Origin of the sequence: Microcoleus sp. FACHB-1515 (genome assembly GCF_014696105.1) — a bacterium.
In the GTDB taxonomy this organism is placed as follows: domain Bacteria; phylum Cyanobacteriota; class Cyanobacteriia; order Elainellales; family Elainellaceae; genus JAAUTJ01.
This window is the reverse complement of the sequence record NZ_JACJPO010000036.1, coordinates 1-114495: the sequence shown is the minus strand read 5'-3', so window position 1 is coordinate 114495 and position 114495 is coordinate 1. Positions and strand designations below refer to the sequence as shown.

Below are 114495 nucleotides of genomic sequence, written 5' to 3'. Positions count from 1 at the left end.
CAACAACAATGAAACGATTCTCAAAATCGATTTGGCGTTAAGTGAACCGCTGAAGTTTGTCAATCACGAGCATCGCGACGAGTATTTAATTGGGTCAGTTTTAATTGCCGATTCAGTGCATCAGGTCGAACAGGCGCATCACAAACCTGCGATCGGGGAAATTCCTGATGATGACCCGTCGATGTATCTGGTTGTGCCGACGATGCGCGATCCCTCAATGGCTCCCCCCGGCTGCCACACCGCTTGGATCGAGTTTTTTGCGCCGTACAACATTCGCGGACGGGAAGGAACCGGACTGAACGGAACTGGATGGACGGACGAACTGAAAAATCAAGTGGCCGATCGCGTCATCGACAAAATTGCCGAATATGCGCCGAATGTGAAATCTGCAACGATCGCTCGCGGCGTCGAAAGTCCGGCAGAACTGGGTGAACGGCTGGGAGCCTACAACGGCAATTACTATCACATCGATATGACGCTCGATCAGATGGTGTTTTTCCGGCCTCTGCCAGAACTGGCGAACTACAAAACGCCGATCGAAAATCTTTACCTGACCGGAGCCGGAACGCATCCGGGCGGCTCAATTTCCGGAATGCCGGGACGCAACTGCGCTCGTGTCTTCCTCAGTGCCCATCAACCCCTTAACCGCACGATCGCCAAAGCGGGTCAATCCGTCAAAGATTTGGCAAGATCGGTATTTGGGGCTTCATCAAAGGATCGATCGCACTCATGACCAATCGTGTTTTGATCTTAGGCGGACGCGGACGCATCGGCAGCAGCGTGATGCGCGACTTGCTGGCTCACACGCAGGCACAAATCACGATTACGGGAAAAAGCGAGGCGGCAAAAGCAGGTTTGCCTGAAACCGTTCAGTATCAGCAGCTTGACCTGTCCGATCGAGAAGCAGTGCGATCGACCATCCGCGCCTACGCTGCCGACTCCACCACTGTCAGCCCCAACTTGGTGATTCACTGCGCTGGCCCCTTTCACCATCGCGATACCAGCGTCCTCGATCTATGCATCGAGCAGGGCATCAACTATCTGGATGTCAGCGACAGCGTAGCCTTCACGTGCCGAATGCTCGATCGATCCGAGGCGGCAAAAGCAGCGGGGATCACGGCGATCGTCAACTCCGGCATCTTCCCCGGCATCTCAAACAGCATGGTGCGTCGCGATGTGGAACTGCTGGACAGCGTGGACGAAATTCACCTCAGCTATGTCGTCAGCGGGTCGGGCGGAGCCGGATTAACCGTGATGCGAACCACGTTCCTCGGCCTGATTGCGCCGTTCAAAGCGTGGCTCAACGGTCAGTGGCAAGCCGTCAAGCCGTACAGCGATCGCGAATCGATCGAACTGCCCGCCCCCTACGGTCAGGTTCACGTCTACTGGTTCGAGATGCCCGAAACGCTCACCTTGGCCGACACCTATCAAACACAATCCGTTGTCACCAAGTTCGGCTCTGTCCCGGATTTTTACAACCATCTCACCTGGATCGCTGCCCACATCTTTCCGAAATCCTGGATCAAAAGTCCGATCGGCACGGAATTTCTGGCGAACGTCAGCTTTCGGATGACCGGAGTGACCGATCGCTTCAGCGGCATCGGCGTCGGCATTCGATCGCAGGTCACAGGCCAAAAAGACAACCAGTCCCGTAAAATCGTTTCCACCCTGGTTCACAACAACACAGCGGTTTCAGCCGGAGCGGGAACCGGAAGCATCGCGGAGCTATTGCTGGCTGGAGAACTGCAAAAACCCGGAGTTTACCCGGTTGAGCAGGCGCTTTCGACCGAGCAGTTTTTGCAAACGTTGGACAGTCGCGGAATTGCGATCGATCAGCAAATTTTCGATCGATGAGTGAACCCCAATATCCGATCGATCTGCCCACCGACGATCAGGTGCGAACCTACCTGCTGGAAAATGCGGAAGCGGCTCGAACTTTGGGAATCGAGTCGGATTTTGAAGTGCGATTTCTGGCAAGAGGCGCGGTGAATGCGGCGTATCAATTGAGCGTACCGGGACAGGTCGATCGCGTCCTCCGCATCGCTTTGTGCGCTGCAAATCGATCGAGTGTGAAGCCGCAGGTGGAGTGTGAAGCCGCTGTTCTGCAATTCTTGAGCGGGCAAAACGTCACGGCAGATTTAGCCTGGATCGATTTGCACAGCGGCATGGGCTATCCTTTGCTGGCGATCGGCTATCTGGATGGCGACCCACTGGACTATCGCTCCGCCCATCTCAAAGCCGCTGCCCGCCTGTATGCCCGCCTTCACAATCAGACCGAAGAACCACCCGCGATCGTGCCTCGCGTCCCCGACCCAATGACGCAATATCTCAAGGAAGCGCAGGTTTGGGTGGATCGCTATCGCCACTGGTCAGACGCCAACTCGGTGACGATCGCCGCTTTTGATGCCGCACTCGATCGCATTCGCGCCAGATCGATCGAGTTTGACCAGATGCGCTTGATTCACGGTGACGGCACTTGGAGCAACTGGCGCATTCAGGCAGAAGAAGCGCGAATCATGGATTGGGATTGGTGTCGCGTCACCACGCCTGCCGCCGATCTCGCGCATTTTCTTTCACCAATTACAACGGGACGATTGCGCGGCAGGCTGCTGAGTCGCGAGGAAGAAAATGGCGTGTTGGTAGAATATTGCGCGGAGCGGCGAATTGGGCTGATTGAGTTTGAAAGGTTGTTTCGGGGGATGCGATCGATCGTCGTTTTCCACTCGATTACCTGGACAGCCGCCTATCTTGTTCAGCTTGCTCAAGCTCAGCCAGTCACAGCGGATGACCAGGAACCCGAATTCCTCAAAGTGCTAAAAACCAGCGGATTGGCGCAACAACTCGATCCAGAATTTCTAGACTGGATGAAACACGAAAACATCTGGTGAGGAAAATTCTTGTGCGAACTGATGTAGCCCCGGTGCGGAACGACGCAACCTATCCATTTTTGCCGCCCCGCTTTTCTCAAGGCAAGTGGCACGGCTTCGCACCCGACGGACTGCTGCCGCAGGTGCATCTTTATGACGGCTCGATGTGCAACCGCGCCTGCGCCTTTTGCTGCGTGTCCGGCAGTCCGCAAGGCTGGCATCGCCCATATTGTAAAGAAATGCTGGATTTGGCGCTGTCGATCGTTTCTCCGACTGGAAAGATTAAATTTTATGGCGGCGAACCGACCCTGCATCCCGAAAATGTCCTGAATGCGGTGCAGTATTTGCGATCGCAAGGTTTCCCCGGCACCTTCCGCATCTACTCCAACGGCATTCGCGCCACCGAACTCACGCAGATTCTTACTGCCGTTCCCGAAATGGATGCGGTCTTGAACTACTCAATTTTGCACGGACGCGGAGCGACGCCGATCCCGAAGCGATCGCTGGAAATCCTCCTCGCCTTTGAACCGGGACGAATCTTTTCCGGCCATACCGAAATTGTCGATGTCGGTGCGCCGGAAGCGACCGATCCCAGCTTGACGGCAGAAAGTTTCGATCGCCACTGTCCCCACTGTCATCCGGTCGTTCGCAGCGATGGCTGGGTGCATGGCTGTCCGTTTGCTGTTGAGATCGCCGCACCGCACTTTGAACTCGGCAAGCTGGGCAGCGATCCACAAACAATTCTGCAAAAATACGATGCGCTGGTTCGCTGGCAAATTGAAGTGGTGGAAGCCGAAGCCGATCGACGTGGCATTTTGCCCTGTCAGGTCTGCAACCAGCATCTTGCCGAACTGCCGCTTCCCTAGTACGTGCCCAAATATTCAAACGCTGCACTTTCATCGCTCTGCCAAGCGGGAGGAGAAATCTCGGATTTCTTTACGCCAATGTCTGCTTCATCTTCTTCATCCATTGAATCAAACCGCATATATTCATCTTCACTTAAGAAGTAGCCAGCATATTCTTCGCGATCGAATCCATAAACTTGCGATTCAGCCCAAGCTGCATCAGCACTGCCGTCCGAGAACACGCGCAGTCTTGCCCAATAAAGGTCAGGATAAGGTGAACAGTTGGAAAGCCACCATTCAACTTTCACTACCGTTTTGCCTGCATAAAATGAACGCTTATCCATCTAATTTCGCCTCATACTGATTTGAGAAGTTGACTTTATGAAGCCGCAAAATATCTAGAATGAAGCACTCGATCGCCTTCCAAAACGACACTTGGAAAGCCTACTTACTGCTGTTTCCGACCATCGCAATCGTCGTCGGCTTGTTTGGCGGCGGCTTAATTTTGGCACTGCTGCAAAGTTTAGGGCTGTTTTCCCTGGTGGGATCGCCCTCGCTCAGCTTTGCGGCCTATCAAAATATCTTCAGCGATCGCGCCTTCTACACTTCACTTGGCCTCAGCCTCTACATCGCTCTAACTTCGACGACGATCGCCACAGTTTGCAGTATCGGGCTGGCGTTGCTGCTGCGATCGACCGGACGCTGGCTGAGTTTCGCCTGTCAGATTACCTTGCCGATTCCGCATCTGGTGGGCGTCGCGGGAATTCTGCTGTTGCTGTCGCCTTCGGGCTTGCTGTCGCGGATTTTGTTTGCGATCGGCCTCATCCGCTCTGACCAAGACTTTCCTTTATTGGTAAACGATTCGGCTCAATTCGGCGTCATTCTGCATTTTCTGTGGAAAGAAATTCCGTTTATCACTTTAATTTTGCTGGCAGTTTTGCGCGGCATCGGCAGCGATTACGATGTTCAGGCGCGAGTTTTGGGCGCAAATCGCTGGCAAACCTTTTGGCAGGTCATCCTGCCTTTGATGAAACCGGGAATCGTTTCGGCCAGCTTGATCGTATTTGGCTTCATTTTCGGCTCGTTTGAAGTGCCGTTTCTGCTCGGTTCACCCAATCCGCGATCGCTGCCCATCCTCGTTTACCGTGCCTTTACCGACATCGATCTCAATCAGCGCACCGAAGCGATCGCCCTCGGTCTCGTCTTATCTTTGCTGTCGATGGCGATCGCTGCCTGCTACCTCTGGTTTAACCGCCAATCTGCCCGCACCTAATTTCCGCAAATGCTGCGTCAAACTCTCCTCGCCCTCCTCGTCGTTGTCCTCTTTCTCCCCTTTTTGCCGCTGCTGATCTGGTCGTTCGCGCAGGGCTGGTATTTTCCGCAACTGCTGCCGCAGTGGACGCTGCAAAACTGGGCAGAACTGTTTGCAGCAACGTCAAGAGTCGGTCAAGGGTTTGTGCAGAGCTTCGCGATCGCCACCGTCACCACCGTTCTCTCCCTGCTGATCGGACTGCCTGCCGGACGTGCGATCGGGCTGATGCAGTTTCCAGGCAAAGAAGTTTTGAAGCTGCTGATCTTGATGCCGATCATCGTTTCACCGCTGGCAACCTTGATAGGAATTCAGTGCAATTCTGAAATCTCTGCCTTAGATCGCTCAAGATAAAACATCTCGCAACGCTGAAAGCCGCTCCTGCACAATTCGATAGTAGATCCAGGTTCCACGTCGCTCTTTTTGCAATAAGCCCGCTTCGTACATCACTTTGAGGTGGTGGCTCACAGTGGGCTGCGACAGTCCCAATGGTGCAACTAGCTCACAGGCACACACTTCTTGATTCGGTTGGGCTGCAATTAAGCTCAGCAGTTGCAGTCGTGCAGGCTCACCCAATACCCGAAAAATTGCTGCGAGTTGGGTAGCTTCACTCGGTGTGAGTTTGCCTTCGAGCAAAGGAGGGCAACAGGGGATCACAAACTTAGAAGTCTTCATGCCTTCAATATTGACACATATCGATATAGCCTGCAAAATATTGATGTAGGTAAATATTGATTGAAATGAATGCTTTAGGAGTTAAATAATGACTCGCATCCAGATTGCTTTGAACGTCAGTGGTATCGATGTGGCAGTGGATTTCTACAGCAAACTATTTGATGCTCAGCCCGCAAAACGTCGTCCGGGTTACGCCAACTTTGCGATCGCCCACCCCCCCTTAAAACTGGTACTCATCGAAAATCCTGCGGCGGCAGGTCAGCTTAATCACCTAGGTATTGAGGTGGAGTCGTCCGAGCAAGTTTCAGCCGCGAACGAGCGCATTCAGCAGACAGGGCTGTCTGTTGATCCCGAACATTCTGTGGCTTGCTGCTACGCCGTGCAGGACAAAATTTGGCTTAAAGATCCCGATGGTGCAGATTGGGAAATTTACACGGTTCTGCAAGACTCTGACACTTTTGGCAAGAGTCGAAACAACGCTCAAGCCTGCTGCTCTTAGCTTGAGGCATTCATGATGAAGTGGCAAAAGCGCCAACCAATCACAGGTTATTCGCGAGAACTTGTTGCAGAATTCATCGGTACTTTTGCGCTTGTTTTTGCAGGCACAGGAGCCATCATCGTCAACCATCTTAGCCAGGGTACAATCACTCATTTAGGTATTAGTTTTGTATTTGGTGCGATCGTCACTGCACTGATTTACAGCTTTGGTCATATCAGCGGCGCACATTTTAACCCGGCTGTAACGCTGGCATTTTGGAGTAGTGGATTTTTCCGATCGCATCAAGTATTGCCTTACATTTTGGCTCAAGTCATCGGTGCGGTTGTAGGTTCGTTGCTATTAGTTTCAGTGTTTGGCAATGTCGCAGATTTAGGGGCAACGCTGCCTTTGAATGGCAATTGGCAGCAGTCTTTCATTCTAGAAACTGTTCTCACTTTTATCTTGATGCTCGTAATTTTAGGCTCTGGACTCGATCGCCGTGCCCCAATCGGATTTGCTGGAATTGCGATTGGATTAACGGTCGGCCTGGAAGCTGCCTGCATGGGATCGATTACGGGAGCAAGTATGAATCCGGCAAGGTCTTTTGCTCCGGCTTTAGTGAGTTGGACGTGGCAGAGTCACTGGCTCTACTGGGGTGCACCGATTGTAGGAGCGCAGTTAGCTGTTTGGGTTTATCGATTTCTCTCGAACGAATTTTCGGACTTAAAAGACTGAACCAATTTAGAGCAAAAATGATGAAGCGAGTCATGTTTGTCTGCAAGAAAAACTCCCGCCGTTCTCAAATGGCAGAAGGATTTGCGAACGTTTTGGGCAAAGACAAAATCCTAGTGAGCAGTTCAGGATTAGAAGCGAGTCAGATTGATCCGCTGGTTGTTGAAGTGATGTCAGAAGTTGGAATTGATGTTAGAAATCAAGCCTCAAAATCATTGAAGAATTTTGAGCCTGAAGATTACGATATCGTCATTTCTCTTTGCGGTTGCGGCGTGAATCTTCCACAAAATTGGGTACTGAGAGAAATTTTTCAAGATTGGCAACTCGATGATCCCGAAGGACAACCGATCGATACATTTCGACGAGTGCGAGATGAAGTGAAAGATCGCGTCACGAAGCTGCTGAAATCTTTAGAGTAGAAGGCAGGCAATTGAGCCACCTTCGCAACGATCGAGAAAGCTACTGCCTTTAAGCGAATTTGCCGATCGCACCGTGCCGATCGTGAATGCCAAATACACCACTCAGCTTGAACAGATCTGGCAAGCGCAAATTGCAGGTGGATAGTTGATCTTCAGTCCAAGCTTTTGTAAAAGCCTTGTGAAGGAAATGACGAAGCGTGACGTGAGGCGATCGCTTGAGCTAAAAAGAGGATGTTTCGTCTACCTTAGCTCCCTTCATTCATGCACGAATTGCTCAACCAAACGCTTCGAGCTTTTTCCACAGCCTACAGCGGTTGGATTGCTTGGAACTTGTTTCTTGCCTTCATTCCACTCGCGTTGAGCTATTGGCTGTTTCGCCGCCCCTCAACCGTGCGCGATCTGCTGTGGTGGACGGGCTTTGTCGTCTTTATTGCCTTTTTGCCCAACGCCCCCTACTTGCTCACTGACATTATTCACCTGATTCGCGGAACTCGTGCTGGCTACTCTCCCTGGGTGATTGCGCTGGTCTTCATGCCGCTGCATCTTTCGGCGATCGTGCTGGGCTTTGAAGCTTACGTCGTTTCACTGATCAACCAAAGCTCCTACCTCAAGCGAGTTGGCGCGAAGACGTGGATCTTATGGTCAGAACTGGGAACGCACGCGATTTGCGCGATCGGCGTATTTATCGGACGCTTTCGCCGCTTTAACAGTTGGGATCTCGTCACCGCTCCGGGCAATGTGATAGCAACCACGATCGACGACCTCACCGATCGACAACCCGCCTTTGTTATGTTTGTGACATTCGTGATTTTGACAGTACTTTACTGGATCTTTAAGCAGATCACGCTCGGCCTCAAGCTGCGCGTTCAATATGCCCGTCAAGGGCTAGACGTGCTGGAATAGCTCGCGCTCTTTTCATCCGCACGGCATGATTTACAAGCAAGCTTGTTTACAAATTCGCTTCGGCTTTGCGACGCGCATAGGCACTGTTGCGACGATATTGCGCGGCACGGTCTTGGGCAGCTTTGTGGCGGTTGTCTGAATCGGGCACAACTGCCATTAAATCGGCGGCCTGCTGCCACAAATTGGCAATCTCAAACCAATCGGTTGACGATCGCGCCCGTTTCCCTGCAAAATTTGCTTCCGCCGCCAGTTCCATCGCCTTAACGTAAGGGTCGCCCTGAAACGACACCGCCAGCACTTGACTCGAAGGCGTATCAGAAATGTAGCGATCGTACATCGTCCAGCTTAACCACAGCAGCGAAGCCGTTAAGCCGATGCCACTTAGCAGCAGTAGAGAAAAGCGCATCCAAAGTGTCGGGAACGAAGAGAATGACGGACACCCCATTATTTTACGTCCATCTAGGGAAAAAGAATTGAGTGTTGGGAATTGGCAAGGGAATGAATGGGAACTGGATTTCTCTGAGAATGGCTGTACTTGCAGAACTCAAATTTGGAAATCGATACCGTTCCGGGAGCGCTTCGCGATCGCGCTGTCGCTCAAACACGAGTTTGCAGCCGACAGCCGACACCCAATCCCCAGAACGATTTCACAAACTTCATCTTTGTTTAGGATGAAGAAAGAGTTGCAGCACAATTGGGCATGAGCAGTTTGAATCTTTTGCATCCGCAGCGGTCTTACAAAATTGCGGTTCTTGGCGATATTCACGACGCTTGGGATGAAGAGGATCACGTTGCCCTCAAGCAGCTTGGCATAGATCTCGCTTTGTTTGTCGGGGATTTTGGCAACGAATCGGTGGAAGTGGTGCGATCGATCGCCAGCCTCTCGATTCCGAAAGCCGCGATTTTTGGTAATCACGATGCTTGGTACACTGCAACGGATTGGGGACGCAGCAAATGTCCTTACGATCGCAGCAAAGAAGACTGGGTGCAGCAGCAAATTGATTTGCTTGGCCTCGCGCATGTCGGTTATGGAAAGCTGGATTTGCCGCAGTTTAAGCTCAGCGTGGTCGGGGCGAGGCCGTTTAGCTGGGGTGGTTCCACCTGGAAAAATGAGCGCTTTTATCAAGAGCGATTTGGCGTTCACAGCTTTGAGGAATCGATCGATCGGATCATGAACGCCGTGCGAAAAACCGCTCACGACACCTTGATTTTCATTGGGCACTGTGGCCCGACCGGACTGGGCGATCGTCCCGAAGATCCGTGCGGACGCGACTGGAAACCGATCGGCGGCGATTATGGCGATCCGGATTTTGCGGCTGCGATCGAACAGTCGCGCAGCTTGGGCAAAACGATTCCGCTGGTCACGTTCGGCCACATGCATCACAGCCTGCGCCACACCAAAACGGAACTCCGCAAAATGCTTGATGTGCAGCAGGAAACCGTCTACCTGAATGCCGCCAGCGTACCGCGCATCCAAACCACGCCCGCAGGCGATCGCATCCGCAATTTCTCGATCGTGACGCTCACGGATGGCGTGGTGACAGAGGCAGCATTGGTCTGGGTCGATCAAACGTTTACCGTGCGATCGCAGCAGGTGCTTTATCAGCAGTCCACTCCGGTCGCATCGATCGGGTCGTAATCTATTCGCAACTGTCGCGATTGATTCGACCATCCGGCATTTTTGTATCGCACCAAATCACATTGACGAGGCGAGCATCGTCTAGACTGGCGCGGCGGAGGTTCGCCTGTGTTAAGTTCGCCCCTTGCAATCGGGCATCGTCCAGTTCAGCCGCTTGCAAATTGGCTCGCGTCAAGTTCGATCGCTGCAAATTGCTTCGGCGTAAATCGGCTTCTTTTAAGATTGTGGCGCGTAGGTCGGCTGCTTGAAAATTCGCTTCTTCCATTGATGCGCCTTCGAGAAAAGCACCCCGCAAAAATGCCCCTCTCAAAACTGCTTGATCGAGGGTCGATCGCGTCATTCGCGCTTGCTCCAGTTCCGCCTTTTCTAATTTTGCCTGCGTTAGATTTGCGCCTTCCAGCGATGCACCTTCCAGATCTGCACCATTCAAAATTGCACGGCTGAGATTTGCCCCGCGCAGATTTGCTCCGCGCAAACTCGCCCCGGTCAAATCAGCCCCTTCTAGATTGGCAGCCTGCAAATTCGATCGCATCAAATTCGCTTCTTGTAGCTTCGCATTTTGCAAATTGGCTTCTCTGAATGTGGCCGTTTGCAGCAGGGCAGACTGTAAATTTGCGGCCTGTAAATCGGCCTGCACCAGTTGCGCCGTTTGCAGATTCACGCCTGCAAGCTGCAAGTTGGCAAGCTTGGCGCGATCGAGTTTTGCCCCGCTGAAATCTGCATTTTCCATTGACGTTGCGGCAGTTGAATTCAGCAATTTTGCATCTGCTAAAAACTTCAACACCAGCCCACGTCGATCGCCATTCAACTGAGGTAAAGCAGTGAGCGTCAGCGATCGAGCGACGGTATTGGCAGCAGGCGAATTCGACTGCAATACCAGCGATGAAACCTGATTGAAATAGTCAGATAAAACCTGCTGCTGCACCGGATGATTTGCAGCGGCAGGCCAGCGCGTCGCGATCGCAAATGCGGCAACTACAGCCACAACGGGAATCAACAGCCAAGCTAATAAACGCTTCATGTCACAAAGCCGCAAAAGTAGTGTGAATGCGATCGCTCAAAATCGGGTAAAGCTCAAACAAAATAATTCCTAAAATTAAAAAGTTAAAGCCGTAGAACCAGTTAACTTTGAACTTTTGAATCGCGATCGTTGGGCGGTGTTTTGACATCTGCTGCTGAGCGATCGCGAGCGTTATTATCAGCGGCAAAAATTGCGCCAGAACAAATCGATTGCCGCTAGCAATCGGCGCATACCAAGCATACAGCAGCAAATAGCCCAAAAAGTAAGCCCCAACAAACAAAGCCAGCCACCAGGATTGTTTGATCGATCGGGCAACAGTGCGAAAGTTTGTGCCCATTAAAATCAGGGTTGCTGCCATATAAATCACCACATATTTCCAATAGCCATATCCGCTGCTGACAACTGCATACTGTTCCTTGATCCCGCTTCCGAGGCGATCGAGCATTTGCAGCGGAGTTCGTTCCCGCAAATACTTTTCCAGGCTGGGAATTTGGTCAGCGGGCATCTGCGGCCAGCCTTCATGGTCATCATGAATTCGCGTTCCTTGTTCGGCCTGTTCCCAGGTGTCATACCAGATATAAAACGTCGAATTTACGTTGTAGAAATGCTTGCCAAAAAATCGATAGCTGGTTGTAATGTAAGGCGAAACGGTGAAGAGGAAAAATGCAGTTGAGAGCGCAATACATAGAAAATGATGCGCGATCGATCGCTTCCGGGTTTGACTGGGCGATCGATCTCCGAAAATTCCTCTGAGTGCCAAACAACCGAAGAAAATTAGCATTCCTGGCAGAATTGAAGCTTTGGTAAGATGAGTAACTCCAAACACAATTCCTGTGAAGCTGCTGAGCCACCAAGTCGGGCGTTTGAGTAGCTGCCACATCAGCAGAAAGCAGCAAAAATTTAGGACGTAAAATAACAGTTCCACCTGCACATATCCGGCTCGAAACATGAAAACGGTGAAGGTTGTAATCAGCCAGATTACGATCGCAGGCAGCAGCATTAGTCTCTGTCGCAACAGCAGAAAAATTCCGGGCAGCAGCGCAGCCGAAAGCGCAATGTTGAAATATTTGGCACGAGTAAAAAACTCAGTTTCGCTCCAGCGAAAATCATAAATCCAAGACAGCAAAAACGGATAGATCGGCATTCGATTTCGTCCGCCGACAAAGTGATAGTTCGTTGAAAAAAGATTGCGAGCGTAAGCTAAATAAGCCTGCTGATCGACTCGGTTCACATCCAAATTTACCTGCGTTGCATTGGCGATCGCACCATAACAAAACAGGCCAATACACATCAGCCCGATCGCTATAATTGCGCCATTCCGTAAACTCAAATTCAAAATGCGATCGGTTTTTGAGTTCATATGAGTTGAATGGCGATCGATTCACCAAAAAATTACAGCTATCAGCCTTTCATCTTACCTTGCGCTCATTCTCACTGGAATTGAGCAGTCGAATTGACCAGGTGAAAACGCTCATCACTTCGCCCGGATGCCGCCCCGGTAAAAGTTTGCTCCAGTCGCCCACAGCGGCAAATCCGCGCTTGTGCAGCGTGTGAATCAAAGCGGTGACAACTTCCGGCGCACCGATCGCCAAGAGTCGGACGCGATCGAAATCGCCGCCAGATTTATCTGGAGTATCCAGGACGATTTCGATCGCGTTTTGTTCGGGGTTTAGTTGTTCGGGATTGAAATTTTCGCTCATGACAATTTTGCACTGTTGACTGCTAAATCAACATTAGCTCAAAAGTTGACTGCTGAATCAACATTTACGAATTGTTAGTCCTCTGACACGATGAACGATGTCAGTACGCTCTGTAGAAGGCGCATGGGACGGGCAGGCGAAGCTTTGAAGCGTACTCTGGAAGCTCATCGAATTAGTCAAAATCGGTTGGCAGTTGAATTGCAGGTCGATCGTGCGGTGGTCAATCGCTGGTTTCATGCCCAAGTCGATCCGAGTGGCGAGACGATCGCGGGCATTGTGCAAGCGCTCGATCGCCTGAATCCTGCTGCTGCCGAGCAGTTTATACAGCTTTATTTGGGCGATTTGGTCAGCAAAGATCTTCCCTCTGACGAACCATGACGCAGTTTCAGCGCTTGGCGATCGCTCCCTCGCAAATTCAAGCCGATCGCATTACCCTCACAGCCGAGCAGCAGCACTACCTTCAGCGCGTGCTGCGCCTGCGGACGGGCGATCGCTTCATTGCCATCGACGGACGCGGACACTGGTGGCTGAGCGCGATCGAACCGGAGCAGACTGCGCGAATCCTCGAAGCGATCGCCGTTCACACCGAACTGCCCATTAGTTTGACGCTGCTGATCGCGATGCCCAAAAACGGCATGGACGACATTGTGCGACAGGCGACCGAACTAGGCGTGACAACGATCGTGCCGATGACCAGCGATCGCACTCTGCTTCAGCCGAGCGTACAAAAGCTCGATCGCTGGCGACGCATCGCCCAAGAAGCCGCAGAACAATCAGAGCGCCAGATGATTCCAACGATCCTTGAACCGATCGCCTTTCGCAACGCCATTCAACAGTTTGACTCCGGCCAGCGGTTGATTGGCGTAACGCGATTCGATGCGCCTGCCCTCCGCCACCGCCTGCCGCCCAGCCAATCGGTGACGATCGCGATCGGTTCAGAAGGCGGCTGGAGTGAAGCTGAAGTCGAATTGGCGATCGCAGCGGGATTTTTGCCTGTGTCACTGGGCAAGCGGATTTTGCGAGCGGTGACGGCGGCGATCGTGGCGATCGGGCTGATTGCCGCTGCGTATGAAGACAACGCTGCGTCAAAAGAGCGATAGGTGACGCTGGACTTGAACTCATGCCCCTTCTCAAGAAAACTTTGCTGTCGCCAATTTCACCGCAATGGAGCATCATCGGCTACAATCAGAGGTGGCGTGCGCGAATGATGACAAAATCGATCGTGACCGCACCGGGATGTAGCGCAGCTTGGTAGCGCGCCTGCTTTGGGAGCAGGATGTCGCAGGTTCAAATCCTGTCATCCCGATTTTCAGATGTAACTTCGGTTTAACTCTTTGTGCCCGCGATTTCCTGTGCCCGTGATTTCGATCGACACGCGATCAAGGTTGCTGCTAGAAACTGCAAGCAGCCCTAAAGGGACAATGCGATCGTCCCTCGTTTCAAAAATGCCCCTGCAAGTGGAGAGTTTGCAGGGGCAATTGAAGAGAAAACCAGTGCAGTAGTTCGGCGTTGAACAGAATCAAGCTAGAAATTTCGCATCATTTTTCTGCTGATTTTTAGACCTAACATCCGCCATACTTTAGTTCCGCTTAGTAGGGCTGGAAACTGCCGCGCATTTCACCCGCCCGATTTCGCTGAGTGTGAATATCAACATACAAATTGCCGTTAGAAAGTGCCTGCAACTGTTCACTGGTGAGCGTGAATTCTCCCCGAAAGCGACCACTGGTTTGATTGACATTTGGACTGACTTCTAGCGCGTACTGAAATGGGCCGTTTATGGTCGGATCGCCTTGGTGAATATGAATGCCAGAGGTGATGTTTGGATTCGGTGGATCAACCGGATCGGTGGCAAAGTCGCGCAGCGCACTTGTCAAATTGCTAAAATCTCCCCGCACAATCAAGCGATCGCCCACCAACACGGCTCCGGCTGCACTAAAAGCACCCGTCGATGGCGTTGCAGGCACAACAACATTATCTTTTGTCAAAACCGCCACATAGCGTCGGATTGAACTAGCAGGAACACCTTGAGCAATCACCGTTTCAGCTTCGCGCAATTCGGCCATTAACTGCTGATCGATCGATTGAGAATGCAGGAACGGTTGCGCCATTTGGGACGGCTTGGCAGCGGACACAGATTTACTTTGAGGCACGAGTTTCGCCGGAGTGCTCCATGAAGGCGTTGAGAGCAATCCAATCAGCAAGCAAGTAACCGCACTCAGAAGCAGGTTAGAAATCCGTTTCAGGGTCATGACTACATCTCGCAAAACGTATCAAAATGACGGTACGAGCCTCAAGTTGAATTGGATGCATCTCGATCGACAGCAGATTTCGTGTTGCGATCGAATTGCAGGCAAAAATTTCAGCTTGAGCGGCGTTGTCTTTAGGTGGTGTGCCGACAATGCCAACCCTATTTACGTTGAGAAATCACAGAATCCGGCGATCTGGCAGTATTTTTCCAGTCATGCTGGCCTGGACGCAGACGCGAAGTCGTCAACCTCTGATCAAGCCATGAGCATCCTCACCAAATATTGCCGCATCTAAGCCGATAAATTGATTCGCGATCCTTCTGAGGTTTTGCTAATTTCAATTCGCGTCTGAAAGGCTTCTTTGAAGTGGGGCATATGCGTGACAGTGAGAATGCAGGCGAAGTCAGGAGCGATCGCTTGAATTGCCCCGATGAGTCGATCGCATCCTGCTTCATCTTGAGTCCCGAAGCCTTCATCAATAATTAGCAGTTGTAAGGCTGTGCCCGATCGCTGTGCCAACAGTCTTGCTAACGCTAACCGAATCGCAAAATTCACCCGAAACGCTTCGCCACCAGAATAGGTTTCATACGGGCGAGTTCCGTGCAAATCCGCGATTAAAATATCAAGTGTATCGATCAGTTTAGCAGTAGGAGCAGATTTACCTTTGCGCGATTTCTGCGTCACAAACTGAATGTGAAGCTGATGAGCACTTAACCGTCCTAAAATTTGATTCGCCTCGATTTCAAGCTGCGGTAGCAAATTTTCAATCATCAATGCTTGAATACCGTTTTTGCCAAATGCCTGCGCTAATTCTTGATAAATGCGCTGCTGGCGTTTGCTCGTTTGAAGCTGCTGGCTCAACTCGGAATGCTGAATTTTGAAATCCGCGATCTGCTGCAACTGCTGCTCCAATCGACCTTGCTGCGCGAGTTGGCGATCGAGCCGTGCCCGCCGTTCCTGCATCGCTTTTTCGATGTCTTGAATTTCTCCAGCGCGATCGGGTGTCTGGGTCAATTGCTGATCGAGGGCGGTAATTTGAGCGTGAACCGATTTGTAAGAATTCGATCGCGTTTCCAGCAAATGATGCAGTTCTTGAACCTGCTGCTGCACCTGCGGATATTGCTGCTGCGCTTGCCCTAATTCCTGATAGCGAAGCTGCCAATTTTGCGCCTGCTTGAGAACTTGTCTCAGTGCAGTGTGGCGATCGAAATCATAATCAATTCGCGCAATTTCAGCGTCTAGCTGATTAATTTGCTGCTGAAGAAGCGATCGCGCCAAATCTCGAATTTGCCGCTCAATTTCTGCAATTTGCGCTTCAATCTGCGGCTGTTGCTGCTGCAATTGTGCCTGTCTTTTTTGCGCCTGCCTCAGCTCTGCCTGCTTGATTTCTGCCCAACGCCAGCGATCGACTTCTCCTCGCGCCAAAGCGTGATCTTTATCATCGTAGCCCAACTGCGTCAGGCTGCGATCGAGCAGTGCCAACTCTTCATGCAAGCTGCTGGCGAATGTTTTTGATTGGATCGATCGCTGAATTTCCGCCTGCTCCAACTGAATTTGCGTCAGCCGTTCTTGAACCGTTGCTGTTCCTTGAAGCTGCTCTTGAAGCTGGCCTTTTCGTTCTAGTGCGATGCTGTAGCTGCCTAATTCTTGCTCTAGCGCAGCATACTCTTTTCTTAATAGTTCAATCTCGCGATCGCTCAAGGACAACTGTTCGCGAATCACCCAAATTTGCCGCTGAATTTCTTGCTGTTCAGCGCGATGGCGATCGAGAACAACTTGCCAGTGATGTTCATCCAAAGGGCGATCGCACAGCGGACAAGGCGGATACTCCGTCTTAGAATTCATCTCAGAAGTTTTGTATCGGCCATTAGTTGCTTCCTTGACGGCCAAACCTTTGCTCGTGATTTCCTCGCCAATTGCTGTTTCTGAAGTGTCGATCGCCGCCTGATTGCTATTATCTTCCTCGCGCTGAAGCATCCGAATTTTATGATCCAACTCGGCCAACTGCCGCTCATATTCGCGCTGCTGATCCTGGAGACGATCGAGAAAATTTCGTCGCTCCACGCCTTTTTCGCGGACGCGCTGCTGATAGTTTTTGCGCTGTTCCAAATATTCCACCTGTCCCGCTACTTCGCGGACGGCCTGCTGAATTTGCGGCTGGCGGGATTGCTGCTGCTGAAGCTGATTGGCGATCGATTGCAGTTCCTCAATTCGCGTACTGAGCCGAGTTTGAGCGCGATCGAGTTCCGTATGAATCTGCTGGCGACGCTGCATCAAAGGCGAGGCTTGAAGCTGAAGCTGATCGAAGCGCACCAGTTGCGATCGCGCCTGTTTGAGATGTTCGATCGCATTGGCAATATCGTTGGATTTGCTGAGAATATGTTGAATTTCGGCGTTCTGCTCTGCCAAATTTTCAAGCTGAATTTGTGCCTGCTGCTTTTGGGCTTGCAGGTCGCGGAGTCGATCGGATTGCTGCTGCTGCAATTGCTGACGTTGCGCTTGTGCCGTTTGATGAAGGCGCGATCGCGCGGTTTGCGTTTCTTCTTGTGCTTGCAAATGTTGAAAGTAGGCGTAGCCTTGCGCGATCGATCGCTCCTCGGCCAAAATTGCCATCAAGGTTTGCTGCTGATGCTGCGCGGCAGCAAGTTCCTGCTGCAAGCGTTGGGCATCCTGCATCAAGTGCTGTTGCTGCTGCTGAAGCATCGTTCGCTGCTGCTGCCAGGTTTGCCGCTGCTGCTGAACGGCCCAAAGCTCCTGTAAAGCATGGCTGTCAGCTTGGTGCTGCTGCTGCATTTGAGCGATCGCCTGCTCAATCTGCGCTTGTTCGGCCACGAGAATCGCTTCTTGGGCGAGGGCTTCGCCCAGCCGGATGAGGCTGCGATCGATCGTACTCAGTTCCGCTTTCAGTTCTCGGACTTGCTCTTTCGCTTGTTCGGCCAGCAGTTCATACTGATCGAGCTTCAGTAGATCTGCGAGAATTTGCTTGCGTTCGCTCGGTCGCTTCAACATGAATTCGTCGGCTCGCCCCTGCCGTAAATACGCAGAGTTTACAAAGGTTTCATAGTCGAGGCGTAAGTGCTGCAAGATGCGGTGCTGGGTAGCGCGGACGCTGCGTTCCGTCAGGCTGCGGAATCCATCTGCCACCTGCATTTGAAATTCGAGAACGCTGGGTTGCGATCGATAGCGGCTGCGAATAATGCGATAGGTTTGCTGCTGAGCGCGAAACACAAAAATAACGCGGGCTTCTTCTTCGCCTTGATGAATTACATCATCTTCGGTTGCTCGACTTTGACCCCAAACTGACCAGGCGATCGCTTCGAGCAAAGAAGATTTTCCGGCTCCGTTCGCGCCACAAATGCAGGCAATATGCAGCCCGCGAAAATCCAGGCTGGCTTCTCGATAGCTCAGAAAATTCTTCAGCGTCAAATGCAGCGGAATCATGCAGGCGCGATCGAACCACTTCTTTTAACTTAGCAGTACAATCGCTCTTTAATACAGATGAACGAATGATTTTGTTTTGTAGAAGAAGCGCTTTCGCTAATAATTTCGCCAGTGAAGAATGATTTTGATCGAAATAGCCTGGTTCGATCGATCGCTGATCCCCTAATGTGAAGCGCTCGCGCTTGACGACTCATTAATTTTCTTAACCTGCTAGATGTAGAGGTCGATCGCCAATTCTCCTGAATTATCCACAACCTTTAGCGGATGCCGAGTCAAGTTTTCCACAGCCAAAAGCAGTTTTCCACAGCTTTTAAGGGGTTTTCCACAAAAAGCGATGAAGAACTGCAAACCTAAACCTAGAAGATTTTTTAGGTCTAGGAAGAGATTGGCGCTAGATTTGGGGTTTATTCCCACTCGATCGTTCCGGGCGGCTTCGAGGTAATGTCATACACGACGCGATTGACGCCGCGCACTTCATTCACGATGCGGTTGGAAATAGTTTCCAGCAAATCGTAGGGAACTCGCGACCAGTCTGCCGTCATGCCGTCTTCGCTCGACACAAAACGCAGCACGATCGGATAGGCATACGTGCGCTGATCGCCCATCACGCCCACGCTGCGAATTGGCAGCAGCACGGCGAACGCCTGCCAGTAGTCGTGATACACACCTTGACGGTTGACTTCTTGCCGCACGATTAAGTCGGCATCGCGCAGAATTTCCAATCGTTCTTCAGTGACTTCACCCAGAATGCGAATGGCCAGTCCGGGACCAGGGAACGGATGACGGTTGACGATTTCTTCGGGCAGCCCGATCGATCGCCCCACCTTTCGCACTTCGTCCTTAAACAATTTCCGCAACGGCTCGATCAGCTTGAAGCGCAGATCTTTCGGCAGTCCACCGACATTGTGATGGCTCTTAATTTTGACGGCAACTCGTTCGCCCGTCGCCGGATCGACATTCGTATCCGCCGATTCGATCACGTCCGGGTAAAGCGTTCCCTGTGCGAGGTAGTCAAAGGGGCCTAGCCGCTTCGATTCTTCTTCAAAGACGCGGATAAATTCGTGGCCGATCCGCTTGCGTTTTTCTTCGGGATCGGTGATTCCGGCAATTTGGGCAAGAAAGCGATCGCGAGCCTTCACATGCACAACCGGAATGTGAAACTGCTCATGAAACAATTTCACCAGTCGCTCTGGCTCCAGCTTCCGCATAAAGCCTTGATCGATGAAGACGCAAGTAAGCTGATCGCCGATCGCCTTGTGCAGCAAAAACGCCAACGTCGAGGAGTCTACACCGCCTGAGAGCGCTAGCAGCACGCGCTTATCGCCCACTCGTGCCCGAATTTCGCGAATTGATTCTTCGACAAACGCGGCTGTTGTCCAGGTCGGTTCGCAGTCGCAAACGTGGTAGACGAAATTGCGAATCAAGGCCAATCCGCCGATCGAATGTACAACTTCCGGGTGGAACTGCACGCCGTAGAGTTTTTTGTCGTGATGGGCGATCGCCGCGCAGGGCGTGTTGTCTGTGTGGGCGAGCAGTTCAAAGCCTTCAGGCAAACTTGTCACCGAGTCGCCGTGACTCATCCACATGGTTGTGCCGTCTTCAACGTTCGTCAGCAAATCGGTGGGATCGTCGATGTGCAGCGCGGCTTTGCCATACTCGCCGCGATCGGCTCGCTCCACGCCGCCGCCTAACTGCTGAACCATGAGCTGCATTCCGTAGCACACGCCCAAAACGGGAATGCCAAGATTCCAAATTTGGGGATCGCAGTGGGGCGCACCTGCGTCATACACGGAACTGGGGCCACCCGAAAGAATAATGCCTTTGGGGTTGAGGTCGCGTAGCTGGTCGGGCGTGGTGCGATACGACAGCACTTCGGAATAAACTTGCGTTTCGCGAATGCGGCGAGCGATCAGTTCAGAGTATTGCGAGCCAAAGTCGAGAATCACGATCATTTGGCGATTGATTTGCTCCGTCACGGAATCGGGGGCGTGTTCTGTCTGGATCACCGCTGAAAACCTGATGCGAGTAGATGACGAAAGTGACTTTGGAGAAGCGAAAAACTGATTTTAAAGTTCTTTTGAATATTCCGATTAGCTTAGCGTAGATTTTGAGTCGATCGCCCAGCGAAAATCGATCGATTCTGTCGATGGCAGACCGGACGCGATCGAGCGGCTGTGATAAGATAGTTGACTGCACTAACTTCAATTTATCGACTTCATCATGGCACTGCTGCAAGAGCGCAAGCAAGAAATCATCAACGACTTTCAAAAGCACGGAACCGACACGGGGTCGGCAGATGTGCAGGTCGCAATTCTGACTGAGCGGATCAATAAGCTTTCAACCCACCTGCGCGAAAATAAGAAAGACCACGCTTCACGACGCGGCCTGCTCAAGATGATCGGCCAGCGCAAGCGCCTCCTTGCCTACATCCTCAAGCAAGACCAAGCCCGCTATCGCGCTTTGATTACTCGCTTGGGAATTCGCGGCTAAACTTCATATGGCTGAATCTCCAGAAGAAAAATCAGAACGATTGCCGTTCGAGCCAACTGGCAGTCGCAAGAAGCAGCCGAAGCGTCCCCCTGCGCCCCTTCAGTCTGCGCCAGATCGATCGATAAAGGCTGAAGCAAGTGCGGATGCGAAGCCGGAATCGATGCAGATTCCCCAAGTGGTGAGTCAGCGGATGGCGCGGCGAATGGCGTTTTTCTGCGGCATTCCCTCAGCGCTCGGCATGGCAACGTTCTTCGTCAGCTATTTTCTGGTCACCAAAAACATCTTTCCGCTGCCCACTTCTGCTGTTGTGCTGGTGAGCATGGGCTTTTTTGGGCTGGGCGTGTTGGGCTTGAGCTATGGCGTGATCTCGGCTTCTTGGGACGAAGAAGTGGCAGGAAGCTTGTGGGGCTGGTCAGAATTCACGCTCAACTGGAGTCATCTAACCGCAGCATGGCGCTCGAACAAAAAATCTTCGTAGACCAGAAGACGGACGTAGAATGATTGGGGCTGTTTCCATACGACAGCAGCCGAAATTTAACAACAGGAACCCTTGACATGATCGTGGTAATGAAAATCGGCTCGCCTGAAGCCGAAGTTTCGCGATTGAGCGCAGAATTTGAAGAGTGGGGACTCAGCCCCGAAAAGATCGTCGGCAAAACCAAAACCGTGATCGGCTTGGTGGGCGATACGGTTGATCTCGATGCCCTCCAGCTTCAAGAAATGAGTCCTTGGATCGAGCAAGTGCTACGGGTTGAAAAGCCCTACAAGCGCGTCAGCCGCGAATATCGACATGGGGAAGCCAGCGAAATTGCTGTCTCCACACCTGCTGGAACCGTTTTGTTTGGCGAAGGCTGCCCGATCGTCACGGTCGCTGGCCCCTGCTCGGTCGAAAATGAAGCGATGATCATTGAAACCGCCAAGCGCGTCAAAGCCGCAGGCGCAAAGTTCTTGCGGGGCGGTGCGTTCAAGCCTCGCACCTCGCCTTATGCCTTTCAAGGTCACGGCGAGAGCGCCCTCGGACTGCTGGATGCTGCCCGCCGAGCGACCGGACTGGGGATCATCACTGAAGTGATGGACACTGCTGATCTCGAAATCGTGGCGGAAGCGGCGGATGTAGTGCAGGTTGGCGCTCGCAACATGCAGAACTTCTCGCTGCTTAAGAAAGTGGGAGCGCAAGATAAACCCGTGCTGCTCAAGCGCGGCATGTCAGCGACGATCGAAGAGTGGCTGATGGCAGCGGAATACATCCTCGCTGCTGGAAACCCCAACGTCATCCTTTGTGAGCGTGGCATCCGCACGTTCGATCGCCAATACGCCCGCAACACCCTTGATCTTTCGGTGATCCCCGTGTTGCGATCGCTCACCCACCTGCCGATCATGATCGATCCCAGTCACGGCACGGGTAAAGCTGAGTATGTGCCTTCGATGGCAATGGCGGCGATCGCAGCGGGAACCGACTCGCTGATGATCGAAGTTCACCCGAATCCAGCCAAAGCGCTTTCGGATGGCCCGCAGTCCCTCACGCCCGATCGCTTCGATCGCCTGATGCAGGAATTGTCGGTGATCGGCAAAGCGGTCGATCGGTGGGAAGCTGTTCCCGCCCTTACCTAATAGCCACGAGTCAGTCCCTCTTCTGAGTAGAAGAGGGACTTAAGGTGAAGGCGACTCGGACTGCAAGTGCTCGATCTGCTCCTCCATGTGGCGCAGCATTTGGTTCAGAGCAGGAAGCGAGTCAAACTTGCTGCGAGCAGTTCCTGGCTCTAGCCGAGCGCGATCGCGAATTTCGTTCACTTTAAGCTGAAGCTGTTTGGCGATCGTGAGGGCATCACGCTCCAAGCTCGATAGCTGCTGCTGCTGATAGAACCGCAAGGCTGCGCCGCGCAAGACTTGCAGCGTGGCTTCTTCTTCACCATTGACCGAGGGCATGAATCGAAACCGCAGGAGCAAGCGCGTATTTTGATGCATCCGCTCGATCTCAACCTGCTTCGGATGCTTGACGGCAATCAGCGACAGGTGACACATCTGCTTAAGTTCGCTGATGATGCCTTGAAACTGGTCGGCATCCAAGCGATCGAGGACGGATTGCAGCACGCCGTTTTGACTCCACAAGACCCGCCCGTACTGCGGCTGGCGCTCAAAATACAATCGGCCAATGCCGCCTAGCAGCACTCGCGCCATCAGTTCCCTGAGCAGCGTGGCAGGCGGCAGCATCGCAAGCTGTTCGATCGGACTAGAGAGATAGTTTGCTTCGACTTCGAGCAGCGGCAACGGTGAGATTACCGAGGGTGGAATCGTTGGTGGGGCTGTTGGCTCGTCGGGTTCGATCGATGGGAAGGAGGACTGCTCGCTATCGAAGGCCTGTGGTATCGATTCTTCGCGGCGCACTGGTGCAGGCTGAAACGGAATTTCCGGCGGTGGCGTGGCGATGCCCTGCGGCGTCATGCTGTGCAGCGTCAGCTCTTCCGGACTGTCTACAACTAAGGTTTGCTGCAATTGGCGATCGATCGATGGACTGTGACGCTTGCGAGCCGCTCCGCGTGTCGGTTTTGGGGTTTTGAATTTTGGCAGTGACTGGCGGCTGCCACCCTGCTGCAAATAAGCCGACAAAACGGCTTGCAGCGCTTCAGACGATAAAGGCCGCGAAACCAACGAGTAGTTCATGTAAGAAACGATACGCCGCGCATAGTCAAGCGCAGCGGTATCATCCGGGCTGACCATGCCCAAGTTGAGGCGGCTGCCTTCCAAAAACAGCGGCAAAATTTGATGATATAAACAGGCTTCAAAGGGCAAGACGCCATCAATTAAGATGAACATCTGCTCAGCGTTCAGCCGATCTGCCCAATCAGCAGGAAAGTAGGACAACAAGTGACGATGGCCGGAGGAACTTGATTCGGCGCGATCGCTGAATGGGGACACCATAGCAGGCGAGAAGGGAATGTTGTTGCTATTTTAGCCGCCTCAATTGGCAATACCGCATAATGATTTTGCAAAACTTCAGTAAAGACTAAGCAGCATTACGGAATTCTTGCACGGCGAGATAAAGCTTGATGAATTTGCTGGTGAGGCTGTTGGTTTTGAGATTGAGTTCTTTGGCGATCGCCTCCATGCTTTTTCCCGCTTTTCGGCCTTCAATGAGGTGGTCAAACAGCGTGCGATCGTCGGGCGTCAGCGTGTGGCGAAAGCGATCGGCTTCGGTCGGCGTCAAGCCTAAATTTTGCTCAAGCGATGTGCCCAGCCAAGACATCACCATGTCCGGCTGATGCTTCAGCCCAAACACGCGCATGGCGTGATAGCTAATTTTTTCGCGCAGCCGATAGACTTCTCCGATCGGGCGGTCGAGCAGCTTGGCGATCGCTTCTTGCGACTGACCCTGCAAATGCAACTCCAGCCAGCGAGCCGCATCCGGTTCGACTTCTGATTCGAGATAGGCGGAAAATTCGTTCTTGACCGTTGTTCGCAGCGTTTGCTGTTCTTGCAGCGCTTGTTCTTCTTGATACTGGGCGATCGCCTGGGGATCAAGCAGGCTAAAGGCATTGTCGGCATCGTCGGGCGCAATTTCTTCCGACACTAAGCGCACCGATTCGCCACCGGGAACCTGCGTCATGCCGCCGCGCTGCGATCGCTTCAAATAGTTCACGAATCGATACACCAAAAGCGGCTGATTGCGAATCGGACGCAGGCAGTATTCTTCGATGCTGGCGAGCATCAAAGCATTACGGAGACGCGGATTCGGGCTGCACTGGGCGATCCACTGCATCTGCTGACGAATGTAGTTGTCGCTTTGAATCAGTTCTTGAATCACTTCTTGCAGCACTTCTTTCACCGATCGATGCCGATCGCGAGAGAGCGCCACGCCTGTGCGAATTTTGTTGCGAATCAGGAATAAGCTGCCCAAGCGCTGAAGCAGCTTTTGATAGGCTTGTTCGGGCGCAGCACGCAAATAGCGCTCCTGCAAAATTCGATAGCGATAGTCCATTGCCTGTTGCGCGATCGCCAGTCCGGTCGCATCGAGATCCGAGAAGCGATCGGGATCTTCACCAATGAGCCAGCGAAGAATGCCCGTTTGGGTAGCAGATTGGCCTGGACAATCGGCGGCAAGTCGTGCCTGCCAGTCTTGCGTAATGTCCTGCATCAGCGGCATGGGATAGTATCCTTGGTTCCCGACTTGTTCTATTTATATCTATTCAAGAAATATCTCTTACGAACCTGGTAGAAAAATTCACCCATCCGGGTGACTTCGCAATGAATTCACTGTGCTTCGCTGCTGTCTTCGATCGCGTTCACCAAGCCCTGTAGCGCCTGTGTCAACTGCCCCAACTGCTCTAGTGCGCTGTCGTGATTTTCCGCCAGCGTTTGAACGGCATCGCTGAGCGCGAAAATTTGGTAGCCCTGCTGCTGCACCTGCTGGGCGATCGCATCTACACGACTGGCTAAGCGATCGACCGTTTCGGTAGTTGCCAAAACGGTTTCGCCGATTTGCTGCACGATCGCTTCGATCCGCTGTTGCTCGATGTTGTTCACCATTGCCACCTCAAATCTGGCTCGGCGTCTGCTGATGCCATCCCTGATGACGCCTCAAGCTGCCTACTGTCAAGGCGGCTTCACTGTGCTTTATTGTACTGCCTTGCTGGTTGCGATTAAAACTGCTGACCCACGTAGATCGATCGCACTTCGCCATTGCGCCGAATTACAGCGGCATCGTTTGACACGGAAACGAGTGTCCAGCCGCTTGTGCCAATATTTTCGCCCACACTGATGCGCTGCGGCGAACCGTTCACCTCAAACAAAGCGGCAGATCGATCGCCAAACTGCATCAATCCCATCAGCGTTTGCTGCGGAGCGGGAGCCGCCGCCACTGAAGCCGCCGGAGCCGGAACTGTTGCAGGTCGAGGGGCAGCCGTTGCAGGTCGAGGGGCAGCCGGAGCGGGTGCGGGTTGCACCGCAGGAGCCGCAGGAGCAACTGCTACAGAGGGAGCAGCGGGCGGCACAACGGGTACGGGGGCAACACCAACAGGCGGATAAAGCGTCTGCGGTGGCTGATAAACCGGGATGTAAACGCGATCGGGCGCAGAGGGTGCGGCATTGGGGACACTGCTGGGAACGGCAACGCTGGGAAGTGCCGGACTCGAAGCAGCCGCAACTGTAGGTGCATCAGTTTGAGCGCGACCCGCAATGCGATCGAGCGATCGCTGCACATAATTGGCAAACTGCTGGTCGGCCTGAGACGGCTGAGCGGTTTGACTCAATTCAGCAGGTGGGGCAGCAGACCGGAAGAAGACAAGCCACGACACGCCAGCGGCGATCGCCGAGGCAAAAGCCGCCGCCAAAAGCCAGCGATTCACGCCAGATTGCTCAGCAGGCTCCAAAGTGGCGATCGCTTCTGCGTCGGGTGTGGCAATTTGGCTTTCTGATTCAATTGGAGCAAGCGCGGCAGGCGGCAGATCCGGCACTTCTAGGTGCGGAATGGCGATCGGCTGCAAAGACACGACTTCTTCGGGTGCGGGCGCTTCAACTGGTAAGCTGCCGCCTTCAAACAAGCGATCGACTTCGCCAAATAGCTCATCCATCAAGCGGTTGGCGTATGAGTCCATCGGGAAGCTGCCATCGCCAAGCAGATCGATCGGGTCTGCGATGCGGCTAGACGCTGACTCGTCGATTTCGTTGAGAACAGAAGGATTGGTGCTGACTTCTTGAGACATAGAACTTTACCTGAAAGCGACGGACAGCCGGAACGCGCTGAGCTTGCGCCCGATTCTACCTGATTTTGCCGTCGATGGTGCAGGAAGTTTGCAAATGATTAGGCGATCGGCTTGGCGACTTCCCGCACATCTGTTGCCAAGCTGCGAGCGCGAATCTCAAGATACACCAAAAGCGCATTCACATCAGCCGGATTGACGCCGCCAATGCGAGCCGCCTGACCGATCGTCAAGGGGCGCACCTGCGATAGTTTTTCGCGAGATTCTTTCGAGAGCGTGTCGATTTGGTTGTAGTCCAAGTCGGCAGGTAGCGATCGATTCGACTGACGTGAAATTTGATCGATTTGGTTTTGCTGACGCTGAATATAGCCGGAATATTTGATGTCGATTTCTGCGCCTTCGCGCTCTTCCAAGGCGAGATCAGGATTGCTCAATCCGTATCGATCGAGATCCACATAGTGAAATCCTGGACGGCGCAACAAATCCGCCAGCGTAATCGAGCCTTTGATCGCCTGCTGCGTGTCGGCGGCAATTTGGCGACCGAGTTGGTCGTGTTCCTTGACGCGAACTTCGTGCAGGCGTTCTTTCTCGGCTGCAATGTTGGCCTGTTTGCGGGTGAAGATTTCCCAGCGGCGATCGTCAATTAACCCGATCTCGCGTCCCAATGGCGTCAAGCGCTGGTCGGCATTGTCCGATCGCAGCAAGAGGCGATATTCCGATCGCGAAGTTAGCATTCGGTATGGTTCACGTAGATCTTTCGTACACAGATCGTCGATTAGCGTGCCGAGGTAGCTTTGTTCGCGAGTGAAGATGACCGGAGATTGCGATCGACACAATCGGGCAGCATTGATTCCCGCCACCAAACCTTGTCCAGCCGCTTCTTCATATCCGGTTGTGCCGTTGATTTGTCCGGCGCAGAACAGACCGTCAATCTTTTTGGTCATCAGCGTCGGATAGCACTGCGTGGCGGGCAGGTAGTCGTATTCGACCGCATAGGCAGGGCGGAGCATCGTGCAGTGTTCCAGTCCGGGGAGCGATCGCAGCAGATGAATTTGCAGCGCTTCGGGCAGTCCGGTCGAAAACCCTTGGATATAAAGTTCGGGAATGTCGCGGCCTTCTGGCTCGATAAAAATCTGGTGCGATTCCTTGTCGGCAAAGCGGACGATCTTATCTTCGATGCTCGGACAGTAGCGCGGCCCCTTGGCATCTACCCAGCCGCCATAGACCGGGGAAAGATGCAGATTTTCGCGAATCAGGCGATGTGTTTCGGCAGTGGTGCGCGTCAGGTAGCAAGGAATTTGCTCGCGCTCCACCCACACTTCCGGGTCAAAGCTGAACCAGCGGACTTCGGAATCGCCCGGTTGCGGTTCCAGTTGCGAGTAGTCGATCGATCGCTTGTCCACGCGGGCAGGCGTTCCAGTCTTCAGTCGTCCAGTTTCAAAGCCCATGCGGTTGAGCGTTTCCGTCAGGCCGACAGCGGCAAATTCGCCTGCTCGTCCCGCCGACATCGACTTGTCACCCACCCAAATCACGCCGCCCAAGAAAGTTCCCGTTGTGAGAACGACGGCGCGACACTCAAACGCGACGCCGAAATAGGTTTGAACGCCGATCACCTCGTCGTTTTTGCCCAAAACCAAATCCGTCACCATGCCTTCGCGGATGACAAGATTTTCTTGATTTTCGACAATCCGCTTCATCACAGCGGCATACTCGCGCTTGTCGGTTTGTGCCCGCAACGCCCAGACTGCGGGACCGCGAGAAATATTGAGGACGCGCTTTTGCAGATAGGTGCGATCGGCCATTTTGCCGATTTCGCCGCCCAGCGCATCCACTTCATGCGTCAGTTGCGATTTGGCAGGCGCACCAACAGCGGGATTGCACGGTTGCCACGCGATTTTGTCGAGATTCAAGGTCAGCAGCAGCGTTCGGCAGCCCAACCGAGCCGAAGCAAGCGCGGCTTCGCATCCGGCATGACCTGCTCCCACCACCACGACATCAAATGAATCTTGAAAATCGATCGACATTTTGAAGATTTGCAAAAGGCACAGTTCAATTTTAGCGATTTGGCGCAAGCCAGAACGAAATCGATCGGCTTGGGTCACGCTCAATTGTCAATCTGGTTAGATTTGCGATACTTAAGATTCAGCCACCACGATTTGATCCCCAGCAAAACTGGCTGCAACCACGATGAGTATTTTATTCACACTTGCGCTGATCGGTGGAATTTATTGGGTTGTTTTCTATCCCAAGCAAAAGCTCGATCGAATTCGCAAGCGTGGCGTCGTGGAAATTGAAGGAGCCAAAACTCGCTACTCCAATCTTCCCCTCGGCAATTTAGGCATTTTCTATGACAGCAATCAAAATCGTAGAATTCAAGTTATTTTTCCAAGATTAACGTCCGCAGGCGACGTGCAATATATCTTTTCCTGGCACGATTTGCGATCGGCTCACGTTCCCAGCCTCAGACAAGCCGACACCCAAAACGACATCAGTATTCGCATCGCTCAAGATCTCAGCTTGCTGATGAAAGAGCACATAGAATTTGTTGAGCCAGAAATTTTGAACTTAAATAAGCAGCATCAAAAAATCAGTGAACTGCTCGATTTAGTTACTACTTCTGACTTTTATGCAGGCCAGCAAGATATTTATGAAAGAGCGCTGATTCAAATTGAAAACCTGCTCAATAAAGCTGAAGAACTTCAGCAGGTTTATGTGCGATTTATTCGTGAAGTGCTCATCGGCAGAGAAGTTGCAGCATACAACCCTGATTTGATTCCAGACAGCGGATTCGCGATCGATCAGCAATACCGAAAAATCAAGCAAGAATACCAGGCGATCAAAGACACTGCGATCGCGTATGGTGAATTGATTCAGACTCGCCAACTCTAAATCGCAACATCACGCAGTGACGCTTTCTTGATCAATCCGGTCAAAGAAACGAAATTCAGCGATATTGTGGGGAAGGCGATCGATGAACAGTCGTGGCAAGTAGCTGGTGGGAAATTCAAGTTCTTTGCGATTTGGCGCTAGAAGAATCAGTCTTTTGGCGGCTAGAAACGTTTGGCTGTCGCGGCACATCCAGCGAAGTGAAGGGACAAAGCTGCTTGGTGTGCGGCTATTTGTCTCAGGCACAAGCGCAACTGCTCGATTTGTCTGCCCTCTCACTGCTGCTGCGGCAAGATGCACTTTGTGCAGAACTGCCAATTCCCGCTGTGCAGTGGCAGCTAATAGATGAAGAAGACTGGTCAAGCAGTTGGAAAACCTATTGGCATCCGCAAGAAATTGGCGATCGCTTCTTAATCAATCCCGCCTGGATTCCGCTTCCCGAAACCGATCGCATTGTCCTCAAACTCGATCCGGGCATGGCGTTTGGCACAGGAACTCACGCCACGACTGAGCTTTGCCTCGAAGCCTTAGAAATGCGATTGAGCGAACCCAGTGCAGCGGTGATTGCAGATGTAGGCTGCGGGTCAGGAATTCTGTCAATCGGCGCACTGTTGCTGGGTGCCAAGCAAGCTTACGCAGTCGATACTGACCCGCTGGCGATCGATGCGACAATCAGCAATCGCGAACTGAACGGCATCGCCAGCGATCGCCTTGCCGTTGAAGTGGGCAGCGTGGCGCGGCTGCTTGAGATGATGCCTCAACCTGTGGATGGCATTGTCTGCAATATTTTGGCGGAAGTGATTATCGATCTGATTCCGCAAATGAATCCACTGGTGAAAGAAACCACTTGGGCAGTTTTCAGCGGCATTTTGCTCGATCAGGTGAAGCCGATCGCCGACACGCTAGAGCAAAATGGCTGGATTGTCGCAACGCTGTGGCGGCGAAAAGACTGGTGCTGTTTAAACGTCAGGCGATCGTAATTTTAAGCACGCAAGCCCAAAAAGGAATCGGATACAGCCCCGATTTTTTACGAAATTGCTTTAGTTTCTTGTCTCACTCTCACCAGTGCTAATCCGGAATGCTTTAAAGTACGCTATCTCTGTGCAGGATGAGTGCGATCGAGCAGAATTCTACCGAACTCGCCTGACAAACCCGCCAAGGCGATCGAGCCTCGACGGATTTTTCATGGCGATCGCCTCTAGCGAGGCAGCGTAATGGTGAAGCAGGTGCAGTCGTTGGCGCTTTCGACCTGCACATCACCATTCAGCAGGAGCGTGAGCTTTTTGACGACGGCGAGGCCGAGTCCTGTGCCGCCTTGCTGCCAGCGATCGGACTTGGGAGCGCGATAGAACTTGTCAAAGATTTGCGCTTGATCTTCGGGCGCGATGGCGTTGCCTGTGTTGATGACGCGAATTCGCACCGTTTTGGCATCGGCTTGGGTGGCGAGGATGATGTCCCCTCCAGGCGGCGTGTATTTGCAGGCGTTGGTGAGCAGTTCGCTGATGATGCGCCCCAAATGAGTCGGGTCAGTAATCAGAATGGGCAGATTCGGCTGTAGGTCGAGGTGAATGGTTTGCTGTCGCTGCTGCGTTCGCGCTTGAAACAGCTTGCTCACCTGCATCAGCCAGAGCGGAAGCTCGATCGCCCCGCGTGAAACTGTCTGCAAATCAGCTTCCAACCGCTGCAAATCCAGCAGATCGTTGAGCAGTTGAATTTCGCGATCGCACTCCCGATTCAAAATCTGCAAATAGCGCTGCTGCCGCTGTGTGCCCTCACCGCTACTTGGCATCACTTCACGCTGCCAGGTCGCCTCTAACATCTGCAAGGCCATTTTGATGTTGCACACGGGCGATCGCAGCGCCTGCGAAACTGTCGTGAGAAATTCGTCTTTTTGCTGGTGCAACTGCTCTAGATCGTGCAGGCGCATCTGAGCGGCTTTGTCGAGTCGGGCTTGGCGGATGGCGATCGCGCACTGGCTGGCGACCTGTTGGACTAGGCGGACTTCGATCGCGCTAAACTGCTGGCTGGCCGGACGCATCAACTGCAAGTGACCGAGCAAGCCTTCATCGTTGAAAATTGGGCAGAGCAACAGGCTTTGTCTGGCTCGCTGGTCTTGGCGGCAAAGCTGCACAGGCTGACCGTCTTGCTCCAAAGTGGTCGATCCCGTTCCGGGAGCGCTGCGCGATCGATTCGTCGGATCGTCTAGCTGCGGTTCGCAAACGACACCAAGCGCCCGACTGAGTTCATGCACGACGGTAGCGAGAATTTCGTCTTCATCCAAAGTGTCGCGGACACGATCGCTAATGCGCTTGAGGAGCGCATCAAACTCTTGCATCTGCTGAAGCTGAAGGGTGCGATCGCGCACTTGGGCGGCAAGTTCGGCATTCAGGCGCGTCACCTGCTGATAAAGTTCGGCTTGCTGAATTGCCAAACTGACTTGGGCGGCAATTTGCCACAGCAGATGCACCTCAAACGATTGCCATTCGTGCGGAGCGGAGCACTGATGCGCGACGAGCAAGCCCCAAAGCCGTTCTTGCGTGTCGGTTTGCTGCACGATCGGCACAACCAGATTCGCCTTCACGTGCATCCGCTCTAGTAAATCGGCGTGGCAGGGTGACAAGTTCGCTTCTGAGACATCCGCGATCGCCTGCATTCGGCCTTGCTGATATTGTTCGCGGCCTTGGGCGTTGAAGAAAGTATCTTTGATTTGCAGACCGAGAATCGAATGGCTGGGGTCGCTGACCGATTCAGCGACGATCGTGCCGCTCCAGTCGAATTCAAAGCGGTAAACGCAGACGCGATCGACGTTGAGAAATTCGCGAATGCGGCTGGCAATCGTGGTGAGGATAAGTTCAAAATCGAGCGATCGCCGAATCGACTGGGCAATTTCGCTCGAAAGCTGAGTCAGCGCGGTCAAAAGTTCAGGCATGGAGGGTGTGATCACACGATCGAACCAGAACAATTGATTTGCTTTCTCGGTGCAGGCCAGCGATGCGTCAAAATCCTTCCAAGCAGCAGAGTCAGCATTCATATCCACATCCCTGCCCCACGCAAACGGAGGCATAGCTCAAGTTGAAAAACCCAAAAAGCAGAAAATGAATTCTTCGTGAAGAGGCTTCTTTCAAAATTTCACATTTCGCAGATACTCGCTAATGTATTACACAAAATGTAACTAAACGAACAATTGTGAAGTTCTACACAGATTTATAAGCTGGTCTTAGCCTTGCCGAGTGCCAATGACGGCGTAGAACGGATCGCCAGAGACGCCCAACATTTGCAGAAAACCGGGAACGGAACGCGATCGCGCAATCACTTCCGGTTCGGCGAATCCGGGAACCGATCGAAAATAGCCTTTCACAAGTTCGACGCGATCGCGTTCGCTGCCGTCACGCCACGCCTGAATCGCTTTTTGGTAGAACATCCGGTTGGAGAAGCTGAAAATTGCGATGCCTCCGGGCTTGAGGATGCGATGCACTTCGGCAAAAATTGCTTCGGGCTGCTGCAAATACTGAACCGAAACGGTGTTGAGGACGGCATCAAACGAACAATCTGCAAGCGGCAGCGTTTGATTCTGATTCAGGTTTTGCACAAAGTAGTGATCCAAGCGCGGATTGCGGGCAAGTTCTTCTTCGTTCAGCCCGTGCCCTTCGACAAACTCAAACTTGATTTCGTCGGGCAGATGCGACACCCAGCTACTCATCATGTCGAAGATGCGCGTGTTGGGCTTGAGGCGATCGCGATACAAATCCGTAAGCTGCCCGATAAAGCCTTCATCAACATGAGTGACGAAGCGCGGCGCATCGTAAAACAACGTGTCGTTTGTGTCGTCTAGCTTGGTGCGTTGATCGGGGCGAAGCATCGAAAATTCAGCGAAATCCTACCTTTCCATTGTAGAAAAAGTCAAAATTCTTCGCAGCAAGCCACAACACAAAGCCAGCGCTACGGATAGAAACTCATCTGCGGCAGACCCATTGTTTCCGGCCAGCCCATCATGATGTTGAAACACTGAATTGCTTGACTTGACTGACCTTTCATCAGGTTGTCAAGGGCAGATAGAACGATGACGCGATCGGTGCGGCGATCGACTTCGATGCCGATGTAGCACAGATTTGTGCCGCTTGCCCATTTCGTTTGTGGATAAACGCCGCTCGGTAAAATCTTTACCCAGGGTGCATTCCGGTAGAACGCCTGATAGATCGTGATTAGATCTTCACGCACCAACCCTGGATCGCGCAGCGTTGCGTAAACGGTCGCCAAAATGCCGCGCACCATTGGCACAAGATGCGGCGTGAACTGCACCATCACTTCATGCCCAGCAAGTTCGCTGCAAATCTGCTCAATCTCCGGCGTGTGGCGATGCCGTCCGACGTTGTAAGCGCTCATGGTCGAATCGGCTTCTGCCAGCAGCATATTGATTTTCGCTTGTCGTCCGCCGCCGGATGTTCCGGTTTTTGAATCGATAATTGCCGTTTCGGGAATTACCAGTCCTTGCTTGAACAGCGGAGCGAGGGCAAGCAGGCTAGTCGTCACGTGGCAACCGGGACAGCCCACAAGCTGAGCTTCGGCAATTCGATCGCGATACAGTTCCGGCAATCCGTAAACGGCCATTTCCATTTGGGCAAAATCCGATCGATCGCCACCGTACCAAGTTTGGTAAACGCTCGGATCGATGAAGCGATAGTCAGCAGAAAGATCGAGAACCTTACAGCCTTTTTCCAGCAAAGTCGGAGCCATTGTGTAGGCCAAGCCGTTCGGCAAGCCGAGAAAAACCGCTTCGCAGCGATCGCCAATCACATCGAGATCGATCGGTTCAATCTTGAGACTGGGGCGATCGTACTGCGGATAAAGGTCTGCAAACGATTTGCCCGCGCTACTGTCGCCACCGAGATACACCAGTTCCACCTGCGGATGCTCCAGCAGCAGACGCACAAGCTGCACACCGCCATAGCCCGACGCGCCAACAATACCTACGGGAATGCGTCTCGAATCGCCCATTATGTCTGCCTGCTGAAGGTGAACGGAGTCTTTTTGCATGAAGCCTCTCGATGGTGCATTGTAGTACCTAAAAACTTCTTAGGGATGTAATTAGCAAACGTAATCGATGTGTTTCAGCCAACTTTCGATCGGTCAGTGCGACTCAATCGTTGGCAGCTAGCGCGACAGGCTACAATGGACTCAATTGGAAAAATTTAGAATTCTTTACAAAACTCCTCACGCTTAGGGACGTTTCTGTGGAACCGCTACACTCACCGAATCCCGCTTTTGCTGAATTTCAGTTTGATTCGATCGAGTCGGCTTTGGCCGATCTCAAGTCGGGTCGCGCTCTGGTTGTGGTTGATGACGAAAATCGCGAGAACGAAGGCGATGTCATCTGTGCCGCTCAGTTCGCGACGCCGGACATGATTAACTTTATGGCGGTTGAAGCGCGAGGCTTGATTTGTTTGGCGATGACGGGCGATCGACTCGATCAGCTTGAACTGCCGCTGATGGTGACACACCAAAGCTTTGAGGACGAAAACGAGCAAACGGCGTTCACCGTCAGTATTGACGCTGCGCTGCATCTGGGCGTAACGACAGGAATTTCGGCAGACGATCGCGCCAAAACGATTCAGGTGGCGATTAATCCAATGACGAAGCCGAGCGATCTGCGTCGTCCCGGACACATTTTCCCCTTGCGAGCCAAAGAAGGCGGCGTTCTCAAGCGAGCAGGACACACCGAAGCAGGCGTGGATTTAGCGCGACTGGCAGGGCTGTATCCTTCTGGTGTGATTTGCGAGATTCAAAATCCTGACGGCTCGATGGCGCGACTGCCAGAGCTAATTGAATACGCCAGAACGCACAAGCTCAAGATCATCAGCATTGCGGACTTGATCAACTATCGGCTTCAGCACGAACGCTTTGTGCATCGCGAGGCTGTTGCCGATTTGCCAACGCAGTTCGGTCATTTTCAGGTGTATGCCTACCGCAATTTGCTGGATAATTCCGAGCATTTGGCGATCGTCAAAGGCGATCCTGCCACCTTCAAAGATCGTCCCGTCATGGTGCGGATGCACTCCGAGTGTTTGACCGGAGACGCGCTCGGATCGCTGCGCTGCGACTGTCGAATGCAGCTTCAGGCCGCGCTGAAAATGATCGAGAATGCCGGACAAGGCGTTGTGGTCTATCTGCGGCAGGAAGGGCGCGGCATCGGTTTAGTCAACAAGCTCAAAGCCTATTCGCTGCAAGACATGGGACTTGATACGGTCGAGGCGAATTTGCGCTTGGGCTTTCCGGCTGATCAGCGCAACTACGGCATGGGCGCACAGATTCTCAATGATTTGGGTGTGCATCAGTTTTGCCTGATCACCAACAATCCGCGCAAGATTGCCGGACTGAAAGGCTACGGCATGGAGATGGTCGATCGCGTCCCGCTGCTGATCGAAGCCACCACCTACAACGCTGACTATCTCGCCACTAAAGCCGAAAAGCTCGGCCACCTCTTGCTGCAAACCTACCTCGTCACAGTGGCAATTCACTGGCGTGACGAACCGCAAACCCCGACCGATCGCTACGAACGCCTGGAAAAACTGCGCCATCTTGCCAAAGCTCACGATCTCCTTGTCCAGGAAGAAGCAAGAGCGCTGGCGACTGCCTTATTTGAGCAATCTTCACTGGTGGTTCACCTCGGTTTCGATCAGCCGCTTGTCGGTCAACTCAACTGGTACGAGGAAGCGGGACATCCCTACACGCAGGCGATCGCTCAAATTCTCGACAACCTGGCAAGCTGGCCGCTGGTTGAGCAGGTGGAATTTCTCGTTTCAACGGGAGGCGACCCACTGACGAATTTGCAGGTGAAGCTCGATCGCCAAATTTTCCGCCTCGATCAGCCGTTCACTGAGTCGAGCATTAAGCCTTCAGACTTGCGCGATCGCCTGGAGACGCAGCGGATCTACGTGTTTTCGAGCCATCTGCCCACTGATTAGGCGGCACTCGTTTCGATCGCTCCACTTTCCTCCTCGCTCAGCAATTCTGAAAAGACGTGCATTTCTTCCATCCGCAGCACGCCAAATAAATTTGCAAACGACACATCGGCGGCGTCGCGGCCTGTGCCGATGCGAACGAAATGTTCAGCGCGAGCCAGTCGTGTCGGGTCAAACCAGTACCACTGATTGCCCAGATACGCCTCGAAGCAAGCGTGGAAATCCGGCGGCTGAAGCTGGTAGGCATATCCCGCCACGAAGCGAGCGGGAATCGTCAGGGCGCGGCAGAACGCGATTCCCAAGTGGGCAAAATCGCGACAAACGCCCGTCCGCTCCGTCACCGTGTCAAAGGCGGACGTTTGCGAGTCCGTACTGCCGGAAAGGTACGTGACATTCTCGAAAATCCAGTCGGCGATCGCTCTCACCCGGTCATACCCCGGTTTCAAATCGCCAAACTGAGCCGTTGCCAAGCGCATCAGGCGATCGGACTGGCAGTAGCGGCTGGGAAACAAATAGGGCAACACATCCAGCGGCAAATCGGCGGCCAGCGTTTCGATCGCCTCATCTGGATTGACAGGAACAAAATTGCGCTCGACGATCGCTTCATAGCGCAAATTCAGCGTTCCGGGCTGCGCTTGCAGGCGCAACAGGCGGTTGCCGTTGACGATTTGCGACTCGGTTTCGATGGCTGGATCGGTCGATAGCGTTTCTTGTGAAATGTGCTGCTGTGAACTTTTTTCGACCTGAATCCCAAAAATTAGCGTGCTGGGCTGTTCGACCTGGTAGCGCAACTGACAGCCAGTTTTGAATTTCATAAAAGTTAAACAAAATAAGGATCGATCGCACTTGCATGATATCGCGATCGATTTTCTCTATGGCGCTAGAGCGGTCAATATTCCCGTAGATAGACTGGCTAACAAATACCTTTTTCTAAGATTGTTGTTAAAGCAACAAAAATGAAGTCTTTCTGATGAATTCGCCTTCAGAAGTTGCGGGTATGGTTAGATTTTTGTGACTCTTCAGCAGATGTTTTATAGGAGAAGCCAATGAGTTTAGCTGAGCGCAGTCGTAAGGTTTTGATGTCGATCGTGCTGGTGTTGGTGCTGGTGGTGTCAACGGCCTGTAGCGCTGCGCCAACTGCCGATCGCACCAGCGTTCCGACCTACAGCGATACAAATCAATATTCTGAGTTGAGCCGAGGCAACAGCGCTCGCGGACAAGATTTTGGTCAGTGGGTTGTTCAGACTGCACAGGGCGTCGTTTCAGACGCTTACGTGCGTGATGACAACAAGTTGGGCGTCGTGATTACGGATAATGTCCGCCCCAATGAAGTGCGTTCGCTGACGCGATCGCTGGTGGAAGGCTTCCGCAAAAACTTTCCCAACCGCGACCTGAAAGTCCTCGTTTACGCGCCCGACAAAAAGCTGATTCTGACTGCAAACTACGATAATGCCTCGCAGCAAATCGAGTATCAGTAGGTCAGTTTGACCAAATTTGATTGAAATTGGGAGAATTGAAAAATGTCTTCAAGTGACCAATACAAGCGCGAAATTAATCGTGAACTGGCGCAAGGCAATGTCGAATCGCTAAAAGATCTGCCTGCTGATCCAGAGCAAGAATACGAGAACTTTGACGATTTTGCCCAGCGATCGACTCCCGCGCAACGCCGCCAACTGTTCGGTCGCAACATGCACCCCAACACGATTCCGACTCAGCAAATGGAGCCGGAACTGCAAAAGGCGATCGCCCAAATTGCGCCAAACGAGCGCGATGATGTCGCGCGGGAATTCTTCAAGCAGCTTGAAAAGCGCGGCCTGAAAGAGCGCGATCTTGAACGGCAACTTGGCCTTTCGACACACAATCCGAACCGGATGAGCGCGGACGATGTGTCCAAGCTTGCCGCCTTCACCTACCACAACCACCCGGATATTTTCCAAGAGGTGATGGCCGAACAGCCCGCTTTGGTCAAGTTCCTCAGCAATCCGGTTGTCGGTGCAATCATGGGCGCAGTTGCCGCCAAGTGGCTCGGCGGTCGCCGCTAGCTCTGTTTCCGGCAATAACCACCGTAGGGGCATGGCATCGCCGTGCCCTTTGTTTGTTGAGCGCACACCGTCGCCCTGCAACTGCATCCAGAGTCCATCTTGACGGCAAACTCTGTTTCTACAAAATCTTGCCTGATCACCGAGAATTCGATCGCGACTAAATGTATCGGTGCAGTGCAAACGCCGCAAGCACTTCGGTGTAGAGTAGCGATCGACTTCGATTGTGACTGAATCAGACATGGAACGGCAGCAGTTTTCGACCGGAACGCCTTGGGAATCGATCGCAGGATACTCGCGAGCGGTGCGCGTTGGTCAATTCGTCTATGTGGCAGGCACAACGGCCAGCAATGCTGAAGGAGAAATTCAGCATTTGGGCGACCTCTACGGCCAAACAACGTATGTGCTGAAGAAAATTGAGGCGGCACTGCAAGCGCTTGATGCTAGCCTGCGCGACGTGGTGCGGACGCGAGTTTACATCACCAACATGGATGACTGGCAGCAGGCCACCAAAGCACACGGCGAATTTTTTCGCGAAATTCGTCCGGCGAACACGCTGGTTGAAGTGAGTCGCCTTGCCCTGCCGGAGATGCTGGTCGAAATCGAAGTCGATGCTGTTGTCTTGCAGGAAGCGCAATGAAAACCTATGACTCGATCGTAGTGGGTGGCGGACTGGCTGGCTCAGCGATCGCCTACGAACTAGCTCAGGTCGGACAGTCCGTTCTGCTGATTGAACAATCCGCCGCGCCCAAGAACGCGACCCACTACAGCTATGGCGGCATTGCCTACTGGTCAGGCTCCACGCCACTTTTGCAAGCGCTCTGCCGCGAAAGCCAAGAACGTTACTCGCAGCTTTCTGAAGAATTAGGCAGCGACATTGAGTTTCGCGAAGTCGATTTGGTGCTGACGATCGATTCCGATCGCAACCCGGAATCGATCGCCGCCAACTATGCCCGCTGTCAGATTCCACCTTGCCTGATCGATCGCGACACGGCAGTGGCAATCGAACCCTTGCTCGATCGAACCGCGATCGCCGGAGCGCTGCACGCGCGTCACGGTCATGTTTCTCCAACTGCGATCGTGGCGGCCTATCAGCAGGCCATGCAGCGATTGGGTGGCGCGATCGAATACGAACAGGTGCTCGGCTTTGTGCGATCGGGCAATTGCGTAACAGGTGTTCAAACGCAAGATGCAACCTACTCAGCGGCTCAAGTCGTCGTGGCAGCAGGCTCGGCAACTCGGCATTTGGTGCAGTCATTCGCTCCGGTGCGCGTCTACTTTACGATCGCGGAACTGATTGAAACCCCGCCGCTCGAACTGGAACTGCGATCGATCGTCATGCCTGCCGAACTCAAGCGGTTTGCAATGGAAGCGATCGCAGGAGCGGCTGAAACAGATTCCCTGTGGAATCAACCCGATCAGGAAATTGCCGCGCCGATTCTCGATGCGGGCGTGGTGCAGATGCGCGATCGCAGCTTGCGAATCGGTCAAATCAGCCGCACCTTCAGCGATCTAACGATGACGATCGATCGCGCTCAAAGCGAACTGGAAATGCGCGAAGCGATCGCAACCGTGCTGCCCAGCCTCAAAGCTGTACCGGGAGAATGGCGCACCTGCACGGTTGCCTTTAGCGGCGATGGACTGCCGATTGTGGGTGCAGTTCCCGGCGTCGAAAATCTCATCGTGTTCTCTGGCTTTAGCAATCCGTTTGCTCTTGTGCCGCCTGTGGCGCGGCGGTTTGCTCGGCAGCAGGCAGATGATGAAGTTTTGGCGCAGTTGGCGATCGAGCGATTCAGTTCAACCGTGCTGAAGCAGTAGGACGTGGGACGATCGGGCGATCAATCGCCCGATCGCATCTAGAAGAACGCAGGCTGATGGCGAATTAGACTGAGAAATTCTTCTCGCGTTTTCTGGTCATCTTGAAAGACGCCGAGCATAGCGCTGGTCACTGTCCACGAGCCGGGTTTTTGGACGCCGCGCATCACCATACACATGTGCGTCGCTTCCATCACAACGGCGACGCCTTGCGGTTCCAAGATTGACTTGACGGCTTCGGCAATTTGGCGCGTCAGGCGTTCTTGCACCTGCAAACGGCGCGAATACATCTCGACGATGCGGGCGAGCTTGCTCAAACCCACGACTTTTTGATTGGGAATGTAGGCGACATGAACGCGCCCCATAAACGGCAGCATGTGGTGTTCGCACAAGCTGAAGGCGTTGATGTCGCGCACCAAAACCATTTCGTTATGGCCTTCGTCGAAGATCGCGCCGTTCACCAGTTGCTCTAGCGATTGGGCGTAGCCGCTGGTGAGGAACTGCATCGCTTCGGCAACGCGCTTCGGCGTTTTCAGCAGACCTTCGCGATCGGGATCTTCGCCGACGCCCAGCAAAATCTCGCGCACGGCAGCGGTCATCTGCTCGGTGGCTTCGGTCTTGTTCGGCTGCAATTTCGGCTGGTCTTGACCGTTGAGCGTGTTGCGATCGGGACGCACCTCGACATTCAGGCCATCAGTTTCGGTCAGTGCAGCTTTGGGAGCGTTGCCGTTGGGAGAAGCAGTAGTCATAGTTCTGGGAAAAAAATCAACAAAAAGTCAAACGGAGCTTGAAACACGATCGACTACAGCGCCCCCGCACTCGGCGCAATGGTCAGATCTTCAATGACAGCTTGGGCAGGTAAAAGAACCGTATGCAAAATCGTTTGGGCGACCATTTCGGGCGTCAGCATTTGAGCGCGATCGAAATCGGCCTGAACGGTGTCGGTATCCCAAATCGGTGTATTCACCGAGCCTGGAGAAATCGACACGACGCGAATGCCGTGACTGCGTTCTTCCACCGCCAGCGTTTTTGACAAAGCAACGAGGGCGGCTTTGCTGACGCTGTATGCGCCCCAACCTGGAAATGCATTGGCAGCCGCGATCGAGGCAATGTTGACGATCGTGCCGCGCTTGCGATCGCGCATTTGTGGCAAAAAAGCCTGAATGCACTGAAAGACGCTGGTGAGATTGAGCGTCATCACCTGCTGCCAGTCTTCAAGGGAAGTATCGAGCAGCGTATTGGTGTAGCCCATGCCAGCGTTGTTAATCAGCACGTCGATCGGCGCGTCGATCGCTTGCAGCTTGGCTTTGACGGTTTCAACTTCGGCCAGATCGATCGAAACTGCCTGTGCAGTCACGCCGAACGATTGGGCTTTGGCCGCAACCGCTTCGAGCTTGGCGATCGATCGCCCGACCAGCACCAGATGAAAGCCTGCTTGTGCAAACGCGATCGCTGTTGCGTGACCGATACCGCTGCCCGCTCCGGTGATCAGGACGTGGCCTTGTATGGAAGAAGTCATGAATTCTGTTAAAGTCCGCTGCGGTGCGTCCTACGGAATGAGCGACAAAGCCAGCAGCAACACCGACGTAGACAGAAGTTGGCATAGCGGCTAGCCGAGCAACATTGCTTACAAACAGGTGAACAGCAATCGGCTTGTGGAGCGCTAATGAATCTAATCAGCGCTTGTCATGTATCCGAAGGCTGAAAAATTGTAAACAATTGTTGACTTCAGTATTATAGCACTGGCGATCGATGGCAGCAGATTGGTTTCTTTGGGCGATCGCATTCTCAGCTATCGACCCGCTGCTTCAAACTGACCGATCGCCCGAAATTTCTGGTAGCGCAGATCACGTCGCTGCACGTTGCTCATCTGCGTCAATTCCGCCAAGTTCTCTAGCAAAGCCGTTTTCAGCGTTTCTGCCGCCTGAAGCGGATTGGCATGAGCCGCGCCGATCGGTTCTGGCAAAATCTGGTCAAGAATGCCCAACTCCTTCAAATCTTGCGCCGTAATCCGCAAGGCTTCTGCCGCCTGTGGAGCCTTGGCTGCATCGCGCCACAAAATTGCCGCACATGCTTCTGGACTGGCAACCATGTAAACCGAGTGCTCAAACATCAAAAGGCGATCGCCCACGCCGATGCCCAACGCGCCGCCCGACCCGCCTTCGCCAATGATCGTGCAGAGAATCGGTACATCCAGCCGAAACATTTCGCGCAGGTTGTAGGCGATCGCTTCGCCCTGCCCTAAGCGTTCTGCTTCCAGTCCGGCATACGCGCCTGCCGTGTCGATGAAGGTGATGATCGGCATACCAAACCGATTGGCGTGATCCATCAGGCGCATGGCTTTTCGGTAGCCGCTGGGCGAAGCCATCCCAAAATTGCGCGTCACGTTTTCCTTCATGTCGCGGCCTTTTTGGTGACCGAGAATTACGACCGGACGATCTTCCAATCGGGCAACGCCACCGACGATCGCCGGATCGTCATGTCCTGTTCGCCGATCGCCGTGCAGTTCGATCCAGTCGTCGGCGATCGCTTGAATATAGTCGAGCGTGCTGGGGCGGCGGGGGTGGCGAGCTACCTGCAAGCGCTGCGCGGGCGTGAGATTACCGAAAATATCTTGCCGCAGTTGAACGGCTCGCGTTTCAAGCTGGCGAATTTGGTCAGACACATCGACATCGTTTTCTTCGGCCAGTTCGCGAATCTGCCCGATCCGCGCTTCTAGCTCAACGAGCGGTTTTTCAAATTCCAAAAGAATCGGTCTGCGTTCTGTCACTGCCATGTCGCCCAGACAACTCCTAAAACTTGCACGAATGGAAATCGATCGAATCACCGCACAACCATTCAATCTTTAGCATAGCGGCACAAGGGAATTTTCCCTGCGTCAAGTGAGCAGGCGCGATCGATAGGGAAAAGACACCCGCACCAGGAAATCAATTTTCGAGCCGAACGCTCAAGTTCGCTGAAACTAACTCGAACCGCTATCTTGAACCGATTGCGATCGGGTTTCGGCTCAATGCGGCAACAGGAGCGTTGGCAACCGCCCCACTCCCGCCCTGTTCGGATTGACCCGATCGGACGCATGCCGATACACTGTTTGCTGCCAGATCTTTTCGCGGCTGTGACTGAATTTCTCAATATTTGCGATTGCCCTTTAACCCCCTGTCTGCTGCCCTATGAAGCTTTCCGTTGTCATCCCCTGTTTTAATGAGTTCGGCACAATTTCCCAAGTGGTCAAAGCCGTGAAAGCTGCTCCGGTCGAGGCGATCGAAGTAATTATCGTGGACGACTGCTCGACCGATGGCACCCGCGATCTGCTGCAATCGACGATCGAGTCTGAGGTCGATCGCGTCGTATACCATCATCACAATCAGGGCAAAGGTGCAGCCTTGCGAACCGGATTTGCAGCCGCAACGGGCGATATTGTGATCGTGCAAGATGCTGATTTGGAATATGACCCGCAAGAGTTTCCAATTATGATTCAGCCGATCTTGGATAACAAAGCGGACGTTGTCTTTGGGTCGCGGTTTGTCGGTGGCCAACCCCATCGCGTGGTTTACTATTGGCACATGGTTGGCAACCGCTTTTTAACTATGCTCTCGAACATGTTTACTAACATTAACCTCACCGATATGGAGACCTGCTACAAAGCGTTTCGGCGCGAGGTGATCCAGTCGGTGCGAATTCGCGAAAATCGCTTTGGCTTTGAGCCAGAAGTGACAGCAAAGGTGGCGAGAATGGGCTGCCGCATCTACGAAGTTGGAATTTCCTATTACGGACGCACCTACAAAGAAGGCAAAAAAATTGGCTGGAAAGACGGCTTTCGGGCGATCTACTGCATCTTGAAATACAATTTGTTTTCGCGTTAGTTTCGCCCCGCAAAATAACACACTGTTGCAACATTAAGCCCTAACTTTTGCGTCTAAGTTACGCCTAAATTAATTGAATCTCCGCACGACTAAGGAACAACCATGACGATCGACCGTTCATTAGCAAGCCGCGATCGCAAGTGGAATTGGTTAGCGATCGCGCTGATCGTGCCGATTGTACTGCTCTCAATTCGATCGTTTGCCGCTGCCTTTACGCCTGGGCTTAATTCCGATCATGCCGTGCATGTGCTGATGGCTTATCACCTGAAGCTTCCGGACGATTTTTATTACTGGGGACAAGACCGCTTGGGCAGTTTAGTTCCGGTTTTAAGTCATTTTCTGCTCAAAATTCTGCCCTTGCCCGTTGTGGTGGTCGTGTCGATCGTGCAGTATGGACTGTTAATTTTTGGCTACCTTTGCCTTGCAAGCTTGTTGCGTCATGCTGTTTCACGCTTGGCACTCGCCTTAGTATGGTTTTTGCCGCTGGTTCCCTTCACGGAACTCGATTTTATTGGCCAGCCTTATGGTCCGCAGATCGCGCTAATTGGTGCAGCTTGCGTCGCGATCGATCGACTTTCGCAAACGAAAAAAATTGGACAAAAACGATTGTGGCTCGCCACAGCAACCGCCTGTTTGTTCTTCAGCCTGTGGGTGTCTGATTTTACAATCGTTCCTTTATTTTTATTGAGTTTGTGGGGACTGTCGCAGCTTTACAAAGCTTGGAAGCTACGCGAAAAAACGGTGATCAAAGATGCAGTAACCGTTTTGCTAACGGCTGGATTAGGAGTTGCCTTTGTTGAATTTGCCAAAAATAATGCGAGTTCGCGCCGCAACTACAGTTCGTTTGCCACACCGGAACAATCGATCGAGATGCTGCGGCGATTGCTCACTTCCTTTTGGAATACGCTCACCTTTCAAACTAACAATTTGTTTTTAAGCTGGCACGCAATTTTAGCGGTCATTCTGTTAGGCTATTTGGCTTGGGCGATCGCCGCTCACCGTCAGAAAATTCTGCGATCGACTTCTCGCTGGTTTTATTTATTTCTTGGCACGGTTGCAATTGGAATGCCGCTGCTGCTGATTTCGTTTTGGGTGTATCGCAACGGCTTAAATTTGCGCTATTTCACCGTGATTTATGTGATGGCGTGGCTGGCTGTGCTGCTGCTGATTGAAGCTTTACCGACAAACCTTGCTCGCACTGCAACGATTTTGATGCTGATGACGGCGATCGCATCGAGTCTGAGCTTGCCGCTCTTTGTTTACACCATCCAAAGACCGATCGCCCAAATTCAGCAGCTTCAGGAAATCAAAGCGCTGGGAAATGCCGGATTTATCGGAGATTACTGGCGATCGTACATTTTGTGCAGCGTCGATCCGGCCAATCTCAACTGCACGCCTCACGATCCCAAAGGTAAAACGCCCTGCCCACCTGCGGATGCGCCGCCCCACCTGCGTAGCAGTCGGCCAGTGCGAGCGGGAGTGCGCTGCCGTCGCTGCATTCCTCAGGTATTTGCGTCCGATACGATCTATCTGGTTAAAGATAAATGGCTCAACCGATTTCCCGCTGAAACCGAGCAGTTTCGTCGGTGTTTGGTAAGAGCAGGTAGACCGCAAAAAGTTTCAGGCTATACGATCGCGCCCTACCGGATCAAGGCCGCAGCGGAGCGACGAAGCAGCTAGGCCGACAGCAAGAGCGGACGGAAACCGTGCTTCACCGACACCTGACCGATTAGATCCATTTTTTCCAGGGTGATTTGGTTGCGTCCCCAGGAAAAATTGGTGTAGAGCTTTTCAAACTCCAGCAGCATCGATTCGGCAAAGCAGGCGAATAGCTGGCGTGCGGGCACATCCATGTTGACAATGCTCATAATTCGCCAGTCAATATCGAGCGAATGTTCGACAATGCCACCATTGAGGACATGCACGTCGGGATGCTTGACTTTCGTACCGAGGTTTTTCGGATAGCCGCCATCGATCATCAGGCAGGGATGCTTCAGCGTTGCGGTATCGATCTCGACGCCCTTGGGCATACTGGCGACCCAAACCACGATATCCGCCTGCGGTAGGGCTTCTTCCAAACTCATAATTTTGCCGCGTCCCAGTTCAGTCTGTAGCTCGTGCAGGCGCTCTTGATTGCGAGCAATCAGCAGCAGTTCAGCGGCATCCGTGCGGGTATTGAGCCAGCGACAAACTGCGCTGCCAATGTCTCCAGTTGCGCCACAAATGGCGATCGTCGCTTTCGATAAATCAATCCCCAACTGCTTAGAAGCCTGCTCGACCTGACGGCAAATGATGTAGGCCGTGTGCGTATTTCCGGTCGTGAAGCGATCGAACTCCAGCTTCACATTCCGCACCTGCCCGATCTGGGCCAGGTTGAAATTCTCAAAGATAATCGACGAGAAGCCACCCAAAGCCGTGATGTTGATGCCGTGCTTTTGGGCGTGCGCCATTGCGTTAATGATTTTGCGCGTAGCGGCTTTAATCCGGCGAGTTGCCAGCATTTCCGGCAAAAAGCAAGATTCGACGTAGCGGCCTTCGATCTGCTGTCCGGTGACGCTCGTTACCTTGATCGTATCGACAATTTGCGGCGGCGCACTGCACCAAAAATCAAGTCCCTGGTCGGCGTATTCGGGGTATCCTAATTCGCGGGCGACAGACTGGGCGTGTTCTAAGCTTGTGAGATGACCGATTAAACCAAACATGAATGCTTTGATATCCCTATCAATCCGGCTGAAATTGGTGCAGGCGGCGATTCGCTCTTAAAGCAATATCGCACAAAATAAAGACGATACAAATGTTTACGATCGCCCCTACACGGAAATCTTATCGAAATCTTGACGGGCTGGAGCGAAGTTAGGTTTCGGGGAATTGAGGATGAGAGATTAGGGCAGCGGCGAGAACTGTTGGTTTGGCGAGGATTGGGCAAGATGGTGAGGGCGGCAACGACACGCTTGAGCAAGGGATGACAGCCACACTCCTAACTCCCCACACCCGATCGCGCCAGCAGCGGTGCAGCCTTCAGCAGCGTTTGGGTGTAGGGATGCTGTGGGTTTGTGAAAATTTCGTGCGTCGTGTTGAGTTCGACGATTTTTCCGGCGTTCATGACGGCAATGCGATCGCACAAAAATCTGGCAACCCAAAGGTCATGCGTGATGAAAAGATAGGTCAAGTCGAATTCGCGCTTCAGTTCCAGCATCAACTCAAGCACCTGTGCCTGCACGCTGGCATCAAGCATACTGACAGGTTCATCGCAGATCAGCAGTTTGGGACGAGTGATTAGGGCACGGGCGATCGCGACGCGCTGCTGCTGTCCGCCGGATAGATCGCTTGGATAGCGGTGATAGTAGTCGTCTACAGGAGTGAGTCCGACGCGATCGAGCATTTGTTCAACTTGCGCTTTTGCTTCAGTGGGTGTGGCAAGTCGGTGAATCAGCAGCGGATCGGTGATGCTTTGTCCGACCGTCATTTGCGGATTCAGGCAGGCGTGCGGATCTTGAAAGACCATTTGCATCTGGCGACGCTGGGCGCGGAGGCTCGATCGCGACAAGGCGGTTAAATCTTGTCCCAAAAATTCGACTCGTCCTGATGTTGGACGGACAAGCTGCAAAATCGTCCGGGAAAGCGTGCTTTTGCCGCAGCCTGATTCGCCGACTAGACCGAGAATTTCACCGGGATACAGATCGATCGAGATGTCGTCTACGGCTTTGATCGTGCGCTCTTTGGACTCGCTTGCCTTGTTCAGCAGCCGCGCCACAAAGTTTTGCTCTAGCGTGTAGTGCTGCTTCAGGTTTTGCAGACGCAGCAAAGGCGCAACATCCACAGTCGGCAAGGCGGCTGGCGTGGCGGCTTGCAGGTGCAGGGCAGATTCGAGCAGCGATCGCGTATACTCATGCTCTGGCTGCGTCAAAACCGTTTGCACCGCTCCAGTTTCCACGATCTTTCCGGCATTCATCACGGCGATGCGATCGCAATATTCGCCGACCATCGCCAGATCGTGCGAAATCAGCAGCAGCGCCATGTTGCGATCGCGACATAGACGAGTCAATTCCTGCAAAATCTGCGCGGAAACCGTGACATCGAGGCTGGTTGTCGGTTCATCGGCCACAATCAGCTTTGGGTCAAGCAACAAGGCAAGCGCGATCGCGACTCGCTGCCGCATTCCGCCGCTAAATTCGTGCGGATACTGTCCCCAGCGGGTCGCGGGAATTTTGACGGCTTCGAGTGTGGCGATCGCTCTATCTTTTGCAGCCGTTTTAGAAAGTTGCGGCTGATGGGCGAGCAAGGTTTCGAGGCAGTGTTCTCCGATCGTCATGACCGGATCAAGCCGAGTCATCGGGTCTTGAAAAACCAGCGCGACGGCTTCTCCTCGAAACTGGCGGAGGCGATCGATCGAAAAGTCAAAAATCGATTCGCCCGCAAACAAAGCGCGACCCTCGACCCGACTTCCAGACGGCAGTAAACGCATGACCGCACGTCCTAGCGTCGATTTGCCGCAGCCCGATTCGCCCACGAGTCCGAGCTTTTCACCGGGAGAAAGCTGGAAGGAGACATCATCGATCGCGAAGCGCTCCCGTTCCGGTATCGCCCAGGAATCGATCGCGCTGCGAGATGTACGGGGATAGGCGACGCGCAAATTTTCGACGGTCAGTAAAGCTTGAGTCATCCGAGGCAGCGATCGTTTTGCTCTGCGCTGTCATTATACGGGTTTGGATGATGGCTGTTGGGGCGGATTGGCGGATTGGCGATCGCCTCTGCCGGGGGATTCTTCATGGACTAATTACGGGCGTAGGCGTTGGTTGCGGAGCAGTATTGGATTTTTCCAGGACAGTGTTTATCACGGCAATCAGCAACAGGCAGGAGAAAACTCCCATTAAACTCAGAAAAAGAACAACAATATTCCTAATAGACACCTCAACTTTTGGATTCTCAATTTGTCCAGAGGAGTTTTCAGAAGATTGAGAAGATTGTGCAGAGCCACAAGAAGAAGCGTATGAACCGACACTGAATGTAGGGGTGGAAACGGAAACGCCCGAACAACCACTCGAACAGCCGCCGCCACTAGAACAGCTAGTCATTGTCTTGCTCCTTGTGTGCTGTGGATTACCTCGATTTGCTTTTCAGTGTATTTCAGCCCGATCGAAAAAGCAGTAGAGACACATATTTTCATGCCTCTACTGCTTTGAGTAAAACCCGATCGATCTACTTCCGGCGAATCGGTGTACCGCAAGGGTAAGTGGCGACAGGTTGCGGGGCAGGAGTCGCGATCGCCCTCACTTCAACCAACTCATCGGACGGCTTAGCTTGTGCTGCCAAATAATCTTGGCGCAGGTTTTCTAGCAGTTCACTCCGTCGATCGAACAGTCGCTTCAGTGGACGAGGAGGTGTTTGGCTGATCACGTAGGCCGCGAGAATCGGCAGGGCGATCGTGCTGTCGGTGTAGCAGACGATCGTGTTGGGCAGTTCTTCAGGATCGACTTTGCCCCAGCTTACGGCTTCGTTTGGCGTTGCGCCCGAAAGTCCGCCTGTGTCCGGTCGGGCGTCAGTGATTTGCACAAAGTAGTCGTGGCCGCGCTCTTCCAATCCGAGCACTTCGTGAAGCTGCGGCTGCGTTTGCAGCAGGAAGTTTTTCGGACTGCCGCCGCCGATGATCACGGCTGCGCTTTTGCCCTCAACGCCCGGAATGCCGGAATTGCGAGCAGCATAGACGATCGCCGCCGTTTCGTTCACGTCGAGTGAGGGATCGATCATGAGCTGTGAGCCTTCTAGGGAAAGCGCGGCGACGTTCATGCCGATCGAGCTATCGCCCGGAGACGACGTGTAGATCGGAACGCCGCATTCGTAGGCGGTTGCTAGCAGCGAGGGATGCGGAACGCCAAGCTGCTGTTCAATTTGGTGAACCGACTGGCCGAGCAGATAGTGAAATTCTGCCGTGCCCATGCGCTTTTGGAACGGAGCCGCCCGCAGCAGTTCGCGCAGGAAAGCGTCGGTTTCCAGCAGCACATCGTAGCCAAACACAATGTCGTAGATGCGGATGCGACCTTCTTGCCGCAGCTTCACGTCATCCACAAACGGATGGCTGGCGTACAGGTCGAGTCCGAGTCCGTAGTGCAAATCGTGATACAAATTTGCGCCCGTGCTGATGATGTAGTCGATCAGGCCGTGCCGCATCAGCGGAGCAAGGACGGACACGCCAAAGCCTGCGGGCGTCATTGCACCGGACAAACTGAGGCCGACCGTGACGCCTGCCTGCATGACTTCGCGGCTGAGCAGATGGCAGGTTTCGCGCAGACGAGCAGAGTTGTAGGCCGTGAAATAGTTGTCGATCAAGTCCACCACGTTGATGTCGGCGGGCATGGGGACAGGCGCAATTTTGCGGCTGAGCAGTTGTGACATGATTGGCTCCAGTTCAAATGCAAGAAAGGGCGAAAAGACAGTGCGATCGAACAAGCCGCTTTTCTTGAGTCGATCACACGCGATCGACTGCTCAAGACCAGCTAGCTTTGCTCGTTTCAGCAAGTAAATTGAGTGAGAAAAATCTTCAAAGCCTGATCGATCCAGTTCGCGCAGCGTTCCGAAGGCGATCGCCAGCAAACCTATAGTTACAGATCGATCAGTTCATACTGGGTCCTTCGCATCCGTCAACCCAAGACAGAGCCGGATCGCTCAGCCGCCGACGCTGCAATTTCATTTCCAGAGTCCACTGGGGCTGCCAGGGATTTCTAGTTAAAGAAAGGAGGTTCAACGTGCCGCAACCTTTTGCAACATTACCGCTTTAGTGTAGCACTGTTGTTCGGCAGCGACGATCGCGTTTGGGAAGATGATCGCCAGCAAGCGTAACGTCGTTGGAGGGTTCTAGGGTGTGCTAGTTAAATTTCCATCGCGATCTAGGTTTGAAAAATTTGTATTCTTGCAAACATTAATTGCTCAGGCTCAACAAATTCGATTGTGCTTGCACTTACAAAGTGTTTCAAAAAATTTGCAAATCAATTTACTTTCTAAAAAAGATTTACCTGTGGATAGAAGCAGGATTTTAGTTGTGAAATCGATCGCGGTTTGGGTTGATCCCCAGCTAGTTTGACAATAATCTCAGGCTGTTTGTGAAGATAGTGGCGATCGCGTTTTAACAGCTCAAATATGTCTTGTTGTAACCAAAATCTAAAGAAAGTCTATACGTTATTTTTTATTTGGGATCGCTACAGCTTTACTCTGATCTTGTGTTCAGCTTCTTAAGCTTTGTTTTTTGAAGAAAACCTAGATGATACAAAAGAGAACAAATCAAGAAAAAACAATTTCAATCAAAACTCCTATGCAAGGCTCGGACAACATTTCTACCTGCCGACACTGCCGCCACTATCAGCTAGAAGGGCGAAGAGGTGGCAACTGTCAGCAGTTAGGAGCGCTAGTTCAAGGTCGCTGGAAAGCTTGCTCGCTCGCTGTTCCAGCTTTCGTGCGGTCTTGGGAACAAGAAGAAATGCAGGCATGGAAGCTTGAAGCAGTTGAACTAGCCGAAAGCTGTTTTTCAGTGAGTCAATCAACGCTAAGTTCAACTGCTCATTCCTCAACTCACGCAAAAAATTTCGCCAAAGAAAAAGAAGCTGAACCGCGATCGATTGTTCCCATCTCTGCGATCGTGCTATCCCAGCGTAAAGCTTTTCCGCTAGCGCCAACCGCCTAAAGCCCAGAAATATGTTGAAAATCAGCTAGGGAATCGATTTGTCAGGCTGCACTGAGAAGCGATCGATTTGCCAATTCGCGTCTTGCTGCACCAGATCAAGTTCGACGATCGCGGTGCTGTTTTCAAAGTCGATCGCCGCTTCGCAACGACTGGTTGTGACCTTTCCTTCCAGCGTAAATTTTGGACTCAAATTGCAGCTTGCAGGTTCAGCACTTTGAAACGCTCCAAACTGCTGTGAAAGCTGCAAGAAAGTCTGCTGCAAATCTTCTGGCGGCGTCGCTTCAATCAGCGTCGGACTGGCGCGATCGATCAGTGCGGTTGCATTCCATTCTTCAACGATCGTAGGGATGACCTGGTTGGCAAACGCGCGAGACTCTCCGCCCAAGCGAAAAATCGATCGAAATCCTAGCACCACATTCACGGCAATCAAAGCGGCGATCGCCGTCATGCCCGTATACACGAAGCGCTGTCGGTGCGGCGATACCGTTCCGGGAGCGCTTTGCGATCGAGCTGGCTGGGTTATTACAGCGGCGGGCAAATCCAAGCGGCAATCCCAAACGGGCTGCGCTTGACCCGTTTGTTTGCCTGTGACATGCAGCGCTTGGAAAGTCGGGGCAAGCTGGTCGAGTTCGTGCAAGATTGTGGCGATCGCGCTTTGCTGATCGGGAATTTGAGCTGATTCAAGCAGCAAATGCAGGCAGTCGCCTTCTGGCGTGGCGGTTGCGCTTAGCCCGCGACGATGTAGGCAGCAGGTGAGCCAAGTGGCGATCGCCGCTGGATCGCCCTGTCTTGCTCGCTCCAGAATTCGGCGCTGAGTCTTCATAGCGGGTCAAAAGTGGAGGTCGTCCAAGTGGCAGCGAGTCGCATCAACTGCCTGTGAAGCGCCAGGTCTATACCTTCCATTCTCCCGAAGAAATTCAAATTATGCCACTTGCGCCCAGCTACTTCGAGCTGCGCTTCGATCGCTGCTCCAGGCGAAACAGCCAAATCATTAAGGCAACCACGCCGACTTGAAGAGCGAAATTTGGCAGAGTTGTTTCGACATCGCGGCCAGCTAGCAGTTGAAAGAAGAAGATGAATCCACCAATGAAGCCTGACATGCCAAACGCGACATAGATAAACTGGCGCAAGCCTCGGTAGGGTGCTTTGGCTTCCGCTTTGAGGCGAGCGTATTTTTCGGCAGCAATGGGCTGATTGGTGTCGGGATCGATCGGACGGCGGTTAGAAGGCTGTGTCATGAATTTAAGCTTACCAAATGCCACGTCGTCCACTGGGATGCACAGTTGCCCAGTTGGTGCGAGCCATTGATAGCTGTTCGTCGGAAACCTTGGCACCCGTGAGATTTGCGCCGCATAAATTCGCGCCGCGCAAATTGGCGTTGCTCAAATAGGCATAGCTCAGGTCTGCGCCGCGCAAATCGGCTCCGGCTAAATCGGCATGGCTGAGGTAGGCACGGGCGAGGTCGGCATTTTTGAGGACGGCTTGATTGAGGCTGGCGCGGCCAAAATCCGCGCTAAACAAATTGGCATTTTGAAAATTAACTTTGTGCAGCCGTGACTGGTGAAAATTCGCGTTCGACAGCACGGCACGCGGCAAGTTCAGCAAGCTCAAATCGTGGCAAGTAAAGTCACGCTTGCCTTTTGCATAGGCGCTCAGCAGTTCATCGGCACTGAGCTTGGGCGTGACGGCTTTGCTAGCTGAACCGCCGGAGTTGCCGCTGGTCATGGCAGTGGTCGCACCATTGGCGGGCGCGGTGCGAGGGCGCACGGGCAGCGATCGCCGCGCCGTTGTGCTGGTTTGAATGCTGGTGGACTCGGAAGAATTCATGCTCTTGGCGTTGCGAGCGCGAATCGCCGCCGCCATCCGTGCCGAGGGTGACGAGGGCGATGTGGGTTCACCAAAATCAACTGAGTGGCCGCTGCTGCTGGTGGAATCGGACGTGCGGGTCGATCGATTCGACTTCACCACCATGCTTTGCGCCAAGCTGTCGAGATACGGCTCGAGATCCAGCGCTCTGAGGACTTCCGTGGCGTTTTGGTAGCGATGGCGAACGGAAACTTCCAGCATTTTCCGCAGCACACCCGCAAAGTGTTCGCTGATGTGGACGTATTTTTCCCACATCAGTTCGCCCGTTGTCGGGTCATAGTCGAGATCTTTTGGCGATTTTCCGGTCAGTAAATAGATGCAGGACACGCCCAGGGCATAGATATCGCTGGCATAAACGGGACGCATTGCCATTTGTTCAGGCGGCGCATATCCGGGTGTGCCGATCGCATAAGCGGTGAGTGCGGTTTGCTCGGACGCTCCGGCTCGCTGCGGATTGACTTGATCTTTGACTGCACCAAAGTCGATCAAAACGAGTTTTTTGTCTTGCGATCGCCGAATCAAGTTGGCGGGCTTGATGTCGCGGTGAATCACCTGCTGACTGTGAATGTATTGCAGCATCGGCAGCACTTCGCTGAGGAACTGCTTGACGCCTGCTTCGCTAAACGGCCCCGATCGCTTCACTTCCTGCTGGAGCGTTGAGCCGCTGATATATTCCTGGACAAGATAAAATTCCTGATTCGCCTCGAAGTAGTCAAGCAGGCGCGGCACTTGCGGGTGGTTGCCAATTTTGCCGAGCGTTTTGGCTTCGCGCTTGAACAGCTCCCGCGCCATCTGCATCACGTGGGGCGAGGTGGCCGCAGGTCGCAACTGCTTAATCACGCAGTAGGGACTGCCCGGCAGCGATTCGTCTTTAGCCAGGAAAGTCGCCCCAAATCCACCTTGACCGAGGGCTTGCATGACGCGATAGCGATCGCGCAGCAGCAGCTTTGACCCACAGGCTTGACAAAGCTCGGTGTGCGTCAGGTTTTCCGGGTGTGGGCAGACAGGATTAAGGCAGTAACTCATTCGGCATTGCTCGCTCGCTGGGTTATTCGCCCATGATTTCGGGTAAAGGTGCGATAGGCTGCACCCGACCTACCTCCATTATCTTTCCAAGAAAGACGAGATAAAGCGCGATTTCTGCGGGAATTCTCTTGAAGAGTTGCTAAAGCTATCCTCATTTTGCTTGAAATTTCCATAAAAGCCCATATACCTGCGGTCAAGTCGCTCGATAAATATCACCTTTGGCACTGGTAGCGTTACAGAACGATAAAATATGGGGGCACGATCGCACCCCAACGTTTGACCATGCGGATTTCTTTGAACTGGCTACGAGAACTCGTCGAACTGACGCAACCGCCCGAAGAGTTAGCGGAAACGTTGACGATGGCAGGGTTTGAAGTCGAAGAAATTGAAGACCGCCGCACCTGGGCAGAAGGCGTTGTTGTCGGTCGCGTCGTCGATCGCCAGCCGCATCCAAACGCGGACAAACTCAGCGTTTGCACCGTTGATATTGGAGCGGATGCGCCTTCGACGATCGTGTGTGGGGCAGCGAATGTGCGAGCCGATATTTTTGTACCTGTCGCGACGATCGGCACGTATCTGCCGAAGATCGATCTCAAGATTCGTCCCCGCAAGCTGCGCGATGTGCCGTCTGAAGGCATGATCTGTTCCTTGTCCGAATTGGGATTGGCAAAAGAATCTGAAGGTATTTACATCTTCGAGCAGTCTGACCTGCATCCGGGCGCGGATGCGCGGCCTTATCTAGGTCTCGATGATGTAGTGCTGGATCTGACTTCGACCGCGAATCGAGCTGACGCGCTCAGCATGGTGGGTGTTGCTCGCGAAGTCGCCGCCTTGACCGGACAAACCTTGAAGCTACCCGAAGTGCCTGACTTGGCGATCGATCCCCACGCAACAGGCTTAAGCGTGAATCTGGCCGCTCAGCAAGCCTGCCCAGTCTTCATCGGCACGGCGATCGAAGGCGTGAAAATTGCGCCGTCTCCGGCTTGGCTCCAGCGTCGCTTGCAGGCGGCAGGAACACGCCCGATCAACAACGTGGTTGACATTACAAATTATGTCTTGCTGGAGTGGGGTCAGCCGCTCCACGCTTTCGATCGCGACCGACTCCGCCAAGCTGGGGGAAGCGACGATTTGGCGATCGGCGTGCGTCACGCTAGTCCGGGCGAAACCTTGACGACGCTGGACGGACAAACGCGATCGCTCACCGATCAAACCTTGCTGATTACCGCGAACGATCGCCCTGTCTCCCTAGCAGGTGTGATGGGCGGCGAGATGACCGAAGTTCATCCCGACACCCAAAATTTGCTGCTAGAAGCAGCGTGGTTCGATACGGTTGCGATTCGGCGCTCAGCGCGATCGCAAGGAATGCGAACAGAAGCGTCAGCCCGCTACGAGCGCGGCGTGAATCAGGCGGAACTGGGAATTGCTTGCCGCCGCGCCATTCACTTAATTTTGTCGTTGGCTGGCGGCACGGTGGGAGCGCAGGCGATCGCCGATTCGCGTCCCACTCAGTCCACCCGGACGATCGAACTGCGGCTCGATCGCGTCAATCAGGTATTGGGACCGATCGACTTGGGTGCGGATCTGCCCGCCATACCGAGTACCGAAGCAGATGCGATCGAGGAAACAGGCGAACTGCAAGCCGAAGATGTTGAGCGAATTTTGACGACGCTGGGCTGTCGGCTGATGCCCGTTGAAGCGGGGCAAGTGTGGAACGTTACGGTTCCGCCGTATCGCTATCGAGATTTGGAGCGCGAAATTGATTTGATCGAAGAAGTGGCGCGGCTGTACGGGTACAACAATTTCTGCGATACGCTGCCTGCCAAAACTGAGTATGGCTATTTGTCGATCGAGCAAGCCCTGACGCGCAAAATTCATCAGGCGTTTCGTGCCGTTGGGCTGACTGAGGCCATTCACTACTCGCTGGTCAAAACCGAAGGCGAAAATCAAGTCGTACTTGCCAATCCGCTGTTCACCGAATATTCCGCCCTCCGCACCGAATTGATTTCCGGCTTGATCGATGCGTTCCAGTACAACCTGGAGCAGAACAACGGAGCGCTGAATGCGTTTGAAATTGGGCGCGTCTTTTGGCGCGAAGAAGAAGGACTCAGCGAAGCCGATCGCGTCGCGGGAATCATCGGTGGCGATTCCACTCAAGGCCGCTGGGTGCGCTCTGGCCGCGAACAGCCCCTTACTTGGTTTGAAGCCAAGGGAATGCTTGAGAGCGCATTTGAGCGGTTGGGACTCGATGTGGAATATCAGCCCGATCGTCTAGATGCCCGTCTTCATCCTGGACGCACCGCTTCCCTGTGGATTCGCGGCGAAAGATTGGGCACGTTCGGCCAGCTTCATCCTCAACTACGACAGTCTCGCGGTTTGCCAGATGCCATATATGTTTTCGAGCTTGACCTGGATGTGCTGCTCGATGCGCTCGATCGCGATGATTTGATTACGCCGCAGTTCCAGCCCTATTCGCCCTATCCGGCTTCCGATCGCGATCTGGCCTTTTTCGTGCCGACGCAAGTTTCGGTCGCAGAACTCGAACGGGTAATGCGAAAAGCGGGCGGCAACCTGCTCGATCGCGTCGAGCTATTTGATGAATATCGTGGCGCAAACGTCCCTGAAGGCAAACGCAGCTTGGCGTTCCGCCTTACCTATCGGGCGAGCGATCGCACCTTGACCGACACGGATGTGGAACCCGTTCAGCAAAAGGTGCGTGAAGCCTTGGAAGAAAAATTTCAGGTGGAGTTGCGATCGTAGAGACGTGAAAAAGCCGATCGCTCGATCGGCCTTCCGTTGAATGAATTTGCCAAAAGTCTACAGGCTAGGAGTTTTGCCTGTTTCAGCCTGAGTCGGAATCGGCTGCACTTCGCTGTAACCCATGTCGCGAGCAACTTCGCGCAACATCGTGATTTGCTCTTGGAACTCTAGCCCTTCAATTTGCTTGAGCGCATTGTTAATGGTGTCGGTTGCCTGATAGTCACCCGGCATTCCTACGACCGTATCACCCATCGCCTGCGCCCAAGCGTACCAAACCATCAACTGATTATTTTCTTTCAGAGCGCCATAAGCGCGAGAGAGTTCGGTATCTTCCTTGTTGACGATCGCTCGCATTCCCGCCAACTGTTCATCATCCGACAGTTCAAAAAACTGTCCCATCAGCAGCGGTGTCAGTTCGGGATCAGTCGCACTCGGAGCCGCAGGCGTAACCGAATCGCCCATCTTCTTGTAGATCAGGTAAAACAGCGCCAGCTTGTCATCGGTTCCCAGCTTTTTGAATGCCTCTGTTGCTTGCTTGGTTTCATCTGGCATCGCTGACATGTTGTCTGCCTTCATTCGCGCCTCCAAGAATTTTATTAATTTGCATCCTAGAAGTATCAGAATTGACGATTTCAAAGCGCCCTCCAAGAGAAGGAAGCCCGCCTCAGTCTCAAGGCAGAAGTAACAAAAGCAGCTTGTGCCATCTCAACAACTGAAACCTGCGACTGTAAACTCGTGGTTGCATTGGGTATGCTGGCATTGGGTTTTAGTTTGGAGTTGCACTTGTGTTGACTAGAAAACGGCCAGCGGCAACGCAGCCGATCGATTCTGCCCCCCGACTCGTCTCCAGCAAGCATCTCGATTTGGTGCTGCTGGCCTGCTGTTCTTGCCTGCTGACGGTTATGTGTCATTCAACGGCAAACCTCCTGCCCCAAAGCGCGACCAGCATGGCGATCGAATCGTCGCCCGCTGCGAGTGCCGGACAAACCAATTTTTATGTGCGATCGGCCTTGCTGTCGGCCTATCAAAGCAAAGGCAAATCTGAAGTGGCTGAAGACAGCTAGGCAGGTGGCGTCTTCGTGCCGTGCGTCGGGCAGGGCGGAGCCGAAATCGATCGATCGAGCCATCCGGTTGCCTGCTGAAGTCGCGCCAGTGCTTCTTCCGGCTGGTCTTTGAGCAGATAGACGAGGGCGATCGCTGCCTGTTCACCGCAGCGTGCTTTACGATTTGATTTGAGCCGATGCCAATCGTTCGGTCGAATTGCCAATCGTTCCGCGAGAACTTGCGCCAGTTCGATCGTATCGACTTGGCTGAGGTCGTGCTGACGAGGTGCAGCGATCGAAACGGCACCGACAGAAGGAAGATTTGACATAGGAAAAGCGATCGAGGTTTGCCTCTAGGCTACCAAACTCAAGCGGCAATTTGGCACGTTGTGACTTAAGCCAAACCTTTGCCGCTTGATAACGCATCCTTTTGCCGAAGTTCAATTTAAAATGCTGATTCTAAGTAGCTGGTCAAGATTATTTGTAATCTGCGTTGCCTTTGCCCTCATCCCCTTGAATGGTGTTCCACTACTTAAAAATAGTAAAACCTTTATTCTGAGAAAGTTTCATGCTTCATACCGTCACGCCGCGAATTTGAAAGTCGCGCCATTGCTTATGAAAACGTACACAAAGTGCCGCGTCTGCAAAGTCACAAGCAAGACCCCCAAAATGATTAAACATAAAACGAATAGACCCAGCAACGATCGCCAAGGGGTCTACTGGTATTGGACTTGTTTTTAACCAGGGGAAGCTATTGAGAAAATCAAGTTGATTCCTTAGCTGAAGTGAGCAATTGAACCGTGCCAGCCAGCAAAACGGAACTTCATGTGCTGCAATGGTAAATAAACATTTTTCCTGGCAGATATTTTAACGATGAACGAAGATAAAACGATCGAATTTCGCGATCGCCTCACGCCATCTGCTGCCGCTTTAGTGGAGCGGGCAACGGGCACGATCGAACTGCCAATGCTTGAAGCCATTCTAGACACTTGTGAAGCGCTGCAAATTAGCAGCACGAGCGATTTGCCGATCGTGTCGATGGAGCGCGATATTCATTTGGCAAGCGGAACTTATCATCTCAATATTCGCCGATTGAACAGCAGCAATCCTCCCGGTAAATTTCAGATTTTAATTACTCGTGAACTGGCTTCAGGTTTGATTTAATTGCAGCAAAAAACTACCTCCCTCGAAGTTGAGGAAGATAGTTTGGGAGGTTGCGCGATCGATTAAAGGATCGTGGCAATTTCCTTTAGGTAAACCCGGCTGAACGGTTCATTTTCGCCAAGCTGATATTGCTCCATCAGGCCTTTACGCTGAATGGTGATGGTGTCTTGCTGACGAATGGCGATCGTAGTGTCCTCAAACACATCGCGAGCTAGCATCATTTCAATTTCAGTTGGATTGTCGAGAAACAGCAAATTGCTGCCGTAGTAGAACATGCCTTCCTCATCCAAAATATCTTCCCAATATTCGGCAATGAGCAAATCGAGTTTGGGATGGCGCAGCATATTTTGAATGTTTGTGTTGTAGTCGGGATGCTGCGCTTTTTGCGATCGATTAATCAACACTGCCTCACGACAAACCGCCCCAACCGTCCAATCAGGATGCTGAAGCAGAATGTAGTCGATCATTTCCTGCAATTCCTGCGCCGTAACGCGATTGCAGGTAATAATCGGGATTCGCGCTTCATGGCTAGAGTCAAAAAAAGTCTTGAGAATGTGTGAAGGAACATCGACACTCGCACCGATCGCAGGCTTGAGGTGCATGTAAACACCAGGCGCGGCATTGATTTCAATGATGCCGAAATTTCCGGTTTTCCAAGACTGAGAAAGGTCTTGACTGATCACATCAATGCCCAGGCAAGTTAAGCGGAAATGCTGCGCCACATCCTGTGCCAAAATCACGTTGTCCAGGTGAATATTGTGCGTAGCATCGATGCTTAATCCGCCTGCGGAAAGATTGGCAACTTTGCGTAAGAAAATGCGGCGATCGCGTTCTGGAATGCTATCTAACGTCAATTTTTGCTCGTGCAAATAGCGCTCCATTGCCTCATCGCATTTGATTTTGCCCATCGGTGAAGTCGGCGTGTCGGAACGTTCTGGCTTGCGATTTTCGCGATCGATCAATTCTTGAATCGTTGAATCGCCATCCCCCACAACTGAAGCGGGCTGACGTTCGGTCGCGGCGACAAAGCGACCATTCACGCACAGCAACCGATAATCTTTGCCGGAAATGCTTTTTTCGACAATCACTTCAACAGGCTGATTGGGTTCGATCGCAGCGACGGCTCGATCGAACGCTTGCTCTAGCTCGTCGGCATCTTGCACATCAGCCGTAACGCCATTGCCTTTGTGTCCGACCACAGGCTTGATGGCGACCGGATAGCCGATGCGCTTGGCAACGGTCAGCGCTTCGGCCAAGCGAAAAACGATTTCGCCTTTGGGAACCGGAAAGCCCATTGTGCTGAGCAGTGCTTTACAGTCGTCTTTGCGCGTGGTAAAATCCGAATCGAGGTGGCTGTCAGTATCAAACGTGGTTGCGGTGCCGCGCACCTGATGCTTGCCGTAGCCATACTGCATCAGACCTTCATCCCACAGGTAAAATGTGGGAATGCTCAAATCATCAGCGGTTTTCAAAAGTGCGTAGACCGTTGGGCCACCATAGACCGATCGCCGAAATGAGTCTTGTAGCACTTCGATCTGGTCATCGATCGAAAACGCTTGCCGCTTAGAAATCGCCTCGAACCAATCCCAAACGCAGTAAACGATCGCGCGACTGGTGCGGGCATGAAGCGACTGGACAGCAATGCGCGTATAAGCTTCTGTTGGCTTTTGGCTCCAGCGGTTCAGATGCAGATCCATTTCTAGCTGGCTGACTTCGGCCACCGTGCGAGCAAACAAATGAGCGTAAGAGTCGTATTCTTCTTCGCGTAGATGCAGATAGCGATCGCCAATTGCCTCAATGTAATCTTCTAGCGGCAGCGGCTCGGCATTGTTGGTTAACGCAAAATCAAACACATAAGCGGGTGCATTTAAGTAGGGATTTGCCCCAATAAAATATCTGAAATTGAATGCATCAAATACATCAGTTTTTCTGGCATTAACGCGAACAATTTCGCGATCGTGTTCAAGAATCATTTTGAGAGTTTTAACTATTCCTCACCAGATCTAGCGCTGACCTCTCAAGGATTCATCTATCGCAAGACGCGATCGAGGGCAGAGGACGAGGCAGAAGATTTGAGCTGGAATTCCTTCTGCCCTCTGCCGCCTACCTGATCGAAGCGGTCATCTCAATCGTGGATGTCCGTTTGGCCTCACGCTTGAGGTACGGCGCGATCGCATTCATGCACGCAGACAAATCGTCCAGTCTGTTCAACCCTTTGAACAAACCGCCGAGCAGCAAATCGATCAAGTCTTGATGATAAGCATCGATCGCTTGGCCTGCTGTCCAATGATTCACATCAAAGCCCCATTTCCAAATTTTCAGCAGTACATCCGGCGGCGTTTGGGCAAAGGTGGAAGCCGCAATTTCCTTGGTTGCATCAGCCAAGCTTTGTTTGATTTCGGCTTCTACAGTTTGAGGATTGTCGCTGAGCGATCGCAGCAGCAGCAAATGCTTGGCAAGCGCGGCCTGCGAGAAAGGAGCGACGGTCGAGACGATCATATCGCCAGAGGAATCGATCGATCGCCACTGGTCTTCGATCACGCTGATGAGCGTGTTAATCTGAGTCGGCTTGCTCCAGTCTACTTGACCTCGGAAGAACGGTTCTTCATATCCGGCTATCAACCCTTGAAAATAAAGGGGAATTTTCTTGCCAGAGTGCAAGATTTTGTGCAGGGCAACTTCGAGCGTTTCCACAGGCCAGCCCAAGTTGCGACACAAAAAGAATTTCAGGTGATCCGGCTGCGACAGCACAAGGGCGTTGAGCAGCAGGTGCATTGCTTCCCCCACGTTTTGACCCACGATGTATCGATGGGGAGCGTGGACTTTAACGATTTTGTTTTGCTGAAGTTTGTTGTCGAAATATTCGCAAAATGAACTGTTGTCGAGCATGTGAGTAAACCGCACCATGCCGTAAGCGGTTTGGCCGGACTGCGCGGCTTGGGCAAACTGCCACTCGCTCATTTTTTTGGAGGCGGCATACACTTCGGTTGTGAAGTAGCGCGAGGCTTTTCCGGTCGAGGAATAGATGCACTGCTGCACGTGATGGCGTTCGCAAAGCTCGATGATGTTTTGCGAGCCAAAAATGTTGCTTGTCACCGTTTCGCGAATTTCCCGTTCTGCCAGCCAGGGCAAGCGCTGAGCGGCGAGATGAAAAACAATTTCTGGCTTTTCGGCTTGAAAAACTTGGTTCAATTCGGTCAGGTCGCGAATATCAACGGCATAGTAAATCACCGGAATTTGCGTTGCGATCGCGGTTTCGGTTTCTGCCCCAGTTGAACATCGTGCCTTGTCTACTGACACGATTTTGCCTGCACCCAGTTGAACCAATTTTTGAATCAAGGCTTGGCCGACGCAGCCTTCGCCCCCTGTCACCAAAACGGTCTTTCCGGCCAGTCGATCGCGCACTTCCGCTTCGTAGAGGTAGATGCCGCGCTCCCAAACTTCTTCAAACGGATCGGCTTGCAGCATTCCATCAGCTTGATAGGCTTCAACCAGCTTGACGGTTAGTTCTTGCAGGGCGGCGATCGTTTGAGGGTCTTGTGGCTCTGGCGAACCGGGGGGGACGAGGGCTTGAATCGCTTCGACGATCGCGGATTTGCTCAGGGGACTGAAGGAGTTCATACAGGTAGATTCAATGAGTTTTACACGGCATTAAAGGGGAGTGAGAAAGTTGGCAACGATGTAGTCAGCTAAGGCTCTTCCCGTTGCCTTGCCTGCTCGGTTCGCAGATTCGGTGTGGATGCCACCGTAAATGCGACTGATGCCAGCTTCGTTCGCGGCCTGACGAAAGCTGTTGAACGTTCGTGTCACACCGGGTAAACCGATTGACCCTGATGTAAAGGTGTATCGATCGCCAAACAGCGATGTGAGAATTTGTGATGCTGCGCCGCTGAAGGTGCTGTGTCCCGATATGTAGTCGGGATGATTGGGTGTTGAAATCAGCGGGTTCCAGCCCGGAGCCGCTTGTGTGCGCGGGTTGCCGTCGGTGTCGGCTAGACGGAGGGCATCGATCGGACGCCAAGAATTATAGGTATATTTAGCATCCCAAGCCGCAATTCCCGCATCAGCCAGTCCCAGATTGAGCAGCGCAAACGTGCGGGCATCTTTGATCAGTGCGCCGTTCCCCTCAGCGGCAATTTGCTCAACGATTTGGTTCCAGTGTCCGGGTGGCGTATAGGTGCCGCCGCCATCTGCCCAATACAGCGCAATTTCGGTTTGCTCGGCAGTGCGACGACGACTGTTGAGCCGACCGAGAATTCTCACCTGCTCTAGCTCTTCGGCGCATATCTTGCTGGTGAGCGGCGGCGGTGCGGCAGGTCGAAACTGTGAACCGCTCGTCATGGTGAACGGCGTAACGTTCTTCCACTGCGGCAAGGCAGCAGGTTTAAATTCCGGTGCGCTCGGTCTCCAAAGACCTGGTGTTGTGCTGGGCGTGTAGGAGACGGCTGTGGTGGCTCCGTCCATTTTGCGCGATTCAAGAATGGTGGCGGCAACCGATCGCCCGATCGCAATGCCATCGGTTTCTGATTGTCCATCTGGAATTTTGGCAAGCGAATTTTGATAGGCCGCATCAAACGTCGCTTTCTGGGTGGGAAACAGCTTGATCAAGGTTTCGTAAGCAGCAGTCACAGCAGCAGCTTCTGCCGAAGCACCCGCAGGAGCATCCAGGTTGACTCGGTAGGCTTTGTAGCGATCGACAATCGAGTTGACAGCATCAAACATTGCCGTGTGAACGATCGCCAAACTGCGAGCGGCAGCGGGCGGCGGCGTCGCTCCGGTGACAATGGCTCGTAGCGCGTTGGCGTTCCATTCGACAATGGCACTGACTCGATCGGCAGCGACACGGCGAATTGATGTGGTGGAGACGCTTCTTTGCTTTTCAGCATCGATCGCCACAACTTTAAACTCGTTTCCTCCCGCAGCCAGCGCGACATTGCTGAAGAGAAATCTGCCTTTGTCGTCTGCAACCGTTGATCGACCTGTGCCTTTGAGCCGCACGATCGCATTGGCTGAGGTTTGGCCGACCAGGCTAACAGTTGAAAAAGTCGTTTTGTTGTCTCCGAGTACGCCCGAATCCGAAAACGCAGAAAGCGTCACTCCAGGCAGCATTGGTGCAGGAGAATTGGTTGATCGCTTCAAGCGACGCGATGAACCACTGCGAAGGGTGCGATCGAAATTCAAAGAACGCTGATTGGTTTGCAGGCGATTCTCAAGCTGATGTCCGGATTTATGCGGCATTGACACCCTGTTGCGTAGTTCGTCAGAACGAGTATTTGAGTTGTAGCCGTTGTAGTGGGTAGGAGTCATTGGTAAAGTCCGAAGGGCTTGTCGGTTCTCGCTAGGCTTTGTCGTTGCTTTTCAGCGTGATTGCACGCAAGCTACCCCTCTTTTTACTGAGTTCTCCGAATGCCTGTCGATAGCCTTCATTGGAAATTCATTAGGAGCGCGGCACTCTGATCAATTGCTTCTTCTAATTTTCATAAAGCAATCGTTTTCGACCGCAGAAACAGTGAAAATACTGAGACTGTCGCGATCGACATGACTCAGTATTTCCTACAGGTTGATGGAATTGGAATTACGGCGTGGGTGAAGCTGTTGGCACAGGCTGACTGGGGGGAACCTGCTCGATCGCAATCAGCGCTTCCATGATGCTTTTGGCAACGGGTGCAGCCGTGGTGGAGCCAAACGCATTGCTGCCATTTGGCTCATCGAGAACGACTAAAACCGTGTAGCGCGGCGCTTCTGCCGGAAATGAACTGACAAAGCTGGTAATTCTCGCGTTCGAGTATCCGCCTGTTTCACTCGCTTTTTGGGCGGTTCCAGTTTTGCCAGCAATTCGGTATCCGGGGATCTGTGCGACTTTTCCGGTTCCCGATTCCACAACCGCTTCCATCATCTCGATCACCGATCGCGCCACCTGTGCCGACACAATCTGGCGCGGTTCGGGTCGATCGGGCTGCCACATCGGTTTGCCTGTCGCGCCATACAGCCCTTGAATTACGTGCGGCGTCACCATGCGGCCTTGGTTGGCAAGCATGGCGTGAAGCTGCAAAAGCTGAATTGGCGTTAGCGTAAAGCCCTGACCAAAGGCAGCAGTTGCTGGTTCGATCGCGCCGCCGACAAACTGTTCGTGGGTTTTGAGCATTCCCGGCACTTCATCGGGCAAATCAATCTTGACCGTTTTACCCAGTCCGATTCGCTCTAGCCACTCGTAGTAATTCGATCGCTGCATCCGCTGCATGACATGCACCATGCCGACGTTGCTGGAATATTTGATGATTTCCGTGAGGCTGAGGGAGCCGCGACCGCCTGCCGACTCGTAGTCATTGTTTTGCACAGGCCAGCCATCGACGAAAATTTGACCTTCGTCGTTAAAGCTTTCATCAGGTCGAACGGCTCCCGATTCTAGAGCGATCGCGACGTTGATCGGCTTGAAGGTCGATCCGGGTTCATATGGATTGCTGACCGTCCAGTTGCGAAAGCGCTCCACGTCAAACTCGTAGTATTCGTTCGGGTCGAATGACGGAACGCTGACCATCGCTTTGAGCGCACCCGTTTGCACATCGATCGCCATTGCCGCGCCGCGCTTCGCCTTGAACTCGGTGACTTTTTGCTGAAGCGCAAATCGGGCGGCTCGTTGAAGTCGAGCGTCGAGCGTGAGTTGCAGGCGCAAATCGTCTTGGTGAATCAGATCGTGGGGCGCGTCCGCATTCGTATCGGTACTAATTGGCATCAGCGTTCCATTCCCCGATCGCCGTAGACGCACTGTTTCGATCGGACGCTCTAGCTGCTTTTGCTGCCCCATTTCCAATCCGGCTTTGCCTTCGCGATCGAAATTCACATAGCCGACGACATTGGCGAACAAATCTTCTTGCGGATAAAGCCGCTGCGGATGCTGCACCAGTTCCAATCCGTCTAGCCCCAAATCTTTGACGCGATCGGCCACATCTTCTGACAGAGCATAGCTTAGTTCGATCCCCGAATCGCCATCGAGCATTTTATCGGTCAGCGATTCCACTGACTGATCGAGAATTGGCGCAAGCTGTTCGGCGACTGCGCGCCTCGCCGTGTGGAACATGATCGGATGGGCGTAGAGCGTATAGGCAGGCCGATCGATCGCCAGCACATTGCCGCGATCATCCACGATCGGACGGCGCGGCACAAACGGACGCACATCGGTGATTTGTTGTGCTTGCGCTCGCTGTTGCAGTTTCGCCGCATCCACGATCTGAAGCCGATACAAATTCGCCGCCAGCACGCAGCCAGCCAGCAGCAAAATTCCCCACACGATCGTCAGCCGCAAGCGCGTCACTTGAGCGCGAGGCTGGGATTGCACCTGCAAAAGTTCGCTGAGTCGTTTCGCGGCGCGAGCGCTGTGTTGCGCCCAGCGTGGCCACGATCGAGACGGAACCGCGCTGGTTCGCCGTGATTCGCGAATCGTGACGGCGCGACTAGGCGGCGTAGACCGATTGCGGCGCTTGCGATCGACTCCAGCAGGCGATCGATCGCGTCGGGCAGATGAACGACGGCCAGCGCCAATGCGGGGAAAAAAGCTCGCCATGCCAAATCCAAATTAATAAGCAAGAGGGCGGTTCGGAGCGAGCGGCGTGGCCGGAGCAGTGGCCGGAGCCGTCGTTGGGCGCGGTGAGGCAGGCGGCAGGAAAATAATGCTGCTTGGATTGGGCGGGGCGAGCTGGCTGTCGGACTGTTCAGCTTGCTGAGCGAGATTTTGCTTTAGGGCTTCATTTGTGGCGGTAAGCTGTCGCTCTTGCCGCTGAAGCGCTTCAAGCTGGCGATATTGCCGTCCCCAAAGCTCTTGTGCATAAACTGTCCAGCCATACACCAGCAGCGTCAGGCCGACCAGAGTAAAGGTGACGATCGACGATCCCCGCTGCGCCAGAACAAGCATCCGCAGCCACTTGGGAATCGCTCGCGTGTTCGGCAAAGAACGCACCGTCGATCGATCCGTTGGTCGGACAGCCGGAGCCATCGTCACCAGTTTGGCGCGAGAAGGCGGCGTCATCGATCGGCGTCGCTCGGTTGCAAGCTGACGAGACCGCAAGCGCGGCGTTGGAATTGGATTTGGCACAGCAGACATAAACTTCGCTCCTTCACCACCAGCAGATTAATCAGCTTGCAAAACAGCATTACTCCGAATGAGCGTACTCATACTACCGTCGTTTTTGCGAAAAACAAGTGCTTGTTTTGCGTGAATTTCTAAAGAAATTTGCGGGGATCACGATCGCAGCGCAAACGGCAATTGATCCCCGTCTTTTCAATTTCGTTTCAGTATAGAGTTCAACTTGTAATTGTTCATCCCTCTTGGTTGGATTTCCGTCATTTTTATTCACCACTGGCTGAAATCTCGACAAAACTGTTGAATCGACAGCAGTTCAATTCGATCGTCTTCTGCCGCAGTTTGGCGATCGTCCGGCGTATTGTAGCCCCAGTCGGCTAGAAACAAGCGCACATCCGCCAAATCCGCTTGTGTGGTAATGGTTTGCAGCGTTTTCAGCCGATCTTCCACAAACCAAATCACATCATTGGGTTGGCGAATTTGCCTCAGCGATTGCGTTTTGGGCTGCTTCACTTCTTTTCCCAAAATTCGATCGGCACTGAGGGAAATGCCTTGCTGCTGCAAAAGCTGTTGAACAAATCGTCCTTCCTTTGTCGTGATGATCAAGGAACGCACTGGACTGTCGCAAAGTTCGCGCAGGCGATCGATCACGCCAGGATAAAACCGATGCTCGGACAGCCAGCCTGCCAAATCTGCTTGAATCCATTCGTCACGGACGCGATCGACTGCCGCACCCAAATCTGCCGCACTCAAAGAATCGGCAGCAATTTGCGCGACGGCAATTTCGCTCCAGTGCAGCAAAATTTCGGCTTCTGGAACGCCTTGCAGCAGCGATCGAATCACAACGGGCATTTCCCATCCGGTTTCGACGACGGGTCGCAGGCGGTAAAACTGTTCGGCTAATCCTGCGGGTGGCGTTTGCTCGATCGGATGCCAAAGCTGCACATAGACGCGCCAAGCCGTTTGAAAGTATTCAATCAGCCCGTCGCACAAAACGCCGTCAAAATCGAGCGCGAGAATGGTTGGATTGTCCACCGTTACTTACCTGCGGTTGCGATCGATTCATATGATAATTGGGTGAACTTCTTCAGCAAGCAATTTTCAGCGAAATGACGGCAATTCATGTCATTGGCATTGGCCTGGATGGATCTGCCGGACTGGGCGAAACCGCTCGCCAAATCGTGCAGCAGGCGGCGGTTTTGGTCGGAGGCGATCGCCACTTGGCCTACTTTGCAGATCATTCTGCTGAGCGAATTGAATTAGGCGATTTGCGGCAGGCGATCGAGCAAATGCGGCACTTGCTGCCAACCCATCAGCCGATCGTCGTTTTAGCTTCTGGCGATCCTTTGTTTTTTGGCATCGGGCGCTTGCTGCTGAGCGAATTTTCTCCAAAGCTGCTGACGTTTCATCCGCATTTGAGCGCGATTCAGCTTGCTTTTAGTCGCGTCAAACTCCCCTGGCAAGATGCCCGCATCGTCAGCGTTCACGGGCGATCGCTGGATGAACTCACGCAGGCACTTCAGCAGGGTGCAGCCAAAATTGCCGTCCTCACCGATGCGGAACACAGTCCGCAGGCGATCGCCCGCCTTCTCCTGTCGCTCGATTTGCCAAGCTGCTATCAGATTTGGGTGTGCGAAGCGTTGGGCGGCAGCGACGAGCAGATTCGCAGCTTTTCGCCGCCAGAAATTCTTCATCAAACCTTTGCGCCGCTCAACGTCGTGATTTTGGTGCGGCAGTCTGCCACCGCGATCGATCTTGCCAGCCTGCCCGCCTTCGGTCTGCCAGATTCGAGTTTTGTTTCGTTTGACGATCGCCCCGGCCTGATCACGAAGCGCGAAGTCAGAATTTTAGCCTTGGGAGAACTGGCGCTTCAGGCCGATCAAATCGTGTGGGACATCGGTGCTGGGACAGGCTCCGTTTCGATCGAGATGGCGCGATTGTTTTCGACTTCGCAGGTTTATGCAATCGAAAAGTCGGCGGCAGGTTTTGCTTTGATCTCCGAGAACGCCACGCGCTTTCGCGTTACGAACGTGATTCCGGTTCACGGCACGGCTCCGATCGTTCTGGAAAATTTGCCTGCGCCCGATCGCATTTTCATCGGCGGCAGCGGCGGCAATTTGATTGAAGTGCTATCGGCCTGCCAATTTCGTTTGCGATCGAACGGGCGGATCGTGCTGGCCTTGGCGACGCTGGAACATTTGCACAGCGCGATCGCTTGGAGCCAAACGCAGCAGTGGCGACATCATTTGCTGCAAGTTCAGCTTGCGCGATCAATCGCTGTGGCTCGGCTGACGCGCCTCCAGCCGCTTAATCCGGTTACGCTGCTGACGCTACAGCCGCCACAAGACGAAGCCTGTTCCCAACAGAAATAGCAGCCCCATCCCGCCTGCAAGCGGTTTGCCGTCGAGTCCAGTGAGCCATGCCAGTTTGCCTTGCGGATGGGCGATCGCTCCGGTCGCATCCAGGCTGGCAATTCCCCAAATCCATCCGGCATGAAGTCCCCACGCGAGGCCGATCTGTCCGCCATCCGTCCAGCGAGCGAGGCTGAGAACCATGCCCATCAGCCAGAGTCCGGGCAGTTGCGGCAGGTTGGCGCTTCCTTCCCAAACCAGATGCAGAAGGGCGAAGACGACGCTGGCGATCGCGGCTGCCGTCCAGCCCGAAAATTCACCTTGCAGCACATTCAGCAGCAGGCCGCGAAAAATTAATTCTTCAGTCACGCCAACCCATAACCCTAGAATCAGCGGCGTTAGCAGGGCAGTAGGCGTCACCGCAGCGGGAGCGATCGTCACCTTTACCCAGCCGAACAAGATTTCGATCGCCACCAGCAGCAAAATTCCGCCCACGCCTGCTGCGAGTCCAACACCCAGCGCGATCAAAACGGAACTGTGCCAAGGCAGCCCGTAGATGGCGAAGGGGGGATTTTCCCAGCCTGCGAAGCCCCACAGGACGATCGGCGCGATCGCATACAGCGAGGCGAGCAGCGGCAGCTTTTGTTCCAGCGTGAGTGGTTGAGGCGGACGCCATTTTAAAGAAATGGCAATCAAAATCGCGATCGGCAGCCACAGGCCAATCCAAATTACAAAGAAGCGGACAATCGCGATCGCGGACTGCATGAAATTAGAATCGGTCGGGTTTTAACGTTGAAGATTGTTGATGGCGGGCATCGTTTCATGCAGCAGAAACCAAAGCAACAGTGGCAACTAGAGCTTGCCGACTCAGCCATTTGTTGCTCGGCTTGCGATCGCCACATCCATCGCTTGGCTATCAGCAAAATCAACGGACGCAAGCGGAATTCAAGCCAATCATTTAGGCGATCGATTGCAGGCAAACGAATCTGCAAACGCGATCGATCACAGGTGCATTGCAGCAGACCAGCCATTGACGGAATGCGCTCGTAAAATGGCCGATTGTCTGCTGCGGCTTATTCTTCGTCTTCATCATCGATCGCCGGAGCAGAACCGTTGCGATCGCTGTCAAGTTGAATCAGATGAATGTGCTTGTAGCCGAGCTTAATTTCAAACTCGTCACCGGGCTTCAGACCCATCTTTTCGGTGTAGGTGGCTCCAATCACAATTTGACCGTTCTTGTGTACGCTGACGCGGTAGGTTGGTTCACGTCCCCGGCCATCTTTTGGCCCTTCAGCGCTGATTGGTGTGCCCTTTGCGGCCAGCAACGCCTCAAAAAACTCGGCCAAATTGACGCGCACCTGATTATTCTTTCCGGTCGTGTAATAACCGCAGCGCTTAGCTTTCTCGCGTCGAGGTAAATTAGAAAGCTCTTTTACTTTTTGCAAAAGCGCTTTTCCCGTCAGTGGAGCGGTGGCAGTTTCAGTCATTGCTTCCAAGTTGTCCTTTCGATGTTCAACACAACGATGAATTGAGGCGAGCAACAAGCCCAAATTGGGCAGTTTGCGGGTTAGATGAACGAAATTGCAGAAATCAGCAAAGGCTGCGGATTGAATATGCAATTTCGGCCTTGTTTATCACTCTATAAAATATATCTCTAAAGCTTGAACATGAAACAGGAAATTTTTCAAATCGATCGCAACTTCAAAAATATTTGATGTTCAAAAATTATACAGGCGCATCTAGGCAAGTCGTCAACGGTTATTGCAGGCAATTCTTTAGAAGAAACGTGACGAGCGAAAATTCGGGCGGGCGGCGATCGCTTGCTTGCCCCAAACCGGGATCGCTGCTAGAAAAATAGCTGAACCGCCGCTATTTCAGCGGGTTTTTGCACAGTCAATTGCAAGAATGCCTTGCAAAGATGACCTCAATTTTTACGACAGGTCTATTAATCAACCACGCTAAAAATCAAGGTGATTGGCAGACGATCGCCTCAGCGAGTTTGTTGCACCAGCGCTGCTCGATTGCTCGAAAATCAACGAAAAGATCGATAAACCACTGCTTCAAGCTGGATTGCAGCAAGGTGAACCGCGCCGCGTTCGATTCCAACTTTGCGTTTCCTGAAGTAGTTTGTAGCCGCCCTCTAAACTAGAAGATAGAGCGTGCCGCCGATTTCGATCGCGGTTTTGATCTGATCCTTTTGCCAATCGCCGATTTATGCAAGTTACGTTTCAAGTTGTTCGTCAAACCGCCGATCAAGCTCCGCGTGTGCAGTCCTACAGCCTGGATGTTGAGCCGGGAAACACGATTTTAGACTGCCTCAATCGCATCAAGTGGGAGCAAGACGGCACGCTGGCCTTTCGCAAAAACTGCCGCAACACGATTTGCGGAAGCTGTGCCATTCGTGTTAACGGGCGATCGGCGTTGGCCTGCAAAGAAAACATCGGCAGCGAAGTCGCCAGGCTTCAACAAATCGCTCAGGACAGGCATCAGCCCGTTGCAGAAGTTCCGACGATCGCGATCGCCCCAATGGGCAATATGCCTGTGATCAAAGATTTAGTCGTGAATATGCAGAGCTTTTGGAACAATCTTAAGGCGGTTGATCCTTACGTCAGCACGCAGTCTCGCCAGATTCCAGAGCGCGAATTTTTGCAAACGCCCGCAGAGCGCGATCGCCTCAATCAATCGGGCAACTGCATCCTCTGTGGCGCATGTTACTCCGAGTGCAACGCCCGGACCGTTGATGAATCATTTGTCGGACCTCATGCCCTCGCCAAAGCTTATCGGATGGTGGCTGATTCTCGCGATGATCAGACGGAGATTCGCCTTGACCAGTACGGAACCGGAACGGCAGGCGTGTGGGGCTGTACGCGCTGCTACTACTGCAATACTGTTTGTCCGATGGATGTTGCGCCGATGGATCAAATCGGCAAAATTAAGCAGGAAATTCTCGATCGCCAAACGGAGCAGACCAATCGATCCGTCCGGCACCGCAAAGTACTGATTGATCTAGTCAAGTCCGGCGGCTGGATTGACGAGCGACGCTTTGGCCTCAAGGTTGTCGGCAACTCGTTTCGCGATTTGCGGGGACTGACGAGCTTGGGGCCGTTGGGAGTGCGGATGCTGGTGCGGGGCAAGTTTCCCTTCAGCTTCGAGCCGTCTGAAGGAGCGGCGGAGGTGCGATCGCTGATCGAATCTGTGCAAAATTTAGAACAGCATAATTCTTAACGATTTAACGCTCATGACTCCAACGCCTTCTCCTGCCAATCCTGCCGAAACTGGAGCGATCGCTCCTCCAGAAGAAATTCAGCCCGAACCCGCCTTCGGCTGGACGCCCTACGCCGAAACGATCAACGGACGCTTTGCCATGATTGGCTTTGTTGCCCTGATTGTGATTGAACTGTTGACCCGCCAAAGCTTCTTTTCCTGGCTGGGCTTGCGCTAGCTGACGCAGCAAAAAGGGGCGTCATCGAAACAACGCCCCCGTCTAGTTCGATCGATTTTTAGTAAATCGTTTCTAGCGAACCGTAATTGTGTAGCGGCCTCGACCAGTGCTGTCGTAAGCGTTGGCGATCACCGTGTAGGTTCCATCCGCAGGCAGCGTCGCGACAATCTGCGAATTGGTTGAGCCTTGCGATCCATCGTCGTTTTGATCGACAAGCTGCCCGTTCGGATCAACCAGCAGCAAATAGGTGTCAAACTCGCTGCTTTCCATCGAAATCGTCACCTGTTGCCCCTGGCGGCCTTGGAACTGATATTGGTCATACAGGCTGCCGTCCTGCTCAAGCACCTGCGAATTTTCACCCAATACGCCTTGTTCGCGCAGGATGACACCTTGCGGCGTGGGTCGGGATGCGCCTCCGGTTCCAGGTCGTGGAGTCTGCGTGGTTGGACGGGCTGAGGTTGTCGCTGCCCGCAGGCTGTAGTCGCCCGTTTCGCCTGCTGAGTAGGTGTTCGCCAAAATGGTGTATCGACCGCTGGCGGGCAGTGTGGCAATCAAACGTGAATTTGTGCCGCCGCCACCGTCATCATCTTGCCCGATCGATTCGCCATCTGGCCCGATCAAAATCAGGTAGGCATCAAAATCGCTGCTGCTCATTTCAATCAGCACTTGCTGGCCTGCCTGACCGTCGAAGCTGTAGGCGTTGAAGTAGCTATCGTCAGCCGGAAGAATGCTGCTGCGATCGCTCAAGGTTCCACTGATGGGCTGACCATTAAGCGTAATGCTTTGCGCGTTCGCGTCAATCTGCGGCGTTTGCACCGTTTGGGCAGCACGACCTTCGCGGACAGCAACCAGGAACGGCTGCACTTCGTCCAGCGCGATCGCAAAGCCGATGCCGATGTTGCCGCCGTCGCGTCCGGTTGTGTAGATCGCGTTGTTGACGCCGATAAGCTGGCCTTGACTGTTGAGCAGTGGGCCACCAGAGTTGCCGGGGTTAATGGCGGCGTTCGTTTGAATCAAACCGCGATTGGCGTCAATGCGGCTGACGATGCCGTTGGTGAAAGTATTTTGAAAGCGGCCAAACGGATTGCCGATCGCAAACGCCCGCTGACCCACTTGAACAGAACCCGGAGTTGCCAGCGGAATCGTCGGTAAGTTGCGCTGATTCCGCAAGCGCACCGCTGCCAAATCAACGCCCGCGTCGCCATAGCCAATCACATCGCCCTGCACCCGACGACCATCCGAAAGAATAACCGTCACGGCTTCCACACCCTCGACGACATGCGCCGCCGTCAGAACCAAACCGTCTGCCGAGATAATGCTGCCGCTGCCTGTGCCTGCTCCAGTGTCGATCGACACTACAGCCGGACTTGCCTGCTGATAAACCCGGACGTTCACATCTTCCTCGCTGGTTTGAGCGATCGCCTGCTGGCTAATCTGCCCGGTCAGCGTTAACAGGTTGACGGGAGAAAGGGCGTTGAGTGCGAAAAGACTGCCTGCTGTACCTGCACTAAGTAGGCCGGAGGCTACGAGACGCAGAAATTGAGTGTTCATGCTGAGAAATTAGGTGCGACTGCGATTGCGATTACTAAACAAATACGGAAGAGCGATCGCCAATTCCGTTGAGCAAGCGAGATTGGACGATACAAATTAATATGCATTCAAGACGTAGCGGCTCGCCCCCTGCAAAACACCAGGACTTGATTTGGCAAAACATTGTTTCAGTTGTCCTCACTACTCTGAATTTAGAGCGAATTCGAGGTGTACTTGAGTTGATCCTAGTTTGCCCTTTTGATTCCGAGAAGGGAGCGGCAAAAATTTTTAAGCTTGAGCGAGCTGGAATAGCAAAACGCCGACCTACAGCGAAAAAGCTACAGTCGGCGCAAAAGCAAGGGCGATCGATTGCTACTCGAAGCGTGGAGAACTATCGGAGTCGTCGATCGGCTGGTAGTCTACATAGTCAGAAGCGGGTGGCTTGGCATCCGTTGGGCGCTTTGGTTCACGGAATGCATCGTCACGGTAGTCGCTTCTGGAGGGGCGATCGTCGCGGCGCGAATCAGACTGCGGGCGCGGACGACGCGGACGGGGTGCATCGCTGTCGAAATCGTTGCGGCTCGGACGCACGGGCAGATCGTCTTCGCGGCTAGACAAGTCGTCATCCCACACCGATCGCTCAAAATCACGAGCGGCAGAACGGCTCGACGGACGACTATTCGATCGCCGCTTGGACGAGCGTGGACGGTCTTCACTTGGAGCGAGGCGGGGAGCGCGATCGGAGCGTCGCACATCATCAAATTCATCGCGGCTCGATCGAGCATCACGAGTGGCGGAAATGCGGCGACGATTGTTGCTGACTGGACGTTCGTCCAGTGCGTTGTAGTCGTCTAGTTCGGCGCGATAGACGCGGCTGATCGGTCGCTCATCATCCACAACAGGCGTCGTGCGCTTGGCCTGCTCGGTGGCGATGCCGCGAAGCCGAATGCTCTCGTAGGCGAAGAAGGCCGCAGTGCCCGCCAACATGAACTGACCAAATTGGAGAATCGGGTCTTGCCGCCAGCCTTGAAAAAACAAAATGCCGCCGCACAGCAGCGCGACTGCGGCAAAGAAGATGTCGTAATCTCTAGCTAAGGCTGGCTTAAAGTTACGCAAGAAGTAGAGACCAGCCCCCCCGATCGCCAGAGCAATGCCAACTATACTGCTTGGATTCAGTCCAATATTGACCATCTCTACCCGTTCTCCACGAGAATGTCTTAAGTAGTTCCTATCTTAGCGAGTCAACGAGAGATTACCAGAAAATAAAGGGCTACAACCGCGATCGCGAGAACAAGCAGACCAATGCCTACGAGAGCGCCCTACCCAATTCCAATATTGATCATCTCAGTCAATTCTCTGCACGAATGTCCGAAGTTCCTATCTTAGCGAGTCAGCGGAAGACAGCCACCTCATTAATGGCAGTTTCAACAGGGTAAAAACTGGAGGCACAAGCTGCGCCCCCAGCGATCGAGATCTAGCCGCGCTGGATTTTGTCACGCTGGCTGATGAAAATCAACGCCACCGTTGCGGGGATCACAATAATCACGGCTCCGGCAAGCAGGCTGTATAGAAAATTTGCTAAAGATGGCGTCATGGTGTTCCTTTTCCTCAAAGCGCAAGTTCGTTCATCAATAATCTTATCGATCTGTTAATCGCTTGAGAAGTACGTGAGCGATCGGATTTGAAAATTAATTGCTGGAAGGGCGATCGATCCTGCCTTCCATCTAGGTTTGCGAGCTTTCACGCAACTGCCGCATCCACAGTAAAATATGAGGGAAAGAAGTAACAAAATTTAGCAATTTAAAACGCTATGGCCGCTAGCATTGCCACTTGGGTTTTAGGTCCGTTTTTGGGACTGTTCATTTTGCTGTTCATCCTGCGGATTGTTCTCTCCTGGTATCCGCAAATTGATCTCAACAAGCTACCGTACAACCTGATCGCTTGGCCGACTGAACCGTTTTTGCGCCCGATGCGAAAGCTAGTTCCACCCTTGGGTGGCGTGGACATCAGCCCGATCGTTTGGATCGGAATCTTCAGCCTGGTGCGCGAACTGCTGCTCGGTCAGCAAGGCTTGCTCACGATGATGTCGCAGGTTCAGTAAGGAATTCAGAAGCTCGTTCCAGCACGCCGTGATCGGGGGTTGGGTGTTCGCCAAACCTCGATCGATTAGCGGGATTTGAGTAGCTGTTGCTGCATCTGTTCGACAAAATTGGTGTAGATTTTGCCTTCAGCAAATTCCGCTGTTTCCAGGATTTTTTGATGAAAGCTAATGGTTGTCGGCAATCCGGTGATCGCGCATTCGCGCAGGGCGCGTTTCATGCGGCGAATGGCCGAAGTGCGATCGGCTCCCCACACGATCAGCTTGCCAATCAGCGAATCGTAATATGGCGGAATTTCATAGTCCGTGTAGACGTGCGAATCCATCCGCACACCGGGACCACCAGGAGGCAAATAGCCGCTGATCCGTCCGGGATTGGGGCGGAAATTATGGTCTGGATCTTCGGCATTGATGCGGCATTCGATCGTATGCCCGCGCAACTGTACCTGATCTTGCGTCAGCCTCAGCTTTTCCCCTTGGGCAACGCGGATCTGTTCGGCAATCAGATCAAGTCCGGTAATCATTTCCGTCACCGGATGCTCAACCTGAATCCGTGTGTTCATCTCCATAAAGTAGAACTGGCCGGATTGATCCAGCAGAAATTCGACCGTGCCTGCACCAAGATAGTTAATCGACTGAGCGACGCGCACCGCCGCCGCGCCCATTTTTTCACGCAGCTCTGGCGATAGGGCGGGACTGGGTGCTTCTTCGAGTAATTTCTGGTGACGCCGCTGGATCGAGCAGTCGCGTTCGCCCAAGTGAATGACGTTGCCGTAGCTGTCGGCAAGAATTTGAAATTCAATGTGGCGCGGACGCTCGATGAATTTTTCCAGATAGACGCCTGGATCGCCAAAGGCCGCCTCTGCTTCGCCCTGTGCTGCTAAAAAAGCTTTTACAAGTTCATCTTCGCTGCGAACCAGTCGCATTCCGCGACCGCCGCCGCCTGCTGTGGCTTTGATCATGACGGGATAGCCGATCGACTCGGCCACGCTCATCGCTTCGCGCTCATCGGTCAGGAGTCCCTTGCTGCCGGGAACGGTCGGGACGCCAATTTGCTGCATGGTTTTTCGCGCCGTCGATTTGTCGCCCATCGATCGCATGGCATCGGGAGACGGGCCAATAAACGCGATCTGGTGGTCGGCGCAGATTTCGGCAAAGCGAGCGTTTTCTGCCAAGAAGCCGTAGCCCGGATGGATGGCGCTGGCGTTGCGCGTCAAGGCGGCGGCAATGATGTTGGGAATGTTGAGATAGCTTTTGCTGCTGGGTGGTTCGCCGATGCACACGGCTTCGTCAGCCAGTTGGACATGGAGGGCGTGGCGATCGATCGTCGAGTGAACGGCGATCGTGCCGATGCCCATCTCTTCACAGGTGCGGAGGATGCGGAGGGCAATTTCACCCCGGTTAGCAATCAAAATTTTGTCAAAGCGCATCGTCCGGCAAGCTGTGGTAAGCCAGCGATTCCCGATTGTGGTGGCGAAATCGTTGGGGGAGACAATTGCTCATCGTATCACGCAGGCGATGCGGCAAATGAGCGGCTACATACAAGACAGGGCACTCCGATCAGAAGTGCCCTGCGTGAGCAATGCAAAACGACAGATTTAGCCGGATTGCATTACTTTATCGTTAGGAGTTACGGGTTTGCCGTGAACTCAAGTTCCGACTGAAAGCTTAAATCCATTGAAATGGGTTGGCAATAATGGATCGAGTCAGTTCCAACTGACTGTAGCTCTCAGACAGGAGATTCATTTCCTGGTGCAGCAGAGCACTTAATCGGCGGTTGCCAGTTCGGTGCTGCCGCGAACGCGCCGACGAGTAACCGTGTTGAACAGCATTTGACCGATCGCCTTGATTAAGCTGCCTTCGAGTTCTTGGAACATTTTCATGTTCATGCCGAACGTGGCGTTGGCTTCCTCGACGATGCGATCGCCCATTGCGTCATCGACCGGAGCTTGGTCAAGCTGTTCGCGATATTTAGCTTTGAAGGCTTTTTCGTCGGGGATCGTGGGAAATTCGTAGAACGCCACGCCTTCGGTTTCCCCTAAGTTCATGGCTCGCTGCGCGATTTTCTTGAGAATTTGGCCACCAGACAAATCGCCAATGTAGCGCGTGTAGGAATGCGAGACAAGCAGTTCGGGCGCCGTGTTGGACACTTCGCGGATGCGATCGACATACGCTTGACCCGCAGGCGACAGGCGAATTTGTTCGCGCCAGTTGTTGCCATAGTAGAACTGCAAGTCTTGCTCTAAGCTGGCTTTGCGAAACAGTTCGGGGAAGTAAATTTTCGAGACGATCGGATGGTCGCGATGCCGCTCGATTTCTTCTTCCATCGCCGCATAGATGAAGTAGAAGTTGCCCGTCAATTTGCGGTACGAATTTTTTTCGACCACGCCTTTGAGGAAGCACTTGATGAAGCCCATATTTTCAGCCGCAGTGTGGGCTTTTTTCGTGCCTTCGCGCAGCTTCGCTGCCAAATTACTGCTCATGCTAAATAGTCCTACTTAACGTTCCTTCATGAAGGGTGTGAGCAAGCGTATCGGTCGTGACCGAATTCGCCCCTAAATTGTTACAGTAATCCGATTTGATGAGAGTTGGTATTACGAATTCTTACGAAAGGTAGAGTCGGCCTGTAACTTGAGGAAGAGGGCGATCGCTTAACTCTGCTTTTGGTGGGCGCTCAAGGTGACAACTGCTCCGGCTCGTTCCAACCGCTGCACATACGCTTCAGCCAGATCGCGAGGAATATTTTGCATCACCGATTGGGGTGCAGAATCAATCAAGCTTTTAGCGCGTTTGAGACTCATGCCCGTCAGGTCGCGGACGGCTTTGATCACAGACAGCTTTTGCTTGGGCGGGCAGGAAAACAAAACCACATCAAACATCTCGGATGACAACTGGGGCGCATCAGCAACCGGAGCAGGCAGCGCGATCGGCGGCCACTGGCTCGATCGAAATCGGTAGGTGATTTCGCCGCGATCGCTAATGTCAAATTCCGCGCCAAAAATTTGCGCCTGCTGTTCCAGAAACGGCTTGGCGACTTCTCCAGCGACTTGAGCGGCGATCGCAAACTGCAAGACCGTCACGGTATCGGTTTGCCGCAAAAGGCCATAGAAAACCGATCGCAATCGATCGCGCTCCTGTTGCTGTTTTTGCAGGCGTAAATTGCGTTTGGACAACGCACCGGAGCCAATCAGCGTACCACCCAACAGCATCGAGGCAATGCCGTCATTCATGCGATCGCGACGATAAAAATCGCGATCGTTAAACGAGTGAATGCCAGCAATGATAAACACCAGACCCAAGCTGATCGAAAAACTAGAAGTAGCTCGTCTGTACCACGACATCGCTTGCGGAAAATACGGTTGCGATCGCAGTCTAACCTTTGAACTAGCGAACTGCCTCCAGAAGTCGCGAAAAGTAAAAACTCGTTTTCGTCATACTTTGCCGATTGATTTTCCAGCCTTTGCTGCTAAGCACCTGCACCACGTCCGCCTCGCGATGCAAATAGGCGCGGGTGGCCTTGCTGGGACCCGGAAAAAAGTCGCCAATTTTCTTCAGCAAGCTGTAAGCAAAGGTTTTGGGTGCAAAGCTGAGGATTAAGCGCGATTCGGCGCGATCGCTCAGATGCGAAATCATTTCGGCGGCTTTGTCTTGCGGATAGTGAATCAGCACATCCAGACAAACCACCGTGTGATATTTGCCGCTCAAGCCTTCCAGATCTTGCACGGTGAACGTCGGCAAGTTTCCTCTCAGTGCATCCGCCGCCCGGACTTTCGCTTCTTCCACCATTTTTTCGGAAATGTCGCTGGCAAACACTTTTGCGCCCATTTCGGCTAGGGGAATGCTGAGGCTGCCGACACCACAGCCCGCATCACAAATCGTCAGATCGGCAGCGTTGCCGTCCGCTTTCATCCAGTCGAGAACCGTGTCTACCGTTTGCTGATGGCCTTGGCGAATATCAAGCTGGACTTTATTAACCTCGCCATCGCCATAAATGCGTCGCCAGCGATCGAATCCGGTCGCGTTGAAGTATTCGCGCACAATCGTTTTGTCGTCAACGTTCATAAATCAAAGAAGGCAATTTTTCTTGAGAATCGGCAACCGCGACCAATCAATTATCCTAATACGATTCGCTGCCATTCCAGCGTTGTGTCGAATCGCCAGCGCAAAAGTGAAGCGGGCTGACCGACTTTTAATCCCGGCAGTCCGATCGCTTGACGAGGTGCGATCGTCGCCAGGGCGATCGCCTCCTCCACCTCACAAATTTCCCACGCTACCAAATTTTGTACACCCGCCAGTAAAGGCAGCGTCGTTCCCGACAGCGTTCCGTCTAGCAACCGTGCCGTACCGTTCACCACGTCGATTTCGCGAGTATCCCAAGGATAGCGACCGTCCCCTAGTCCCAAAGGCGCAAGCGCATCACTGACGAGAAACAGGGGATTTCCGCTTCGCAGCAGCAATTTCAGCATCAGCGGGTGGATGTGCTGTCCGTCGGCAATGAAGCCGCAGTGGACGCGATCGCTCAGCAGTGCTGCCGCTAGCATTCCCGGTTCGCGATGATGCAAGGGCGGCATGGCGTTAAACGCATGTGTGACCATTGTTGCGCCCTGTGCGATCGCCCGCTGTGCTTGTTCTGCCGTTGCCAGCGAGTGACCGAGGCTGACGATAATGTCGAGCGATCGCAAATATTCGATTGCTTCGCCACTGGGATCAAGTTCGGGTGCAAGCGTGATCACCTTGACGATGCTGGCATAGTCACCTAAGACGCGCTTGACCTGCTCGATCGACAGCGGCAGCAAATGCTCCTGTGGGTGCGCGCCGCGCTTGGCCGGATTGAGAAACGGTCCTTCCAGATGAACGCCGAGCAGGTTTGCACTCTTTGATTGGTAGTCCGCAAAAACGGACAGCGATCGCTCGATATTCTCGATCGAAGTGGTCACGATCGTCGGCAAAAATCCGTCTACGCCTTGATCCCAAAGAAACTGACAGATTTTATCAAGTTTGTCGCGATCGCTCGATCGCACAGTGGGAAACGCCAATCCCAACGCGCCGTTAATCTGTAAATCAATGCCACCCTGCGTCACAAAATCGCCTGCGGCATCGATCGATTGTGCAGTGGCGATCGACACACGCGGACTTCGCATCGAATCGATCGCGGCGATGCGGTTGGCGGCGATTGTAATCCGATACAGTCCTTCCTGCCCGATCAGGCGGACATTAGTAATGGTGAGCGAGTTGGCAACGGGCATCGTCAACGCTTGGCGAACGCAGTTTCTATTATCAACACTTTGCGTCACATTTGAGCAGTGACGATCGATCGCCCCCTCCCCCGTGCGGCATCTCCTCAATATGCAGTTAGCGTTGCGTCTAAAAATCTAATTGCCCCACTCGATCGCAACACCAGAGTTAAGACAGCAATTCACATCAGAAATTAACTGCGCTGGAAAATTCGATCGATTGTCTAGCGATCGCTGATTGTGGTTTCGATCGTCTTATTCAACTTGTACCAGTTCATTACAACATTGGCAGCTTCAGAGGCATCGTAGGGCGACCAGACTGGATCTTCTTCTTTGACCAGTTCTGTTGCGAGAAACTGCATCAGCCGAAGCTTGTCAATTTTTGAAAATTCCTGAATTTGTGACATTAGTTCGGTCAATGGCATTTCAGAATCTCCTCGTCTGAGGTTTGGTGAAAAGATTGAGAACGATCGATTGTTGTGTGGAGGCGATCGCTATCATCTACTAATTCTACCAACTGCCCGATCTGGTGTCGGACAATCGAAGCGTTTGCATCAATATTGCCCCAGCACCGAAGCTGTTACATGGAGTGGGCAAGTCATAGATTTTGAAAGGTTCTAGCGGTGAAATATCCTCGGCGATCGATAAATTCTCAGCCAAAATTTGGATCAGTTTGAGTTTTTCCATTGCGGAAAGCTGTCGCATCTTCTATCCACTCAAGAACGCTTGCAATTGGTGTGACTTGCCCAAAGACTTAATACTTTGCTCTCAGACGGTAGCTCAGACAGAGGGCTTATTTCTATCTTGACATGGTTATTGCAGATGCATCTGAATGATTACGCTATTCAGGCTCAATGGGCGGATTTACGGCGTTTAGACAGGTCACTCAAAAACACTTTTCAGAAGCGAATTCAATTGAGCTTAGATTTATTTCCATGCGAACTTCTTTTTATTGATTTCTTTGTGAGGGAGGGCGGCAGCATTGCCGCCTCCAAACTATCGCCCGGTTTTCAAGCCCGATCGCCGCACAACCGCATCAACGGTTACAGCCAGCAGCAGAACCGCACCCTGCACCATACTTTTCACGCTTTGCGGCTGGTTCATCAGGTCAAGTCCGTTGTCCAGACTGCCGATGATCAGTGCGCCCAAGACGACCGCCCAAACCGTGCCGCGTCCGCCGAACAAACTGACGCCACCGATGACGGCAGCAGCGATCGCGTTTAGCAGCAAAGTCGAACTCACCTGCGTCGCCACAGCCGTACTGCGCGAAGTCAGCATAATTCCGGCAAATGCAGCCAAGGTGGAAGCCAAGGTAAACACGGCCAGTTTCATGCCGACCACGTTGATGCCAGCGCGACGAGCCGCTTCCGCATTGCCGCCAACCGCATACAGGTGACGACCGAACTGCGTTTTTTTCAAAATCAGCCAGAAGGCCACGACGATCGCCAGCGCAATCATCACGGCTTGCGGAACGCCTTGATACGACTGGAACAAGAAGATCATCACGATCACCACTGCCGCTGCAATGCCAATCTGCGTGGCAACTTGTCCGGTCGATCGCGCCTTCAATCCGGCTTGACGGCGACGCTGCTGCTCAAACAGCAAGCCCAAGCCGTACAGAATCAGCAGGGCGATCGGCAATCCCCAGCCGATCGCGGGGTGGAGGTAGGTGGGAGCGATCGATCGAATGGCCGGATCGCGCACGATCAGCGTACTTTGATCGCCCAAGACGAGTAGCAAAAATCCGGCATATCCGATCGATCCGGCCAGCGTCACGATGAACGACGGGACGCGCAAAACGGCGATGAAAAAGCCGTTCAGTAAGCCAATCAGCGCTCCGGCCAGCAACGCTGCCAGAATTGCTGCGCCTGCATTCCAGCCGCCATAAACTGAGAGAACGGCCATGATTGCCGCGCAAGCTTGTGCGACGGCTGCAAGGCTGAGGTCAATCTCACCCAGCAGTAGAACGAGGACAGCCGCAACGCTGAGGATGCTGATCGTGACGATCTGCTGTGTCAGGTTCGTCAGGTTGCGGGCTTGAAGGAAAATGCCGCTGGTCGTCAGTTGAAAGTAAAGCGTGATCACGGCCAAAGTCAGCAGCACGGGAATGAAGCCCATGTCGCCGCGCATCAGCGATCGCAGACTAAACTTCTCACGCGGCTGCGAAGCTGCACCGTCTACAGGCTGCGGAACCGATCGATCGCCGCCTTCACTTTGCGTATTTTTATCGAGGCTTTTCATAATGGTTGTCCTTTAGATGGCGTCGTGCGCTCCAACGTTGCTCGCTCCGGTAATTGCACCGACCACGACTTCCGGCGTCGTCTCGCGAGTCGTGAAGTTGGCAATTCGTTGACCCAAGCGCATGACCGTAATGCGATCGGTCACTTCAAACACGTCGTGCAAATTGTGCGAAATCACCACAACGGCCAAGCCTTGCTGCTTCAGGCGCAAAATCAAGTTCAACACCTGCCGCGTTTGGGCGACGCCGAGGGCTGCGGTTGGTTCATCCAGCAGCACGACTTTGGGCTGCCGAAGAATCGTTTTGGCAACGGCGATGCACTGCCGCTGTCCGCCAGAGAGCGAGGCCACTGTCGATCGCACCGAGGGAATTTTCACGTCCAAAGTGCGGAGAACTTCGATCGTCTGCCGCTCCATCTCGGTTTCATCCAGCGTCTTCAAAACGCCAGGAATCACCGTGCGATAGGCTTCGCGACCCAGCCACAGATTTGCGACAACATCCAAGTTGTCGCACAGAGCAAGGTCTTGATAAACCGTTTCAATTCCCAAACGAGTCGAGTCTTGCGGACTTTGAATCGTCACGGGCTGACCATCAATGAGAATTTGGCCTTCATCGGGAATGTATGCACCCGATATCGTTTTGATCAGCGTGGATTTGCCCGCGCCATTGTCGCCCACCAAGCCCATTACTTCGCCCGCGTAAGCGGCAAAATCGACATTTTTGAGGGCACGAACGCCACCAAACGATTTGCTGATGTTCCGCAGTTCCAAAGTGGGAGGGCGATCGCTTTGCGGGCTGCGATCGAGTGAAATAGAAGCTTCTGTCATCGGTTTTCTCAGTAGTAAAGGAAAGACCCCTCATCCCCTAGCCCCTTCTCCCTGGGGGAGAAGGGGAACCGAACCGGATCTCAAAGTCCCTCTCCCCAGGGAGAGGGATTTAGGGTGAGGGCGATCGACTACGGACAAACGCCGCCCGCACCTGAGGGCAGACCTTGGCACACTTCTTCTTTGGTCAAGAAGCCGTCTTTGATTACCGTGTCGGCCACGTTGGACTGATCGACCACAACCGGATCGAGCAGAACCGATCGCACCTGTCCGCCGCCTTTGAGTTCGGTTTGGCGGTTGGCAATGCTGCTGGCATCTTCACCTTTGCTCAGCGCGGCCACGAGTTGGGCAGTGGCGCGGGCTTCTTCGGCGATCGGCTTGTAGATCGTCATCGCCTGCGTCCCGCTGAGGATATTTTGAATTCCGGTCAGGGTGGCGTCTTGTCCGGTCACGAGGACTTTGCCTGCGAGGTTTTGTTCGCGCAGTGCGGCGATTACCGTATTCGCCAGCCCGTCATTGGCAACGTAGGCGATTTGGACGTTGTTGCTTTCTTTCGTCAACACGCCTTCCATTGCCGACTGAGCGCGAGCCGCTTCCCAGTTGGGCGTGAACTGGTCATAGACCAAATTGATGTCGCCGCTGTCGATCAGCGGTTGCAACGCTTTGAGTGCGCCTTGACGGAACAGCAATGCGTTGTTGTCCGTTTGTGACCCATTAATCATGGCGAGATTTGCGCCGCGCTTGAGTCCCAATTCGCCCGCTTTAAACTGATCGACAATGAACTGGCCTTGCAGTTCCCCGACGCGCTCGTTGTCAAACGAAACGTAGAAAGCCGTATCGGGGTCTTGAATCAAGCGATCGTAAGCAATCACAGGGACGCCGCTCGCCTTGGCCTGCTGCACGATCGTCGCGGCTTTTTCGCTGTCGTTGGGTCCCACGACGAGGATGCAAGCGCCCTTGGTTAATGCGGCTTCGGCCTGATTTTGCTGCGTGTCGGCGTTGCCGTTGGCGTTGGAATATTGAATCGTCACATCCGGCAGAGCGGCTTTGATTTCGCGCTCTAGCAACGGGCGATCGTATGCTTCGTAGCGAGCCGAGGTATCCGATTCGGGCAGCAAAACGCCCACGTTGTTGCAGCCTTGGGCAGCGCTAAATTCGGTATTGGCTGCGCCTTGCTGATTATTCGCTGCGTTGTTGGCTTCTCCACCATTATTCGCGTTGGGCGCGTTGCCGCTACAGGCTGCGAGAAACATCAATCCGGCGATCGGAAGCCAGTGACGAAGACGACGATTAAACATTTTTCTCCTGAGTTTTTAAGAAATTTGAACAGCAAAACGGGCGGCATGTTGCGTAGCCGCTGAAAATGAACTGCTGCCCCAAACGCGCAACGGTGAAGACAATTTCGCCGCGCTGATTCGGACTAGCAGTCGTGCTGCTCGATTACTCCAGATTTACAGATGCGATCGCAATTCGTGTGAAAGATTTATCAAAAATTCATTAATTGCGGCTGCATCCGTAGCAATTGAGACAGACATTTAACTGATACTTTCAATTCTTCTGAAATAAATGGCGATCGAAGCAACCAAAAGACAGATTTCTGAGGATTTGCAATCAATCTTTACACTTCGAGGTTTAGCGCGCTCGAATGTGCGTTTGCAGGAGCGATCGAAATTCATCAATCTGCGCGGCATTGGCAAACGATCGCTTCGGCAAAGGATAGAACAACTGGGGCGACTGATAAATTACAAATAAATTTGGTGTTTCCATAAATTTGATAAGCGATTGCCAATTTACTTGGCTGCTGATATTCAGTGTGTCTAGTGAAAGTCCAGCTTCGGTTACTTCGGCGGCGATCGGATTGTGCATATGAGCGTTTTGCTTCCAGATCAATCCATACATCCAACGCATAAAAAGATTAATCTGTGGCTCTGGATTAGTAAATATCATAAACACACAGCAATAAAGAAGAGACGGCAGAGCGAAATCGCCGTTTATAATCGCCACCACAAAAAGAAATATTCCAAACAGCAGAAAGAGGCCACTTATAAACCAAAGAAGTAAATACAAGACTCGATTCGCTCTAAGATTTGCAAAATTTGCTTCAAGGTAATCCTGTTGAGTGAGGCGGTATTCAAGCTTCAGCATGGCGTTTTTAGGTAAATGACTGAGCAACAGACGGAAGCAAGCCGATCGAAATTTCCGATGCTTGCTTCATGCACAGTCTGCCCAGTAAGCTCGATCGAAACGCTATTATGGGGATCGATCGTGGCGGCAGCAGAAAAATTTATTGAAGTCGGGAAATTTACTTGGTTTTATCGCGAAGCTGAGCCGATCAATCCGAGTGATAAGCCGCCTGTGTTGCTGCTGCACGGACTGCCCGCCCAGAGCTACAGCTATCGCGAAGTGCTGCCCGCTTTGGCCGCTCAAGGATTTTGGGCGATCGCTCCCGACTGGCTCGGATCCGGTTTTTCCGCCAAACCCGACAAGCGCGAATTTGCCTACACGCCCGATGCCTTCATCGCCGCGCTGGAAGAATTTGTCAAAGCACTGGGAATCGATCGATTCTCCCTTGTGGTGCAGGGCTTCGTCGGCTCGGTTGGACTGCAATATGCGTTGCGCCATCCTGACCAAATCGATCGCATCGTCATTCTCAACGCGCCGATCACACCCGACGCGAAACTGCCCTGGAAAATGAAGCAGCTTGGCATTCCCTTGGCGGGCGAAATGCTGACGCAAGATCCGCTCTTGGTCGATCGCACCCTCGAAGGCGGCGGCGGCTATCGCGTTGAAGATGACGATCTGGATGTGTATCGCTGTCCGTTCCTGAAAAGCTCGGATGCAGGGCGATCGCTGTTCGTCACCGTCCGCAATCTGCAACTCCCGCAGGCGATGAACGAACTGCAAGCCTTCGCCAACTGGCAACAGCCCGTCCTCGTCGCCTGGGGCATCAAAGATCCCTGGCTGTCGCTCAGCATTGCCGAATCGTTCGTCAAAAATTTACCCGACGGCAAACTCGTCCAGCTTGAAGAAGTCGGCCACTATCCGCAAGAAGACTGGCACGAAAAGGTGAGCGAGGCGATCGTGCCTTTTTTGCGGCGATCGAGATGATGTAGAAATTTCTGGTAGGGGCACGGCGTGCCATGTCCCTATGCGTCAATTCCCCCTTTAGCAGCACAAATTCTGACGACCTTTTGAGATATATTTCGGAACGGAGTAATTCATCTTTACAGTAAGCGCATGACGACTGGGTTTCCTGCCTTCCTCGATCGAGTTAAACGCAGCCTGCTAGCGCTGGTACTCGTGGGTTTGATGGTGTTTTCTTCGGGTGGAGTGGCGATCGCGGCCAAAAGTAGCAGTCCGGTTTCGACCTACACGCCCGCCCAGCTTGAGCAAATCAAGCGCTATTTGGGCGATGTGGAAGAACTGCGCGAGCGGATGCTGAAAATTCCCGGCTATGTGCAGCGCAAACGCTGGAACGACGTGCAGACCTACATTCATGGCCCTCTGGGTGAACTGCGGCAAACGATGCTCCGTCTGACGCGGACACTCGCCCCTGACGTGCAGCCGCAAGCCCAAGAAGCCGCCAAAGATGTCTTCGGCCATCTGATTAAAATCGACGAAGCGGCCAAAGCGGAAGATAGCCGAAAAGCGTTGCAGAACTACAACGGGGCGATCGAAGACTTCGAGATCTACCTGAATCTGCTGCCGCCAGAAATCAAAGCCAGCAACGATTGATTCAGAATCGGGGTGCAGCGCGACTGTGCCCTTTATTTTTTGCAGATATGACGAAAGTTGCTGTAATTGGCTGCGGCGTGGTGGGCGCGATGATCGCCTATGAACTCAGCTTGATTCCGGGTTTAAGTGTCACGGTACTCGATCGCCAACTGCCCGCCCAAGCTTCGACGGGTGCAGCCTTGGGCGTGTTGATGGGCGCAATCAGTCAGAAGGTGAAGGGGCGATCGTGGCAACTGCGGCAGGCAAGTATGCAGCGCTACGAAACGCTGGTTGCGGAATTAGGCCATTGCGTTCCCTACAATCGTCAGGGAATTGTGATGCTGTGCTTTGACGAGTCGGAACTTTTGCGCTGGCAAAACCTGATCGAGATTCGGCAAACGCAAGGCTGGCCGATCGAGCTTTGGGACGTGCCAAAGCTGCGATCGCGCTGTCCGCAAATTCAGCATCCCGATCTGGTTGCCGCGATCTACTCGCCGTGCGATCGCCAAATTGATCCGACGGCTTTGACCTTGGCACTGGTGGAAGCGGCCAAACAGCGCGGCGTTCGCTTCGAGTTCGATCGCCCTGTTTTGAGCATTCGATCGGCTGAAAATCACGCTCAGCAGATCGTCACCGCTTCTGGAAATTTGTCTGTGAATTGGGTGGTTGTAGCGGCAGGATTGGGTTCAACCGAGTTGACGCGATCGCTCGATGCGCCGCTCGACATTCGCCCTGTCCTCGGTCAAGCGCTCAAAGTGCAGCTACCAGACGCGATCGGGGATGCCGCGTTTCAACCTGTGATTACGGGAGACGATGTGCATCTTGTGCCGCTGGGTCAGCATCAATACTGGATTGGCGCAACGGTGGAACTGCCGGACGAGGCGGGAGTGGTGGCCGAAGCGAGTCCCGATCGCCTGGAGCGAGTCTTTGAGGACGCGATCGCCTTTTGCCCTGCTTTGACTGAAGCAAAAATTCTGCAAACTTGGTCGGGCTTGCGTCCCCGTCCGCACAATCAGCCTGCTCCCGTGATTGGCCTGCTGTCGGGATATGACAACGTTTTGCTGGCGACCGGACATTATCGAAATGGGGTTTTGCTGGCTCCCGTGACGGCGGCGGCGGTGTGCGAAGCGATCGCCGCCCCCGCTCAACAAACGGCTTGAAGAGGGCATTTTCCTAACCCCCGTACAGATGCGAGATCTCGCGTCTCTTCGCCAAATTACGCGATCGCCCCCATTGCCTCACAAACCTGCTGGGCGATGAACGGCAAAGTTTCCAGATTGCGACTTTGCGCTTTGCCCTCGGTAAAAACCACGAGCAGAAACGGCTTCAGGTGCGGCAGTTCCACGTAGGCAGCATCGTGGCGGACTGTGCTGGTTTCTCCGGCTTTTGACCACAAGCGAGCCGATCGCGGTAAGCCTGCACCCAAAAATCCCGTCACTTGATTTTCTGGATTGGCAGCGAGATCAGCCGGATCGAGGCTGCGCTGCATTAGGGACATCATGGCTTGCGATCGACTGGCCGAAACTGCCACGCCGCCGACAATGCTGTGCAGCAGTCGCGCCGTTGCCTCGGTTGTGAGCGCGTTGCGATTGTCGTACAGTTCGCCCAAAAAAGCGCGTTCGCGTCCGTATGCGCCATCGCACCAGGTTTTTTGGTTGACGTTAATCGTGGCGAGTTCCGGCCAGCCGATCGACTGAAAATAGCGGTTGACAATGTTGCGCTGCTGCTGCCAGGTGACAAACGGAGCGGCGGGCAGTTCGGGACCGCTGGTCGTTCCCGTCAACACGTCTACGACTAAACTCGTTGCATCGTTGCTGGAATCGACGATCATATCTCGGACGGCGCGATCGAGTTCTGCCGATTGACCGATCATGTTTTGCGCCAGCCATTCCTGCACCGCGACGAGGTAGAACAGCTTGACGATGCTGGCCGGATAGATGCGCTCCACACCGCGATAGGAAAATCCGCGAGGCGATCGCTGCCAAAAACTTTCGGGTGCAAGCGCTCCGCCCGTGTTGACGATCGGTTCGTCGTAGACAATCCAGGTGAGGGCGATTTGGTTTTGCGCCAGCGTGGAAAATCGCTGCCAGGTTTGTTCTAGGAGGCGATCGCCAAGCTGAGCCAGTTCATCGTTGCGCTGAAAGAAAGACACGATCGCTCCTTGGTGATTCAGGATTTGTGATTCGATAGGAGAGGCGAGTTCAAACAGGGTTGAATGGTGACGCGGGCAGAGCTTGAGGCGGCAACTGAATCAGCCCAGTATCAGTGTCAGGGCAATCTGAACCTGTACGATTCACCGGAACTCAAAGATTTAGCGACTCAAGCGATCGCGGGTCGCCAACTGCGGATTGTATCATTGCCGTCTGTATCATTGCCGCTCGACTCCGCTGCGATCGAAGTGTGCCTGTGTGAAGACGACTATCCAGGCTGGATGGCGATCGAAGATCTTGATCTGCTTGAACCTGCGGCTGAGCCATATCGATCGATCAGCCTCAGCCTGCCGGAAATTACTAACCGTCTACCGCAGGTAATCGCCTACACTCAGGCGGCAATGCGCCAGCCAAATCATTACCTGTGGGGCGGCACGATCGGGTCAAACTACGACTGTTCCGGCTTGATGCAGGCGGCATTTTGCTCAGCCGGAATTTGGATTCCCAGAGATGCCTATCAGCAAGCGGATTTCGCGCAGGCGATCGATCTCACTGAAGCAAATCCTGGCGATCTGATCTTTTTTGGCGGCGATCGGATTACGCATGTCGGACTTTACCTAGGCGATTTGCGCTACATTCACAGTTCCGGCAAAGATCACGGACGTAATGGCATCGCGATCGATCGACTGGCCGCAGATGGAGACGGAATCGCCCAGGCTTACTATCAGCAGTTTCACAGCGTCGGACGGATCACAAGCAGCTATCAGCCCGTTTTCAAGGAATAGGGTTGCTCCGTATTCATGCGATTGTTTGAACTTCTGTTGAAGGTGCGGATCGAGTGACGGGGCTGGGGCACTTTAGAAACAGCTTTTGCCGATCGCCATCCCGCTTCTTCAGCGCGTCATGTTTCAATCAGAATCTACCGCCGATCGCAATCGACTTCCTGATGCTTCCCAGATGGGAACGACGTTGCAGCTATCGCCTGGGATTGCCTACTACATTCGCAAACTGCTGCGGCAAAACTTCGATCGCTTGCAGTTTGTCGTTGCAGTGGGAGCAGGGCTGAAGGCCGATCATCTCAGCGATTTGAACGTCGTCCTTCGCAGTTTGTACTGTGAAGAAACAGAAGTGAAGTCTGCAATTTTAGACTTGGAGCGGCTTGCCCTGTCGCATCAAACGCTCAGCGCTCAAGGTACGCTGAACCAGCAGGCGATCGCCAGCGTCGAGCAGGAAATTTTTTGGCTGTTGGGGTTCAAGCAGCAGCAGCCCAAGCACCAAGGCAAAATTTTTGTTGTGGATGACACGCCTGAAAATTTGCGCTTGATTTCGTCGGCACTGGCAAAGCAAGGCTATGACGTGCGGAGCGCGATTAGCGGCGCAATGGCGCTTTCCAGCGTCCGAAGCATCATGCCCGATTTGATTTTGCTGGATGTGCGAATGCCCGGACTGGACGGCTATGAAGTGTGCAGTCAGCTTAAGGCCGATGCGCTGACGCAGGAAATTCCCGTCATTTTTATCAGCGCGATCGATGATGTGTTTGACAAGGTGAAGGCGTTCAAAGTTGGTGCGGTTGATTTCATCACCAAGCCGTTTCAGATTGAAGAAGTTTGTGCCCGCGTCGAGCATCAACTCAGCATTGGGCGATTGCGCCAACGGCTCGAAGTGCAAAATCTGCGGCTCCAGCGAGAAATGCAAGACCGCGATCGCGCCCAGAAAGCCAGAGAACAAGCCGAGTCTCGCTATCGCAGCATGATTGAAAATGCGGTCGTTGGCATTTTTCAAACTTCGCCACAGGGTCGCTATCTCTGCGCCAATCCCGCTTTGGCGCAAATGTATGGCTACGAATCGCCCGATGAACTGATCTCCCAGTTAAACGACGTTGAGCGGCAGCTCTATGTTGAACCAGAGCGGCGATCGCAGTTTATCAATGCCTTTCGGCAGCAAGACTTCATTACAGACTTTCACTCGCAGGTTTATCGCAAAGACAACAGCATCATCTGGATCAGCGAAGTCGTGCGGGCAGTGCGCGACGAAAACGGCATCTTGCAACACTACGAGGGCATCGTCAAAGACATCACCGCTGCAAAGCACCTCGAAGCGGAGCGCAAGCAGGCAGAAGAAGCTCGCGATCGCGCTGAAGCGACGCTGAGGCAAGAGCGTCAAGCGGCAGAGCAACTGCTGCTAAAACTGCTGCCGCGAGCGATCGCCAGCTTTCGCTGCGGTTCGCATCAGCAGGCATTCTCCTCACTGCAAACTCAGCCGCCCAGAGGCGAAGCCCTCGCCAGCGAATTCGAGCAGGCAACGGTGTTGCAGGCGGATATCGTCAACTTTTCCAGCTTCGCCGCCCAAACCTCGGCAACTGAGGCGATCGAACGCCTCAATCAGATTTTCTCAACGTTCGATCGCCTCGTCGCAGCGCGGCGTTTGAAAACCGTCAAGACAATGGGCGATGCTTATCTTGTCGTGGGTGGAGTGCCCACACCCAGAGAAGATCATCTCCAGTCGATCGCAGATTTGGCGATCGCCATGCGGCAGTGTGCCGCCGAAGCGGACTTTCAGCTTCGCGTCGGCATTGCGACAGGAGCAGTAATTGCCGGAGTGATTCGCGGCCAGCAGAGCAGCGATGACCTGTGGGGCGAAACGGTGCAGACGGCAAAATCGCTGGAAGTGAACGCCAAACCGAATCAAATTTTAGTTAGCGAAGCGGCGTTTGAGAAGCTGCAAGATCAATATGAATTCGATCGTCAACTGCTCAAGTTTCAAGGTCAAACGCTGATTAGCTTTTGCCTGCGGGCAGACTGAGCCTGTGTATAGAAATGGGTTTCAATTGAATTGGGCGATCGGTTCACTGCTCAACCTGTAGGGACAGTTGGCAAACCGCCCCTACGGAGAACCATCAACACCAAGCAACCTAAAGCGTCACCTGTCCACTGGTGAACAAGACGCGAGCGCTGACGCCAAACACGCGCAGCAAACCTTCTGAATCCGCATGGTCGTAGTCGCCCACACCTTCCATTGAGGCATTTTCCTCGGAATAAAGCGAGTGTGGCGTATCGTCTGCGCCGACAAAGAACAAGTTGCCTTTGTAAAGCGAGAGCGTGATCGTTCCAGTGGCGAGGGTTGCTGTGCGATCGATCGCGGCCAGCATCATTTGCGTTGCCAAATCAAACCAGTAGCCCTGGTAGATTTGCTTGGCGACAAGGAGCGACAATTGCTCGTAAAACTCGCGGGCGCGGCGATCGAGAATCAGTTGCAGCAAATAAGCGTAAGCCGTGCCGAGAATTTCCACGCCCGGACTTTCATAAACGCCCCGCGACTTAATCCCGACAAAGCGATTTTCCACCAGATGCGTGCCAATGCCGACGCCGTGCTTGCCGCCGATCGCATTGGTTCGCAGAAACGCACCAACCAGATCGATCGACTCGCCGTTGATCGCAACCGGAGATCCGTTTTCAAAGCGAATCGTGATTTGCTCTGGTTCGTCCGGTGCATCCTGTGGATAGCAGCCCATGATCGGCTTGACAAACTGCGCGGGCGTAGTCAGCGCTTCGAGCAGGCCAGATTCGTGCGTCAGGCCGAGCAGGTTGGCGTCAGTGGAATAGGGCTTGTCTTTTGTGGCGGAAACCGAAAGGCCGTTTTCCTGACAGAAATCGATCATTTCGCTGCGTCCAGGGAAGCGATCGAGAAACAGTTGATCGCGCCAAGGCGCGTACACCTCAAATTCCGGCGCCAGCATGTTCGTGATCAGTTGAAACCGCACTTGGTCGTTGCCGCGTCCGGTTGCGCCGTGACTGAAAATCGTCAGGCCGCGCTTTTGCATCTCCAAAATCATTGCCTTGGTCAAGACACAGCGAGCGATCCCCGTTGTATTCCAGTAGCGACCTTCGTAGCACGCCTGCGCCTGAATCACTTGCAGACCCGCCTGGGCGATCGCATCACGCACCGGAAGCAGCACAAATTCGGCTGCGCCCGCCTTCAGCATTCGCGCTTCGATCGCAGCCGGATCGTCTTCGTCGGGCTGTCCCAAATCTGCCGTGAAGCAAATCACCCGTACTCCCTGATCGGTCAGCCAGCGCGTAATCGTGCAGCTATCGAGTCCGCCTGATCCGGCAAATGCGATCGTTTTTCCCTGCAAATCTTTTGCGTTCATGTCGCCCTCGTCCTTGAAGCCCTGCTTAGCAAGCTTTCAATTATGCAACGAATTTTCTGCAATTCCTGTTTACGGCTGCACAGAATTTTGGGACAAGTTGACGTTAGAGCGTGTTTTGACGCCTGATCCTCCCCAATCGCCATACAAAAGGAGGGAGCCGAACCACTCCTCAAAGTCCCCCTTTTCAAGGCGGATTTAGGGGGATCGCACTCTCCACTCCTTCTGGAATCTGTTAAAACACGCCCTAGACGATCGCTTCGTCACGCACTTCGTCACGATCGCTTCCGATGCATCGGCGAAGAAAAATATTTGTCTACCAAGCTCTCGATGCCTTCAAAGCGCAGCAGCACATAAGACAAATCCTGACGGCGGACTTCTTTGATCAGGGTTTTGGTTGCTTTCGCCTGTTCATCTTTGCTGGTTTTGGTGCGGGCTTGGGCGAGGCGATCGCGATAGCTGTCAGCTTCTTGCACCGTCAGCGAAATATCGCTAGCAAAATAATTCTCCAGATAGTCGAGTCCTTCATTCAAGTCTGGGGAAGCCGATAGCGCGTCTTCAACGTCTGTCCAAAAGGCGGCAGCGCGGCGCGTCTGACTGTCGGCAATGATTTCGTAGGCGATGCCGATGAAGTAGGCATAGAGCGATTTGAAATGATAGGTGCGCGAGCCGATTTCCGTCCGGGCATTGAGCAGCGTCACGAACGTCAAGCCAAATGCGATCGCCCAACTGACAAGCTTCAGCGTAATCGGCGGACGTTCCGGTAGAAACACGGTCAGCCAAAAGACCGCAGCCGGAAACGTGAACTGGACGATCGCCCACAGCCACACGCCCGGATTTTTGTAGGGTTCAAAGAATGGCAGAAACTTACAGCGCTCTTCGAGTTCGCGCACGGCGACTGCTAAGTTAAAAACACCTGGAACCGAGGCGACAATCATCCAGGGAAGCCAATCTCGAAGCGTCGCCTCGATCGAACTGGGCGACGTTTCGCGGATGGCATTCATGAAGCTTTGTCCCACTGCAATCATCACGGCGAAGCACTTTCCGGCCTTTCTGCTGTGACGAATGGATGCAGATGAAAGTGCCCTTTTGCCGTCAATGTCAAGTAGTCTGGTGTATCGTAAGTTACCTGTTGCGTTGAGAGCGTTGCCGCTTGATTCAGCCTGCCCCAAGGCAAAAACAATTTGCGAATTATGCTCGATCGCGTTGAGCCGATATAGCCCGCATTCAGCAGATATTGCACCAGTGCCCGCACCTGATCGGCAGACAGTTGCAGCACATAGCACAAGTTCTCAACCGTCAAGGGACGCCGCTCTAGCGCTCGCAACAGCGCGGTGGTCTGCGTGTCGATCGCATCGGCAACTTTGGCGAGCAACTGCATCATGCGATCGAGCAGATTGGCAGGCTGCTCTCGCTGTGCGGCTCGCTCGATTTGCACTTGGGCAGTCAGTTGGGGGTCATCAGTGGCAAGAACCTGGGCGGCAAAATCTTCCAGCACATCGTTGGCTCCGGGCACCGCCGCCAATCGCCTGAGATCGTCAAACCAGTAATGCTGAATGGTGACGCAGGCGAGTTCATAAAGTCGCTGCAAGAGGCTGTGGCGGCGGACGAGCGTATCGATCGTGTCGATCGCTTCTGCCTTTCGCTGCGCCAGCGCTTCGCCAACTTGTCGCAGTCCTAAAAGCAAATCGCTGGGCAGTGAAGTATCAAGCTGCGCCAGCGCGACTAAAAAAGCTTCTAAAGTCAGAGCTTCGTTCGGTTTCATAGATTGAGGTTGAACAGAGTGCAGCGACGAGGAACCGTGCAGCAAGAAACCGTCCAGGTATTTTTTGCTCGCGCTGTAACTTTATTGTACCGAGGTCTTTCAAGTTCCAAAAGACTCCACCAGGGGATGTTTGGCAGGTCGCTTAAGCTGGGGACGATCGACTCTGTTGCGGCTGATCTTTGCCGAAAGAAACAGCGTGAGCCGTTTGATGAATTGTTTTCGTCAGAAAACTTGAGCTAGATTGCGGCGCACAAAATACTGCGACTAAAAGATTTTTCCAACCTGCAAATTCATTCTTTAGAGCTATTTAATCACCCTGTTAATTCGGGTACAACTGAGTACGGTTAAAGCTTACTGATGCTTCCCCTAACTTGCCAGCAATGCCAGGTGCAAGGCTTAATCTCGATCGCTGCGGCAACTTGGCTCTCAGGCTGTCCACCGATCGCGAACCTTCCGCCACTACTTTTGAACAAGCAGCTATGACTTTTGGAAGGCGGCTCTGGACGGATTTGAAGCCTCACGCGCTCAGTTTCAGCGGAATGCTGCTGATTTCGGCAGCGATCGCGCAAGCTGCCAATCAAAATTTGGGCTGGCTGATGGTGCAGGGCGGCTTGGTGTGGTGGCTTAGTCGGCGATTGCACTGCGTACCAAATCCGCAGACGAGCAAAGCCGCTCAGCGATCGATCGATTCCGCAACGCCGCTTGACGAAACGCTGCAAGCTCTGGTGAAAGCTTGTCCACTGGCAATTACCGTTTTCACGCTTGATGGAACGGTGCAGCTTTGGAATCCTGCTGCCGAGCAAATTTTTGGCTGGCGAGCCGATGAAGTGATTGGCAAATTTTTACCGAGCATTCCGATCGAAAAGCGCGATGAATTTCTTTCACACCTCGCCACCGTTCGCCAAGGTGATTCGCTGGAAAATTTGCGATCGCGCCGACTGCGAAAAAGCGGCGATCTGATCGATGTTGAAATTTGGGCGGCTCCGATCGTGAACGCGGTGGGAACTGTAAGCTGCATGTCGATCGTGTCGGATATTTCGGAGCGATCGCGCATTGAAGCCGAACGCCGCCAGCTCATTGAGCGCGAACAGCAAGCCCAAATCGATCGCGAACAGGTGCGAGGACAGCTTTTCAAAACGCTTGAAAGCATCACCGATGGCTTCGTCGCTTACGATCGCGCCTGGTGCATCACCTACATCAACACCAAAGGCGCACAAACGCTGGGCCACTGTACGCCCGACGAGCTTCTGGGTCGCAGCGCGTGGGAAGCTTTTCCGGGTCTGAAAGCATCGCCATTCGGCTTTGTGCTTGAGCAAGCGCTGGCCGAAAATCGCGTCTTGGAAGTGGAATCGTTCTACGAGCCGTTTGACGCTTGGTTTTCGGTTCGCGTTTATCCGTCCGAGGCAGGCGTTGCCGTTTATTTTCGCAACGTCACGCACCGCCGCCAAACTGCCGAACACCTCAAGCTAGCTTTACAGCAGGAACAAAGCGCTCGTCAAGAAGCCGAAGCCGCCAACCGCCTCAAAGACGAATTTCTCGCCACGCTGTCGCACGAACTGCGAACGCCGCTTAATGTGGTCTTAGGCTGCATTCAACTGTTGCAGGCACGCCGATCGAATTCGACAACCGCGAATCGGGCGATCGACGCGATCGATCGCAACACCAAACAGCTCACGCAACTGATCGAAGATCTGCTTGATGTTTCGCAAATCATCACAGGCAAACTCAAGCTCAATCCGCGTCCTGTGAATCTAAGCTGTCCGATCGCTGCGGCGATCGCGCTGGTTCAACCCGCTGCCCTCACCAAAAATTTGCAGCTTACCTGGCAGCTTGATCCGCTCGAACATCAAGCGATCGCAGATATCGCATCGATTCAAAAGCTGATGTGGCATTTGCTGTCCAACGCGATTAAGTTCACGCCTGCGGGAGGCAAGATCGAAGTGCGATTGGAGGCAGCAGAGGATGCTGTTCCTGCGGCCTTTGCCCGCATCACCGTTTCAGACACGGGTGAAGGCATTGCGCCGGAATTTCTGCCGCATGTGTTCGATCGATTTCGACAGGCCGATGGCTCGCTGACTCGTGCGTATGGCGGTTTGGGATTGGGAATGGCGATCGTTCGTTACATTGTTGAGCAGCACGGCGGCACAATTCAAGCTCACAGCGCAGGGCTTGGCAAGGGCACAACGTTTACGGTTCTGCTGCCATTGGCAACTTCGGCAGGTGAATCTTTGAATGGCGATCGCAATGGGCGCAAGGCAGTTTCCAGTCCGCTCGATCCTGATTTTGTCCAGCCCGATCGCCAACGAACTAAAACCGCTTCAATACAATCTTCTAACCAAAATTAAGGAAATGCATCATGGGACTCGGTGTTTTAAAAGACGGAAAGTGGATTTCTGAGCGCGAACAGGAAGACGAAAAAGGCAATTTTGTTCGACCTTCAACCACATTTCGCAATCAAATTACTGCCGATGGATCGAGCGACTACAAAGCTGAAGCCGGACGCTATCATCTGTATGTTTGCCTCGCTTGTCCTTGGGCACATCGAACGCTGATAATGCGATCGCTCAAAGGCTTAAATGACGCAATTTCTCTGTCAATTACCGATCCGGTGATTGGGGAAAATAGCTGGGAATTTTCTACTGCTCCGGGCGCAATTCCCGACACAGTCAACCACACGCAATATCTTTGGCAGGTCTACACCAAAGTTGATCCGCACTACAGCGGGCGCGTTACGGTTCCTGTGCTGTGGGACAAGCAAACGGAAACGATCGTCAACAATGAATCGCGTGAGATCATTCGCATGTTTGACACGCAGTTTGAAGCCATCGCTACGCAAAAAGCTGACCTCTACCCGGAAGCATTGCGCGAACAAATTGATGAAGCGATCGAAGCGATCTATCAGCCAATCAACAACGGTGTGTATCGCGCCGGATTTGCTACAAAGCAAGATGCCTACGATCAAGCCGTAACCGAGCTGTTTGCAGCGCTCGATCATTGGGATCAAGTGTTAGCAAATCAGCGCTATTTGTGTGGCAATGTTCTCACCGAAGCGGACATCTGTATGTTCACGACACTGCTGCGATTTGACTCGGTGTATTATGTGCATTTCAAGTGCAATTTGCGCCACATTTGGGACTATCCGAATCTGTGGGGCTTTTTGCGCGATCTTTATCAGCATCCGGGTGTTTCAGAAACTTGCAATCTCGATCACATCAAGCAGCACTATTACAAAAGCCATCCCAATGTGAATCCGTCTCGCATTGTTCCAAAAGGTCCGATTTTTGATCTCAATCAGCCGCACGATCGCGATCGCTTCTAATCGCTCAATGCGCCGCGCCGCCTGCACCCGCTGGCATTTTCTTTAGAAAAATGCAGGCAATTCCACTTAGCAACAAGGCAATCCCAATGAAGTAGAAGCAGTGGTTAAACGCCATCACAGGTTGTCCGGCGGTGACTTGCTGGCCGACTTCGACGGTTTTGCGCCCGATATGGCCGGATTCAGGAGCGGTGATGTTGGTGTAGGACAGTTGCAGTTGGGCTTCTTGCAGGTTTGCTTGGGCTTGGGCGATCGCTGCGGTTGCCGCTTGATATTGGGTGCGGCTGACTACCGTTTGCATCACCGCCTGCTTGTGCGGTTGCAACGCCTTGCTGGGCAGCGTTGCGCTGGGCGATCGCCACGTCGCGGGCGGCTCTGGCTGTGTCTAGCTGCTGGCGAGCGATCGCCCCGATGCCCAAGACAGAGAGGATCGCGGCTTTGGGCGGACGGCGATGCTCGGCTTTTCTTCTGGCAGATGTTCGTCGGACGGTTCGATCGCGGGTTCGCCAGGTTCAATGCTGGTGTCAGCGCGATCGAATTCGGCATATGCAACGACGCGACCGTTATTTTGAGCGTTGGTTGAAGTGTGAGTGAAAGCGATAGAGCAGGAAAATGGTTCAGATGCGTTTATTGAGGATGCGTAATAAGTTAATTGAGTGAAGAGAATATTTTTTAGCTAGTTGAGGTTGGCAATGATTAAATCGAGCAGGGCAGAAAGGCGTTGACGTTCAGCGTTGCTGATGCCTTCGAGTGCTTGCTCGCGCAGTTCAGTGACGATTGGAGGCAAAATCGTTTCAAGCTGCTTTCCGGCCTCGGTCAGCCAAATGCGCCAAATGCGACGGTCTTGCAAATCGCGCTGGCGTTCGATCAGTCCACGTTCTTCCATGCGATCGAGTACGCCTGTCAGTGTGCCGCCGACCTGACACAGCTTTTCGCCGATGCTCGATGTTGCCAAGCCGTCTTCTTCCCACAGGCAGCACAACACTAACCAGTGAAACGGCGTCAGGCCATGCGGTTCTAGCTTTTCTTGCAAACGGCGCTCAAGCAGTTGCGACAGCAGTTTTTGGCGATAGCCCATGCTGTACGGCGCGATCACGGTTTGCCAAGGTTGAAGTCGCTGCTGGTTAACCAAGACCGAAGCCAGGTAAATTACTTAGAATGCTTAATTTTTATTGTACGGCAGGACTGCTTAAAAAACTGTTTTTGAGGATAGAGCTTTCCCAACTGCTGCCCTGTTCAATCGAGGATTGACTCGATCGAACAGCTTCAATCCTCACAAAAAGCACGACAAATCTAAAATTCTTGTATCGAATCGAACGCCAAAATTGAAATCTGGATAAATAATATGCTAAGGACTGCGATTTCGCCGCTGGGTAGTCGATCGCGGGTAAACTCTATCATTCGCTGGCATTTCAGTCCGATTACCTAAAAGTGTGCGGAACCGTGTAGGTGTGGGGCAGGAGTCAAGATGGTAGAAGGATTCAATCAAAATTCAGTTTCAGGTCAGCATAGCGAGCCGATTAGCCGTTGGCGCTGGTGGATGATCGGCCTCAGCATTTGTGGCGCAATCAGCACGATCGCGGCTGCCGCATTTTGGTGGCTGACGGTTTTGCCGCCGCTGCCAGAATGCAATCAAATTTCGCAAATTTCCACCGATCGCGATCGGCTCTACTGCGCTCAGGCCGCTGCGGAGTCCGGCGAATTGCCGCAGCTTTTGGCTGGAATCGACACGCTCAAAGACTGGACGCCCGATCGTCCGCTTTATGCCGAGGCGCAGCGCTGGCTGGGTGAGTGGTCAGAAGCCGTCTTGCGGCAAGCATGGCGCAAACTTGAACACAGCGATATGGACGGTGCCATCGAGCTGGCGCAGCGGATTCCACCGTCGAGTCCTGTTTACAATCGCGCACAGTCGGCGATCGCAGGCTGGCAGCAGCACTGGAAGCAGGGAGAAGCGATTGTCGCTCAGGCGCGAACGGCAATGCGGACGCAGCAGTGGGATCGCGCAACAGAGCGGATTGCTGCCCTCAACGATCTGAAGATGGAATACTGGAACGTGCAGGCGCGATCGCTGAGTCAGCAGATGCTTCGCGAGCGGCAGTCGCGACAGATGCTTGCCCAAGCTAGACAGATTGCGCGGGTCAACCAGCCGAACAAGCTGGCCGAAGCGATCGCGCTGCTCGCACCGATGAACCGCAATACGTTTGCCTGGGCAGAAGCGCAAGCCAATCTTAATCAGTGGGGCGATCGCCTGCTCAAGCACGGCATTTCCCAGTGGCAGCAAGGCCAGCTTGACGGCGCGATCGCTACTGCGAAAGCAGTTGAAGTCAATGCCAATCTTGCCACTGACGCGCAAAATTTGCACAATCTGGCTCAGGCACGCAAGCTGGCAATTCGCGGCACATCCGGCTGGAAAACCTCGCCGATCGCGCTGGCAAAATTGGCGGAAGCGGTTGCTGCGGCGCGTCAAGTCAAGTCAGACAGCCGCTTTTACCCACAGGCGCAGGCCAGCCTCAAGATTTGGCAGGCGTATCTCGAAGATTTGCAGCAGATCCAGTTTGCACAGGCCACCGCTAGCCTGGGACACCGCGTCGCATTAGCAGCCGCGATCGAGCAGGCGGCTCAAATTTCGCCCGATCGCCCCCGCCGTGTGCAAGCTCAAAGCCTGATTGCCCAGTGGAGTCGCGAAATTCAGCGGCAGGAAGATCGCCCGCTGCTTGTCAAGGCCAAAACGCTAGCTGAGCCAAATACGATTCCCGCCTTGCAGCAGGCGATCGCCCAAGCTCGCCAAGTTGCGCCCGGACGTGCCCTGCGGCTTGAAGCTCAAAGCTTGATTCACGCTTGGACGCTGCGTATTCAAACGATCGAAGACCAGCCGACGCTCGATCGCGCTAGAGCAATCGCTCAATCCGGCAATCTCAATCAAGCCATTCAAATCGCTGGACAAATTAGCAGCGATCGAGCGCTGTTTGGAGCAGCAAGAGCGGCAATTAGCGACTGGCAGGGTCAAATTCGCGCTAGAGAACGCGCTCGCCTTCGTGCGATTCGCGAGCGCGAAGCCGCAGCCCAACGACGGCCGGAACGTCAGCGATCGTCGGTTGCGCCTGCCAATCGCGTCGATGCGATCGAGTCGCCAACTGCGATCGACTCGTCCGCGATCGAACCAACCGTTCGTCCACCGCGTCGTTCTAGCTCGCCAGATGCAAGCAGCGTCAGCCCGCCGGAGCGATCGTCACGTCGCGAAACACCGTCTGCCCCGCGTCGTGAAGCACCTGCTCCACGCCGTGAAACACCTGCCCCGCGTCCTGAGCCGCCTGCGCCAGGCCGTGAAGCACCGCGCCCTGAACCGCTTCCGCCGCTGGAACTGGCTCCAGCGCCAGCGCCCGAACCGCCTGCGCCACCGGAACCCGCTCCGGTGCAGTCTGCGCCAGCAGCGATCGAAAAACCGATTCCTGCCCTGCCCTAAATTCAGCTAGGAAGTCCGAATCGCTTCGAGCAAACTGCGATCGCCCCGTGCTGCTGCGGTTTGCTCAACTCGCTTCCACAGGGCGAGATCCTGCTGGTAGATACGCAGCGCGGCGATCGCTTCCTTCGCGTCGCGCGAAATTCCAGCGGCAATCTGGTCAACCAGAAAGTCGATCGCCTGATCGTGCCGCAGCATCGCGATCGCCAACAGCGCCGTTTGCCGAAGTTCACTCGTGCGGCACTGCTGCCACCAGGTTTTTAGCGGCGGGAGGGCGGCGATCGATCGCGAACTGCCCAGGGATAAAGCTGCCGCTTCCTGAAGCGCTTCAGAGCCGGAAAGAAACGAACTGACGAGAACGATCGCTCCGTCGAAAGCTAACTTCAACAGCGCATCGAAGTATTCGGCCATCACAGCCGCATCGTCTCCCAAGCGGATACGCAATCGCAAGAGGGCAACGCCTTCGGGTCGATCGCTGTAGGCAACGGCGCGAGCCGCTCCAATTCGAGCTTCTGGCTCCGGATCAGCCAGCAGATCCGCAAGTTCGTTTAGCACGTCGGGATAATTCATCCGCACCAAGCCCAACGCGCAAACGCCGCGCAGCTTCGGGGCACTATCCACCTGTCCGCCCCAAACGGGTTCCATTTGCACATGCTGAATGCCACGCAAAAACAATTCGGCCTCGTCAAATTCCAAGCGATACAGCGCATCTGCGATCGCCTGCTTGCCGATGCAGCCCGGATCGCTCGATTTCGTAAACAGTCGATCGAACGACTCGGCCAAATCACGTTGCAGTTCGACGAGTTCGGCAGATGCAATCAGCTTGGCAGCCTGCGCGATCGCGACCGGATGCTTGCTGTCTAAAACACAGCGCAACGTCTCCAGATTCGCACCCGGATCAGCTTGGATTTGCAAAATGGCAGTTTGTGCGTCTTCGAGCCTGCGAAATTTCGTCATTGGCAAATTGTAGTCGGCCTGCGAAAAATTGCGAGCCGCTGTCTAGATGAGTTGTGCTCAAATCGATCGCTTTTTTCTCCAATTCAAGCGATCGCGTGTACGATAGAAAATGCTGTCTTCATCGAAGAATGGGTTATTCATGGCAAAGAAGAGCATGATCGAGCGCGAGAAAAAGCGCGAAAAGATGATCGCCAAATATGCAGAGAAGCGATCGGCCTTGCAGGAGCAGTTTGACGCTGCCGCCACGCCGCAAGAAAAATTCAACATCCATCGGCAAATTCAGCAGCTACCGCGCAACAGCGCTCGTGTGCGCCACCACAATCGCTGCTGGATGACCGGACGCCCGCGCGGAGTGTATCGTGATTTTGGGCTGTCGCGTCACGTCATGCGCGAAATGGCACACCAAGGCTTGCTTCCGGGCGTCGTCAAGTCAAGCTGGTAGCCATCCGAATTATTGGCCGCAGCAGCGATCGATGCCCAAGCTGTCAAGCAATAGATCGCTGACGGCGTTGGCAACGGCAAATTCGCTGTAGAAACTGCGAGAAAAATCAAACGCTTGCATTTCGGTGAGAATGGCAATGACCAGCGAGCCTACGTCGTTCTCACCTTCAAAGCGTTGGCGCACAAACACCTGAGCCGCCCGCTGTGCAATGTCGGCATTCACTGCTTCGGGAATGAATTCTCGATCGAGCCAGTTCTGCAACGCCTGCCTGAGCCATTCGCCTTCTTGGATCGCATCTTTGGCAGGCGGCAGCGTGATTGGGGGAATGGGTTCAGCCATCGAATCCTCCCAGCGAAAAACACAAGACTGATTATCAGCCTACCGTGTGCGGGGCGGAGCGTGTAGAGCGACATGAATTTTGAGATCAGCGCGATCGTCTCTGGCTATGCCCAAGGCTATTTCTTGATGGCGAACGATCGCAACGGCAAACTGGACTGGTATTCCAGCCGTGAACGAGCCATCATTCCACTCGACGATCGATTTCGCTATCCGCGATCGCTTCAGCGGATTTTGAATCAAGATCGGTTCACCGTTGCGATCGATCGCGCCTTTGCCGACGTGGTGGCCGGATGTGCCGATCGCGAAACAACTTGGATTTCCGGAGAGCTACAGGAAATTTATCTAGCGCTGCATCAGGCAGGCTGGGCACACAGCTTTGAAACTTGGCAGGGCGACGAACTGGCGGGCGGCATTTTGGGAATTGCGATCGGCGGCGCATTCATTGGCGAGTCGATGTTCTACCGCATTCCCGACGGCTCCAAAGTAGCAATGGTCAAGCTGGTTGAACGGCTGCGATCGCGCCAATTTTTGTTGTTCGACGCGCAGATGACCAATCCGCATCTAGAGCGATTTGGCGCAGTGATGATCGACAATTCGGCCTACCGAAAGCTACTGCGGCAGGCGATCGAGCAACCGTGCAAATTTCGGTAGGCCGATTGCGAACCGCCCCGACCAATCTGAGTATTGTGATTTGTCAAATGTGGCGATCGCTGGCGTATCTGTACTTGCCCGGAAATTTCACGATCGCTTGGTAAAACCAATCATAGAACTGGCACAGCGATTGGAACTTACTGCGAAATTTTTCTGACCAGTTCTGTATGCATTTGCAGTAAATCAATAGACCATTCATTCCTTGTCGCTGTTGGTCGTTCCCATGATGTGTACCTCCCAGCCTCCAAAAGCTGATCGATCGTTGCCCCCCGTCCAGTCGCGTAGCTTCACCGATCTTGTGTTTGATGAATTGACCTTGTTTGAGTCGGTGAGCGAGCAGTATCAGCATTTGGGAATGCGAGTTCAAGGTGCGATCGCCATTCATCCTTCAAACTCTGCGTTTCAGCCGCCCGTCGATGCGATCGCGCTGATGCCCGAAGCCGGAAACGTTCCGATCGAAATCACGTTCGAGCGTCCAGTTTGGCGCATTGTGGCGATTGTCAACGGCGCTAGACAAATTCGCATGACTGGATTCGATCGCCACAGCAACGTTGTGGCCCACGAGCGCACAGAGCCGCGCTTGCAGCATTCCGCCGAGTTGCCCACCGGAGGCGAAACCATCGCCGCTTTTCCCTGGCACACATTGGCGATCGAAATGGAAGGACTCTCGCGCATCGTGTTCTCCTCGGATGCGCCATTTTTGCTGCAAAGCTTGTCCTACAGCTAATCGTTGTGCATCCCGCCGCGCTGTAGAATCGGGAGGGACGATCGCGCTACGAACATGCAGACTTGGCAGTGGGACGGCAAGCCCCGATGGATGAAAACGCTCGCGATCGCGCTGCTTATTGTGGGAATCACGTTGCGATTTGTCCATCTCGATCGCAAAGTGTACTGGTACGACGAAACCCTAACCTCACTGCGAATTTTCGGCCACACCCGCAGCCAACTGGAAGACCACTTCCGAGGACAAGTCGTTCCCGCTTCCGACCTGCTGCAATTTCAGCAGTCCGCTCCCGACAAAGGCTGGGACGACACACTCGACGCGCTGAAGGGAAACGCCGAACATCCGCCGCTCTATTATTTGCTGGCGCGACTGTGGGCCAGCATCTTCGGCAGTTCGATCGCCGCCATGCGAAGCTTTCCCGCCGTCACTAGCCTGCTCGTCTTTCCCTGCATCTACTGGCTTTGCGTGGAACTATTTGCCGCGCCGCTGACGGGCTGGGTGGCCGTTGCGATCGCTGCCGTTGCCCCGTTCCAAGTCCTCTATGCCCAAGAAGCCCGCGAATACGCGCTGTGGACAGTTGTGATTCTGCTCTCCTGCGCCACATTCCTGCGTGCCCTACGGCTGAACACGCGATCGATCTGGCTGCTCTATGCCCTCACCGTCGCCCTGGGACTCTACACGCACATCTTGGGCGGACTGGTGACGATCGCACATGGCCTCTATCTGCTGCTGGCGCGACGCTGGCAGGCGGTTTGGCCGTTTGTGCTGGCTGCGATCGGTGGACTTGTGCTGTTCACGCCCTGGCTGCTGGTGATTCTTAACAACCTCGAACAGATTCACACCACAACCGAAGGCGTCCGCGCAGAAATGTCGATCGGTTCGCTGCTGGAGCGCTGGCTGACCAATCTCAATCGTGTCTTTCTCGATATCGACTTTAACTATGTCGATATCGAAGACACCAACTATGCGCTGCTGGCGATCGTGCTGTTTGTCTTCATTTGGCTGGTGCGGCGATATCGTCCGAGCGCGATTTTTCTGCTGGCTCTGCTGGCCGGAACCGTTTTGCCACTGCTGCTGCCGGATTTGCTGTTGGGCGGCAGGCGATCGGGCGCACTGCGCTACCTGATTCCATGCTATTTGGCGATCGAACTTGCCGTTGCCCATTTTCTTGCCATGCATCTGACCGGACGCTGGTTCAAGTTGGGGCGAACTGCCCTGCTGAGCTTGACCTTGGCGGGCGTACTCAGCTTGATCATCAGCAGTCAGGCGACCGTTTGGTGGGTCAAAAGTCTCGAACGCAGCGGCAGCTATCCGGTGATTGCTCAAATCATCAACCGCACGGAACAACCGCTGGTAATTGTCGATCGCAGCCGCGCGATCGGAATGCTCTCCCTCAGCCGTCTATTTGATTCGCAGGTTTCACTCCAGCTATTGCCGGAATTTCGCGCCCAACCGATCCCTAGCGGATTTAGCGATGTGTTTGTCCTCGATGGCGATCGCGGCTATTTCCGCCGCATCTATCGCCGCCATCGCTACCGCGCCATTCCGTTCTTTCGCCCCACCACGCGGACTTTTTCCCTGTGGCGACTACGGAGAGAATAGAGAGGAATTAGCGATCGCTCAATTTTGCACTTTATTTTCTATCAACTGCTCATGACGGCACTCCGAATCGGCAACGGCTACGATATCCACCGCTTGGTGCCCGATCGCCCGCTCATTCTCGGCGGCGTGGCGATCGAGCATGAACTTGGCCTGCTCGGTCACAGCGATGCGGATGTTTTGACCCATGCGATCATGGACGCGCTGCTGGGCGCGTTGAGCTTGGGCGACATCGGCCACTACTTTCCGCCGACCGATCCCCAGTGGAAAGGTGCAGACAGCATTGTGCTGTTGGAACAGGTGCATGAACTGATTCGATCGAAAGGCTGGCAGATTAACAATATTGATGCCGTCATTGTGGCGGAACGTCCGAAGCTGAAGCCGCACATTGCCGCCATGCGCGATCGACTAGCGACTGCGCTCCACCTCGCTGCCGATCGGGTGGGCGTGAAAGCCACCACGAATGAAAAACTCGATGCGGTTGGGCGTGAAGAAGGAATCGCTGCTTATGCGGTTGTGCTGCTGAATGGTTTGGAGTAGCGATCGAATCGGCCTGAAATTAACTTTGAATTCGATCATTTCTATGCGCCAGTTGCGAAAGACCGTTTGCCAGTTTGGAAACTCACGCGACATGCGCTCTATTTGGCGCGAGACTTATCAAGCTTTAGCCCAAACCCTCCAGGATGCGTTTGCTCAAGTGTCGTTTGTACTTCACTAAACTGGAGAGAACTGTATTTACCTTCGTGCAATTCATGCTTTACGAATATTGCTCAGCAACGCTTCAATTTGATCAGCTAGCTGAACTGGGTTGAAAGGCTTTCTAATCATCCCCAATACGTTAAATTGCTCGAACTGGGCAGATTCAATCGATCGTCCTTTTGCAGTCAGTAATACGATAGGAATTTGTCTAGTTTTTTCATTCGATCGCAGTTGCTCTAGAATTGCTAGCCCATCCATTTTGGGCATCATCAGATCGAGAAGAATAAGGTCAAGCTGACGATTTTGAGCTTCTTGTAAGGCTTTTTCTCCTGAGCCTGCTGTCACCACTTGCCATCCCCCCATAATCTCTAGGCAAGTTTGCACCAGGTTTCTTAAATCAGCCTCATCATCAACAACCAATATTTTCCTAATCATGATGTTCCTGCAAATTTTTGACTCAGCCTAGATTAATACTCTCTACTCAGTGCCCGTATCCAAACTTAAATTAAGTGTAATTTAACACCCAGCTTTTGAGATTTGATGAAGCTCTCAAGCTCAATTCATTTCGGCTTGCCTACGTCTTAAGTCAGATATAATGCATCTTCATCTATGTGAAAATAATCTTAATAAAATATTTCAAACCGATAGACTTCTTGCAAAAGTGTTGGAATCGCGTTCCCATTCATTCCGAATTGTTTGTCGGGCTATTCAAGCAGTGCAATTCTGAGTGAGGAGTTGAGCAATGAGAATTTTGACGGTTGAAGATGATGAACTGCTTGCTCAAAAGGTAGCAAATGTTTTGAGCCAACAGCACTACGCCGTTGATGTTGCACCCGATGGAGAAATTGGATGGCAATTTGCGATCGCCACTGCCTACGATTTAATCTTGCTTGATGTCATGCTGCCCAAACTCGATGGAGTCAGCTTATGTCGGCAACTGCGTCAGGCAGGCTATCAGATGCCGATTCTGTTGCTGACTGCAAAAGATAGCGGCACTGATAAAGTCATTGGTTTAGATGCAGGAGCCGATGATTATGTCGTTAAACCTATTGATTTTGCTGAGTTGGGCGCTCGTATCCGGGCAGTTTTGCGCCGAGGTCATACGGCTTCTTTCCCGCTATTAACTTGGGCGTCGCTATCACTTGATCCAGGATCGCTTGAGGTCACGTATGATAACCAGCCTGTACATTTGACTTCAACCGAGCATCGTTTGCTAGAGCTATTTCTTCGCAATCCTCAACGCATCTTTAGCCGTAGCGCGATCGTCGAACACCTTTGGGCATTTGACGACCAGCCTGAAGCCTCAACGATTAAAACCTATATCAAGAACCTCCGTCAAAAGCTTAAAGCAGTTGGCGCATCTGCTGATTTAATTGAAACTGTTTATGGATTGGGCTATCGCTTAAAGCCGGAGATCGATCGCCCTAATACAACTGAATTTTCTTCCCCAGATCTTTCTTTTTCATCGGCTGAACGCAGCTTAAAAGAACGGCAAGCGCTGTTGGCAGTAACCAAAGCCAGAGACAGCTTCAAAACACAAATTCAAGCGCGGTTAAACATTCTGAAACAAGCAGTGGAGGCAATGGAAGCAGAAACGTTGAGCATTGAACTGTACGAGCAAGCGGTACACGAAGCTCATCGTTTTGCTGGAGCATTAGGAACGTTTGGCTTTGCCACTGCTTCTGAGCTTGCAGAGGCGATCGAAGACCTCCTGCAAGTTCAGCCCTTCAGTTCACATCAAACACAGCAAATTCGGCAGCTTGTAGATCAGTTAGCACAAAATTTAGAGCAATCTCTTAATCAAACTGGTCGGATCGAAGCGATCGATTTGCCTTATCCCCAGCTATCAGTTATCAGCAAGGATAAGCAATGGATTCAGTCGCTCATCCATGCTGCCTGCGATCGACCCATTACAGTTAAATCAGTCTTTGTTTCTGCTGAAAGCGAATGGGTTAAACAAACACTGCATCTTGTTCAAGCTGAGCATTCCGATGTAGTGCTGCTGGATTTAGATGCTGCCTCAATTTCGCAAACGATGGCCTTATTGAGTGAACTATCAAAGCGAATTGCTGTGCCAGTTTTAGTTATTGTAAAGAGCGATAATTTTGAGCAGCGAATTGAAGCGGCAAGGCGAGGTGGACGCAGGTTTCTACTCAAAACAGTTTCCGCTCATCAAGTTTTAGAACAAGCAGTGCAGGTACTACAGTATATCCAAACTGGAGAAGCTCGAATTTTAATTGTGAATGACGATCGCCAAACGCTAGGAAAAATTCGGGACATTCTAGAACCTTGGGGTTTGCAACTTAAACTTCTGATTGATCCGAAAGAATTCTGGAAAGCCTTAACAACATTTCTTCCTAACTTGCTTGTTCTAGATGCAGAGATGCCGAATTCGAGCGGAATCGATCTGTGCCGAGTTATTCGGACTGATCCAAATTGGAGCAGACTGCCGATTCTGTTTCTCACCTCTGGTAGCGATACAGAAAGAATCCATCAATTATTTGCAATTGGGGCGGACGATTGCATTGCAAAACCGATCGCAGGCGCAAAATTGCTGACTCGGATCTTGAATCGATTGGCGCGATCGCAATGGCGTACTTAGCTTCAAAAACGATTATGCTGATGCAGCGGCGCACTCGGTTCCAGCGATATGGTGTTGCTATTTTGTCTTCGATCGCAGCATTGCTGTTGACTCGTCTTTTATGGTGGCAAATCCAACCAACAATCTATCCATTCTTTCTAGCAGCCGTAGTCGTTGCATCTTGGTATGGCGGGTTAAGAGCAGGATTAACATCCACCGTTCTAACCACATTGTTTAGTGAGTATTTGTTTTTATCAACTCCTTATTCGCTAAATATCGATCTTCGCAATTCTGGCAGAACAATTTATTTTGTACTTGTAGCTGTGCTAATTTGTTCGCTCAATGCAAGAGTTCAATTGGCACAGCAATGGGCAGAATTAAATGCACTCGAAGCCGAACGAAGACAAGCTCTGCTGCTTCAAAATCAAGAACGTCTGCGCGACAGTGAAGAACGATTTCGCTTATTAATCGAGGGTGTTCATGAGTATGCCATTTTTATGCTCGATCGCGAAGGGCATTTTGTCAGTTGGAATACCGGAGCAGAACGCATCTTAGGCTATCAAGAAGCAGAAATTCTTGGTCAGCCTTTCTCTTGCATTTTCACATCTGAAGATATTGAAAACGGCAGACCTGATCAAGCATTACAAATCGCGATCGCTGAAGGTCAAGCAGAAGACGATCGCTGGCATATCCGCAAAGATGGCTCTTTGTTTTGGGCAAATGGTGTAATCACACCCTTACGGGATGAGGCCAGAAATCTGCGCGGATTCGCAAAGATTCTTCGCGATAATACAGAAACCAAGCAGGCACAAGATGCTTTGCAGGCGAGTGAAGAACGGTTTCGATCGCTGATTGAAAACGTCCAAGACTACGCCATTTTTATGCTCGATCCACAAGGACGGGTAGCAAGTTGGAACATCGGTTCAGAAGTTGTTTTGGGCTATCAGGAATCCGAAATCCTAGGCCAGTCATTCGTCCAATTCTTTCCACCTGATTTAATTGCTCAAGGATTTCCCGAACAAGAATTAAGAAAAGCTGCAATTGAAGGTCGATCGCAAGCAGAGCACTGGTATATCCGCAAAGATGGCACTCGTTTCTGGGCAAACGAAGTGATGACGGCGCTACGCGACGACACCGGGCGGCTACGCGGCTTTTCTGAAGTGATGCGGGATGTAACTGAACGCAAGCGAGCAGAAGAAGAACGTGCTCAATTACTGTTAAATGAACAGGCGGCTCGCGCTGAAGCTGAAGCCGCAAATCGTGCCAAGGATGAATTTCTCGCCATCGTTTCGCACGAACTTCGCACCCCTTTAAGCGCGATCGCTGGCTGGGTTGTGATGCTGCGAACTGGAATGCTAGATGAAGACAAAACTGCAATCGCATTAGAAACAATCGAGCGCAATGCTAACTTACAAGCTCAACTCATTGAAGACTTGCTCGACATTTCGCGCATCATTCGTGGAGAACTAAGACTCCATTATACCATCGTGAATTTAATCGATATTGTGGCAGCCGCAGTGGAAGATGTTCGGCCTCGAATTGATGCTAAACAGCTTCAATTTGAGCTGGCAATCAATACATCCACATCTAACATTTTAGTCTGGGGAGATGCGGAGCGGCTGCAACAGGTGATGTGGAATCTACTTGCAAATGCTGTCAAGTTTACACCTGAAGAAGGGCAAGTAACCGTGCAGCTTCAGCAGATAGAAGAATCTTCGGCACAAATTACTGTTGCTGATACAGGGATTGGGATTCGGGCGGATTTTTTGCCGCATGTGTTCGATCGCTTTCGCCAAGGAGATAGTACCAGCACTCGATCGTACACAGGCTTAGGGCTAGGACTCGCGATCGCCCGCTACTTTGTTGAGCAGCACAACGGAACGATTCAAGCAGAAAGTCCGGGTGAGGAAAAAGGCGCAACCTTCACCATTCAGCTACCGCTAATTCAAGATAGTGAGCAGCACGATCTAGGTTATCAATCTATTCCAGATCAGCAAGAAGTTGTCTTGAACGGATTATCAATTCTTGTTGTTGATGATGATGCAGATGTTCGATCGTGGCTGAGTACAATGCTGCAATCTCGCGGTGCAGAAGTGTTTGCGGTTGAGTCAGTGGCCGCAGCAATTGAGGTATTGGAACAGACAACGCCAAATCTTTTGATTAGTGATATTGCCTTACCCAATCAGGATGGCTATGCTCTGATGCGCTACTTGAAAGCACTCGAAATCAGAAGCGGTCTTCAAATTCCGGCGATCGCACTCACTGCTTATGCAACGGAAGAAGCTCAAGCAGCAGCGATCGCCGCAGGCTTTACAAAATATCTAGTGAAGCCCGTTACCGCAAATGATTTGATTGCAGCGATCGCTGACTGTCCCGAAACTGCGAACCCAGGCATTCGATCAGTAGATTGAGTCAGAAACCATCATCGTTAGAATGCTGGTGAGACTGCTGCATCAACAGCGCTTTTAACCGAGATGAAAGACTTAACATACAGCAATCCTAAATAGGAGATGAACAGTAGCCGTACATAAATGCTTTGGCAAAAGCAAAGGTTTGACAATGTGTGACTAATTGAAACAGAAACTTGACCGACCCAAATCTT

The 114495-nt window shown here is 53.1% G+C and carries 108 protein-coding genes, 1 tRNA gene and 1 pseudogene (1 of these 110 only partly in view); 51 read left to right on the top strand and 59 right to left on the bottom strand.

Annotated features, from left to right (window positions below; translation table 11 throughout):
* The 4 genes in view from crtO to H6F67_RS12140 are tightly spaced (at most 11 nt apart) and all read left to right on the top strand, a layout consistent with a single transcriptional unit that may run on beyond the window.
* Nucleotides 1-733, top strand: partial view of a beta-carotene ketolase CrtO gene (gene crtO / locus H6F67_RS12155; RefSeq protein ID WP_190766704.1) — the end only. The gene continues 986 nt to the left of window position 1, outside the view; the window shows 733 of its 1719 coding nt (coding positions 987-1719); its start codon lies off the left edge, out of view; its stop codon occupies nt 731-733.
* Nucleotides 730-1854, top strand: coding sequence for a saccharopine dehydrogenase family protein (locus H6F67_RS12150; protein ID WP_190766703.1), 1125 nt, complete (start codon nt 730-732; stop codon nt 1852-1854). Before crtO ends, H6F67_RS12150 begins: the two co-directional genes overlap by 4 nt.
* A complete protein-coding gene (locus H6F67_RS12145; RefSeq protein ID WP_190766702.1) occupies nt 1851-2888 on the top strand; it encodes an aminoglycoside phosphotransferase family protein in 1038 nt (345 codons plus the stop codon). Before H6F67_RS12150 ends, H6F67_RS12145 begins: the two co-directional genes overlap by 4 nt.
* An 11-nt stretch (nt 2889-2899) precedes the next feature.
* Nucleotides 2900-3733 carry a radical SAM protein gene (locus H6F67_RS12140; protein WP_190766701.1) on the top strand — a complete coding sequence of 278 codons (834 nt, stop codon included), beginning with the start codon at nt 2900-2902 and terminating at the stop codon, nt 3731-3733.
* On the opposite strand, the gene H6F67_RS12135 is transcribed toward H6F67_RS12140, so the two are convergent.
* The gene (locus tag H6F67_RS12135) at nt 3730-4056 is read right to left on the bottom strand and encodes a hypothetical protein (protein WP_190766700.1); all 327 of its coding nucleotides are present in this window, start codon (nt 4054-4056) and stop codon (nt 3730-3732) included. The two genes, H6F67_RS12140 and H6F67_RS12135, sit on opposite strands and share 4 nt — an antisense overlap.
* A gap of 59 nt (nt 4057-4115) precedes the next feature.
* Here H6F67_RS12135 and H6F67_RS12130 point away from each other — a divergent pair, with 59 nt between their 5' ends.
* A complete protein-coding gene (locus H6F67_RS12130) occupies nt 4116-4985 on the top strand; it encodes an ABC transporter permease (protein WP_190766698.1) in 870 nt (289 codons plus the stop codon).
* A 9-nt stretch (nt 4986-4994) separates the two neighbouring features.
* Nucleotides 4995-5375, top strand: coding sequence for an ABC transporter permease (locus H6F67_RS12125; RefSeq protein ID WP_190766696.1), 381 nt, complete (start codon nt 4995-4997; stop codon nt 5373-5375).
* Here H6F67_RS12125 and H6F67_RS12120 read toward each other — a convergent pair.
* Nucleotides 5367-5696, bottom strand: a complete 330-nt coding sequence (locus H6F67_RS12120) for a helix-turn-helix transcriptional regulator (protein ID WP_190766694.1) — start codon at nt 5694-5696, stop codon at nt 5367-5369. The two genes, H6F67_RS12125 and H6F67_RS12120, sit on opposite strands and share 9 nt — an antisense overlap.
* 88 nt (nt 5697-5784) lie before the next feature.
* Here H6F67_RS12120 and H6F67_RS12115 point away from each other — a divergent pair, with 88 nt between their 5' ends.
* The 4 genes from H6F67_RS12115 to H6F67_RS12100 all read left to right on the top strand — a co-directional run bounded on the left by H6F67_RS12115 (nt 5785) and on the right by H6F67_RS12100 (nt 8228).
* Nucleotides 5785-6195 (top strand): ArsI/CadI family heavy metal resistance metalloenzyme, encoded by a 411-nt coding sequence (locus tag H6F67_RS12115; RefSeq protein WP_190766692.1) that lies wholly within the window; start codon nt 5785-5787, stop codon nt 6193-6195.
* 12 nt (nt 6196-6207) lie between these two features.
* Nucleotides 6208-6909 (top strand): MIP/aquaporin family protein, encoded by a 702-nt coding sequence (locus tag H6F67_RS12110; protein ID WP_190766690.1) that lies wholly within the window; start codon nt 6208-6210, stop codon nt 6907-6909.
* 20 nt (nt 6910-6929) lie between these two features.
* Nucleotides 6930-7325 carry an arsenate reductase, glutathione/glutaredoxin type gene (gene arsC / locus H6F67_RS12105; protein WP_190766735.1) on the top strand — a complete coding sequence of 132 codons (396 nt, stop codon included), beginning with the start codon at nt 6930-6932 and terminating at the stop codon, nt 7323-7325.
* A 261-nt stretch (nt 7326-7586) separates the two neighbouring features.
* Nucleotides 7587-8228, top strand: coding sequence for a DUF1361 domain-containing protein (locus H6F67_RS12100; RefSeq protein WP_190766688.1), 642 nt, complete (start codon nt 7587-7589; stop codon nt 8226-8228).
* Nucleotides 8229-8274: 46 nt separating this feature from the next.
* On the opposite strand, the gene H6F67_RS12095 is transcribed toward H6F67_RS12100, so the two are convergent.
* On the bottom strand, nt 8275-8634 hold the full coding sequence (locus H6F67_RS12095; protein WP_190766686.1) for a hypothetical protein: 360 nt from the start codon (nt 8632-8634) through the stop codon (nt 8275-8277).
* A gap of 294 nt (nt 8635-8928) precedes the next feature.
* Between H6F67_RS12095 and H6F67_RS12090 the strand changes: the two genes are divergently transcribed.
* Complete coding sequence (locus H6F67_RS12090; protein WP_190766684.1) at nt 8929-9867, top strand: TIGR04168 family protein; 939 nt, start codon at nt 8929-8931, stop codon at nt 9865-9867.
* Nucleotide 9868: 1 nt separating this feature from the next.
* On the opposite strand, the gene H6F67_RS12085 is transcribed toward H6F67_RS12090, so the two are convergent.
* The 3 genes from H6F67_RS12085 to H6F67_RS12075 are packed head-to-tail and all read right to left on the bottom strand — an operon-like array spanning nt 9869 to nt 12588.
* A complete protein-coding gene (locus tag H6F67_RS12085; RefSeq protein WP_190766682.1) occupies nt 9869-10888 on the bottom strand; it encodes a pentapeptide repeat-containing protein in 1020 nt (339 codons plus the stop codon).
* 1 nt (nt 10889) lies between these two features.
* Nucleotides 10890-12248 (bottom strand): hypothetical protein, encoded by a 1359-nt coding sequence (locus tag H6F67_RS12080; protein ID WP_190766680.1) that lies wholly within the window; start codon nt 12246-12248, stop codon nt 10890-10892.
* A 49-nt stretch (nt 12249-12297) separates the two neighbouring features.
* The gene (locus tag H6F67_RS12075; RefSeq protein WP_190766670.1) at nt 12298-12588 is read right to left on the bottom strand and encodes a hypothetical protein; all 291 of its coding nucleotides are present in this window, start codon (nt 12586-12588) and stop codon (nt 12298-12300) included.
* Between the two features lie 90 nt (nt 12589-12678).
* Between H6F67_RS12075 and H6F67_RS12070 the strand changes: the two genes are divergently transcribed.
* From H6F67_RS12070 to H6F67_RS12060, 3 genes are all read left to right on the top strand, one after another.
* Nucleotides 12679-12966: a helix-turn-helix transcriptional regulator gene (locus H6F67_RS12070; RefSeq protein ID WP_313926814.1), complete on the top strand. Its 288-nt coding sequence runs from the start codon at nt 12679-12681 to the stop codon at nt 12964-12966.
* Nucleotides 12963-13688 carry a 16S rRNA (uracil(1498)-N(3))-methyltransferase gene (locus H6F67_RS12065; RefSeq protein WP_190766668.1) on the top strand — a complete coding sequence of 242 codons (726 nt, stop codon included), beginning with the start codon at nt 12963-12965 and terminating at the stop codon, nt 13686-13688. The genes H6F67_RS12070 and H6F67_RS12065 overlap by 4 nt, the downstream gene beginning before the upstream one ends.
* Before the next feature lie 132 nt (nt 13689-13820).
* Nucleotides 13821-13894, top strand: a tRNA-Pro gene (locus H6F67_RS12060).
* Between the two features lie 283 nt (nt 13895-14177).
* Here H6F67_RS12060 and H6F67_RS12055 read toward each other — a convergent pair.
* A complete protein-coding gene (locus H6F67_RS12055) occupies nt 14178-14738 on the bottom strand; it encodes a CHRD domain-containing protein (RefSeq protein ID WP_199304373.1) in 561 nt (186 codons plus the stop codon).
* Nucleotides 14739-14835: 97 nt separating this feature from the next.
* Here H6F67_RS12055 and H6F67_RS12050 point away from each other — a divergent pair, with 97 nt between their 5' ends.
* Complete coding sequence (locus H6F67_RS12050) at nt 14836-15129, top strand: hypothetical protein (protein ID WP_190766664.1); 294 nt, start codon at nt 14836-14838, stop codon at nt 15127-15129.
* Here H6F67_RS12050 and H6F67_RS12045 read toward each other — a convergent pair.
* Both H6F67_RS12045 and guaA read right to left on the bottom strand, forming a co-directional pair.
* The gene (locus H6F67_RS12045) at nt 15126-18275 is read right to left on the bottom strand and encodes an AAA family ATPase (RefSeq protein WP_190766662.1); all 3150 of its coding nucleotides are present in this window, start codon (nt 18273-18275) and stop codon (nt 15126-15128) included. The genes H6F67_RS12050 and H6F67_RS12045 overlap by 4 nt on opposite strands.
* Nucleotides 18276-18679: 404 nt before the next feature.
* Entirely contained in the window at nt 18680-20227 is a 1548-nt protein-coding gene (guaA, locus tag H6F67_RS12040; protein WP_190766731.1) for a glutamine-hydrolyzing GMP synthase, read from the bottom strand.
* 268 nt (nt 20228-20495) lie between these two features.
* Here guaA and rpsO point away from each other — a divergent pair, with 268 nt between their 5' ends.
* From rpsO to aroF, 3 genes are all read left to right on the top strand, one after another.
* Nucleotides 20496-20765, top strand: coding sequence for a 30S ribosomal protein S15 (gene rpsO, locus H6F67_RS12035; RefSeq protein WP_190766660.1), 270 nt, complete (start codon nt 20496-20498; stop codon nt 20763-20765).
* A 7-nt stretch (nt 20766-20772) separates the two neighbouring features.
* Nucleotides 20773-21243 carry a PAM68 family protein gene (locus tag H6F67_RS12030; protein ID WP_190766658.1) on the top strand — a complete coding sequence of 157 codons (471 nt, stop codon included), beginning with the start codon at nt 20773-20775 and terminating at the stop codon, nt 21241-21243.
* A gap of 77 nt (nt 21244-21320) precedes the next feature.
* Nucleotides 21321-22376, top strand: coding sequence for a 3-deoxy-7-phosphoheptulonate synthase (aroF, locus tag H6F67_RS12025; protein WP_190766656.1), 1056 nt, complete (start codon nt 21321-21323; stop codon nt 22374-22376).
* 39 nt (nt 22377-22415) lie between these two features.
* Here aroF and H6F67_RS12020 read toward each other — a convergent pair whose 3' ends face one another.
* From H6F67_RS12020 to mnmG, 5 genes are all read right to left on the bottom strand, one after another.
* Nucleotides 22416-23684, bottom strand: a complete 1269-nt coding sequence (locus H6F67_RS12020; RefSeq protein ID WP_190766654.1) for a hypothetical protein — start codon at nt 23682-23684, stop codon at nt 22416-22418.
* 85 nt (nt 23685-23769) lie between these two features.
* The gene (locus H6F67_RS12015; protein WP_190766652.1) at nt 23770-24906 is read right to left on the bottom strand and encodes a HetZ-related protein 2; all 1137 of its coding nucleotides are present in this window, start codon (nt 24904-24906) and stop codon (nt 23770-23772) included.
* A 107-nt stretch (nt 24907-25013) separates the two neighbouring features.
* Nucleotides 25014-25289: a hypothetical protein gene (locus H6F67_RS12010; RefSeq protein ID WP_190766651.1), complete on the bottom strand. Its 276-nt coding sequence runs from the start codon at nt 25287-25289 to the stop codon at nt 25014-25016.
* A 113-nt stretch (nt 25290-25402) separates the two neighbouring features.
* Nucleotides 25403-26464, bottom strand: a complete 1062-nt coding sequence (locus H6F67_RS12005; protein WP_190766649.1) for a hypothetical protein — start codon at nt 26462-26464, stop codon at nt 25403-25405.
* Between the two features lie 98 nt (nt 26465-26562).
* Entirely contained in the window at nt 26563-28485 is a 1923-nt protein-coding gene (gene mnmG / locus H6F67_RS12000) for a tRNA uridine-5-carboxymethylaminomethyl(34) synthesis enzyme MnmG (RefSeq protein ID WP_190766647.1), read from the bottom strand.
* Nucleotides 28486-28648: 163 nt separating this feature from the next.
* On the opposite strand from mnmG, the gene H6F67_RS11995 reads away from it, so the two are divergent.
* Both H6F67_RS11995 and prmA read left to right on the top strand, forming a co-directional pair.
* Nucleotides 28649-29350 (top strand): hypothetical protein, encoded by a 702-nt coding sequence (locus tag H6F67_RS11995; RefSeq protein WP_190766645.1) that lies wholly within the window; start codon nt 28649-28651, stop codon nt 29348-29350.
* A gap of 92 nt (nt 29351-29442) precedes the next feature.
* A complete protein-coding gene (gene prmA / locus H6F67_RS11990; RefSeq protein WP_190766642.1) occupies nt 29443-30327 on the top strand; it encodes a 50S ribosomal protein L11 methyltransferase in 885 nt (294 codons plus the stop codon).
* Nucleotides 30328-30545: 218 nt separating this feature from the next.
* Here prmA and H6F67_RS11985 read toward each other — a convergent pair whose 3' ends face one another.
* The 3 genes from H6F67_RS11985 to argC form a co-directional block, all read right to left on the bottom strand.
* Nucleotides 30546-32378: a GAF domain-containing protein gene (locus tag H6F67_RS11985; RefSeq protein WP_190766640.1), complete on the bottom strand. Its 1833-nt coding sequence runs from the start codon at nt 32376-32378 to the stop codon at nt 30546-30548.
* 186 nt (nt 32379-32564) lie between these two features.
* Nucleotides 32565-33206 (bottom strand): class I SAM-dependent methyltransferase, encoded by a 642-nt coding sequence (locus tag H6F67_RS11980; RefSeq protein WP_190766638.1) that lies wholly within the window; start codon nt 33204-33206, stop codon nt 32565-32567.
* Between the two features lie 80 nt (nt 33207-33286).
* Complete coding sequence (gene argC, locus H6F67_RS11975) at nt 33287-34342, bottom strand: N-acetyl-gamma-glutamyl-phosphate reductase (protein WP_190766729.1); 1056 nt, start codon at nt 34340-34342, stop codon at nt 33287-33289.
* 236 nt (nt 34343-34578) lie between these two features.
* Between argC and ribBA the strand changes: the two genes are divergently transcribed.
* A complete protein-coding gene (ribBA, locus tag H6F67_RS11970; protein ID WP_190766636.1) occupies nt 34579-36309 on the top strand; it encodes a bifunctional 3,4-dihydroxy-2-butanone-4-phosphate synthase/GTP cyclohydrolase II in 1731 nt (576 codons plus the stop codon).
* Here the strand turns inward: ribBA and H6F67_RS11965 are convergent.
* Nucleotides 36306-37121, bottom strand: a complete 816-nt coding sequence (locus H6F67_RS11965) for a transglutaminase family protein (RefSeq protein ID WP_190766634.1) — start codon at nt 37119-37121, stop codon at nt 36306-36308. The two genes, ribBA and H6F67_RS11965, sit on opposite strands and share 4 nt — an antisense overlap.
* Before the next feature lie 231 nt (nt 37122-37352).
* On the opposite strand from H6F67_RS11965, the gene H6F67_RS11960 reads away from it, so the two are divergent.
* The 4 genes from H6F67_RS11960 (at nt 37353) to H6F67_RS11945 (ending at nt 40163) form a co-directional block, all read left to right on the top strand.
* The gene (locus H6F67_RS11960; RefSeq protein ID WP_190766632.1) at nt 37353-37784 is read left to right on the top strand and encodes a hypothetical protein; all 432 of its coding nucleotides are present in this window, start codon (nt 37353-37355) and stop codon (nt 37782-37784) included.
* A gap of 42 nt (nt 37785-37826) precedes the next feature.
* Entirely contained in the window at nt 37827-38348 is a 522-nt protein-coding gene (locus H6F67_RS11955; RefSeq protein ID WP_190766631.1) for a hypothetical protein, read from the top strand.
* 223 nt (nt 38349-38571) lie between these two features.
* Nucleotides 38572-38985 (top strand): RidA family protein, encoded by a 414-nt coding sequence (locus H6F67_RS11950; protein WP_199304371.1) that lies wholly within the window; start codon nt 38572-38574, stop codon nt 38983-38985.
* The gene (locus H6F67_RS11945) at nt 38982-40163 is read left to right on the top strand and encodes an FAD-binding oxidoreductase (RefSeq protein ID WP_190766629.1); all 1182 of its coding nucleotides are present in this window, start codon (nt 38982-38984) and stop codon (nt 40161-40163) included. Before H6F67_RS11950 ends, H6F67_RS11945 begins: the two co-directional genes overlap by 4 nt.
* Before the next feature lie 38 nt (nt 40164-40201).
* On the opposite strand, the gene folE is transcribed toward H6F67_RS11945, so the two are convergent.
* The 3 genes from folE to accA all read right to left on the bottom strand — a co-directional run bounded on the left by folE (nt 40202) and on the right by accA (nt 42936).
* Nucleotides 40202-40909, bottom strand: a complete 708-nt coding sequence (folE, locus tag H6F67_RS11940) for a GTP cyclohydrolase I FolE (RefSeq protein WP_190766627.1) — start codon at nt 40907-40909, stop codon at nt 40202-40204.
* Between the two features lie 53 nt (nt 40910-40962).
* Nucleotides 40963-41679: an SDR family oxidoreductase gene (locus tag H6F67_RS11935; protein ID WP_190766625.1), complete on the bottom strand. Its 717-nt coding sequence runs from the start codon at nt 41677-41679 to the stop codon at nt 40963-40965.
* 273 nt (nt 41680-41952) lie between these two features.
* A complete protein-coding gene (accA, locus tag H6F67_RS11930; protein ID WP_190766623.1) occupies nt 41953-42936 on the bottom strand; it encodes an acetyl-CoA carboxylase carboxyl transferase subunit alpha in 984 nt (327 codons plus the stop codon).
* A gap of 394 nt (nt 42937-43330) precedes the next feature.
* Here accA and H6F67_RS11925 point away from each other — a divergent pair, with 394 nt between their 5' ends.
* Nucleotides 43331-44023, top strand: a complete 693-nt coding sequence (locus H6F67_RS11925; protein ID WP_190766620.1) for a glycosyltransferase family 2 protein — start codon at nt 43331-43333, stop codon at nt 44021-44023.
* A 102-nt stretch (nt 44024-44125) separates the two neighbouring features.
* On the top strand, nt 44126-45703 hold the full coding sequence (locus tag H6F67_RS11920; protein WP_190766618.1) for a hypothetical protein: 1578 nt from the start codon (nt 44126-44128) through the stop codon (nt 45701-45703).
* On the opposite strand, the gene H6F67_RS11915 is transcribed toward H6F67_RS11920, so the two are convergent.
* From H6F67_RS11915 to speY, 3 genes are all read right to left on the bottom strand, one after another.
* Nucleotides 45700-46725 (bottom strand): long-chain acyl-[acyl-carrier-protein] reductase, encoded by a 1026-nt coding sequence (locus tag H6F67_RS11915; RefSeq protein WP_190766616.1) that lies wholly within the window; start codon nt 46723-46725, stop codon nt 45700-45702. The genes H6F67_RS11920 and H6F67_RS11915 overlap by 4 nt on opposite strands.
* Before the next feature lie 275 nt (nt 46726-47000).
* The gene (locus H6F67_RS11910) at nt 47001-48686 is read right to left on the bottom strand and encodes an ABC transporter ATP-binding protein (protein ID WP_190766614.1); all 1686 of its coding nucleotides are present in this window, start codon (nt 48684-48686) and stop codon (nt 47001-47003) included.
* Between the two features lie 536 nt (nt 48687-49222).
* Nucleotides 49223-50416: a homospermidine biosynthesis protein gene (gene speY, locus H6F67_RS11900; RefSeq protein ID WP_190766610.1), complete on the bottom strand. Its 1194-nt coding sequence runs from the start codon at nt 50414-50416 to the stop codon at nt 49223-49225.
* A 913-nt stretch (nt 50417-51329) separates the two neighbouring features.
* Between speY and H6F67_RS11895 the strand changes: the two genes are divergently transcribed.
* Nucleotides 51330-51698 carry a hypothetical protein gene (locus H6F67_RS11895; protein WP_190766739.1) on the top strand — a complete coding sequence of 123 codons (369 nt, stop codon included), beginning with the start codon at nt 51330-51332 and terminating at the stop codon, nt 51696-51698.
* Between the two features lie 25 nt (nt 51699-51723).
* Here the strand turns inward: H6F67_RS11895 and H6F67_RS11890 are convergent, their stop codons facing one another.
* From H6F67_RS11890 to H6F67_RS11880, 3 genes are all read right to left on the bottom strand, one after another.
* On the bottom strand, nt 51724-52521 hold the full coding sequence (locus H6F67_RS11890; RefSeq protein ID WP_190766608.1) for a hypothetical protein: 798 nt from the start codon (nt 52519-52521) through the stop codon (nt 51724-51726).
* A gap of 118 nt (nt 52522-52639) precedes the next feature.
* A complete protein-coding gene (locus tag H6F67_RS11885) occupies nt 52640-52936 on the bottom strand; it encodes a DUF3493 domain-containing protein (RefSeq protein ID WP_190766606.1) in 297 nt (98 codons plus the stop codon).
* A gap of 10 nt (nt 52937-52946) precedes the next feature.
* Complete coding sequence (locus H6F67_RS11880; protein ID WP_190766604.1) at nt 52947-54590, bottom strand: serine/threonine-protein kinase; 1644 nt, start codon at nt 54588-54590, stop codon at nt 52947-52949.
* Between the two features lie 282 nt (nt 54591-54872).
* Between H6F67_RS11880 and pheT the strand changes: the two genes are divergently transcribed.
* Nucleotides 54873-57347 (top strand): phenylalanine--tRNA ligase subunit beta, encoded by a 2475-nt coding sequence (gene pheT, locus H6F67_RS11875; RefSeq protein ID WP_190766602.1) that lies wholly within the window; start codon nt 54873-54875, stop codon nt 57345-57347.
* A gap of 57 nt (nt 57348-57404) precedes the next feature.
* Here the strand turns inward: pheT and H6F67_RS11870 are convergent, their stop codons facing one another.
* Nucleotides 57405-57923 (bottom strand): orange carotenoid protein N-terminal domain-containing protein, encoded by a 519-nt coding sequence (locus tag H6F67_RS11870; protein ID WP_190766600.1) that lies wholly within the window; start codon nt 57921-57923, stop codon nt 57405-57407.
* A gap of 209 nt (nt 57924-58132) precedes the next feature.
* Here H6F67_RS11870 and H6F67_RS11865 point away from each other — a divergent pair, with 209 nt between their 5' ends.
* Complete coding sequence (locus H6F67_RS11865; RefSeq protein WP_190766598.1) at nt 58133-58411, top strand: hypothetical protein; 279 nt, start codon at nt 58133-58135, stop codon at nt 58409-58411.
* Here the strand turns inward: H6F67_RS11865 and H6F67_RS11860 are convergent.
* Complete coding sequence (locus H6F67_RS11860; RefSeq protein ID WP_190766597.1) at nt 58408-58719, bottom strand: DUF6439 family protein; 312 nt, start codon at nt 58717-58719, stop codon at nt 58408-58410. The genes H6F67_RS11865 and H6F67_RS11860 overlap by 4 nt on opposite strands.
* A gap of 544 nt (nt 58720-59263) precedes the next feature.
* Between H6F67_RS11860 and H6F67_RS11855 the strand changes: the two genes are divergently transcribed.
* Entirely contained in the window at nt 59264-59554 is a 291-nt protein-coding gene (locus H6F67_RS11855; RefSeq protein ID WP_190766594.1) for a hypothetical protein, read from the top strand.
* 62 nt (nt 59555-59616) lie between these two features.
* Here H6F67_RS11855 and H6F67_RS11850 read toward each other — a convergent pair whose 3' ends face one another.
* The 6 genes from H6F67_RS11850 to H6F67_RS11825 all read right to left on the bottom strand — a co-directional run bounded on the left by H6F67_RS11850 (nt 59617) and on the right by H6F67_RS11825 (nt 68666).
* A complete protein-coding gene (locus H6F67_RS11850) occupies nt 59617-61527 on the bottom strand; it encodes an acetate--CoA ligase family protein (RefSeq protein ID WP_190766592.1) in 1911 nt (636 codons plus the stop codon).
* A 130-nt stretch (nt 61528-61657) separates the two neighbouring features.
* Nucleotides 61658-63175, bottom strand: coding sequence for a polysaccharide biosynthesis protein (locus tag H6F67_RS11845; protein ID WP_190766590.1), 1518 nt, complete (start codon nt 63173-63175; stop codon nt 61658-61660).
* A 30-nt stretch (nt 63176-63205) separates the two neighbouring features.
* Nucleotides 63206-64861 carry a vanadium-dependent haloperoxidase gene (locus H6F67_RS11840; RefSeq protein WP_199304370.1) on the bottom strand — a complete coding sequence of 552 codons (1656 nt, stop codon included), beginning with the start codon at nt 64859-64861 and terminating at the stop codon, nt 63206-63208.
* Between the two features lie 268 nt (nt 64862-65129).
* Nucleotides 65130-67115 carry a penicillin-binding protein 2 gene (locus tag H6F67_RS11835; protein WP_190766588.1) on the bottom strand — a complete coding sequence of 662 codons (1986 nt, stop codon included), beginning with the start codon at nt 67113-67115 and terminating at the stop codon, nt 65130-65132.
* Nucleotides 67116-67127: 12 nt separating this feature from the next.
* Nucleotides 67128-67652 (bottom strand): hypothetical protein, encoded by a 525-nt coding sequence (locus H6F67_RS11830; protein WP_190766586.1) that lies wholly within the window; start codon nt 67650-67652, stop codon nt 67128-67130.
* A gap of 249 nt (nt 67653-67901) precedes the next feature.
* Nucleotides 67902-68666: an HAD family hydrolase gene (locus tag H6F67_RS11825; protein ID WP_190766584.1), complete on the bottom strand. Its 765-nt coding sequence runs from the start codon at nt 68664-68666 to the stop codon at nt 67902-67904.
* Nucleotides 68667-68740: 74 nt separating this feature from the next.
* Between H6F67_RS11825 and cbiE the strand changes: the two genes are divergently transcribed.
* Entirely contained in the window at nt 68741-70003 is a 1263-nt protein-coding gene (gene cbiE, locus H6F67_RS11820; RefSeq protein ID WP_190766582.1) for a precorrin-6y C5,15-methyltransferase (decarboxylating) subunit CbiE, read from the top strand.
* On the opposite strand, the gene H6F67_RS11815 is transcribed toward cbiE, so the two are convergent.
* Together H6F67_RS11815 and H6F67_RS11810 are read right to left on the bottom strand one after the other, a co-directional pair.
* Entirely contained in the window at nt 69962-70747 is a 786-nt protein-coding gene (locus tag H6F67_RS11815) for a CPBP family intramembrane glutamic endopeptidase (RefSeq protein WP_190766580.1), read from the bottom strand. The genes cbiE and H6F67_RS11815 overlap by 42 nt on opposite strands.
* A 308-nt stretch (nt 70748-71055) precedes the next feature.
* Nucleotides 71056-71469, bottom strand: coding sequence for an AbrB family transcriptional regulator (locus tag H6F67_RS11810; protein WP_190766578.1), 414 nt, complete (start codon nt 71467-71469; stop codon nt 71056-71058).
* A gap of 727 nt (nt 71470-72196) precedes the next feature.
* Here H6F67_RS11810 and H6F67_RS11805 point away from each other — a divergent pair.
* Both H6F67_RS11805 and H6F67_RS11800 read left to right on the top strand, forming a co-directional pair.
* Nucleotides 72197-73207, top strand: coding sequence for a succinate dehydrogenase/fumarate reductase iron-sulfur subunit (locus H6F67_RS11805; protein WP_190766576.1), 1011 nt, complete (start codon nt 72197-72199; stop codon nt 73205-73207).
* A gap of 13 nt (nt 73208-73220) precedes the next feature.
* The gene (locus H6F67_RS11800) at nt 73221-73424 is read left to right on the top strand and encodes a chlorophyll a/b-binding protein (protein ID WP_190766574.1); all 204 of its coding nucleotides are present in this window, start codon (nt 73221-73223) and stop codon (nt 73422-73424) included.
* 72 nt (nt 73425-73496) lie between these two features.
* On the opposite strand, the gene H6F67_RS11795 is transcribed toward H6F67_RS11800, so the two are convergent.
* The 3 genes from H6F67_RS11795 to psbX all read right to left on the bottom strand — a co-directional run bounded on the left by H6F67_RS11795 (nt 73497) and on the right by psbX (nt 76548).
* Entirely contained in the window at nt 73497-74975 is a 1479-nt protein-coding gene (locus H6F67_RS11795) for a trypsin-like peptidase domain-containing protein (RefSeq protein WP_190766572.1), read from the bottom strand.
* Nucleotides 74976-75326: 351 nt separating this feature from the next.
* Nucleotides 75327-76145, bottom strand: a complete 819-nt coding sequence (locus H6F67_RS11790) for a Ycf66 family protein (protein ID WP_190766570.1) — start codon at nt 76143-76145, stop codon at nt 75327-75329.
* A 283-nt stretch (nt 76146-76428) separates the two neighbouring features.
* Nucleotides 76429-76548, bottom strand: a complete 120-nt coding sequence (gene psbX / locus H6F67_RS11785; protein ID WP_190766568.1) for a photosystem II reaction center X protein — start codon at nt 76546-76548, stop codon at nt 76429-76431.
* A gap of 216 nt (nt 76549-76764) precedes the next feature.
* Between psbX and H6F67_RS11780 the strand changes: the two genes are divergently transcribed.
* Entirely contained in the window at nt 76765-77055 is a 291-nt protein-coding gene (locus tag H6F67_RS11780) for a YggT family protein (protein ID WP_190766566.1), read from the top strand.
* A gap of 65 nt (nt 77056-77120) precedes the next feature.
* Here the strand turns inward: H6F67_RS11780 and accC are convergent, their stop codons facing one another.
* The 10 genes from accC to H6F67_RS11730 all read right to left on the bottom strand — a co-directional run bounded on the left by accC (nt 77121) and on the right by H6F67_RS11730 (nt 87494).
* The gene (gene accC, locus H6F67_RS11775) at nt 77121-78482 is read right to left on the bottom strand and encodes an acetyl-CoA carboxylase biotin carboxylase subunit (protein ID WP_190766564.1); all 1362 of its coding nucleotides are present in this window, start codon (nt 78480-78482) and stop codon (nt 77121-77123) included.
* 336 nt (nt 78483-78818) lie between these two features.
* Nucleotides 78819-79535 (bottom strand): heme oxygenase (biliverdin-producing), encoded by a 717-nt coding sequence (locus H6F67_RS11770; protein ID WP_190766562.1) that lies wholly within the window; start codon nt 79533-79535, stop codon nt 78819-78821.
* A 168-nt stretch (nt 79536-79703) separates the two neighbouring features.
* Nucleotides 79704-80342 (bottom strand): bL12 family ribosomal protein, encoded by a 639-nt coding sequence (locus H6F67_RS28355; protein ID WP_190766560.1) that lies wholly within the window; start codon nt 80340-80342, stop codon nt 79704-79706.
* Nucleotides 80343-80436: 94 nt separating this feature from the next.
* Complete coding sequence (bchM, locus tag H6F67_RS11760) at nt 80437-81114, bottom strand: magnesium protoporphyrin IX methyltransferase (RefSeq protein WP_190766558.1); 678 nt, start codon at nt 81112-81114, stop codon at nt 80437-80439.
* Nucleotides 81115-81164: 50 nt separating this feature from the next.
* Entirely contained in the window at nt 81165-82298 is a 1134-nt protein-coding gene (nagA, locus tag H6F67_RS11755) for an N-acetylglucosamine-6-phosphate deacetylase (protein WP_190766556.1), read from the bottom strand.
* Between the two features lie 212 nt (nt 82299-82510).
* Entirely contained in the window at nt 82511-82711 is a 201-nt protein-coding gene (locus H6F67_RS11750; protein ID WP_190766554.1) for a hypothetical protein, read from the bottom strand.
* A gap of 571 nt (nt 82712-83282) precedes the next feature.
* Nucleotides 83283-84527 (bottom strand): sugar ABC transporter permease, encoded by a 1245-nt coding sequence (locus tag H6F67_RS11745; RefSeq protein WP_190766552.1) that lies wholly within the window; start codon nt 84525-84527, stop codon nt 83283-83285.
* Nucleotides 84528-84539: 12 nt separating this feature from the next.
* A complete protein-coding gene (locus tag H6F67_RS11740; RefSeq protein ID WP_190766550.1) occupies nt 84540-85352 on the bottom strand; it encodes an ATP-binding cassette domain-containing protein in 813 nt (270 codons plus the stop codon).
* A 128-nt stretch (nt 85353-85480) separates the two neighbouring features.
* Entirely contained in the window at nt 85481-86647 is a 1167-nt protein-coding gene (locus tag H6F67_RS11735; RefSeq protein ID WP_190766548.1) for a sugar ABC transporter substrate-binding protein, read from the bottom strand.
* A 334-nt stretch (nt 86648-86981) separates the two neighbouring features.
* Complete coding sequence (locus H6F67_RS11730; RefSeq protein ID WP_190766546.1) at nt 86982-87494, bottom strand: YcxB family protein; 513 nt, start codon at nt 87492-87494, stop codon at nt 86982-86984.
* Between the two features lie 120 nt (nt 87495-87614).
* Between H6F67_RS11730 and H6F67_RS11725 the strand changes: the two genes are divergently transcribed.
* From H6F67_RS11725 to H6F67_RS11715, 3 genes are all read left to right on the top strand, one after another.
* Nucleotides 87615-88457: an alpha/beta fold hydrolase gene (locus H6F67_RS11725; RefSeq protein WP_313926817.1), complete on the top strand. Its 843-nt coding sequence runs from the start codon at nt 87615-87617 to the stop codon at nt 88455-88457.
* A 129-nt stretch (nt 88458-88586) separates the two neighbouring features.
* Nucleotides 88587-89084, top strand: a complete 498-nt coding sequence (gene psbQ, locus H6F67_RS11720) for a photosystem II protein PsbQ (RefSeq protein ID WP_190766544.1) — start codon at nt 88587-88589, stop codon at nt 89082-89084.
* A gap of 47 nt (nt 89085-89131) precedes the next feature.
* Nucleotides 89132-90223, top strand: a complete 1092-nt coding sequence (locus H6F67_RS11715; RefSeq protein WP_190766542.1) for an FAD-binding oxidoreductase — start codon at nt 89132-89134, stop codon at nt 90221-90223.
* Nucleotides 90224-90279: 56 nt separating this feature from the next.
* On the opposite strand, the gene H6F67_RS11710 is transcribed toward H6F67_RS11715, so the two are convergent.
* A complete protein-coding gene (locus tag H6F67_RS11710; protein ID WP_190766540.1) occupies nt 90280-91215 on the bottom strand; it encodes a serine hydrolase in 936 nt (311 codons plus the stop codon).
* A gap of 63 nt (nt 91216-91278) precedes the next feature.
* On the opposite strand from H6F67_RS11710, the gene H6F67_RS11705 reads away from it, so the two are divergent.
* Nucleotides 91279-91998: a C40 family peptidase gene (locus tag H6F67_RS11705; RefSeq protein WP_190766538.1), complete on the top strand. Its 720-nt coding sequence runs from the start codon at nt 91279-91281 to the stop codon at nt 91996-91998.
* Between the two features lie 85 nt (nt 91999-92083).
* A complete protein-coding gene (locus H6F67_RS11700) occupies nt 92084-94015 on the top strand; it encodes an adenylate/guanylate cyclase domain-containing protein (protein WP_242020604.1) in 1932 nt (643 codons plus the stop codon).
* A 109-nt stretch (nt 94016-94124) separates the two neighbouring features.
* Here the strand turns inward: H6F67_RS11700 and argG are convergent, their stop codons facing one another.
* The 3 genes from argG to H6F67_RS11685 all read right to left on the bottom strand — a co-directional run bounded on the left by argG (nt 94125) and on the right by H6F67_RS11685 (nt 97125).
* Entirely contained in the window at nt 94125-95363 is a 1239-nt protein-coding gene (gene argG, locus H6F67_RS11695; protein WP_190766536.1) for an argininosuccinate synthase, read from the bottom strand.
* 272 nt (nt 95364-95635) lie between these two features.
* Nucleotides 95636-96391, bottom strand: a complete 756-nt coding sequence (locus H6F67_RS11690) for a hypothetical protein (protein ID WP_190766534.1) — start codon at nt 96389-96391, stop codon at nt 95636-95638.
* Nucleotides 96388-97125 (bottom strand): hypothetical protein, encoded by a 738-nt coding sequence (locus H6F67_RS11685; protein WP_190766532.1) that lies wholly within the window; start codon nt 97123-97125, stop codon nt 96388-96390. Before H6F67_RS11685 ends, H6F67_RS11690 begins: the two co-directional genes overlap by 4 nt.
* A gap of 479 nt (nt 97126-97604) precedes the next feature.
* On the opposite strand from H6F67_RS11685, the gene H6F67_RS11680 reads away from it, so the two are divergent.
* Entirely contained in the window at nt 97605-99470 is a 1866-nt protein-coding gene (locus tag H6F67_RS11680) for an ATP-binding protein (protein WP_190766530.1), read from the top strand.
* Nucleotides 99471-99481: 11 nt separating this feature from the next.
* Nucleotides 99482-100444: a glutathione S-transferase family protein gene (locus tag H6F67_RS11675; RefSeq protein WP_190766528.1), complete on the top strand. Its 963-nt coding sequence runs from the start codon at nt 99482-99484 to the stop codon at nt 100442-100444.
* Nucleotides 100445-100448: 4 nt separating this feature from the next.
* Here the strand turns inward: H6F67_RS11675 and H6F67_RS27355 are convergent, their stop codons facing one another.
* Together H6F67_RS27355 and H6F67_RS11665 are read right to left on the bottom strand one after the other, a co-directional pair.
* Nucleotides 100449-100742 carry a hypothetical protein gene (locus H6F67_RS27355; protein WP_199304378.1) on the bottom strand — a complete coding sequence of 98 codons (294 nt, stop codon included), beginning with the start codon at nt 100740-100742 and terminating at the stop codon, nt 100449-100451.
* A 375-nt stretch (nt 100743-101117) separates the two neighbouring features.
* Nucleotides 101118-101573: a MarR family winged helix-turn-helix transcriptional regulator gene (locus tag H6F67_RS11665; RefSeq protein WP_396797870.1), complete on the bottom strand. Its 456-nt coding sequence runs from the start codon at nt 101571-101573 to the stop codon at nt 101118-101120.
* Between the two features lie 336 nt (nt 101574-101909).
* Between H6F67_RS11665 and H6F67_RS11660 the strand changes: the two genes are divergently transcribed.
* A complete protein-coding gene (locus H6F67_RS11660; protein ID WP_190766526.1) occupies nt 101910-103904 on the top strand; it encodes a hypothetical protein in 1995 nt (664 codons plus the stop codon).
* A gap of 6 nt (nt 103905-103910) precedes the next feature.
* Here H6F67_RS11660 and H6F67_RS11655 read toward each other — a convergent pair whose 3' ends face one another.
* Nucleotides 103911-104858, bottom strand: a complete 948-nt coding sequence (locus tag H6F67_RS11655; protein ID WP_190766524.1) for a HEAT repeat domain-containing protein — start codon at nt 104856-104858, stop codon at nt 103911-103913.
* A gap of 139 nt (nt 104859-104997) precedes the next feature.
* Between H6F67_RS11655 and rpsN the strand changes: the two genes are divergently transcribed.
* The gene (rpsN, locus tag H6F67_RS11650) at nt 104998-105300 is read left to right on the top strand and encodes a 30S ribosomal protein S14 (protein WP_190766521.1); all 303 of its coding nucleotides are present in this window, start codon (nt 104998-105000) and stop codon (nt 105298-105300) included.
* 9 nt (nt 105301-105309) lie between these two features.
* Here rpsN and H6F67_RS11645 read toward each other — a convergent pair whose 3' ends face one another.
* Entirely contained in the window at nt 105310-105639 is a 330-nt protein-coding gene (locus tag H6F67_RS11645; protein ID WP_190766519.1) for a hypothetical protein, read from the bottom strand.
* A gap of 72 nt (nt 105640-105711) precedes the next feature.
* On the opposite strand from H6F67_RS11645, the gene aat reads away from it, so the two are divergent.
* The 4 genes from aat to ispF all read left to right on the top strand — a co-directional run bounded on the left by aat (nt 105712) and on the right by ispF (nt 109153).
* Nucleotides 105712-106290, top strand: a complete 579-nt coding sequence (gene aat / locus H6F67_RS11640) for a leucyl/phenylalanyl-tRNA--protein transferase (RefSeq protein WP_190766517.1) — start codon at nt 105712-105714, stop codon at nt 106288-106290.
* 223 nt (nt 106291-106513) lie between these two features.
* The gene (locus H6F67_RS11635; RefSeq protein WP_190766515.1) at nt 106514-107017 is read left to right on the top strand and encodes a hypothetical protein; all 504 of its coding nucleotides are present in this window, start codon (nt 106514-106516) and stop codon (nt 107015-107017) included.
* A gap of 54 nt (nt 107018-107071) precedes the next feature.
* Nucleotides 107072-108616, top strand: a complete 1545-nt coding sequence (locus tag H6F67_RS11630; RefSeq protein ID WP_190766514.1) for a glycosyltransferase family 39 protein — start codon at nt 107072-107074, stop codon at nt 108614-108616.
* Between the two features lie 51 nt (nt 108617-108667).
* The gene (gene ispF / locus H6F67_RS11625; RefSeq protein WP_190766512.1) at nt 108668-109153 is read left to right on the top strand and encodes a 2-C-methyl-D-erythritol 2,4-cyclodiphosphate synthase; all 486 of its coding nucleotides are present in this window, start codon (nt 108668-108670) and stop codon (nt 109151-109153) included.
* Nucleotides 109154-109363: 210 nt separating this feature from the next.
* Here ispF and H6F67_RS11620 read toward each other — a convergent pair whose 3' ends face one another.
* Nucleotides 109364-109747 (bottom strand): response regulator, encoded by a 384-nt coding sequence (locus H6F67_RS11620; protein WP_199304369.1) that lies wholly within the window; start codon nt 109745-109747, stop codon nt 109364-109366.
* 307 nt (nt 109748-110054) lie between these two features.
* Between H6F67_RS11620 and H6F67_RS11615 the strand changes: the two genes are divergently transcribed.
* From H6F67_RS11615 to H6F67_RS11610, 3 genes and pseudogenes are all read left to right on the top strand, one after another.
* Nucleotides 110055-111914 (top strand): response regulator, encoded by a 1860-nt coding sequence (locus H6F67_RS11615; protein ID WP_190766510.1) that lies wholly within the window; start codon nt 110055-110057, stop codon nt 111912-111914.
* Nucleotides 111902-112246 (top strand): annotated as a pseudogene (locus H6F67_RS28490) (DUF4118 domain-containing protein); the annotation flags it as partial. The gene H6F67_RS11615 and the pseudogene H6F67_RS28490, both read left to right, overlap by 13 nt.
* Before the next feature lie 3 nt (nt 112247-112249).
* Nucleotides 112250-114304: a PAS domain S-box protein gene (locus tag H6F67_RS11610; protein ID WP_242020603.1), complete on the top strand. Its 2055-nt coding sequence runs from the start codon at nt 112250-112252 to the stop codon at nt 114302-114304.
* The last annotated feature ends 191 nt before the right edge of the window (nt 114305-114495 follow it).

Coding starts and splice junctions, on each gene's coding strand:
- H6F67_RS12150 (WP_190766703.1), top strand. CDS start 730: ATGACCAATCGTGTTTTGATCTTAGGCGGACGCGGACGCATCGGCAGC.
- H6F67_RS12145 (WP_190766702.1), top strand. CDS start 1,851: ATGAGTGAACCCCAATATCCGATCGATCTGCCCACCGACGATCAGGTG.
- H6F67_RS12135 (WP_190766700.1), bottom strand. CDS start 4,056: ATGGATAAGCGTTCATTTTATGCAGGCAAAACGGTAGTGAAAGTTGAA.
- H6F67_RS12130 (WP_190766698.1), top strand. CDS start 4,116: ATGAAGCACTCGATCGCCTTCCAAAACGACACTTGGAAAGCCTACTTA.
- H6F67_RS12125 (WP_190766696.1), top strand. CDS start 4,995: ATGCTGCGTCAAACTCTCCTCGCCCTCCTCGTCGTTGTCCTCTTTCTC.
- H6F67_RS12120 (WP_190766694.1), bottom strand. CDS start 5,696: ATGAAGACTTCTAAGTTTGTGATCCCCTGTTGCCCTCCTTTGCTCGAA.
- H6F67_RS12115 (WP_190766692.1), top strand. CDS start 5,785: ATGACTCGCATCCAGATTGCTTTGAACGTCAGTGGTATCGATGTGGCA.
- H6F67_RS12110 (WP_190766690.1), top strand. CDS start 6,208: ATGATGAAGTGGCAAAAGCGCCAACCAATCACAGGTTATTCGCGAGAA.
- arsC (WP_190766735.1), top strand. CDS start 6,930: ATGAAGCGAGTCATGTTTGTCTGCAAGAAAAACTCCCGCCGTTCTCAA.
- H6F67_RS12100 (WP_190766688.1), top strand. CDS start 7,587: ATGCACGAATTGCTCAACCAAACGCTTCGAGCTTTTTCCACAGCCTAC.
- H6F67_RS12095 (WP_190766686.1), bottom strand. CDS start 8,634: ATGCGCTTTTCTCTACTGCTGCTAAGTGGCATCGGCTTAACGGCTTCG.
- H6F67_RS12090 (WP_190766684.1), top strand. CDS start 8,929: ATGAGCAGTTTGAATCTTTTGCATCCGCAGCGGTCTTACAAAATTGCG.
- H6F67_RS12085 (WP_190766682.1), bottom strand. CDS start 10,888: ATGAAGCGTTTATTAGCTTGGCTGTTGATTCCCGTTGTGGCTGTAGTT.
- H6F67_RS12080 (WP_190766680.1), bottom strand. CDS start 12,248: ATGAACTCAAAAACCGATCGCATTTTGAATTTGAGTTTACGGAATGGC.
- H6F67_RS12075 (WP_190766670.1), bottom strand. CDS start 12,588: ATGAGCGAAAATTTCAATCCCGAACAACTAAACCCCGAACAAAACGCG.
- H6F67_RS12070 (WP_313926814.1), top strand. CDS start 12,679: ATGAACGATGTCAGTACGCTCTGTAGAAGGCGCATGGGACGGGCAGGC.
- H6F67_RS12065 (WP_190766668.1), top strand. CDS start 12,963: ATGACGCAGTTTCAGCGCTTGGCGATCGCTCCCTCGCAAATTCAAGCC.
- H6F67_RS12050 (WP_190766664.1), top strand. CDS start 14,836: ATGACTACATCTCGCAAAACGTATCAAAATGACGGTACGAGCCTCAAG.
- H6F67_RS12045 (WP_190766662.1), bottom strand. CDS start 18,275: ATGATTCCGCTGCATTTGACGCTGAAGAATTTTCTGAGCTATCGAGAA.
- guaA (WP_190766731.1), bottom strand. CDS start 20,227: ATGATCGTGATTCTCGACTTTGGCTCGCAATACTCTGAACTGATCGCT.
- rpsO (WP_190766660.1), top strand. CDS start 20,496: ATGGCACTGCTGCAAGAGCGCAAGCAAGAAATCATCAACGACTTTCAA.
- H6F67_RS12030 (WP_190766658.1), top strand. CDS start 20,773: ATGGCTGAATCTCCAGAAGAAAAATCAGAACGATTGCCGTTCGAGCCA.
- aroF (WP_190766656.1), top strand. CDS start 21,321: ATGATCGTGGTAATGAAAATCGGCTCGCCTGAAGCCGAAGTTTCGCGA.
- H6F67_RS12020 (WP_190766654.1), bottom strand. CDS start 23,684: ATGGTGTCCCCATTCAGCGATCGCGCCGAATCAAGTTCCTCCGGCCAT.
- H6F67_RS12015 (WP_190766652.1), bottom strand. CDS start 24,906: ATGCCGCTGATGCAGGACATTACGCAAGACTGGCAGGCACGACTTGCC.
- H6F67_RS12010 (WP_190766651.1), bottom strand. CDS start 25,289: ATGGTGAACAACATCGAGCAACAGCGGATCGAAGCGATCGTGCAGCAA.
- H6F67_RS12005 (WP_190766649.1), bottom strand. CDS start 26,464: ATGTCTCAAGAAGTCAGCACCAATCCTTCTGTTCTCAACGAAATCGAC.
- mnmG (WP_190766647.1), bottom strand. CDS start 28,485: ATGTCGATCGATTTTCAAGATTCATTTGATGTCGTGGTGGTGGGAGCA.
- H6F67_RS11995 (WP_190766645.1), top strand. CDS start 28,649: ATGAGTATTTTATTCACACTTGCGCTGATCGGTGGAATTTATTGGGTT.
- H6F67_RS11985 (WP_190766640.1), bottom strand. CDS start 32,378: ATGAATGCTGACTCTGCTGCTTGGAAGGATTTTGACGCATCGCTGGCC.
- H6F67_RS11980 (WP_190766638.1), bottom strand. CDS start 33,206: ATGCTTCGCCCCGATCAACGCACCAAGCTAGACGACACAAACGACACG.
- argC (WP_190766729.1), bottom strand. CDS start 34,342: ATGGGCGATTCGAGACGCATTCCCGTAGGTATTGTTGGCGCGTCGGGC.
- H6F67_RS11965 (WP_190766634.1), bottom strand. CDS start 37,121: ATGAAATTCAAAACTGGCTGTCAGTTGCGCTACCAGGTCGAACAGCCC.
- H6F67_RS11960 (WP_190766632.1), top strand. CDS start 37,353: ATGAGTTTAGCTGAGCGCAGTCGTAAGGTTTTGATGTCGATCGTGCTG.
- H6F67_RS11955 (WP_190766631.1), top strand. CDS start 37,827: ATGTCTTCAAGTGACCAATACAAGCGCGAAATTAATCGTGAACTGGCG.
- H6F67_RS11945 (WP_190766629.1), top strand. CDS start 38,982: ATGAAAACCTATGACTCGATCGTAGTGGGTGGCGGACTGGCTGGCTCA.
- folE (WP_190766627.1), bottom strand. CDS start 40,909: ATGACTACTGCTTCTCCCAACGGCAACGCTCCCAAAGCTGCACTGACC.
- H6F67_RS11935 (WP_190766625.1), bottom strand. CDS start 41,679: ATGACTTCTTCCATACAAGGCCACGTCCTGATCACCGGAGCGGGCAGC.
- accA (WP_190766623.1), bottom strand. CDS start 42,936: ATGGCAGTGACAGAACGCAGACCGATTCTTTTGGAATTTGAAAAACCG.
- H6F67_RS11925 (WP_190766620.1), top strand. CDS start 43,331: ATGAAGCTTTCCGTTGTCATCCCCTGTTTTAATGAGTTCGGCACAATT.
- H6F67_RS11920 (WP_190766618.1), top strand. CDS start 44,126: ATGACGATCGACCGTTCATTAGCAAGCCGCGATCGCAAGTGGAATTGG.
- H6F67_RS11915 (WP_190766616.1), bottom strand. CDS start 46,725: ATGTTTGGTTTAATCGGTCATCTCACAAGCTTAGAACACGCCCAGTCT.
- H6F67_RS11910 (WP_190766614.1), bottom strand. CDS start 48,686: ATGACTCAAGCTTTACTGACCGTCGAAAATTTGCGCGTCGCCTATCCC.
- speY (WP_190766610.1), bottom strand. CDS start 50,416: ATGTCACAACTGCTCAGCCGCAAAATTGCGCCTGTCCCCATGCCCGCC.
- H6F67_RS11895 (WP_190766739.1), top strand. CDS start 51,330: ATGCAAGGCTCGGACAACATTTCTACCTGCCGACACTGCCGCCACTAT.
- H6F67_RS11890 (WP_190766608.1), bottom strand. CDS start 52,521: ATGAAGACTCAGCGCCGAATTCTGGAGCGAGCAAGACAGGGCGATCCA.
- H6F67_RS11885 (WP_190766606.1), bottom strand. CDS start 52,936: ATGACACAGCCTTCTAACCGCCGTCCGATCGATCCCGACACCAATCAG.
- H6F67_RS11880 (WP_190766604.1), bottom strand. CDS start 54,590: ATGAGTTACTGCCTTAATCCTGTCTGCCCACACCCGGAAAACCTGACG.
- pheT (WP_190766602.1), top strand. CDS start 54,873: ATGCGGATTTCTTTGAACTGGCTACGAGAACTCGTCGAACTGACGCAA.
- H6F67_RS11870 (WP_190766600.1), bottom strand. CDS start 57,923: ATGAAGGCAGACAACATGTCAGCGATGCCAGATGAAACCAAGCAAGCA.
- H6F67_RS11860 (WP_190766597.1), bottom strand. CDS start 58,719: ATGTCAAATCTTCCTTCTGTCGGTGCCGTTTCGATCGCTGCACCTCGT.
- H6F67_RS11855 (WP_190766594.1), top strand. CDS start 59,264: ATGAACGAAGATAAAACGATCGAATTTCGCGATCGCCTCACGCCATCT.
- H6F67_RS11850 (WP_190766592.1), bottom strand. CDS start 61,527: ATGATTCTTGAACACGATCGCGAAATTGTTCGCGTTAATGCCAGAAAA.
- H6F67_RS11845 (WP_190766590.1), bottom strand. CDS start 63,175: ATGAACTCCTTCAGTCCCCTGAGCAAATCCGCGATCGTCGAAGCGATT.
- H6F67_RS11840 (WP_199304370.1), bottom strand. CDS start 64,861: ATGACTCCTACCCACTACAACGGCTACAACTCAAATACTCGTTCTGAC.
- H6F67_RS11835 (WP_190766588.1), bottom strand. CDS start 67,115: ATGGCGAGCTTTTTTCCCCGCATTGGCGCTGGCCGTCGTTCATCTGCC.
- H6F67_RS11830 (WP_190766586.1), bottom strand. CDS start 67,652: ATGTCTGCTGTGCCAAATCCAATTCCAACGCCGCGCTTGCGGTCTCGT.
- cbiE (WP_190766582.1), top strand. CDS start 68,741: ATGACGGCAATTCATGTCATTGGCATTGGCCTGGATGGATCTGCCGGA.
- H6F67_RS11815 (WP_190766580.1), bottom strand. CDS start 70,747: ATGCAGTCCGCGATCGCGATTGTCCGCTTCTTTGTAATTTGGATTGGC.
- H6F67_RS11810 (WP_190766578.1), bottom strand. CDS start 71,469: ATGACTGAAACTGCCACCGCTCCACTGACGGGAAAAGCGCTTTTGCAA.
- H6F67_RS11805 (WP_190766576.1), top strand. CDS start 72,197: ATGCAAGTTACGTTTCAAGTTGTTCGTCAAACCGCCGATCAAGCTCCG.
- H6F67_RS11800 (WP_190766574.1), top strand. CDS start 73,221: ATGACTCCAACGCCTTCTCCTGCCAATCCTGCCGAAACTGGAGCGATC.
- H6F67_RS11795 (WP_190766572.1), bottom strand. CDS start 74,975: ATGAACACTCAATTTCTGCGTCTCGTAGCCTCCGGCCTACTTAGTGCA.
- H6F67_RS11790 (WP_190766570.1), bottom strand. CDS start 76,145: ATGGTCAATATTGGACTGAATCCAAGCAGTATAGTTGGCATTGCTCTG.
- psbX (WP_190766568.1), bottom strand. CDS start 76,548: ATGACGCCATCTTTAGCAAATTTTCTATACAGCCTGCTTGCCGGAGCC.
- H6F67_RS11780 (WP_190766566.1), top strand. CDS start 76,765: ATGGCCGCTAGCATTGCCACTTGGGTTTTAGGTCCGTTTTTGGGACTG.
- accC (WP_190766564.1), bottom strand. CDS start 78,482: ATGCGCTTTGACAAAATTTTGATTGCTAACCGGGGTGAAATTGCCCTC.
- H6F67_RS11770 (WP_190766562.1), bottom strand. CDS start 79,535: ATGAGCAGTAATTTGGCAGCGAAGCTGCGCGAAGGCACGAAAAAAGCC.
- bchM (WP_190766558.1), bottom strand. CDS start 81,114: ATGAACGTTGACGACAAAACGATTGTGCGCGAATACTTCAACGCGACC.
- nagA (WP_190766556.1), bottom strand. CDS start 82,298: ATGCCCGTTGCCAACTCGCTCACCATTACTAATGTCCGCCTGATCGGG.
- H6F67_RS11750 (WP_190766554.1), bottom strand. CDS start 82,711: ATGCCATTGACCGAACTAATGTCACAAATTCAGGAATTTTCAAAAATT.
- H6F67_RS11745 (WP_190766552.1), bottom strand. CDS start 84,527: ATGAAAAGCCTCGATAAAAATACGCAAAGTGAAGGCGGCGATCGATCG.
- H6F67_RS11740 (WP_190766550.1), bottom strand. CDS start 85,352: ATGACAGAAGCTTCTATTTCACTCGATCGCAGCCCGCAAAGCGATCGC.
- H6F67_RS11735 (WP_190766548.1), bottom strand. CDS start 86,647: ATGTTTAATCGTCGTCTTCGTCACTGGCTTCCGATCGCCGGATTGATG.
- H6F67_RS11730 (WP_190766546.1), bottom strand. CDS start 87,494: ATGCTGAAGCTTGAATACCGCCTCACTCAACAGGATTACCTTGAAGCA.
- psbQ (WP_190766544.1), top strand. CDS start 88,587: ATGACGACTGGGTTTCCTGCCTTCCTCGATCGAGTTAAACGCAGCCTG.
- H6F67_RS11715 (WP_190766542.1), top strand. CDS start 89,132: ATGACGAAAGTTGCTGTAATTGGCTGCGGCGTGGTGGGCGCGATGATC.
- H6F67_RS11705 (WP_190766538.1), top strand. CDS start 91,279: ATGGTGACGCGGGCAGAGCTTGAGGCGGCAACTGAATCAGCCCAGTAT.
- argG (WP_190766536.1), bottom strand. CDS start 95,363: ATGAACGCAAAAGATTTGCAGGGAAAAACGATCGCATTTGCCGGATCA.
- H6F67_RS11685 (WP_190766532.1), bottom strand. CDS start 97,125: ATGAAACCGAACGAAGCTCTGACTTTAGAAGCTTTTTTAGTCGCGCTG.
- H6F67_RS11680 (WP_190766530.1), top strand. CDS start 97,605: ATGACTTTTGGAAGGCGGCTCTGGACGGATTTGAAGCCTCACGCGCTC.
- H6F67_RS11675 (WP_190766528.1), top strand. CDS start 99,482: ATGGGACTCGGTGTTTTAAAAGACGGAAAGTGGATTTCTGAGCGCGAA.
- H6F67_RS27355 (WP_199304378.1), bottom strand. CDS start 100,742: ATGCAAACGGTAGTCAGCCGCACCCAATATCAAGCGGCAACCGCAGCG.
- H6F67_RS11660 (WP_190766526.1), top strand. CDS start 101,910: ATGGTAGAAGGATTCAATCAAAATTCAGTTTCAGGTCAGCATAGCGAG.
- H6F67_RS11655 (WP_190766524.1), bottom strand. CDS start 104,858: ATGACGAAATTTCGCAGGCTCGAAGACGCACAAACTGCCATTTTGCAA.
- rpsN (WP_190766521.1), top strand. CDS start 104,998: ATGGCAAAGAAGAGCATGATCGAGCGCGAGAAAAAGCGCGAAAAGATG.
- H6F67_RS11645 (WP_190766519.1), bottom strand. CDS start 105,639: ATGGCTGAACCCATTCCCCCAATCACGCTGCCGCCTGCCAAAGATGCG.
- aat (WP_190766517.1), top strand. CDS start 105,712: ATGAATTTTGAGATCAGCGCGATCGTCTCTGGCTATGCCCAAGGCTAT.
- H6F67_RS11635 (WP_190766515.1), top strand. CDS start 106,514: ATGATGTGTACCTCCCAGCCTCCAAAAGCTGATCGATCGTTGCCCCCC.
- H6F67_RS11630 (WP_190766514.1), top strand. CDS start 107,072: ATGCAGACTTGGCAGTGGGACGGCAAGCCCCGATGGATGAAAACGCTC.
- ispF (WP_190766512.1), top strand. CDS start 108,668: ATGACGGCACTCCGAATCGGCAACGGCTACGATATCCACCGCTTGGTG.
- H6F67_RS11620 (WP_199304369.1), bottom strand. CDS start 109,747: ATGATTAGGAAAATATTGGTTGTTGATGATGAGGCTGATTTAAGAAAC.
- H6F67_RS11615 (WP_190766510.1), top strand. CDS start 110,055: ATGAGAATTTTGACGGTTGAAGATGATGAACTGCTTGCTCAAAAGGTA.